This is a genomic window from Bradyrhizobium sp. in8p8, from assembly GCF_000426845.1.
Classification (GTDB): domain Bacteria; phylum Pseudomonadota; class Alphaproteobacteria; order Rhizobiales; family Xanthobacteraceae; genus Bradyrhizobium; species Bradyrhizobium japonicum_C.
Genome location: NZ_AUGD01000006.1, coordinates 1 through 112925, shown reverse-complemented (window position 1 = coordinate 112925; position 112925 = coordinate 1). Strand labels below are relative to the sequence as shown.

General features: G+C 64.7%; 112 protein-coding genes and 3 riboswitches (1 of these 115 running past the window's edge). Of the genes, 68 read left to right on the top strand and 44 right to left on the bottom strand.

Annotation, left to right across the window (positions count from 1 at the left end):
• On the bottom strand, positions 1-269 hold the start of the coding sequence (locus tag K408_RS0117195; RefSeq protein ID WP_024339899.1) for an AMP-binding protein. 1225 nt of this gene lie to the left of the window's left edge; the window shows 269 of its 1494 coding nt (coding positions 1-269); it begins with the start codon at positions 267-269; the stop codon falls past the left edge of the window.
• 169 nt (positions 270-438) lie between these two features.
• Between K408_RS0117195 and K408_RS0117190 the strand changes: the two genes are divergently transcribed.
• The 7 genes from K408_RS0117190 (at position 439) to K408_RS0117160 (ending at position 6732) form a co-directional block, all read left to right on the top strand.
• On the top strand, positions 439-1698 hold the full coding sequence (locus K408_RS0117190) for an ABC transporter substrate-binding protein (protein WP_024339900.1): 1260 nt from the start codon (positions 439-441) through the stop codon (positions 1696-1698).
• An 86-nt stretch (positions 1699-1784) separates the two neighbouring features.
• On the top strand, positions 1785-2687 hold the full coding sequence (locus tag K408_RS0117185) for a branched-chain amino acid ABC transporter permease (RefSeq protein WP_024339901.1): 903 nt from the start codon (positions 1785-1787) through the stop codon (positions 2685-2687).
• Entirely contained in the window at positions 2684-3703 is a 1020-nt protein-coding gene (locus K408_RS0117180; protein ID WP_024339902.1) for a branched-chain amino acid ABC transporter permease, read from the top strand. Before K408_RS0117185 ends, K408_RS0117180 begins: the two co-directional genes overlap by 4 nt.
• 2 nt (positions 3704-3705) lie before the next feature.
• Entirely contained in the window at positions 3706-4461 is a 756-nt protein-coding gene (locus K408_RS0117175; RefSeq protein ID WP_024339903.1) for an ABC transporter ATP-binding protein, read from the top strand.
• Positions 4458-5168, top strand: coding sequence for an ABC transporter ATP-binding protein (locus K408_RS0117170; RefSeq protein WP_024339904.1), 711 nt, complete (start codon positions 4458-4460; stop codon positions 5166-5168). The genes K408_RS0117175 and K408_RS0117170 overlap by 4 nt, the downstream gene beginning before the upstream one ends.
• A 164-nt stretch (positions 5169-5332) precedes the next feature.
• A complete protein-coding gene (locus tag K408_RS0117165; RefSeq protein ID WP_024339905.1) occupies positions 5333-5551 on the top strand; it encodes a hypothetical protein in 219 nt (72 codons plus the stop codon).
• Between the two features lie 122 nt (positions 5552-5673).
• Positions 5674-6732, top strand: a complete 1059-nt coding sequence (locus tag K408_RS0117160) for a YeiH family protein (RefSeq protein WP_024339906.1) — start codon at positions 5674-5676, stop codon at positions 6730-6732.
• A gap of 144 nt (positions 6733-6876) precedes the next feature.
• On the opposite strand, the gene K408_RS0117155 is transcribed toward K408_RS0117160, so the two are convergent.
• From K408_RS0117155 to K408_RS0117135, 5 genes are all read right to left on the bottom strand, one after another.
• Complete coding sequence (locus tag K408_RS0117155) at positions 6877-7761, bottom strand: ABC transporter ATP-binding protein (RefSeq protein ID WP_155248484.1); 885 nt, start codon at positions 7759-7761, stop codon at positions 6877-6879.
• Positions 7746-8654: an ABC transporter permease gene (locus tag K408_RS0117150; RefSeq protein ID WP_024339908.1), complete on the bottom strand. Its 909-nt coding sequence runs from the start codon at positions 8652-8654 to the stop codon at positions 7746-7748. Before K408_RS0117150 ends, K408_RS0117155 begins: the two co-directional genes overlap by 16 nt.
• Positions 8651-10072 (bottom strand): ABC transporter substrate-binding protein, encoded by a 1422-nt coding sequence (locus K408_RS0117145; protein WP_024339909.1) that lies wholly within the window; start codon positions 10070-10072, stop codon positions 8651-8653. Before K408_RS0117145 ends, K408_RS0117150 begins: the two co-directional genes overlap by 4 nt.
• A gap of 181 nt (positions 10073-10253) precedes the next feature.
• Complete coding sequence (locus tag K408_RS0117140; protein ID WP_024339910.1) at positions 10254-11027, bottom strand: Crp/Fnr family transcriptional regulator; 774 nt, start codon at positions 11025-11027, stop codon at positions 10254-10256.
• A gap of 119 nt (positions 11028-11146) precedes the next feature.
• Positions 11147-11455 (bottom strand): gamma-butyrobetaine hydroxylase-like domain-containing protein, encoded by a 309-nt coding sequence (locus tag K408_RS0117135; protein ID WP_028145910.1) that lies wholly within the window; start codon positions 11453-11455, stop codon positions 11147-11149.
• Between the two features lie 195 nt (positions 11456-11650).
• Here K408_RS0117135 and K408_RS0117130 point away from each other — a divergent pair, with 195 nt between their 5' ends.
• From K408_RS0117130 to mmsB, 12 genes are all read left to right on the top strand, one after another.
• Positions 11651-12424, top strand: a complete 774-nt coding sequence (locus K408_RS0117130; protein ID WP_024339912.1) for a ferredoxin--NADP reductase — start codon at positions 11651-11653, stop codon at positions 12422-12424.
• Between the two features lie 102 nt (positions 12425-12526).
• Positions 12527-14269 (top strand): fumarate reductase/succinate dehydrogenase flavoprotein subunit, encoded by a 1743-nt coding sequence (locus K408_RS0117125; protein WP_024339913.1) that lies wholly within the window; start codon positions 12527-12529, stop codon positions 14267-14269.
• A 32-nt stretch (positions 14270-14301) separates the two neighbouring features.
• Positions 14302-14535 (top strand): 4Fe-4S dicluster domain-containing protein, encoded by a 234-nt coding sequence (locus K408_RS0117120; protein WP_024339914.1) that lies wholly within the window; start codon positions 14302-14304, stop codon positions 14533-14535.
• A 2-nt stretch (positions 14536-14537) separates the two neighbouring features.
• Positions 14538-15515, top strand: a complete 978-nt coding sequence (locus K408_RS0117115) for a HEAT repeat domain-containing protein (RefSeq protein WP_024339915.1) — start codon at positions 14538-14540, stop codon at positions 15513-15515.
• A 108-nt stretch (positions 15516-15623) separates the two neighbouring features.
• On the top strand, positions 15624-16796 hold the full coding sequence (locus K408_RS0117110) for a fumarylacetoacetate hydrolase family protein (RefSeq protein ID WP_024339916.1): 1173 nt from the start codon (positions 15624-15626) through the stop codon (positions 16794-16796).
• A 257-nt stretch (positions 16797-17053) separates the two neighbouring features.
• Entirely contained in the window at positions 17054-17830 is a 777-nt protein-coding gene (locus K408_RS0117105; protein WP_024339917.1) for a FadR/GntR family transcriptional regulator, read from the top strand.
• Complete coding sequence (locus tag K408_RS0117100; protein WP_024339918.1) at positions 17827-18753, top strand: Gfo/Idh/MocA family protein; 927 nt, start codon at positions 17827-17829, stop codon at positions 18751-18753. The genes K408_RS0117105 and K408_RS0117100 overlap by 4 nt, the downstream gene beginning before the upstream one ends.
• 2 nt (positions 18754-18755) lie before the next feature.
• Entirely contained in the window at positions 18756-19832 is a 1077-nt protein-coding gene (locus K408_RS0117095; protein WP_024339919.1) for an aldose epimerase family protein, read from the top strand.
• Positions 19829-20707, top strand: coding sequence for an SMP-30/gluconolactonase/LRE family protein (locus tag K408_RS0117090; RefSeq protein ID WP_024339920.1), 879 nt, complete (start codon positions 19829-19831; stop codon positions 20705-20707). Before K408_RS0117095 ends, K408_RS0117090 begins: the two co-directional genes overlap by 4 nt.
• A gap of 72 nt (positions 20708-20779) precedes the next feature.
• Positions 20780-21850 carry a multiple monosaccharide ABC transporter substrate-binding protein gene (gene chvE, locus K408_RS0117085; RefSeq protein WP_024339921.1) on the top strand — a complete coding sequence of 357 codons (1071 nt, stop codon included), beginning with the start codon at positions 20780-20782 and terminating at the stop codon, positions 21848-21850.
• A 149-nt stretch (positions 21851-21999) separates the two neighbouring features.
• Positions 22000-23577, top strand: coding sequence for a multiple monosaccharide ABC transporter ATP-binding protein (gene mmsA, locus K408_RS0117080; protein ID WP_024339922.1), 1578 nt, complete (start codon positions 22000-22002; stop codon positions 23575-23577).
• Positions 23574-24764, top strand: a complete 1191-nt coding sequence (mmsB, locus tag K408_RS0117075; RefSeq protein ID WP_024339923.1) for a multiple monosaccharide ABC transporter permease — start codon at positions 23574-23576, stop codon at positions 24762-24764. The genes mmsA and mmsB overlap by 4 nt, the downstream gene beginning before the upstream one ends.
• 62 nt (positions 24765-24826) lie before the next feature.
• Here the strand turns inward: mmsB and K408_RS42760 are convergent, their stop codons facing one another.
• The gene (locus tag K408_RS42760) at positions 24827-24982 is read right to left on the bottom strand and encodes a hypothetical protein (RefSeq protein ID WP_091892367.1); all 156 of its coding nucleotides are present in this window, start codon (positions 24980-24982) and stop codon (positions 24827-24829) included.
• A gap of 173 nt (positions 24983-25155) precedes the next feature.
• On the opposite strand from K408_RS42760, the gene K408_RS0117065 reads away from it, so the two are divergent.
• From K408_RS0117065 to K408_RS0117035, 7 genes are all read left to right on the top strand, one after another.
• Entirely contained in the window at positions 25156-25734 is a 579-nt protein-coding gene (locus K408_RS0117065; RefSeq protein ID WP_024339924.1) for a cytochrome c oxidase subunit 3 family protein, read from the top strand.
• Complete coding sequence (locus K408_RS0117060) at positions 25734-25994, top strand: cytochrome C oxidase subunit IV family protein (RefSeq protein ID WP_024339925.1); 261 nt, start codon at positions 25734-25736, stop codon at positions 25992-25994. The genes K408_RS0117065 and K408_RS0117060 overlap by 1 nt, the downstream gene beginning before the upstream one ends.
• Positions 25995-26087: 93 nt before the next feature.
• Complete coding sequence (locus K408_RS0117055; RefSeq protein ID WP_024339926.1) at positions 26088-26540, top strand: c-type cytochrome; 453 nt, start codon at positions 26088-26090, stop codon at positions 26538-26540.
• 40 nt (positions 26541-26580) lie between these two features.
• Positions 26581-27927 (top strand): cbb3-type cytochrome c oxidase subunit I, encoded by a 1347-nt coding sequence (locus tag K408_RS0117050; RefSeq protein ID WP_024339927.1) that lies wholly within the window; start codon positions 26581-26583, stop codon positions 27925-27927.
• A gap of 62 nt (positions 27928-27989) precedes the next feature.
• Complete coding sequence (locus tag K408_RS0117045) at positions 27990-28802, top strand: CbbQ/NirQ/NorQ/GpvN family protein (protein WP_024339928.1); 813 nt, start codon at positions 27990-27992, stop codon at positions 28800-28802.
• Positions 28803-28807: 5 nt separating this feature from the next.
• Positions 28808-30727 (top strand): nitric oxide reductase activation protein NorD, encoded by a 1920-nt coding sequence (locus K408_RS0117040; RefSeq protein WP_024339929.1) that lies wholly within the window; start codon positions 28808-28810, stop codon positions 30725-30727.
• Between the two features lie 127 nt (positions 30728-30854).
• Positions 30855-31790 carry a carbohydrate kinase family protein gene (locus tag K408_RS0117035; RefSeq protein ID WP_024339930.1) on the top strand — a complete coding sequence of 312 codons (936 nt, stop codon included), beginning with the start codon at positions 30855-30857 and terminating at the stop codon, positions 31788-31790.
• A gap of 126 nt (positions 31791-31916) precedes the next feature.
• On the opposite strand, the gene K408_RS0117030 is transcribed toward K408_RS0117035, so the two are convergent.
• From K408_RS0117030 to K408_RS0116970, 13 genes are all read right to left on the bottom strand, one after another.
• Complete coding sequence (locus K408_RS0117030) at positions 31917-32270, bottom strand: c-type cytochrome (RefSeq protein ID WP_230646491.1); 354 nt, start codon at positions 32268-32270, stop codon at positions 31917-31919.
• Positions 32271-32305: 35 nt separating this feature from the next.
• Positions 32306-32941 carry a c-type cytochrome gene (locus tag K408_RS0117025; RefSeq protein ID WP_024339932.1) on the bottom strand — a complete coding sequence of 212 codons (636 nt, stop codon included), beginning with the start codon at positions 32939-32941 and terminating at the stop codon, positions 32306-32308.
• The gene (locus K408_RS0117020) at positions 32941-33774 is read right to left on the bottom strand and encodes a substrate-binding domain-containing protein (protein ID WP_024339933.1); all 834 of its coding nucleotides are present in this window, start codon (positions 33772-33774) and stop codon (positions 32941-32943) included. The genes K408_RS0117025 and K408_RS0117020 overlap by 1 nt, the downstream gene beginning before the upstream one ends.
• Complete coding sequence (locus tag K408_RS0117015; RefSeq protein WP_024339934.1) at positions 33758-35593, bottom strand: PQQ-dependent dehydrogenase, methanol/ethanol family; 1836 nt, start codon at positions 35591-35593, stop codon at positions 33758-33760. Before K408_RS0117015 ends, K408_RS0117020 begins: the two co-directional genes overlap by 17 nt.
• Positions 35594-35698: 105 nt before the next feature.
• Entirely contained in the window at positions 35699-36436 is a 738-nt protein-coding gene (locus tag K408_RS0117010; protein WP_155248488.1) for a heme-binding protein, read from the bottom strand.
• Between the two features lie 129 nt (positions 36437-36565).
• On the bottom strand, positions 36566-37489 hold the full coding sequence (locus K408_RS0117005) for a cytochrome c oxidase assembly protein (RefSeq protein ID WP_024339936.1): 924 nt from the start codon (positions 37487-37489) through the stop codon (positions 36566-36568).
• Positions 37477-37830 carry a hypothetical protein gene (locus K408_RS0117000; protein WP_024339937.1) on the bottom strand — a complete coding sequence of 118 codons (354 nt, stop codon included), beginning with the start codon at positions 37828-37830 and terminating at the stop codon, positions 37477-37479. Before K408_RS0117000 ends, K408_RS0117005 begins: the two co-directional genes overlap by 13 nt.
• On the bottom strand, positions 37827-38426 hold the full coding sequence (locus tag K408_RS0116995; protein ID WP_024339938.1) for a cytochrome c oxidase subunit 3: 600 nt from the start codon (positions 38424-38426) through the stop codon (positions 37827-37829). The genes K408_RS0117000 and K408_RS0116995 overlap by 4 nt, the downstream gene beginning before the upstream one ends.
• Positions 38423-40336, bottom strand: coding sequence for a cytochrome c oxidase subunit I (gene ctaD / locus K408_RS0116990; RefSeq protein ID WP_024339939.1), 1914 nt, complete (start codon positions 40334-40336; stop codon positions 38423-38425). The genes K408_RS0116995 and ctaD overlap by 4 nt, the downstream gene beginning before the upstream one ends.
• A complete protein-coding gene (gene coxB / locus K408_RS0116985; RefSeq protein ID WP_024339940.1) occupies positions 40333-41343 on the bottom strand; it encodes a cytochrome c oxidase subunit II in 1011 nt (336 codons plus the stop codon). Before coxB ends, ctaD begins: the two co-directional genes overlap by 4 nt.
• A 179-nt stretch (positions 41344-41522) precedes the next feature.
• Entirely contained in the window at positions 41523-41645 is a 123-nt protein-coding gene (locus K408_RS43915; RefSeq protein WP_283805276.1) for a hypothetical protein, read from the bottom strand.
• Between the two features lie 122 nt (positions 41646-41767).
• Positions 41768-42394, bottom strand: a complete 627-nt coding sequence (locus K408_RS0116975; protein ID WP_024339941.1) for an alpha/beta hydrolase — start codon at positions 42392-42394, stop codon at positions 41768-41770.
• Complete coding sequence (locus K408_RS0116970) at positions 42391-43329, bottom strand: ring-cleaving dioxygenase (RefSeq protein WP_024339942.1); 939 nt, start codon at positions 43327-43329, stop codon at positions 42391-42393. Before K408_RS0116970 ends, K408_RS0116975 begins: the two co-directional genes overlap by 4 nt.
• Positions 43330-43458: 129 nt before the next feature.
• Between K408_RS0116970 and K408_RS0116965 the strand changes: the two genes are divergently transcribed.
• From K408_RS0116965 to K408_RS38125, 6 genes are all read left to right on the top strand, one after another.
• Entirely contained in the window at positions 43459-44370 is a 912-nt protein-coding gene (locus K408_RS0116965) for a LysR family transcriptional regulator (protein WP_024339943.1), read from the top strand.
• A 290-nt stretch (positions 44371-44660) separates the two neighbouring features.
• Positions 44661-45446: an ABC transporter permease gene (locus tag K408_RS0116960; RefSeq protein WP_024339944.1), complete on the top strand. Its 786-nt coding sequence runs from the start codon at positions 44661-44663 to the stop codon at positions 45444-45446.
• Positions 45447-45472: 26 nt separating this feature from the next.
• Positions 45473-46468, top strand: a complete 996-nt coding sequence (locus tag K408_RS0116955; protein ID WP_230646494.1) for an ABC transporter substrate-binding protein — start codon at positions 45473-45475, stop codon at positions 46466-46468.
• Between the two features lie 12 nt (positions 46469-46480).
• Positions 46481-47317 (top strand): ABC transporter ATP-binding protein, encoded by an 837-nt coding sequence (locus K408_RS0116950; RefSeq protein ID WP_051160677.1) that lies wholly within the window; start codon positions 46481-46483, stop codon positions 47315-47317.
• A 31-nt stretch (positions 47318-47348) separates the two neighbouring features.
• Positions 47349-49022, top strand: a complete 1674-nt coding sequence (locus tag K408_RS0116945) for a carbon-nitrogen hydrolase family protein (RefSeq protein WP_024339947.1) — start codon at positions 47349-47351, stop codon at positions 49020-49022.
• Positions 49023-49066: 44 nt separating this feature from the next.
• A complete protein-coding gene (locus K408_RS38125) occupies positions 49067-50053 on the top strand; it encodes a LysR family transcriptional regulator (protein ID WP_230646495.1) in 987 nt (328 codons plus the stop codon).
• A 59-nt stretch (positions 50054-50112) separates the two neighbouring features.
• Here the strand turns inward: K408_RS38125 and bluB are convergent, their stop codons facing one another.
• The 3 genes from bluB to cobU are packed head-to-tail and all read right to left on the bottom strand — an operon-like array spanning position 50113 to position 52032.
• A complete protein-coding gene (bluB, locus tag K408_RS0116935) occupies positions 50113-50745 on the bottom strand; it encodes a 5,6-dimethylbenzimidazole synthase (RefSeq protein WP_024339949.1) in 633 nt (210 codons plus the stop codon).
• Between the two features lie 4 nt (positions 50746-50749).
• Positions 50750-51532 (bottom strand): adenosylcobinamide-GDP ribazoletransferase, encoded by a 783-nt coding sequence (gene cobS, locus K408_RS0116930; RefSeq protein ID WP_024339950.1) that lies wholly within the window; start codon positions 51530-51532, stop codon positions 50750-50752.
• Positions 51529-52032, bottom strand: coding sequence for a bifunctional adenosylcobinamide kinase/adenosylcobinamide-phosphate guanylyltransferase (gene cobU, locus K408_RS0116925; RefSeq protein WP_024339951.1), 504 nt, complete (start codon positions 52030-52032; stop codon positions 51529-51531). The genes cobS and cobU overlap by 4 nt, the downstream gene beginning before the upstream one ends.
• 123 nt (positions 52033-52155) lie before the next feature.
• Here cobU and cbiB point away from each other — a divergent pair, with 123 nt between their 5' ends.
• Both cbiB and cobD read left to right on the top strand, forming a co-directional pair.
• Positions 52156-53097, top strand: a complete 942-nt coding sequence (cbiB, locus tag K408_RS0116920; RefSeq protein ID WP_024339952.1) for an adenosylcobinamide-phosphate synthase CbiB — start codon at positions 52156-52158, stop codon at positions 53095-53097.
• Between the two features lie 11 nt (positions 53098-53108).
• A complete protein-coding gene (gene cobD / locus K408_RS0116915; RefSeq protein WP_024339953.1) occupies positions 53109-54074 on the top strand; it encodes a threonine-phosphate decarboxylase CobD in 966 nt (321 codons plus the stop codon).
• Here cobD and K408_RS0116910 read toward each other — a convergent pair.
• On the bottom strand, positions 54063-55511 hold the full coding sequence (locus tag K408_RS0116910; RefSeq protein ID WP_024339954.1) for a cobyric acid synthase: 1449 nt from the start codon (positions 55509-55511) through the stop codon (positions 54063-54065). The two genes, cobD and K408_RS0116910, sit on opposite strands and share 12 nt — an antisense overlap.
• Positions 55512-55523: 12 nt before the next feature.
• Positions 55524-56159 carry a cob(I)yrinic acid a,c-diamide adenosyltransferase gene (gene cobO / locus K408_RS0116905; RefSeq protein WP_024339955.1) on the bottom strand — a complete coding sequence of 212 codons (636 nt, stop codon included), beginning with the start codon at positions 56157-56159 and terminating at the stop codon, positions 55524-55526.
• Between the two features lie 40 nt (positions 56160-56199).
• Positions 56200-56422: riboswitch (cobalamin riboswitch) on the top strand.
• A gap of 94 nt (positions 56423-56516) precedes the next feature.
• Between cobO and K408_RS0116900 the strand changes: the two genes are divergently transcribed.
• The 7 genes from K408_RS0116900 to cobJ are packed head-to-tail and all read left to right on the top strand — an operon-like array spanning position 56517 to position 64421.
• A complete protein-coding gene (locus tag K408_RS0116900) occupies positions 56517-56891 on the top strand; it encodes a DUF1636 family protein (protein WP_024339956.1) in 375 nt (124 codons plus the stop codon).
• Positions 56888-57922: a cobalamin biosynthesis protein CobW gene (gene cobW / locus K408_RS0116895; RefSeq protein ID WP_024339957.1), complete on the top strand. Its 1035-nt coding sequence runs from the start codon at positions 56888-56890 to the stop codon at positions 57920-57922. Before K408_RS0116900 ends, cobW begins: the two co-directional genes overlap by 4 nt.
• Entirely contained in the window at positions 57922-61167 is a 3246-nt protein-coding gene (cobN, locus tag K408_RS0116890) for a cobaltochelatase subunit CobN (RefSeq protein ID WP_024339958.1), read from the top strand. Before cobW ends, cobN begins: the two co-directional genes overlap by 1 nt.
• Positions 61164-62327, top strand: coding sequence for a precorrin-3B synthase (cobG, locus tag K408_RS0116885; protein WP_024339959.1), 1164 nt, complete (start codon positions 61164-61166; stop codon positions 62325-62327). Before cobN ends, cobG begins: the two co-directional genes overlap by 4 nt.
• Entirely contained in the window at positions 62327-62956 is a 630-nt protein-coding gene (locus tag K408_RS0116880) for a precorrin-8X methylmutase (RefSeq protein WP_024339960.1), read from the top strand. Before cobG ends, K408_RS0116880 begins: the two co-directional genes overlap by 1 nt.
• 2 nt (positions 62957-62958) lie before the next feature.
• A complete protein-coding gene (locus tag K408_RS0116875) occupies positions 62959-63690 on the top strand; it encodes a precorrin-2 C(20)-methyltransferase (RefSeq protein ID WP_024339961.1) in 732 nt (243 codons plus the stop codon).
• Positions 63687-64421: a precorrin-3B C(17)-methyltransferase gene (gene cobJ / locus K408_RS0116870; RefSeq protein ID WP_024339962.1), complete on the top strand. Its 735-nt coding sequence runs from the start codon at positions 63687-63689 to the stop codon at positions 64419-64421. Before K408_RS0116875 ends, cobJ begins: the two co-directional genes overlap by 4 nt.
• Here cobJ and K408_RS0116865 read toward each other — a convergent pair.
• Positions 64397-65143, bottom strand: a complete 747-nt coding sequence (locus K408_RS0116865; protein WP_024339963.1) for a cobalt-precorrin-6A reductase — start codon at positions 65141-65143, stop codon at positions 64397-64399. The genes cobJ and K408_RS0116865 overlap by 25 nt on opposite strands.
• Between K408_RS0116865 and K408_RS0116860 the strand changes: the two genes are divergently transcribed.
• From K408_RS0116860 to cobT, 8 genes are all read left to right on the top strand, one after another.
• Entirely contained in the window at positions 65142-66323 is a 1182-nt protein-coding gene (locus K408_RS0116860) for a bifunctional cobalt-precorrin-7 (C(5))-methyltransferase/cobalt-precorrin-6B (C(15))-methyltransferase (protein ID WP_024339964.1), read from the top strand. The two genes, K408_RS0116865 and K408_RS0116860, sit on opposite strands and share 2 nt — an antisense overlap.
• Positions 66320-66688, top strand: a complete 369-nt coding sequence (locus K408_RS0116855) for a cobalamin biosynthesis protein (RefSeq protein WP_024339965.1) — start codon at positions 66320-66322, stop codon at positions 66686-66688. Before K408_RS0116860 ends, K408_RS0116855 begins: the two co-directional genes overlap by 4 nt.
• The gene (gene cobM, locus K408_RS0116850) at positions 66685-67467 is read left to right on the top strand and encodes a precorrin-4 C(11)-methyltransferase (protein ID WP_024339966.1); all 783 of its coding nucleotides are present in this window, start codon (positions 66685-66687) and stop codon (positions 67465-67467) included. Before K408_RS0116855 ends, cobM begins: the two co-directional genes overlap by 4 nt.
• On the top strand, positions 67467-68777 hold the full coding sequence (locus K408_RS0116845) for a cobyrinic acid a,c-diamide synthase CobB (RefSeq protein WP_024339967.1): 1311 nt from the start codon (positions 67467-67469) through the stop codon (positions 68775-68777). The genes cobM and K408_RS0116845 overlap by 1 nt, the downstream gene beginning before the upstream one ends.
• Positions 68774-69502: a uroporphyrinogen-III C-methyltransferase gene (gene cobA, locus K408_RS0116840; RefSeq protein WP_024339968.1), complete on the top strand. Its 729-nt coding sequence runs from the start codon at positions 68774-68776 to the stop codon at positions 69500-69502. Before K408_RS0116845 ends, cobA begins: the two co-directional genes overlap by 4 nt.
• A gap of 48 nt (positions 69503-69550) precedes the next feature.
• Positions 69551-69770: riboswitch (cobalamin riboswitch) on the top strand.
• A gap of 37 nt (positions 69771-69807) precedes the next feature.
• Positions 69808-70485 carry an energy-coupling factor ABC transporter permease gene (locus tag K408_RS0116835; RefSeq protein ID WP_024339969.1) on the top strand — a complete coding sequence of 226 codons (678 nt, stop codon included), beginning with the start codon at positions 69808-69810 and terminating at the stop codon, positions 70483-70485.
• Between the two features lie 46 nt (positions 70486-70531).
• Complete coding sequence (gene cobF, locus K408_RS0116830; RefSeq protein ID WP_024339970.1) at positions 70532-71281, top strand: precorrin-6A synthase (deacetylating); 750 nt, start codon at positions 70532-70534, stop codon at positions 71279-71281.
• Between the two features lie 10 nt (positions 71282-71291).
• Entirely contained in the window at positions 71292-72344 is a 1053-nt protein-coding gene (gene cobT / locus K408_RS0116825) for a nicotinate-nucleotide--dimethylbenzimidazole phosphoribosyltransferase (RefSeq protein WP_024339971.1), read from the top strand.
• Here the strand turns inward: cobT and K408_RS0116820 are convergent.
• On the bottom strand, positions 72337-72909 hold the full coding sequence (locus tag K408_RS0116820) for a histidine phosphatase family protein (protein ID WP_024339972.1): 573 nt from the start codon (positions 72907-72909) through the stop codon (positions 72337-72339). The genes cobT and K408_RS0116820 overlap by 8 nt on opposite strands.
• Before the next feature lie 72 nt (positions 72910-72981).
• Positions 72982-73175: riboswitch (cobalamin riboswitch) on the top strand.
• 164 nt (positions 73176-73339) lie between these two features.
• Between K408_RS0116820 and K408_RS0116815 the strand changes: the two genes are divergently transcribed.
• The 5 genes from K408_RS0116815 to K408_RS0116795 are packed head-to-tail and all read left to right on the top strand — an operon-like array spanning position 73340 to position 78828.
• The gene (locus K408_RS0116815; protein WP_024339973.1) at positions 73340-74941 is read left to right on the top strand and encodes an ABC transporter substrate-binding protein; all 1602 of its coding nucleotides are present in this window, start codon (positions 73340-73342) and stop codon (positions 74939-74941) included.
• 17 nt (positions 74942-74958) lie between these two features.
• Complete coding sequence (locus K408_RS0116810) at positions 74959-75900, top strand: ABC transporter permease (RefSeq protein ID WP_024339974.1); 942 nt, start codon at positions 74959-74961, stop codon at positions 75898-75900.
• Entirely contained in the window at positions 75897-76820 is a 924-nt protein-coding gene (locus tag K408_RS0116805; RefSeq protein ID WP_024339975.1) for an ABC transporter permease, read from the top strand. Before K408_RS0116810 ends, K408_RS0116805 begins: the two co-directional genes overlap by 4 nt.
• Before the next feature lie 32 nt (positions 76821-76852).
• A complete protein-coding gene (locus tag K408_RS0116800; protein WP_024339976.1) occupies positions 76853-77842 on the top strand; it encodes an ABC transporter ATP-binding protein in 990 nt (329 codons plus the stop codon).
• A complete protein-coding gene (locus K408_RS0116795) occupies positions 77839-78828 on the top strand; it encodes an ABC transporter ATP-binding protein (protein ID WP_024339977.1) in 990 nt (329 codons plus the stop codon). The genes K408_RS0116800 and K408_RS0116795 overlap by 4 nt, the downstream gene beginning before the upstream one ends.
• Before the next feature lie 221 nt (positions 78829-79049).
• Here K408_RS0116795 and K408_RS0116790 read toward each other — a convergent pair whose 3' ends face one another.
• The 11 genes from K408_RS0116790 to K408_RS0116740 form a co-directional block, all read right to left on the bottom strand.
• The gene (locus tag K408_RS0116790; protein ID WP_024339978.1) at positions 79050-79337 is read right to left on the bottom strand and encodes a YciI family protein; all 288 of its coding nucleotides are present in this window, start codon (positions 79335-79337) and stop codon (positions 79050-79052) included.
• 74 nt (positions 79338-79411) lie between these two features.
• Positions 79412-80386 carry a sugar ABC transporter substrate-binding protein gene (locus tag K408_RS0116785; RefSeq protein ID WP_024339979.1) on the bottom strand — a complete coding sequence of 325 codons (975 nt, stop codon included), beginning with the start codon at positions 80384-80386 and terminating at the stop codon, positions 79412-79414.
• A 42-nt stretch (positions 80387-80428) separates the two neighbouring features.
• Positions 80429-81406, bottom strand: a complete 978-nt coding sequence (locus K408_RS0116780) for an ABC transporter permease (RefSeq protein WP_024339980.1) — start codon at positions 81404-81406, stop codon at positions 80429-80431.
• Positions 81403-82353 (bottom strand): ABC transporter permease, encoded by a 951-nt coding sequence (locus K408_RS0116775; protein ID WP_024339981.1) that lies wholly within the window; start codon positions 82351-82353, stop codon positions 81403-81405. Before K408_RS0116775 ends, K408_RS0116780 begins: the two co-directional genes overlap by 4 nt.
• Positions 82346-83869 carry a sugar ABC transporter ATP-binding protein gene (locus K408_RS0116770; RefSeq protein ID WP_024339982.1) on the bottom strand — a complete coding sequence of 508 codons (1524 nt, stop codon included), beginning with the start codon at positions 83867-83869 and terminating at the stop codon, positions 82346-82348. The genes K408_RS0116775 and K408_RS0116770 overlap by 8 nt, the downstream gene beginning before the upstream one ends.
• A 10-nt stretch (positions 83870-83879) precedes the next feature.
• A complete protein-coding gene (locus tag K408_RS0116765) occupies positions 83880-85274 on the bottom strand; it encodes an FAD-linked oxidase C-terminal domain-containing protein (protein ID WP_024339983.1) in 1395 nt (464 codons plus the stop codon).
• 54 nt (positions 85275-85328) lie between these two features.
• The gene (locus K408_RS0116760) at positions 85329-86213 is read right to left on the bottom strand and encodes an intradiol ring-cleavage dioxygenase (protein ID WP_024339984.1); all 885 of its coding nucleotides are present in this window, start codon (positions 86211-86213) and stop codon (positions 85329-85331) included.
• A gap of 15 nt (positions 86214-86228) precedes the next feature.
• Positions 86229-87131, bottom strand: a complete 903-nt coding sequence (locus K408_RS0116755; protein ID WP_024339985.1) for an NAD(P)-dependent oxidoreductase — start codon at positions 87129-87131, stop codon at positions 86229-86231.
• 21 nt (positions 87132-87152) lie between these two features.
• Positions 87153-88520, bottom strand: coding sequence for an amidohydrolase family protein (locus K408_RS0116750; protein WP_024339986.1), 1368 nt, complete (start codon positions 88518-88520; stop codon positions 87153-87155).
• Positions 88521-88524: 4 nt separating this feature from the next.
• Positions 88525-89604 (bottom strand): maleylacetate reductase, encoded by a 1080-nt coding sequence (locus K408_RS0116745; RefSeq protein ID WP_024339987.1) that lies wholly within the window; start codon positions 89602-89604, stop codon positions 88525-88527.
• On the bottom strand, positions 89601-89924 hold the full coding sequence (locus K408_RS0116740; RefSeq protein WP_024339988.1) for a Dabb family protein: 324 nt from the start codon (positions 89922-89924) through the stop codon (positions 89601-89603). Before K408_RS0116740 ends, K408_RS0116745 begins: the two co-directional genes overlap by 4 nt.
• Positions 89925-90031: 107 nt before the next feature.
• On the opposite strand from K408_RS0116740, the gene K408_RS0116735 reads away from it, so the two are divergent.
• Entirely contained in the window at positions 90032-90955 is a 924-nt protein-coding gene (locus K408_RS0116735) for a LysR family transcriptional regulator (protein ID WP_024339989.1), read from the top strand.
• A 54-nt stretch (positions 90956-91009) separates the two neighbouring features.
• On the opposite strand, the gene K408_RS0116730 is transcribed toward K408_RS0116735, so the two are convergent.
• The 3 genes from K408_RS0116730 to K408_RS0116720 form a co-directional block, all read right to left on the bottom strand.
• Positions 91010-92545, bottom strand: coding sequence for a glucosamine inositolphosphorylceramide transferase family protein (locus tag K408_RS0116730; protein WP_024339990.1), 1536 nt, complete (start codon positions 92543-92545; stop codon positions 91010-91012).
• A gap of 31 nt (positions 92546-92576) precedes the next feature.
• Entirely contained in the window at positions 92577-93752 is a 1176-nt protein-coding gene (locus tag K408_RS0116725; protein WP_024339991.1) for a glycosyltransferase family 4 protein, read from the bottom strand.
• A 234-nt stretch (positions 93753-93986) separates the two neighbouring features.
• Positions 93987-95333, bottom strand: coding sequence for a lipopolysaccharide biosynthesis protein (locus K408_RS0116720; protein ID WP_024339992.1), 1347 nt, complete (start codon positions 95331-95333; stop codon positions 93987-93989).
• Between the two features lie 465 nt (positions 95334-95798).
• Here K408_RS0116720 and K408_RS0116710 point away from each other — a divergent pair, with 465 nt between their 5' ends.
• Complete coding sequence (locus tag K408_RS0116710) at positions 95799-97010, top strand: FAD-dependent oxidoreductase (RefSeq protein WP_024339993.1); 1212 nt, start codon at positions 95799-95801, stop codon at positions 97008-97010.
• Positions 97011-97037: 27 nt separating this feature from the next.
• Here the strand turns inward: K408_RS0116710 and K408_RS0116705 are convergent, their stop codons facing one another.
• Positions 97038-98174, bottom strand: a complete 1137-nt coding sequence (locus K408_RS0116705) for a GNAT family N-acetyltransferase (RefSeq protein ID WP_024339994.1) — start codon at positions 98172-98174, stop codon at positions 97038-97040.
• Between the two features lie 406 nt (positions 98175-98580).
• Positions 98581-98703, bottom strand: a complete 123-nt coding sequence (locus K408_RS43910; RefSeq protein WP_283805277.1) for a hypothetical protein — start codon at positions 98701-98703, stop codon at positions 98581-98583.
• Between the two features lie 535 nt (positions 98704-99238).
• Here K408_RS43910 and K408_RS0116695 point away from each other — a divergent pair.
• The gene (locus K408_RS0116695; protein WP_024339995.1) at positions 99239-100522 is read left to right on the top strand and encodes a c-type cytochrome; all 1284 of its coding nucleotides are present in this window, start codon (positions 99239-99241) and stop codon (positions 100520-100522) included.
• A gap of 318 nt (positions 100523-100840) precedes the next feature.
• Here the strand turns inward: K408_RS0116695 and K408_RS0116690 are convergent, their stop codons facing one another.
• Positions 100841-102811: a 4Fe-4S binding protein gene (locus K408_RS0116690; RefSeq protein ID WP_024339996.1), complete on the bottom strand. Its 1971-nt coding sequence runs from the start codon at positions 102809-102811 to the stop codon at positions 100841-100843.
• A gap of 164 nt (positions 102812-102975) precedes the next feature.
• Here K408_RS0116690 and K408_RS0116685 point away from each other — a divergent pair, with 164 nt between their 5' ends.
• The 11 genes from K408_RS0116685 to K408_RS0116635 all read left to right on the top strand — a co-directional run.
• Complete coding sequence (locus K408_RS0116685; RefSeq protein ID WP_024339997.1) at positions 102976-103716, top strand: biotin/lipoate--protein ligase family protein; 741 nt, start codon at positions 102976-102978, stop codon at positions 103714-103716.
• Complete coding sequence (locus tag K408_RS0116680) at positions 103713-104252, top strand: DUF6505 family protein (RefSeq protein ID WP_024339998.1); 540 nt, start codon at positions 103713-103715, stop codon at positions 104250-104252. The genes K408_RS0116685 and K408_RS0116680 overlap by 4 nt, the downstream gene beginning before the upstream one ends.
• Complete coding sequence (locus K408_RS0116675; protein WP_024339999.1) at positions 104249-105256, top strand: DUF6352 family protein; 1008 nt, start codon at positions 104249-104251, stop codon at positions 105254-105256. Before K408_RS0116680 ends, K408_RS0116675 begins: the two co-directional genes overlap by 4 nt.
• Positions 105253-105771 (top strand): DUF3305 domain-containing protein, encoded by a 519-nt coding sequence (locus K408_RS0116670; RefSeq protein WP_024340000.1) that lies wholly within the window; start codon positions 105253-105255, stop codon positions 105769-105771. Before K408_RS0116675 ends, K408_RS0116670 begins: the two co-directional genes overlap by 4 nt.
• Positions 105764-106372 carry a DUF3306 domain-containing protein gene (locus K408_RS0116665; RefSeq protein WP_024340001.1) on the top strand — a complete coding sequence of 203 codons (609 nt, stop codon included), beginning with the start codon at positions 105764-105766 and terminating at the stop codon, positions 106370-106372. Before K408_RS0116670 ends, K408_RS0116665 begins: the two co-directional genes overlap by 8 nt.
• Before the next feature lie 134 nt (positions 106373-106506).
• On the top strand, positions 106507-107286 hold the full coding sequence (locus K408_RS0116660) for a molecular chaperone TorD family protein (protein ID WP_024340002.1): 780 nt from the start codon (positions 106507-106509) through the stop codon (positions 107284-107286).
• 29 nt (positions 107287-107315) lie between these two features.
• Positions 107316-107525 carry a twin-arginine translocation signal domain-containing protein gene (locus tag K408_RS0116655; RefSeq protein WP_024340003.1) on the top strand — a complete coding sequence of 70 codons (210 nt, stop codon included), beginning with the start codon at positions 107316-107318 and terminating at the stop codon, positions 107523-107525.
• 13 nt (positions 107526-107538) lie between these two features.
• On the top strand, positions 107539-110481 hold the full coding sequence (locus K408_RS0116650; protein ID WP_024340004.1) for a formate dehydrogenase subunit alpha: 2943 nt from the start codon (positions 107539-107541) through the stop codon (positions 110479-110481).
• A 13-nt stretch (positions 110482-110494) separates the two neighbouring features.
• A complete protein-coding gene (gene fdh3B / locus K408_RS0116645) occupies positions 110495-111091 on the top strand; it encodes a formate dehydrogenase FDH3 subunit beta (protein ID WP_024340005.1) in 597 nt (198 codons plus the stop codon).
• Positions 111092-111130: 39 nt separating this feature from the next.
• Positions 111131-112132, top strand: coding sequence for a formate dehydrogenase subunit gamma (locus K408_RS0116640; RefSeq protein ID WP_024340006.1), 1002 nt, complete (start codon positions 111131-111133; stop codon positions 112130-112132).
• Positions 112133-112489: 357 nt separating this feature from the next.
• A partial coding sequence (locus tag K408_RS0116635) for a HoxN/HupN/NixA family nickel/cobalt transporter (protein ID WP_028145907.1) occupies positions 112490-112925 on the top strand: 436 nt, incomplete at its 3' end.

Below are 112925 nucleotides of genomic sequence, written 5' to 3'. Positions count from 1 at the left end.
TCGTCGCGCGAGAGGCGGAAGTTGATCGGCAAGAAAACCGCGCCCAAATGACTGGTCGCGAACAGGAGCTCGAGGAACGCCGCGCTGTTCTTCATCAGAACGGCTACGACATCGCCTGCGCCGACGCCTTCCGCTGCGAGCCACCCCGCCACTTTCCGAATGCGCGCATCGAACACCGCGTAGGAAATCTGATCGCCGCGATATTTCAGCGCAGGCCGGTCTGGCGTGCGCCGGGCATGAAAGGCGATGAAGCTCGACAGGTTGATCATGCGCAGTTTTCGAGCCGTCCAGCGGCCTGATTTGCTCTCGATGAATTCTGACTCGTAATTCATCTTTGGCTTGACGTCACCCCCCTACCTCTGAAATCCTTGAACACACGGAGACGAGACGATCTCCGACAGGGATCAGGAAACGCCGACCCGAAAGAGGGAGGGGAAAATGACGAAAACCCGCAGGCCGGGCATCAGCCGCCGTTCAACACTGGCGCTGATGGGCGCCGGTGCGATGAGTGTTGCCGCGCCCTGGGTGGCGCGAGCGCAAGCCAAGACCATCAAGATCGGAATGCCGACGATTTTGTCGGGACGCGTGGCGCAGCTCGGCACGTCCTCGCGCAATGCGGTGATGCTCGAGGTCGAGAAGGTCAACGGGGCCGGCGGTCTTGCTGGCCGGCAGATCGAGATGGTGATCCGCGACTCCAAGGGCCAACCGCAGGAAGCCGCGCGGGTCGCGCGCGAACTCGTCAACACCGATGGCTGCGAATTGCTGCTCGATGGCGAAGCGTCGTCCGGATCGTTCGCCGTGCATGAGGTGGCGCGCGATCTCGGCGTGCTCTGCATCCACACCTGCTCGGAAGCTTCCTCGCTGACGGCCGACCCGAAGCAGCGCATCCCGAATGCGTTCCGCTGCGTGCGTCAAGGTATCCACGATTCCATCGTCGGCGGCAGCTACGCCGCTTCGATCGCCAAGGCGAAGGGCTTGAAGAAATGGGCGACCTGCTCGCCCGACTACGCTTATGGCCGCGACACTACCGGCGAGTTCACGCTCTACCTCAAGCGCTTCGCGCCCGACATCGAGATCATCAGCGAGTCGTGGCCGAAGCTGTTCCAGGCCGACTACACCGAAGTGGTGACGAAGATCCTGCAGGCCAAGCCGCAGGCGCTGTATTCCTGCCTGTGGGGCGGCGATCTCACTTCCTATATCGACCAGGCGAACATCTACGCGATGTTCAGCCAGATGGAGGTGTTCGCCGTCAACATGGCCGACTACACCGCGCTCACCGTGGTGAAGAACCTGCCGAAGGGCATCCACTCCGGCAACCGCTACATCAAGACGTTTCCGACCACGCCGGAGAACGCGGCGTGGGGCGATGCCTACAAGGCCAAGTACAACGAATACCCGACCAATTGGTCGTGGCAGAACGCGACCGCGGTGATGTTCCTGGCCGAAGCCGCCAAGAAGGCGAACTCCGCCGACGGCAAGAAGATCGCCGAGGTGTTGAAGGGCCTCACCATCAAGTGTCCGTTCGGCGCCGACGGCACCGTCACGATGCGTGGCGACGATCACACCCTGGTCGGCTACGCCATCGGCTGGGGCACCACGATCCCGCAGGAGCCCTATGTGCCCGAGGTGAAGGCCGGAGACTGGAAGACCATCTTCGAGCTCGAAGCCGAGTGGAAGAAGAGCAAGGGCTATACCTGATCTGATGTACGGCGGAGACGGGCGACCGTCTCCGCCTTCGCTTGTTTTCCGCGTCGTATCCGGCGCGCTGCAATGAAAGTACTCCCGTGGATCTTGACGCGCTTGCCGGCTGCCTCTCCAGTTCTGCTTGCCTGGTGACGCAGACCACCAGCGGCCTCATCATCGGCATGCTCCTTTTCCTGGTCGCTGTCGGGCTGACCCTGATCTTCGGGGTGCTCAAGGTGGTCAATTTCAGCCACGGCGCCTTCTATATGTTCGGCGCCTATTTCGCCATGACGACCTATCAGCTCACGGAGAGCTTCGCGCTGGCGATGCTCGCGGGCGCCGCTGGCACCGCCATTCTTGGCCTGGTCTTCGAGCGCGTCTTCATGAGCCGCGTCTACGGCGCTGACGTACTGATGCAGCTCCTCGTCTGCTATGCCTTCGTGCTGATCTTCGACGATGTCGTGCGCATCATCTGGGGACCCGAGTTCAAGGCCATGGGCATGCCGGCGGCATTCCAGGTGATGCCGCTGTTCATCGCCGGCGGCGTCGTGCCGCCGTATTACTTGCTGCTGATCGGGGTTGCGCTTGTCGCGGCGATCGTGCTCGGCCTTGGGCTGTCGCGCAGCCGCATCGGCAAGGTGATCCGTGCCGCCGCGCACAATCCAGGCATGGTCTCCGCGCTCGGCATCAACACCGGTTTGATCTATGGCGGCGTCTTCGCGCTCGGCGGCATGCTGGCGGGGCTTGCCGGCGCGCTGGCTGCGCCGGTGCGGTCGCTCACCCCGGGGATGGGATTCTCCGTGCTGATCGAATCCTTCATCGTCACTGTCATCGGAGGCATGGGCTCGATCCTGGGCGCGCTGATCGGCGCGTTGCTGCTCGGCCTCATCAGGTCGTTTGGCTCGCAAGGCTTTCCCCTGTTCGTGGAAGGGCTGATGTATTTGTTCATGGTGATCGTGCTGGTCTCCAAGCCCACCGGCCTGTTCGGCAAGGAGGCGGCATGACCGAACTCGAGGCCGGACGCGCGCAGACGCTGGTGCCGGCGCGCAGCGGCGCGGCGCTTCAGCGCTACCGCGACGTGTTGATTGCGCTGATTGCCTTCGCGGTGCTTGCGAGCTTGCCGCTGTTCACGGGCAGCAAGGCGCTGCTCGATTTCGTCATCCGCTGCTCGGCCTATGGCCTGTTCGCGACCTCGCTCAATCTGCTGGTCGGCTACACCGGCCTGACCTCTTTTGGTCATGGCATGTTCTTCGGCCTCGGCGCCTATAGCTTCGGCCTGATCATGCAGAAGCTGGGCGTTCCAATTCCGGTGGCTTTCGTCGCGACATTGGCCATCACGGCGGTCGTTGCGGCGATCATCGGCGCGATCTGCGTGCGGCTGAAGGAGATCTATTTTGCCTTCGTCACGCTCGCGTTCCAGATGCTGATTCATTCCACGATCCTGTCCTGGGCCTCGTTCACCGGCGGCGACCAGGGTCTGCGCGGCGGCATTCCGCGGCCGGTCTTTCTCGGCATCGATCTGTCCGATCACGTCCATCTCTATGTCACGAGCTGCGCGCTGCTCATCCTTGGCCTGCTCGCGATGCACCAGATCGCGCAGTCGCCGTTCGGCTATACGCTGCGCATGATCCGCGACAACGCAGCGCGCGCGAGCTTCCTCGGCATTGACGTCTGGCGCGCCAAGCTCACCGTGTTCGTGCTGGCAGCGCTGTTTGCCTCGATGGGCGGAATGGTGATGGCGTTGTTCGTCTCGGGCGCTTACCCGGAATTCGCCTATTGGACGATCTCGGGGGAGGGCATCTTCATCAACATGCTCGGCGGCGTCTCGACTTTCCTGGGGCCGATGGTCGGCACCGTGCTGCTGCTGCTGCTCAATGACACCGTGACGCGCTTCACCGAATATCACGGCATCGTGCTTGGCGTGGTCATCCTGTTCTTCGCGCTGGGCCTGCGCAAGGGCCTGCTCGATTTCGTCGCCGATTGGCTTGCGCAGCGGCGTGATGCAGGCGAGGGGCGTTAGCCATGCTCGAGATCCGCGACCTCGCAAAGTCCTTCGGCGGCGTGAAGGCGACCAACGATGTCTCGCTCGCCTTCCCGGACGGCTCGCTCACTGCCGTGATCGGCCCCAATGGCGCCGGCAAGAGCACGTTCTTCAACCTGATCACCGGGGCCTTGAAGCCGGATTCCGGGCAGGTCCTGCTGGACGGCGTCGACCTTGCCGGCCGCTCGCCGCCGGAGATCGTACGCTACGGCATCGGGCGCGCCTTTCAGGTCGCGAGCATCTTCAAATCGCTGACGGTGCAGGAGACGATGCTCGCTGCCGTCAGCGCCGACCAGCGCACGTCCGCGGTGCTGCACAAGCGCTTTCCGCTGCCGGAGACGCGCGACCGCGCAGAGCATGTGATGGAACTCTTGGGCCTCGCCGGCAAACGACATCGCACCGCCGCAACGCTGTCCCATGGCGATCAGAAACTGCTCGATATCGCGCTGGCTTTGGTGCTCGACCCAAAGGTGCTGTTGCTCGACGAACCCACCGCCGGCATGGGGCCGGAAGAGCGCTGGCGCATGATCGACAAGGTGCGCGAGCTCTGGGAGACCCAGAAGATCACCGTCGTCTTCATCGAGCACGACATGGACATCGTATTCAAGATCGCCCCGAAGATCGTCGTGCTCTGCTATGGCCGTATTCTCGCGACCGGTACGCCCGATGAGATCCGCAAGAACAGCGCCGTGATCGATGCCTATCTCGGCACCGAACATGCGGGAGCTGCTGCATGAGCGCCGTCATCGAAGTCGCCGATCTCGACGTCTATTACGGCACCAGCCAGATCCTGTTCGGCGTCGGTCTCTCGGTGCGGCAGGGCGAGACCATGGCGCTGCTCGGCCGCAACGGCGCCGGCAAGTCGACGACGATGAAGGCGATCATGGGACTTGCGCCGCCGCGGCGGGGCAGGGTCAGCCTGCGCGGGACGGTGATTTCCGGCCAGAAGCCGCATCGTATCGCGCGTGCCGGCCTCGGCTTCGTGCCGGAGGATCGCCAGGTGTTTCCGGAGCACACGGTCGAGGACAATCTCGTCATCGGCAGGAAGAAGGGGCCGGAAGGTCAGGACGAATGGCCGATCAAGCGGATCTACGAGGTCTTTCCGCTCCTCGAACCGCTGCGCCATCGCATCGCCGGGCGCCTTTCCGGCGGCGAGCAGCAGATGCTGGCTATCGCACGTACTCTGATGGGCAATCCCGCGCTGCTGCTGCTGGACGAGCCAAGTGAGGGCCTCGCGCCGATCATCGTGCAGCGGATCGGCGAATTGTTGCGGCAGCTTCGCCAACTCGGTTCGACCGTGCTGATTGCCGAGCAGAACATGCATTTCTGCCTGGGGCTGGCGAGCCATGCGACGATCATCGACAAGGGCCAGATCGTCTATGCAGCCGGGATCGACGAACTGAAGGCCAACGAGGCCATCCGGCGGCGTTATCTGGCCCTGTAGCCGGCACGGGCGGCCTCCGAGCAGGCCCGAAGAAGAAAATTGTCGTCTCAGGTCTCCGCGACGGAAGGAGTTTTCCTGCCGCGGGGCAAAAAAGCCAATCGCTTCCATTGCTGTTTGGAGCCGAAACGACGACATTTCTGCCAGAAATTGGTGGATCGGCAGCCATGGAACGCACTGGATTTGAGCCCTTCGGCGAGCAATTGGTGTCCGCAACGGACAGCCAGCCGAAGTTGAGTGCCTCGAAGCTCCTGCTGCGAACTGGCACGACGCTGTTCTGGTCGCTGGTCGCCGGCATCGTGCTCGCGCGTGCGGCCTTCTTCGAGCCGGGCGTCTATGACGGCTTCAGCCGGGTTGCCTCGCTCGCCAAGAGCCTGATCTTCTGAGGCGCGCCCCAGCTGTTTATTCCAGGTTCGAGGACAGAACTTCGCTCGGCCCTGATATGTCGAAAACTTATTTCCCAACGGAAGCGCGCTGCGTATAAATCCTTCTCCTCTGGGAGAGATTTGTGTCGCAGAATCAAGCATCCAGCCCGGCCGATACGAAGCCGGCATCCGCCGCGAGCCGCATTGCGGCGCTGATTCCCGGCATCCTTCTCTGCGTTTTGCTCGCCGGTGTCTCGGCCCTGCTGGAGCACGCCGAGTTGGGCATGTTCGAGCATCCCTATGTCGAGGCGCTGGTGATGGCGATCCTGCTCGGGATGGCGTTGCGCAGCTTCTGGAAGCCCGCGCCGCGCTGGCAAGCCGGCATCGCCTTCAGCGCCAAACAACTGCTCGAAGTCGCGGTGATGTTGCTGGGCGCCTCGATCAGCTTCGCGGCGATAGCGGCCTCAGGCATCGCGCTGCTGGCGTCGATCGCGGCCGTCGTCGTGATTACCCTCGGTGTCTCTTTCGGCCTCAGCCGTATGCTCGGGCTGTCGACACGTCTGTCGATCCTGATCGCCTGTGGCAACTCGATCTGCGGCAATTCGGCGATCGCCGCCGTCGCGCCGATCATCGGCGCCAACAACGACGAGATCGCATCTTCGATCTCCTTCACCGCCATCCTCGGCGTGATGATGGTGCTGGGCCTCCCGCTGTTAATTCCGCTGTTGCAGTTGTCTGCGACGCAATACGGCATCCTCGCAGGCCTCACCGTCTATGCCGTGCCCCAGGTGCTCGCGGCGACGGTGCCGGCCGGACTGGTCTCGACGCAGATTGGCACGCTGGTGAAGCTGATGCGAGTGTTGATGCTGGGGCCAGTCGTGGTGGGCTTTTCTCTGATTGCCTCGCGCTGGCAAACCGATGCCAAGAAGACCAATGTCGGCTTCTTCCGCCTTGTGCCGTGGTTCATCCTCGGCTTCCTCGCCCTCGCGACGCTGCGGTCGCTCGAGATGGTGCCGGCGACTGTGGTCGGCCCCGTGACCAAGATCACCGGCTTTCTCACGGTGGTCTCGATGGCCGCCTTGGGCTTGGGTGTGGACGTCCGCGTGCTGGCGAACGTCGGGGGCAGGGTGACCGCCGCCGTGACGCTGTCGCTGATGCTGCTGCTCGGCATCAGCATCGCACTGGTGCACTGGTTCAAGTGATCTTGCTGCGATCGCAGCACTTGCCCCGTCCGCTTTGCAGGCGAGGGTGGCTCGCCGCATAGCGGCGAGACGGATGAGGGTATCTCCCCGCGTGAGTCTGGTGCAGTCCCACGGAAGGGCAGTCAGCAAGCGTCGGCTGAACGCCTAGATCACGTCGGCCAGCGAATGGCCGTGGAGTTCGATGTTGAGTCCCTGCATGCCCAGGTCGTTGATCTCGCCGCCCATAGCCTTCAGGCTCTCCTCGCGGATCAGCGACATCAGCCCGCGGCGCAGGGCCAGGAATTCCGACGACATCATCATGGATTGCTGCCGCGGTCGCTCCAGCGGGATCGGGATTTCCGCCTTGATCGAGCCGGGCCGGGCGGTCATGCAGTAGACGCGGTCCGACAGGAAAATCGCCTCGTCGATGTCGTGGGTGACGAACAGCACCGAGATCTTCAGCCGTTGCCACATATTGGTGAGGATCTGCTGCATGATGACGCGCGTTTGCGCGTCGAGCGCGCCGAACGGCTCGTCGAGCAGCAGCACTTTCGGCCCCGTCGCGAGCGCGCGTACGATGCCGACGCGCTGCTTCATGCCGCCGGAGAGCCTTTCCGGATAATGTTTCTCGAACGCCTCGAGCCCGGCAAGCCCGAGCAGCGTGCGCGCGGCACGCTCGCGTTGCGAGCGGGGCATGCCGCGCATCTTGAGGCCGAACTCAACGTTCTCGCGCACGGTTTTCCAGGGGAACAGCGAATATTGCTGGAACACCATGCCGCGTTCGGCGCTCGGGCCGTTGACGCGTTCGCCATCGACGGTGACGATCCCTGTCGTCGGTTTGAGGAAGCCTGCGACGGCATTGAGCAGCGTCGACTTTCCGCAACCGGACGGGCCGACGATCGACACGAACTCGCCGGGCCGCACATGGATCTGGGTGTCGGTGACGGCCTGCACCGCTCCCTCGATGGTCTCGTAGGCGAGGGAGAAGTTCTTGACCTCGATGTGGCCCTTTGCCTTGGCCGCAAGGACTTCGCTCATGTCGATCTCCATGGCATCACCAATTGTCCCGCGCCGCGGATCAGCAGGCTCGATCCAAGGCCGAGCACCCCGATTGCGATCATGCCGAGCGCGATATCGGCATATTGAACCAGCGAATATGCTTCCCAGGTGAAATAGCCGATGCCGTACTGGCCCGAGATCATCTCGGCCGCGATCAGCGACACCCATGCGACGCCCATGCCGACAGTGAGGCCGGTGAAGATGTGCGGCAGCGAGGCCGGAAAGTACACTTCGCGGAAGATCGAGCGCTCGCGCGCGCCGAGACACTGCGCGGCACGCACCAGCACCGGATCGACCAGCGACATGCCGTGGAGCGTGTTGACCAGGATCGGAAAGAACGAGCCGAGGAACGTGATGTAGACGATGCTCTGCTCGTTGGTCGGCCACAGCATGATCGCCATCGGCACCCAGGCGATCGCCGGGATCGGCCGCAGCACCTCCGCCACCGGGAAGACCAGCTCGTGCACCAGCTTGAAGCGTCCCATGATCAGGCCGAGCGGCACCCCGACGATGGCGGCGAGCGAGAAGCCGATGAAGATGCGGCGGCAGCTGAGCAGCACATGCATCAGGAATTTGGGGTCGTGGATCGCCTTGGTGAAGCTCGCATAAACCGCGAGCGGCGAGGGCACATTGGTGAAGCGCACGAAGAATACGACGCGATAGGTCGTGAGCAGGTGCCAGACCAGGAGGAACGCGAGCAGCGAGATGACGCCGATCGCGGTCGCGCGCAACCGGCCCTGGTTCAGGCGGTACCAGCGTAGGACGAGCGTGCCGAAGGAGGGCGGTGCTGCGGCTGGCGAGACGGCGGGCACAGGGCCCGCCTCTGCAATGGACGTTGCCGGCATGCCGTCCTCGGGATGTCTGACGAGGGCGGGGCTGCTCACGTCTTGCCTCCGCCGACCGACGCTTTCACCGCATCGTCGAAGCCGAGCACCTTGCCGCTGATCTTCGCCGCGTAGGCCTCGGCATCCTTCTTCAGCAGGAATGGTGCGACTTCGCCGCTGCCCACGGCGAAGAAGGCCTGATCGGCGAACAGCTTGATCCCGCGGGTGGTATCGAACACGTAGGCCACGTTGATCTTCTTGCCCTTGGCCTTGTAGTCGGCATAGGCGCCGAGTGTGCAGGTGGCGGACGAGAAGGGCATGATGCCGGCGTCATCGACCCAGACTTCGCCGGCCTTGCGCGGATCGGCGATGGGCTTCTTGCAGAAGGCGTCTTCGCCCGAGATTTCATAGTTCTTCGTGCTCGCGAGCTGCGCGTCGTAGTCGAGCTTCATCTCGGCATAGGCCTTGCGGATGTAGCTGTCGTCGACCCACTTCTTCGGATCGAACTCCTTCATGCGGCCGAGATTCTGCAGAACCTTGACGTCGGTCGTCGCGGCATCGATCAACGCTGGCTTGACCGTGGGATCGGTGGTCATGTTGCCGCTGGGACCGAGGAAGATGTAGACGACTTCCTTATTGATGCCGGTCCATTCCTGAATCTTCTCGGCGGCGAGCTTGGGATTGTCGCGCAGCCACTGATTGGCGGCGATCAGCGCCTTGAAGTAGGCGACGACGACCTCAGGATACTTCTCGGCGAAATCGGTGCGGACGACGATGCCGTGGAAGGTCGGCAAGTTCGTCTCGACTCCGTCGAAGATCTTTCGCGCGAAGCCGCGGAACGGCAGCAGCTCGGCGAAGGGGACGAAGTCGGCATGCCCGTCGATCTTCTTCTCCTGGAGATTTGTGGATCCGACCTCGGGACTCTGGCTGACCAGCTGGAAGAAGTCAGCGGGATAGCCCCGGTCCTGCATCGCTTTGAGGACCATGCCATGCGCGGCGGAGCCGAAGGGGACGCTGACGAGCTTGCCTTTGAGATCGGCGAGATCGTAGTAGGGCGAGTCCTTGTGAACGACGAGACCGTTGCCGGAGCCGGAGAGGCTGTAGGCGGCGATGCCGACCAGCCGGCTCTTGCTCTCGGGGTTGCTCTCGAAGGTGAAGCCGTTCACGATCAGCGGATAGTCGCCCATCATGCCGATCTGCAGCTTGTTCGCCATCATCGCATTGGTGACGGGCGGGCCTGAGGTGAAATTCTGCCACTCCAGCTCGAACTTGATGTTGGCATACCTGCCATCTTTCGGCAGATATTTCTCGAGGAGACGCAACTGGCGGATGACGACGCCGGCGGTGACCGTGTTTGTCGTGGTGTCCTGCGTTCCGATGCCGAGTGTGATCGTTTCCGCCGACACCGGCTGTGTGACGATTAGCGCCAGCGACGTCACCGACATCGCGATCGAGAGCGTGGGAAGACGGCGGACCATTCTCATCCTCATTCGGTTGGATGTGCTGTGGTTGCCATGATTGGGTGAGGGCGCGGGCAGGGCAAATCCGGAGTGGCCGTTGCAGTCGATTAGTTGCCGGGAAACTCTGATTGCATACTCCTTGGGCAGTCCTGCACTATAAAGCCGCTTGCCTGTGCACCGGCCCTGGCTGCAAATTCGTCTAGTCAGCTGCGTGACCGCGCATCTCTTCCAGCACGTCGGTCCGGCAGATCACGATCTGCGACCGCTTGGTCAGCACGATTCCCTTCTCCTGCATGCGCTTCAGGCTGATCGTGACCCACTGCCGGGTGGCGCCGACCATGTGGGCAATATCGGCATGAGTAAAGGCTGCAGCGATCACGGTGCCGTCGGCATCCTCGACACCGTAGAGCTCGACGAGATGCAGCAGGAGGTGCGCAAGACGCTGCGTGATCGAGCGCGTTCCCAGCATTTGTGCCAGCGCAGAATAGCACTTGCCCTTGAAAGTGAGGCCTTCGATGAGGCCGATCGCGAGATTCGGGATCTCCGCGGCAAGGGACCTCAGCTCCTTTCCCGGTAGGTGCACAACGCTGCAATTGCTGGATGCCACGCCGGACCATTGATGCATGGTGCCTTCGAACACTTCGGGCCCGCCGACGAAATTGCCGGCGTGCCAGTAAGCCAGCGTGATCTCGCGCCCAAGCGGGGACGTGTAGAACACCCGGATGCGGCCGCTCTCGATCAGCCAGATGCCGTCATGCTTGCCGCCCTGGCTGAACAGAGTCTGGCCGCGATTGAGCACCTTGCGACGGCCCTGCTTCAGCACCAGCTCGCGCTCACGCGGAGAGAGCTTGTCCATGAGCGGCGGCGGGCCGCCGATCCATTGCTGGTTCTCGGTCAGCAGCAGCGACGAACTGCCGGTGGGCCGCACCGCTCCGGGAACGGTCCCGCGAACCGCATTCGCCGCCTGCAACATCGTCTGCCTCCGGAACGTTCAAATCGTTCTAAAGAGGAGCAATGTCCGTGCCAGATGGCCTGCCGACCCCCTGCGTCATTCTGAGCGCGCCGTTCGGTGCCCGGTGAGAACGATGCCGGTTATGCGGCAGTCCCGGCCAAGCTCAGCAAATACGGCTTCGGGTAAATGCCCCGGTTGTGCCCATCCGAGAACGAGATGTTCAGCCCGTAGCCGAGGTCGCCGATCTCGGTGATGGCAATGCCGGGAAATGCTTCAGGGAAGCGGCCATCGAAGCGTGCACGGGTGCAGTGGGCGCATTTGCAGGAGATGCGGAGTGTTTCGGCGCCGATGCTCAGCGCAACGTCCTGCGTGGTGCGGACGAGCAGCGAAGCGAGATCGGTGCTGGCTTCATAGCCGGCTACGGTCGGCGCGACCAATGTCGTTGTCATGACGGACCTCTGACTTCTCTCTAGGCGGTCGCGGCATGTACGAACAGCAACTAATTGCCGGCGGGCGTGATCGCGTGCCTTCTCTCCGATGAGCGCTCACGAAATGTGAAACTAATCGACCGGGAACTCCACTTCCGCGTTGCCGGACTCTCATCTCTCCGAAACCTTCTGCGCCATCGATGGCAAGGAGAGATCATGAGCGCATTTCAGAAGGAAACGGTTCTGTCTGTCAGACACTGGACCGGCTCCTTATTCAGCTTCACCGCGACGCGAGATCCCGGCTTCCGGTTCCAGAACGGTCAATTCGCCATGATCGGGCTCGAGATCGAGGGCAAGCCGTTGATGCGGGCTTACAGCATGGCCAGCGCCAACCATGAGGAGGCGCTCGAGTTCTTCTCGATCAAGGTGCAGAACGGCCCGCTGACCTCGCGCCTGCAGAAGATCAGGGAAGGCGACATCATCCTGGTCGGCCGCAAGGCGACCGGCACGTTGATCACCGGCAATCTCATTCCGGGAAAACGCCTGCTGCTGCTCTCGACCGGCACGGGGCTTGCGCCCTTCGCCAGCCTGATCAAGGACCCCGACGTCTACGAGAACTACGAGACCATCGTGCTTGCACATGGTTGCCGCCAGGTCTCCGAGCTCGCCTATGGCGAGCACGTCGTCGACGGCTTGCGCAACCACGAATTCTTCGGCCCCCTGATCCGCGACAAGCTGGTCTATTACCCGACCGTCACCCGCGAGCCGTTCCGGAACCGCGGCCGGATCACCGATCTGATCGCCTCGAATCAGGTTTTTGACGACATCGGGCAGTCCGGCCTCGATATTGAGGCCGACCGCATCATGCTTTGCGGCAGCCCCGCAATGCTCGAGGAACTCCACGCGATGTTCTCCGCACGCGGCTTCGTCGAGGGCAACCACAGCCAGCCCGGCCATTTCGTGATCGAGAAGGCTTTCGTCGAACGCTGAGGCGCAAATCGCGTTCCGGCGACAACTAATTGCTATCGCCGGGAAGCTCCCTGAACAAATCTGACGCAAAGGCGCCGGCTATCGGCGAACCAGGAGCAAGTGATGGCACTAGATGAGATCGTCGACGGACTTTCCGAGGTTTCCTGCGACGTGCTGGTCATCGGCGGCGGCACGGCCGGCCCGATGGCGGCGCTGAAGGCGAAGCTGAAGAACCCGAAGGCCAATGTCGTCCTGCTCGAAAAAGCCAACGTCAAGCGCTCCGGCGCGATCTCGATGGGGATGGACGGGCTGAACAACGCCGTCATTCCCGGCTATGCGACGCCGGAGCAGTACACCAAGGAAATCACCATCGCCAACGACGGTATCGTCGATCAGAAGGCGGTCTACAAATACGCGCAGAATTGCTACAAGATCATCGAGGAGCTCGATAGCTTCGGCATTCGCTTCCTGAAGAACGAGAACGGCGACTATGCCGTCAAAAAGGTGCACCACATCGGGACCTACGTGCTGCCGATGCCGAACGGCGAAACCGTGAAGAAGGCGTTGTATCGCCAGCTCCGCCGCGCCCGCATCCTGATCTCCAACCGCTACATGGCGACGCGGCTCCTGAAGTCTGCCGATGGCCGCATCGCAGGGGCGGTCAGTGTCAATACCCGCACTGCCGAGATGCTCGTCATCAAGGCCAAGGCCGTGATCCTCTGCATGGGCGCCGCCGGCCGCCTGGGCCTGCCGACCTCCGGCTACATGTTCGGCACCTATGAGAACGCGGCCAATTCCGGCGATGGCTACGCCATGGCCTATCATGCCGGCGCCGCGCTCGCGAATCTCGAATGCTTTCAGATCAATCCGCTGATCAAGGACTATAACGGTCCGGCCTGCGCCTATGTCGCCGGCCCGTTCGGCGCCTACACGGCGAACAACGAGGGATCGCGCTTCATCGAGTGCGACTATTGGTCCGGTCAGATGATGCTCGAGTTCTACAACGAGCTCCTGTCCGGCAAGGGCCCCGTGTTCCTCCAGCTCAAGCACCTCCACCCCGACACCATCTCCGAGATCGAATCCACGCTGCACAAGGTGGAGCGTCCGACGCGCGGGCTGTTCCAGCAGGGGCGCGGAGTCGATTACCGCAGCGAATCGATCGAGATGCACATCTCCGAGATCGGCTTCTGCTCCGGCCACAGCGCCTCGGGCGTGTTCGTCGACGATAATGCGCGCACCACCGTGCCGGGTTTATATGCCGCCGGCGACATGGCCAGCGTGCCGCACAACTACATGCTGGGCGCCTTCACCAACGGGGCGGTCGCCGGCGTCGATGCCATGGAGTTCGCCGATAGCCACGATTTCGCGGAGTTCGACGCGACCGATGTCGCGATGGAGCGCGACCGCGTGATGGCGCCGACCAGGCGCGAGGACGGCATTCCGCCCAATCAGATCGAGTACAAGACCCGGCGCCTCGTCAACGACTATCTGCAGCCGCCGAAGGTCACGCGCAAATACGAGCTCGGCATGCGGCGTCTGGCCGAAGCACGCGAGGACATGCAGGAGCGCATGATCGCGCGCAACGCGCACGAACTGCTCCGCGCCCTCGAAGTTCAGTCGATCATGGACTGCGCCGACATGGCCGCGCACGCCTCGCTTTACCGCGAGGAGAGCCGCTGGGGCCTCTATCACTGGCGCACGGATTTTCCGGAGAAGGACAACGAGAACTGGTTCTGCCACACGCTGCTGAGCAAGCGTGACGGCAAGATGACCAGCGAGAAACGTGCCGTCGAGCCTTATGTCGTCCCTATCGCGGACGACGAGAAAGACCTCTACGACAAGCAGCGCATCCGCGCCTCCGCCTGATCCGCCAGAACACAGAAACAGGAGACATCGAAATGCCTCTCGCGTCCTATCAGACATCTGTCCCGGTGGTCGTCGACGACGCGAAATGCATCGCCGACAAGGGCTGCACCGTGTGCGTCGATGTCTGTCCGCTCGACGTGCTGCGCATCAGCGACATGACCAAGAAGGCCTACATGGCCTATGACGAATGCTGGTACTGCATGCCCTGCGAAGCAGACTGCCCGACCGGCGCCGTTACCGTCAACATTCCCTATCTGTTGAGGTGATGATGTCGAGCCCGTTCGAATCCTATGACGATCTCGAAGACGCCGACGAGCGGCTGCAGGCCGCCGATCCCGCCGAGCGCCGCGTCGCCATCATCGCGCTCGGCCATTCCGGCGATCCTGCGGCCGTCGCGCATCTCGCCAACATGGTGTCTGACCCCGATGCCGGCGTGCGCCAGCAGGTCGCGATGGCGCTCGGCGAGTTCGATGGACCGGAGGCTGCGGCGGCGCTGGTGAAGTTGCTGGTCGATCCTGAGAGGATCGTCGCAGCGGCTGCGGCTGACAGCATGGCCGAGTTCAAGGATCCTGCCTGCGCCGAGATCATCCTGCCCCTGGTCAAGCACGCCCACGCCTTCGTTCGCATGGGCGCGCTGCGTGCTTTGAAGGAATTGCGCTGCAAGGACACATTGAAGCCGGCGCTGGAAGCACTCCAGGATTCCGATGCCGCCGTGCGCGTGCAGGCGATCGGCGTGATCGGGTTCCTCAAGCTCGAAGAATCGATCCCGGCGCTGACCGCGCTGATCAACGATCCCGATGCCCATGTCCGCCGCGCGGCGGTCAGCGCGTTGGCGTTCTCGCACATGAAGCCCGCGGCGGAGACGATCACGCGCGCGCTGAAGGACTCGGACTGGATGGTGCGCGAAATGGCCGCGGAGACGCTGGGCCTCAACGCCAACGGCTCGCTGGCCGCGGATCAACTCATCGGCTCGCTCGGCGACGAGTTCTGGCAGGTACGATTGAAGGCGATCCGCAGTCTCGGCAAGATGAAGGTCGAGCGTGCGGTGCGCCCGATCGGCAATTCCGTCAACCACGAACAGGCGAACCTGCGCAAGGAGGCGGCCGCCGCACTCGGCGAGATAGCCCATCCCGATGGGGAAGCGTTCCTGGCCGTCATTGCCGATGATCCGGATCCTGATGTGCGCAAGAATGCACGTTGGGCGCTGCAGCAGACCGCGGCCCGCAAGGCGCGGGCAGGGGCATAGCGGTTCTTCGCGGCTGGTCTGGACTTCCCCTGCCAGACGTTTATTTGTCTTCGCCAACGGGATCGACCGCCGAAAAATGGCCGATCTGAGAACAGCGAGGACGCGGCCATGACGACTTTGATGGTGAAAGACCTACTCCCCGAGGACGGAACGAAGGGGACGCTGGTTGGCCGCGTCTGGCTGCCGCAGGTCAACGGTCCCGCCGTCGTCGCCGTGCGCGGAGATGGCGTGTTCGACGTCACGGCGAAGTTTCCGACGGTCAGCGCGCTCTGCGAGGAAGACAATCCGGCCAAGGCGCTGGCGGCAGTCAAGGGCGAACGTATCGGCGATCTTGAAGCCATCGTTGCCAATACCCCTCCCGACGGCCGCGACTCCAGCAAGCCGTGGCTGCTCGCGCCAGTCGACCTCCAGACGCTGAAAGCCGCCGGCGTCACTTTCGCCATCTCGATGCTGGAGCGCGTCATCGAGGAGCGCGCCAAGGGCAACCCGGCGTCGGCCGAGGCGATCCGCAAAGAAGTCACCCGGCTGATCGGCGACGATCTCTCCAAGCTCAAGCCGGGGTCGGACCAGGCGATGCACCTGAAGCAGGTACTGATCGATCAGAACGCCTGGAGCCAATATCTCGAAGTCGGCATCGGCCCCGATGCCGAGGTCTTCACGAAGGCGCCGACCATGTCGTCGGTCGGCACCGGAATGGATGCCGGCCTGCATCCGAAATCGACTTGGAACAATCCTGAACCCGAGCTCGTTCTGTTCGTCTCGAGCCGGGGCAAGATCGTCGGCGGCGCGCTGGGCAATGACGTGAACCTGCGCGACTTCGAGGGCCGTTCGGCGCTGCTGCTGTCGAAGGCCAAGGACAACAACGCGTCCTGCTCGATCGGCCCGTTGCTGCGCCTGTTCGACGACAGCTTTTCACTCGACGATGCGCGCAAGCTGGACATCAGCCTGAATGTGAAGGGCACCGACGGCTTCGTCCTCGACGGCCACTCGTCGATCAGCAAGATCAGCCGCGATCCGACCGATCTCGTGGAGCAGACGATCGGAAAGGTGCACCAATATCCTGATGGCTTCGTGTTGTTCCTCGGCACGATGTTCGCGCCGGTGAAGGATCGCGATGCGCCGGGGCAGGGGTTCACCCATAAGCGCGACGACATCGTCACGATCTCGGCGCCCCAACTTGGCAAGCTCGTCAACCGCATGCGCACGAGCGACGAGTGTGAGCCCTGGACGTTCGGCATCGGCGCGCTGATGAAGAACCTGGCGCAGCGAAAGCTCATATAGCTCTTTGTGCTGGCCGTCCGAGGTCCGACGAGAGAGCGCGGCTTGGTTTTCACGCTAAAGTTGTTTTGGTGTACAATTCACGCAGAGGGTGTCGTCAGCCTGCGGCCCAGCCGGCATGCCAACGGTATAGTCAAATAATATGACTAGTAAGGCCGCAATTCCTATGGAATAGTGCGATCCGAGCGCCCGGAATGGGCGACCGTCGGTGCTTTGTTACCAAAATGGGCGCTGGCCAAGATTCGGGGAGAAGGCGCTTCATGACCTCGCGCATCGTCGTCATCCCGACGCGACGGGCTCACTCCAACCATGCCGAGGTGGCTCGCTCGATCGGCGTCGACATCATCGCCGGCCGCTACGCGGAGGGGACCCGCCTGCCCGGCGATGCCGAGATGATCGCGATGTTCGGTGTGTCGCGGCCGGTCCTGCGGGAGAGCGTGAAGACGCTGGTCGCCAAGGGGCTGCTCACCACCAAGGCGCGGGTTGGCACCGTCGTGCGCGAGCGCGGCGCCTGGAACATGTTCGATGCCGACGTGCTGGCCTGGCACCTCGACGCCGGCATCGACAAGCGCTTCCTCAACGACCTCGCGGAGATCCGCCTCGCCGTCGAGCCGCGCGCGGCCATGCTCGCGGCGGCGCGGCGGTCGGAGGACGATATGACCGAGCTCCGGCGCAGCATGGAGCGCATGCGGCGTGAAGCCTCCGATTCAGCGGGCTTTGCCGATGCCGATCTCGCACTTCATGTGGCCGTGGCCCGCGCCTCCGGCAATCTCTTCATGCGCTCGATCGGGCATGTCATTGAAGCCGCGCTTCGCGCCTCGTTTCTGCTCAGTGCCCCGGTCGAGCCGAAGGATCGCGACACCGTGCTGCTCTGGCATCAGAAGATCGTCGACGCCATTGCCGCGGGCGACGCGGACGCGGCCTCCGAAGCGATGGTTTTCGTCATTCACAACGGCATGCATCGCCACGACGGTGCCGCGACCGAGACGGTGCCGGCCGAGGTGCTGCCATCGGGGGAACCTGGAGGACGATCGTGACCGAGCTTCGCATCGCCATTGTCGGGTTCGGCAAGATCGCGCGCGATCAGCATGTCGACGCCATCGCCGCGGTTTCCGGCGCGACGCTGACCGCGGTCGCCAGCCGCAACGCTTCGCTGCCGGAATTGCCGCATTTCGCAACGATCGAGGAATTGCTGGAGCAGGGGCCGCCGATCGATGCGATCTCGCTCTGCACGCCGCCGCAGGTGCGGCGGACCCAGGCCGCAGCCGCACTCGCCGCCGGCAAGCATCTCATGTTGGAGAAACCCCCCGGGGCGACCCTTGTCGAACTCGATCCGCTGATCGCGATGGCGGCGGAGGCGAAGTGCACGCTGTTTGCGACTTGGCATTCGCGCCATGCCCCGGCTGTCGAGCCGGCGCGGCAATGGCTGAAGGCGCGCCGGATCAAATCCGTGCACATCAGCTGGAAGGAAGACGTGCGGGTCTGGCATCCCGGGCAGCGCTGGATCTGGGAACCCGGCGGCCTCGGCGTATTCGATCCCGGCATCAACGCCCTGTCGGTCCTGACCAGGATTCTGCCGAAGCCTGTGTTCGTCACCGCAGCCGAGCTGGCCTTTCCAGCCAATTGCCAGGCGCCGATCGCGGCGAACCTGACCCTGGCGGATATCAGTGGTCTGCCTGTGACCGCCGAGTTCGATTTCCGCCAGACCGGGCCGCAGAGCTGGGATATTGTCGTCGAAACCGATCAGGGCCGGATGACTCTGTCCAGCGGTGGCGCGCGCATGGCCGTTGACGGCGAGGTGCTCGCCGAAGCGCCGGACGAGGAATATCGCGGACTTTACCGGCGCTTCGTCGAACTCGCGGCGTCCGGCGCCAGTGACGTCGATCTGATCCCGCTGCGTCTCGTCGCCGACGCATTCATGCTGGGCAGGCGCACGATCGTCGAACCGTTTGTGGATTGAGCATGGCCGCGTCGAGAGTCACGAACGACGTATTCGGGACGCTGCCGGATGGCCGCAAGGTCCGGCGCATCGTGTTGCGCGGGGCAGGCGGCTTCGAGGCGCGGATCATTACCTATGGCGCCGTGCTACAGGCGCTGATCGCGCCGGACGCCAAAGGCGGATACGACGACGTCGTACTCGGCCATGACGCGTTTGCCGGCTATCTCGCCGAACGCAAGTTCCTCGGTGCCACCGTCGGTCGTTACGCCAACCGCATTGCCAAGGGGGAGTTTTGCTTGGACGGCGAGACGATTCAGCTTGCGGTCAACAACGGCCCCAATGCGCTGCACGGCGGCCTCGATGGCTTCGACCGCAAGCTCTGGGAGATCGCGGACATCGACGAGGGCCCACGACCCGCGATAACGCTCTCCCATGTCAGCCCCCATGGCGAGGAGAACTATCCCGGCCAGCTCGATGTGCGCCTGACCTATCGGGTCACGGGCCCGGCCGAGCTGTCGCTGATCATGGAGGCGCGAACCGACCGGCCCACCATCGTCAACCTGACCAACCACAGCTTCTTCAACCTTGAGGGCGCGACGTCAGGTACATCCGTCCTCGATCATAGTTTGACGGTTGCTGCCGGGCATTTCCTCGCCATCGATCCCACCGCCATTCCGTTGCCGGAGCCGCCACGCCCGGTAGCCGGCACGCCTTTCGACTTCCGCGAGCCGCGGCCGGTTGGCGAGCGTATCCGCGAGAGCGATCAGCAGCTGCGAAGCGGCAGGGGCTACGACCACACCTACTGCTTGAAGCGCAACGGCGAGCTCGCGCTTGCGGCCCGGCTCGAGGCGCCGCGCTCGGGACGGATCATGGAGCTGCTCACCAATCAGCCCGGGCTTCAGGTCTATTCCGGCAATTATCTCGACGGTACGATTTCAGGGAAGGGCGGCAAGCTCATCCGTCAATCGGACGCCATCTGCCTGGAGCCTCACATCTGGCCGGACGCGCCGAACCGGCCGGACTTCCCGAGCCCGCGGCTCGATCCCGGCGAAGTCTATCGCCATCACACGGTCTATCGTTTTTCAGCGAGGTCGCCATGACTGAGCAGGTGCCCACGACTGTCCTCTCGGACCATCCCTGCCACCTCGGCGAAGGCCCGACCTACGACGCCTCCACCGACACCGCCTGGTGGTTCGATATTCGTGAAGGGCTGCTGTTCGAGGCGCGGCTCGGCGGCAGTATCCGCGTTCACGAACTCGGCCGGATGGCGAGCGCGCTCGGACGCATCGATGCCGAGCGGCAATTGATCGTCGCCGAGGATGGTCTTTACATTCGCAAGCCCGTCGATGGTGCGATGACGCTGTTTCTCCCGCTCGAAGCGGACAATCCGGCGACGCGCTCGAACGATTGCCGCGTGCACCAATCCGGCACGTTTTGGATCGGCACCATGGGCAAGAATGCCGAGCCGAAGGCGGGCGCGATCTACGCGCTCCATCGCGGCAAGATCTCGACGCTGTTCGACGGCATCAGCATTCCCAACTCCATCTGCTTCTCGCCGGACGGCGCCACCGGCTATTTCACCGACACCCCGCGCGCGGTGCTCTATGCCGTGCCGCTCAATCCCGCGACCGGCCTTCCGCGCGGCGAGCCGGAAGTGCTGTTGCGCCACAGCGGCGTCGGCGGGCTCGACGGCTCGGTGTGCGATGCCGACGGGCAGATATGGAACGCCTGCTGGGGCGCGAGCCGGATCGATGTCTATTCTCCGCAAGGCGAGCGTCTGCGCTCGTTGAGCGTGCCGGCAAGGCAGGCGAGCTGTCCCGCCTTCGTCGGCGCCGATCTGTCGCGCCTCCTCGTCACGTCGGCCTGGCAGGATATGGACGCGGCCGCCCGCGCCGCCGATCCGCAAGCCGGCTGCACGTTTCTGTTGGAGGCATCCGCGCGTGGCCGCGCCGAGCCCGACGTCAAGCTCGCATAGGAGACCAGAGGCAGCGCGCGACCACGTTCTCGACGAAACAAAGAAGCAGTCTGATACCCAAGGGAGTGAAACATGCTGACAATGAAGACCACGTTCCTCGCGTTGGCGCTGGCCGGCGCTGCGACAATGGTCGCGGGCGTCTCCGCCTCCGCCCAGAAGGCGACCGTCGGGATCGCCATGCCGACAAAATCTTCGGCGCGCTGGATCGACGACGGCAACAACATGGTCAAGGTGCTGAAGGAGCGCGGCTACAATACTGACCTGCAATATGCCGAGGACGACATTCCGAACCAGCTCTCGCAAGTCGAGAACATGGTGACCAAGGGTGCCAAGGCGCTGGTCATCGCCGCGATCGACGGCACCACGTTGTCCGACGTGCTCAAGCAGGCGAAGGCGAAAGGCATCACGGTGATCGCCTATGACCGCCTGATCCGCGGCACGCCGAGCGTCGACTATTACGCGACGTTCGACAATTTCCAGGTCGGCGTGCTCCAGGCGCAGTCGATCGAGAAGGGCCTTGGTCTCAAGGAAGGCAAGGGTCCGTTCAACATCGAGCTGTTCGGCGGTTCTCCCGACGACAACAACGCGTACTTCTTCTACAACGGCGCGATGAGCGTGCTGAAGCCCTATATCGACAGCGGCAAGCTCGTCGTCGTCTCCGGCCAGATGGGCATGGACAAGGTTGCGACGTTGCGCTGGGACGGCGCCACGGCGCAGGCCCGCATGGACAATCTGCTCAGCGCCTACTACGGCAACAAGAAGATCAATGCCGTGCTGTCGCCCTATGACGGCATCTCGATCGGCATCATCTCGTCGCTGAAGGGTGTCGGCTATGGCAGCGCCGACCAGCCGATGCCGATCATCTCGGGCCAGGACGCCGAGGTGCCCTCGATCAAGGCGATGCTGCGGGGCGATCAGTATTCCACCATCTTCAAGGATACCCGCGACCTCGCCAAGGTGACCGCCGACATGGTCGACGCTGCACTCGGCGGCAAGGAGGTCACCGTCAACGACACCAAGACCTACGAGAACGGCGTCAAGACCGTGCCGTCGTATCTGCTCAAGCCGGTCGTGGTCTACAAGGACAATTGGGAGCAAGTGCTGGTCGACAGCGGCTACTACAAGAAGTCGCAATTCCAGTAGACCTCTGGTGCCGTCGTTCAGGGCACGCGAGGCGTGAACCATGGTGCGCTCTTGCGCACCTGAGAACCTCGAGATTCCGGGTTCGATGCTCCGCATTGCCCCGGAATGACGCCGGAGCGAATGACGAAGGTTTCCAGGAACATGATCCAATGACCGCCATGCTGGAGATGCGCAACGTCAGCAAGAGCTTTGCCGGCGTGCAGGCGCTGCGCGACGTCAACTTCTCGGTCCGCGCCGGGCAGATTCACGCCCTCGTCGGCGAGAACGGCGCCGGCAAGTCGACGCTCATGAAGGTGCTGAGCGGGGTTTATCCGCACGGCAGCTACGAGGGCACCATCGTTTTCGAGGGCGAGGAGCGACGCTTCCGCGACATCAACGATTCCGAGGCGCTCGGAATCATCATCATCCACCAGGAGTTGGCGCTGATCCCGCTGATGTCGATCGCGGAGAACATCTTCCTGTCGCATCCGCCGTCCAGGCTCGGCGTGATCGATCGCGACGAGGTGTATCGACGCACGCGGGAGCTGCTGGCGCAGGTCGGCCTGAAGGAATCGCCGAATACCCTGATCACCGATCTTGGCGTCGGCAAGCAGCAATTGGTCGAGATCGCAAAGGCCCTCTCCAAGCGGGTGCGCTTGCTCATCCTGGACGAGCCGACCGCCAGCCTCAACGAAGCCGACAGCGCCGCGCTGCTCGAGCGCCTGATGGCCTTCCGCGAGCAAGGCATCGGGTCGATCCTGATCTCGCACAAGCTCAATGAGGTCGCCAAGGTCGCCGACCACATCACGGTGCTGCGTGACGGCCGCACCGTCGACAGCATCGATTGCCATGTCGAACCGATTCAGGAAGACCGCATCATCCGTAGCATGGTCAACCGCGATCTTGCGCACCGCTTCCCGGAGCGCAGCGCGAAGATTGGCGAAGCCGTGCTCGAGATCGCGAACTGGTCGGTCTATCACCCCATCCATCCCGAGCGGCAGGTGATCAAGAACGTCAGTTTCAACGTCAAGCGCGGCGAAGTCGTCGGCCTCGCCGGCTTGATGGGGGCAGGACGCACCGAGTTCGCCATGAGCCTGTTCGGCGGATCCTGGGGCACCGGTATCGGCGGAAGCCTGCGACTTGAGGGCAGGGAGGTGGTGTTGCCGAACGTCGCCGCCGCGATCGATGCCGGCCTCGCCTATGTCACCGAAGACCGCAAGCAGCTCGGCTTGATCCTCGCCGACGACGTGCGCAAGAACATCACGCTTGCGAGCCTCGACCAGGTCGCGCCGCGGCGGGTGATCGACGACATTGCCGAGCTGAAGGTCGCCAGCGACTACCGCAACCGCATGCGGATCCGCTGCTCCGATGTCTATCAGGAGACCGGCCAGCTCTCCGGCGGGAACCAGCAGAAGGTGGTGCTGTCGAAATGGCTGATGACCGATCCCAAGGTCCTGATCCTGGACGAGCCGACGAGGGGCATCGACGTCGGTGCCAAGTACGAGATCTATTGTATCATCAATGAACTGGCTGAAGCCGGCCGCGGCGTCGTCGTGATCTCCTCGGAGATGCCCGAGCTGCTCGGCATCTGCGACCGGATATGCGTGATGAACGACGGCGCGTTCGTCGGAGAATTCAGGGGAGCCGAGGCGACGCAGGAGAAGATCATGCGCGCCATCATGCGCAACGAACGAAGTACTGGGAACGCCGCGCCCGCGGCCGCGGAGATGGGAGGATCGCAGCCATGACCGACAAGACGGTGTCGCTGCCCGAGGAGCGCCGGCACGGCAGCTTCATCAAGAACAATCTGCGCAATTACGGCATGCTGATGTCGCTGATCGCGATCATGCTGTTCTTCCAGGTCGTGACCGGCGGCACGCTGCTGCAGCCGCTCAATCTGACCAACCTGGTGCTCCAGAACAGTTACATCGTCATCATGGCGCTCGGTATGCTGCTGGTCATCGTCACCGGCCATATCGACCTCTCGGTCGGCTCGGTCGCGGGCTTCATCGGCGCGGTGGCCGCGGTGCTGATGGTGACCTACAAGGTCGACTACACGCTCGCCTTCATCGCCTGCCTTCTAGTTGGCGCCGCCATCGGCGCCGCGCAGGGCTATTGGGTGGCCTACTTCAAGATCCCGTCCTTCATCGTGACGCTTGCGGGCATGCTGGTGTTCAAGGGTCTTGCACTTGCCGTGCTGCAGGGGCAGTCGCTGGGGCCGTTTCCGCCGACCTTTCAGAAACTATCGTCCGGCTTCATTCCGGAGCTGCTGCCCGAAGCCGGCACGCTGCATCCGACCTCCATGCTGATCGGCACCGTGCTCGCGCTCGGCCTCGTCTACGCCGGCGCGAAGGGCAGATCGCGCGAACAGTCGCACGGTATCGAGGTCGAGCCCTACGCATTCTTTCTCGGCAAAAGCATCCTGCTGGCCTGTGCCGTGCTCTATTTCACCTATCTGATCGCCTCCCACCGCGGCCTGCCCAACGTGCTGGTGATCATGACCGCACTGATCGCGCTCTACGGCTTCGTCACCCGCCGCACGGTCATTGGGCGGCAGATCTATGCGGTCGGCGGCAACGCCAAGGCGGCAAGCCTGTCGGGCATCAAGACCGAGCGGCTGACCTTCCTGACCTTCGTCAACATGGGCGTGCTCGCCGCGCTCGCCGGGCTCGTCTTCGCCGCGCGGCTCAATACCGCGACGCCCAAAGCGGGGCTCGGCTTCGAGCTCGACGTGATCGCCGCCTGTTTCATCGGCGGCGCCTCGGCCTATGGCGGCGTGGGACGGGTCGGCGGTGCCGTGGTCGGCGCCATGATCATGGGCGTGATGAACAACGGCATGTCCATCCTCGGCATCGGCATCGACTATCAGCAGGTGATCAAGGGGCTGGTGCTGCTGGGGGCGGTCTGTATCGACGTGTATAACCAGCGGCGCTGACGCTACGTAGTCTCGCGAGAAGCGGTGGGCGCGCTTTGGCCCTGCTGACCTAACGGCACCTGCTACTGCGTCGTGAACAGCACCGCCGCGATCGCGACGGAGAGGCTCACTGCGGAAACGGTCGCCACCGTCGAAAGCACGCCCATTCGCCGGAGTGCGATGGCAAACGCGATGATGATCGGTGTCGCGGTCATCAGCCCGATTTGTGCATCGCTCATCTTATCGTTCCCTGTTCTGCGGAACCGCCGGATGCGCCACCCTATGGAAGTGCGGCAAACGAGACGTTGCGCTGGCGCAAATGCTTCTCCGGCCGGTTGCACTATTTGTGCGGCGACAAAGTTGGAACCGCGCCGGTGAGATATCCGTTCGGCGTCCTTGATGCGGAATGCAGATGTCGGCGACGGATTGCGAACAGCAAGAAACCGGCTGGGGAATCCTCGGAGATCTTCCTGGCGATCCCATGATCTGGGTGCTGATCTTCAGCGAGCTCGCCGCTTTCGGCCTGTTTCTTGGCGCTTTCGTCGTGGCTCGCGCGCTTCATCCGGCTGTCTTCGCGGCCGGACAGGCCACTCTCGATACGCATCTTGCCGGAATCAACACTGTCGTTCTGGTGACAAGTGGCTGGGCCGCTGCCCGCGGTACGGCCGCCGCGCGTGCGCGGCGCCGGCCAGCCGCGCGGGGCTGGATGTTCGTCGCCATGGCGCTCGGCGCGCTCTTCATAGCCATCAAGCTGTTCGAATATTCCGGCGAGATCGCGTTGGGTAACGGCTTGGAGACGAGCCCGTTTTTCACGCTGTACTTCCTCCTCACCGGATTCCATCTCCTGCATGTCGGCCTCGGCATCGTGATTCTCGCCGTAGTTTCCCGGAGCGCCGGTGCTGCGGGCGTTGAGACCGGAACCGCTTTTTGGCACATGGTCGATCTGCTCTGGATCGTGATGTTCCCGATCATCTATCTGGTGCATCAGTGATTCCGGATCGTCTCGACATCGCATGGATCGCGCTTATTGGCTTTGCCCTCGCGACCATTCTGCTCTCGTCACTTGCCGCACGTCCATTGCTCGGCAATGCCCTGTTGCTGACGCTCGCGGCCCTCAAGGGCCGCCGCGTCGTGCTCGATTTTCTCGATCTTCGCGCCGCGCCGGCGCTTTGGCGAGGCCTCGTCAGCGCCTGGGTCGTCATCGTGGTGCTGTTTGCCTGGCTCGCATCCGCCGTCGTTGCCCTGATCTGACGCGCTCATTGCGCCCTGACAAAGAACGAACGGCCCCCGTCGGCAATAAATCGCAGCATCGCATCTCGCTTGAATCAACGGAAAGGATTGGCAATGGCTGAACGCCTGACCAAGTCGGCCGCTCGAAACGTCTTCTACGGCGGATCGGCCTTCTTCTTCGCCATTTTCATAGGGCTGACGGCGCACAGCCACTACTACATGACCACGACCTCCACCGACGCCGCCACGCTGACATCGTCGGTCGCCCGCGGCAAGCACGTCTGGGAGAAGAACTCCTGCATCAACTGCCACACCCTGCTCGGCGAAGGTGCCTACTTTGCGCCTGAAGTCGGTAACGTCTGGGACCGCTGGGGCGGCAACGAGGATCCGGCCGCCGCGCGCGAGACGCTGAAGGCCTGGATGCAGTCGCAGCCTTCGGGTGCGCCCGGCCGGCGGCAGATGCCGCAGTTCAACCTCACCGACCAGGAACTCAACGATCTCGCCGACTTCCTGCAATGGACCTCTACGATCAAGCGCCAGGAGTGGCCGCCGAACAAGGCCGGTTGAGAGCATCGCCTCCCGAATCCCTCAAGACAGAGAGCCTGAGATGAAATACCAGACCCAGAAAGTCGCGATGCTGTACTTCTACGGCGCGCTGACCCTGTTCCTCGCGCAGGTCCTGTTCGGCCTCGTCGCCGGAACGATCTACGTCCTGCCCAACACGCTATCGACCCTCCTGCCTTTCAACGTCGTCAGGATGATCCATACCAATGCGCTGATCGTCTGGTCGTTGATCGGCTTCATGGGCGCCACCTACTTCCTGCTTCCCGAGGAGACCGAGACCGAGCTGTACAGTCCGCTGCTGGCGAAGGTTCAGTTCTGGATGTTCTTCGGCGCAGCCGGCGTCGCCGTGGTCGGCTATCTCTTCCACTATCATGAGGGCCGCGAGTTCCTCGAACAGCCATTCATCATCAAGGTCGGCATCGTGGTCGTCTGCCTGATGTTCCTTTTCAACGTGACGATGACGGCACTCAAGGGTCGGAAGACCACAGTCACGAACATCCTCTTGTTCGGCCTGTGGGGCGTTGCGATCTTCTTCCTCTTCGCCTTCTACAATCCGATCAATCTGGCGGTCGACAAGATGTACTGGTGGTACGTTGTCCATCTCTGGGTCGAAGGCGTCTGGGAGCTGATCATGGCCTCCGTGCTGGCGTACCTCATGATCAAGCTCAACGGCATAGACCGCGAAGTGGTCGAGAAGTGGCTCTACGTCATCATCGGCCTTGCGCTGTTCTCGGGCATTCTCGGTACCGGTCACCACTTCTACTGGATCGGCGCGCCCGGCTACTGGCAGTGGATCGGATCGCTGTTCTCCACGCTCGAGGTAGCGCCGTTCTTCACCATGGTGATCTTCACGGTGCAGATGACCTGGAAGGCCGGCCGCAAGCATCCGAACCGCGCAGCTCTGTTGTGGTCGGTCGGCTGCTCGGTGATGGCGTTCCTGGGCGCCGGCGTCTGGGGTTTCCTGCATACGCTGTCTTCCGTGAACTATTACACCCACGGCACTCAGGTCACCGCCGCGCACGGTCATCTCGCCTTCTTCGGCGCCTATGTAATGCTGAACCTGGCGGTGATGGCTTACGCGATCCCGCAGATCAAAGGACGCGCGCCCTACAATCAATGGCTCTCCATGGCGAGCTTCTGGATCATGTGCACGGCCATGATGGTGATGACCTTCGCATTGACCTTCGCCGGCGTGGTCCAGGTCCATCTCCAGCGCGTGCTCGGGCAGGGCTACATGGACGTGCAGGATCAGCTCGCGATGTTCTACTGGGTCCGGCTCGGCTCAGGCGTGTTCGTGGCGATCTCGGCTCTGATGTTCGTCTGGGCCGTGCTGGTCCCGGGTCGCGTCAAGCAGCCGGTCATTACCGGCGCGTTGCAGCCGGCTGAGTAAGCAAAAATGGCGGTCGCGGTTTGTCGCGACCGCCTTCTCAAAGTGAACTCCGGAGAAAGATCATGAACGCAGCACTCCTCGCCGTGGCGGCGTCCGAACCCGAGCTGCCGGCCTATGTCGCAACCGGCAACGAATGCGCGTTGTTCGAGCACGCCTGGCGAAATCAGCTGCCGGTCCTCTTGAAGGGCCCGACCGGCTGCGGCAAGACGCGCTTCGTCGCCCATATGGCGGCGCGGCTCGGATTGCCGCTGCACACCGTCGCCTGCCACGACGATCTCACCGCGGCCGATCTCACCGGCCGCTATCTGCTGCGGGGCGGTGACACGGTATGGACGGATGGTCCGCTGACGCGCGCAGTGCGTGGGGGCGGCATCTGTTATCTCGATGAGGTCGTGGAAGCGCGCAAGGACGTGACCGTCGTGCTGCATCCCTTGACCGACGATCGCCGCATCCTGCCGCTCGAGCGCACCGGCGAGGAGCTGGTGGCTCCCAACAGCTTCATGCTTGTCGTATCCTACAATCCCGGTTACCAGACGCTGCTGAAGGCGCTGAAGCCGTCCACACGGCAGCGCTTCGTCGCCATCGAATTCGGTTTCCTGCCGGCCGATCAGGAGATCGCCGTCGTGTCGTCCGAAAGCGGACTGGCGCCAGAGCGCGTGCGGCCGCTGGTCGGGTTGGCTGGCCGGCTGCGCGCGCTGAAGGGCCACGATCTGGAGGAGGGCGTCTCCACCCGGCTGGTCGTCTATTGCGCGACGCTGATTGCCGCCGGTACGCCGATCGCCGACGCCGTGCTCGCCGGCATGATCGAGCCCCTGACCGACGATGCCGACGTGAAGGCGGCGCTGCTCGACGTCGCGCGCGCCATGATCGGGTGAGGCCCATGCTCGACTTCCTCGAACTGGAGGAGACGGTCGGCCGCGCCTGGCACCGGATGGTCGGCGGCACCGGGAGCTATCCGGTTCACGACGATCACGCCGTCGCGCTCGCGGGGATGAAGAGCCGGCTCGCGGTGATGTTCCGCGCGCTCGGCGGCGAGACGGGCGTGCAGATCGCGAGCGCCGGCGCACGCAGGGCAGGCCATCGTCTCGGCTGGCGACAGCGCATCGGCCTCGGGGACGAGCGACTAGAGCAGCCGGGCCGCGACGCCGCGACCATCTTCCTGCCCGATCGCATCGCGCTCTTTCCGGACCGGGCCTTGAACGCAGCGCTCTATCGCTGGCTTGCGGCCTGGTTCGCGGTGGCTCCAATCGAGACCATCATGGAAACCGATCCGCTGCGGCGGGATCTTCTGGTTTTGCGCCGGGCGAGCGCGACGACGGTCTTCGTGCTCACGCAATTTCCAGGGCTCGCCGCCGACTACGCGCGGCTCGCCGCCGCCACCGCCGAGGCCCGGCCTCGCCGACCTCTGCCGCGCACCGAGCAGGACATCGAGCTGGTCGTCCTGGCCCTGCTCGGTGCGAGCAAGGGGCCAGCGGGCAAGTTGTGGCCGGCCATGATGGGGATGGAGCCGTTGCCGGACAAGGCGCCGCCGGGCTATCGCTCGATCCTGCCGTGCCCGCTCTGGGGCGATTGCTGGACGCGTGAACTATCGCCTACCCATGCGGGCGAGGATGAATGTGCCGATGGTGCGGAGCCCGCCGGCCAGGACGATCGCAAGCGCTTCGCGACTCGCGAGCGCGAGGACAATGCCAACCGCCGCGATCCGTTCGTGCTCAACCGCTTCGAGAAGATCCTCGCAATGGCGGAGATGGTCAATGTCGATCGTCCCGCTGACGACAGCGAGGATGAGGATGCGCAGAAAGCGGCCGACGATCTCGAGGAGATCACGCTCAGCCGACGTACCGGCAAGCCGGCGAGCCGGTTCAAATTCGATCTCGACCTGCCCCCCGAGGCCCTTGATGCCTCACCGCTGAGTGCGGACTTCACCTATCCCGAATGGGACTACCGCAGCGGCTCCTATCTGCCGGATCATTGCCGCGTGCTCGCCGGCGCGGCCTCCGAAACCGGAGAGAGCTGGGTCCCCGACGATTCCATGCGCCGGCACGTCCGCCAGGTGCGCCGCCGCTTCGAGATGTTGCGGCCCCGTCACGAACTGATGCGGGCGCAGGCCGACGGACACGACCTCGATCTCGATGCGCTGGTACGTGCGCGGTGCGACCTCCGTGCCGGCAGCGGCGGCAGCGGTCTCGATCGCATCCATGTTGCCATGCGCCCGCAAGGGCACGATCTCGCTGTCACGCTCCTTGTCGATGTCTCGTTGTCGACAGACGCCTGGGTCGACGGCTACCGCGTGCTCGACGTCGAGAAGGAGGCGCTGCTGGTGCTCGCCCACGGGCTCTCGGCCTGCGGCGATCACCACAGCATCCTGACCTTCACCTCGCGCCGGCGCTCCTGGGTGCGGGTCGTAACGGTCAAGGCCTTCGGCGAGCCGATGGGCGGAACGGTGGAGCGCCGCATCGGCGCACTCAAGCCCGGCTACTATACACGGATCGGGGCCGCGGTGCGCCACGCCGCGGCCGAGCTCGCGCACCAGCCGCAACGCAAGAGGCTGCTGCTCGTCCTCACCGACGGCAAGCCGAACGATGTCGATCATTACGAAGGCCGGTTTGCACTCGAAGACACCCGCAAGTCGGTGCAGGAGGCGCGCCGGCTCGGGATCGCGGTGTTCGGTGTGACGATCGACGCGGCGGCACAATCCTACTTTCCGACGCTGTTTGGCCGCAGCGGTTACGCCATCGTCGGCAACATAAAGCGATTGCCCGCGGCGCTGCCGGCGATCTACCGGCAGGTGGCGCATTGATGCGAAGCTGAGCCAGTGCGAATGAGGCATCGTCGTGCTGGTGGATGGCGACGATACTTGCTGATAGGTTCGCCTCGACGGTGGTGGAGCAACCGCAAGCGAGAATGAGAGCCGGACCTTGAATGGGATGCTGATTGCCTGCGGCGATGCGTTGATCGATTTTCTGCCGACGCGGACCCCGGACGGATGTGAGGCGGCGCTGCCGGCAGTCGGCGGCTCCTGCCTCAACGTCGCGATCGGCTTGGCGCGGCTCGGCGCGCCGACGGGCTTCGTCGGCGGCATCTCGACCGACCTGTTCGGACGGATGATCGCAGATCACGCCGCCGCCTCCAACGTCGATCTCGGTCTCGTCACCCGCAGCGACGACCAGACCACGCTCGCTTTCGTCCGCACCGTCGCGGGCGACTCGCAGTACGCCTTTTACGATGCCGGAACCGCGACGCGGAACTGGACCTATCGGCGCGGCTCGATCGCGTTCAGCAAGGTCGAAGCCGTCCATGTCGGCTCCACGACCCTGGTCAATGACCAAGGCGCGGCGGAGACGACAGCGCTGATCGAGGATGCGCGTGCGTCCTCGACGATCGCCTTCGATCCGAACTGCCGACCGAACCTCGTCAAGGACGAGCCGGCCTATCGCGCGCGTATGTCCGAGTTCGCGGCACGCGCCGATCTCATCAAGATGTCGGACGCCGACTTCGCCTATCTCTTCGGTGAGGAGTCGTATGAGCTGCGGGCGAACGTGCTGCTCGGGCAGGGCGCAAGCCTTGTCGTGATCACCCGCGGCGAGACCGGCGCCGTCGCGTGGCACGCAAAGGTGGGGCAGATCGAAGTCTCCGCGCCGAAGGTCGAGGTGGCCGACACCATCGGCGCGGGCGACAGCTTTCAAGCTGCCTTGCTCTTTGCTCTCTACAAGCAGGGGCATCTCACCCGGCTGCGAATGAAGGACATCGGTGCGGACGAGCTGCACCGCGCGCTCTCTTTTGCCGCCCAATGCGCCGGCCTGACCTGCACGCGTGCGGGCGCCGATCCGCCCTGGCTGCACGAGCTCGGCTGGACGCTCTAGAAGGCCGCGCCTCTGATGCGACTCTGCCCCCTCCGCTGGCGGGAGAGGTCAGCCCACATCTGAAAACAACCCCATGCACAGTAGCCAGGCGCAATCATTTCAATGGCTTACATTGGGGCAGGACGGTCATTTCAGCGTATAGAGAAACGCCGCGATGTCGCGCGCGTCCTTTTGCGGAATGCCCATTTTCGGCATCGCATTGCCCGGCAGCGCCTTCTGCGGATCTTCGATCCAGGCCGCCATATTGTCCGGCGAGTTCTGGATGTAGCCGGCAATGTAGGTCCGCGTGCCGATCCGATGCAGCGGCGGGCCGACGTTACCATTGGCGCCCGCGACGCCGGGGATGTCATGGCAGCCGCCGCAACGGTAGGTCTTGACCAGATCGGCACCGCGGCGTGCGTCGCCGCTGAAATTGTCAGGGCCCGCCGCCGCTGCTTCGCCAGCGCCGATGACCGCCAGTCCCAGCACCGAGATCAGCAAGCGCGCCGCACATCTGTCTCCCATTCGGCCTCCGATCAGGGTTTCTTGCCGAAGTTGAAAGCCTTGGTGGCGGACCAGGGATCGGTGGTCGAGACCTGCTCGGTCGGCACCTGTTCGACTTCAGGTGACAACGGGTTCGCCGAGAACGTGCGGCCCCATTGACGGTTCGGCTCGTTGCTGATCCTGCCGATATAGGTGACGAGATCCCAGATCACGCTGTCTGGCAGCACGCCGCCCCAGGCCGGCATTCCGTTTGGCCGGCCCTGGTAGATCGAGAGAAAGATGTTCTCGGGCTGCGAGCCGTAGATGAAGGTGTTGTTGCTCAACGCGGGTCCCATGCCGCCACCGCCATTGGGTGCGTGGCAGCCGACGCAGTTGAAATTGATGTAGTAGGTCATCCCGCGTTGCTCCGCGTTGGGATCGCCCTGCATGGGGTTCTTGATCTGAGGCGGATCGGGCCGCGCGCCCGGATGCAGGTGACTGACCGGAACCTGCATGAAGACGCCGGGACTGCCGTTACCGACGCTGCCGCCGAAGTTCGGCCGTGGCGCCAGCGTCGGCATTTGTGCCTCCTGCGATTGCGGCAGGGTCTGCTGGGCAAGTGCGGGACCATGCAGCGCGACCGCCAGCAGCAGGGATATGGCGCTCGCGCGCAGCGCTTGAGCTGACATCACTTATGTCCTCCGGATGCGGTGACCGGCTGCTCGACAAGCGGCACGCCAAAACTTCGCAGCAGTGACGCAATTTCGGATCGATGCGCGTCGATGAACGCGTTCAGCCGGTCGCGCAAGGCGTGGTCGCCCTTGCGAACGCCCATGGCGATGGCGAACTGGAATTGCTGGGGTGCGAAGCCCTCGTAGTCCTGAATCGGCGCGACCGTGAGCGGCACGGGCGAGCTTTTCGCGAAATAGCCGCCCATCGGCCCCCAGGCGGCGGCGACATCGATCTTGCCGCTCTCGACTGCCTCGATCAGGCGCGCCGGCGGATTAGCTTCCCTGTAGTCGCCGTAGATCGAATAGCCGTGGACATTGTCGACGATGCCCTGCTCGCCGAGCGCCTGCGCCGGCGGCGGATTGCTGCCGTCGTCTCCGATCAGATGCACGCCGATTGCCAGATCATGCAGCCGCGGGTCGAGCAGCGACGACAGATCGAGCTGTCGGTCTTGCCGGGTGACGAAGACGTAGGTCGAGCGGTAATAGGGCCTCGTCGTTTCCACCAGATCATAACCCGCAGGCACACCCATCACGACGTCGCACCTCCCGGCCTTCAGTGTGTTGCGGATGAAGCCGCGACGCTGAGCCCACCAGGTGTAGGCGACCTTCTGGCCGAGATGCTCGGCGATCATCGCGGCGAGCCTGTTCTCGAAGCCCGCCCCCGCGCTGTTCGAGAACGGCAGATTGTTCGGATCGGCGCAGACGCGAAGGTCGCCATCCGATGCGGCCGCTGGCGTGGCCGTGAGGGCGAGCAGGAATGCAAGGGCGATAGCGCTATTTCGCGGGCGCACGACTTGGATCCTCGCCAGTTGCGCCGCCCAGCCTGAACACGAGCAGTTCGCTGCCGCCGGCGGTATAGAACGGCAAGTCCTGCGTCGCGCCGGTGAAGCCGAGTGCGCCGTTGCGCACACGTTGATCCACCTCGGCGTTGGCGACGACGCCGGGCCAGCCGCCGACGCCCGACAGGATCGCGATATACTGTTGTCCATCGGAGCCGCGGTAGGAAACCGGCTGGCCTACGAAGCCGGAGCCGGCGCGGAATTGCCAGAGCACACGCCCATCCTTGGCATCCACCGCCTTGAACAGGCGATCCATGGTGCCATAGAACGCGACGTCGCCGGCGGTCACCAGCGCTCCGCTCCAGACCGGCAGTTTCTCCTTGATCTCCCAGACCTTCTTGCGCGCGACAGGGTCCCACGCCATGAACTCGCCGCGATGGCCGCCGGGTCCGGCATACATGTCGACGTCCGCGCCGATATAGGGCGTGCCCGCGATGTAGCCGACCTGCGAGGCCTTGAAGTTCATGCAGAGATGCTGATGCGGCACGTAGAGCAGTTTCGTGCGCGGCGACCATGCGCTCGGCTGCCAGTCCTTCGCACCCGGGGCGGCAGGGCAGATGTTCTCGACTGTCTTGCCGACCAGCGGCGTCTTTTCCTCGTTCGGGATGATCTTGCCGGTCTTGAGATCGACACCGTTGTAGACGTTGACGAACTCATAGGCGTCAGCCGAGATGACTTCGCCGGTGGCGCGGTCCATGACGTACATGTAGCCGTTGCGACCGGGATGAATCAGCACCTTGCGCGGCTGGCCATTGAGCTCGAGGTCAACCAGCACGTTCTCGTTGACCTCATCATGGTCGAACAGATCGTGCGGGATGAACTGATAGCCCCACTTCGCACGACCGGTGTCGGGGTCCCTGGCGAAGATGGATGCGCTCCAGAGATTGTCCCCGCTGCGCTGGTTGGCATTCCATGGGCTCGGATTGGCGGTGCCGTAATAGATCAGGTTCAGGTCAGGATCATAGGAGATCCATCCCCAGACCGTGCCGCCACCGACCTGCCAGCGATCGGCAGGCCAGGTCTTTACCCCGAGATCGGCGCCCTTGAGATGCTCATAGAATGGCTTGAAGTCGTCTCCGATCAGCACGTCCTTGTCGGGCCCGGTGGAGTAGGCGCGCCAGACGATGGCACCGGTGTTCTCGTCGAGCGCGGTGATCCAGCCGCGCACGCCCAGCTCGCCGCCGCTGTTGCCGACCAGAACCTTCCCTTTCACGACGACGGGCGCCATCGTGATCGTCTCGCCCTTGTTGATTTCGCCGAGCTTGGTGTGCCAAAGCTCCTTGCCGGTCTTGGCATCGATCGCCACGGTGTGGTTATCGAGCGTATTGAGGAAGACTTTGCCGTCGTCGAAGGCGAGCCCTCTATTGACTACGTCGCAGCAGGCAACGCCGGCAGCGGCGGGCTCCGGCTTCGGCGCATAGGACCATTTGAGTTCGCCTGTTGTCGCATCCAGCGCAAACACGCGGTTGGGATAGGGGCCTGCATAGGGACCGACCACATACATCGTGCCGTCCACCACGAGCGGTGCCGCCTCCTGGCCGCGATCGGCGCCGAGCGAGAAAGTCCAAGCCAGCTGCAAGCGCGCCACGTTGGTCGTGTTGATCTGGTCGAGTTCACTGTACCGGGTGTTCGCGTAGTCGCGTGCCGCCATCGGCCATTGGCTGGGGTCCTTCATGCGGCTCGCCAGATCGCTCTGTGCCAAAGCGGAGGACAGCAACGCAACGAGGGCGCAAGGCACGCTCAGCAATCGCGCGAGAACACGCACTAGCATATGTGAAGATCTCCACGGCGATGACGAGGCCGTGCGGCTTTGCAGGCCGGTTTGTGAAGGTACAAACCATGCGCTTCCGCTTGGTTCCAAAGTGTGATTGCCGGGCTACCTCACCACATTCCCGGATACGCCTGCGCCGAGATCGACGGCGATCTGGTCCTCCTTGCCGTTGCATTTGGGGTGGCCGAAGCCCGACGCGCTTTTGCCATCCGGGCCAATGTCATAGATGATCGCGTCTTTCATGTTCGGACTGACGCCGGCCGGGACACGGTCGAGCCCGAGCAGGTGGCGCACACGCCAGGCCACATTGTGGTCGGCGCAGGAGCTATCGCCGCTGACGCCGAGCGCGCCGGCGATGCCGTTGCCATCGTAGAGCGCCAGTCCGCCGCCGAATACGATCACGCCGCCGACGGGCTTGCCCACCATCGGATCATGCGCCGTCCCGAACTCCTCCGGAGCGCCGCCGTACAGGACCTCCGGCGACGGCGGGTTGCTCAGGGTCGCGCCGAACAGGATGCCGCCCGGCTGCGCGCCCGCGTAGAGATTTGCCGTCGCCATCGCCTTGTCCTTGAGGCTGAACGCATTCGCCGTGTTGGCCTTCTCGGCTGCGAGCGCCCGGCTGCCGGGCCATTGATCGTCAACCTTGCTGCCACTGTAGGCGATCGCGCAGACGATGCCCTGCCGGTTGACGACCGCAGCCCACTCGTTGTTGTCCAGGCCGCCGTTACTGGGGCCGCCGCCAGGCTTCACGCTCTTCTTGAGGATGTCGACGAGCTGATCGTGGTCGACCGGGCACGACAAGGCGGGCCGGGGCTGGTCTTGTGCTTTCACGGCCACCGGCATCGATAATGCCGCCGCCAGGACGGCAGCCGTCCCCGTGACGCATCGTTGGCCCATGTGCGATCCCTTCGATATCTCGGTCAGCAGGCGAACGTTCAAACGGAAGCTGCAGTTCCTATCGGGAGCGGGCGCTCACCCTGGATATTGCGTGGGAGCGAGCGGCGCCCGGCTATCGTTCACCGTCAACCAGCGGTGAGCAAAGAACAACGCAGCGCCGGTGTAGAGGATTCCCATCGGCACCCACATCAGGATGCCGGCGAGTTGCTGGTCTTCGAGCGGTGACAGACCGAATTCGCCGGCGAGCGCGCCCTGACCGGGGATCCAGACACGTGGCGAGACGGTGAGGAGAGCGCCGAGCACGCCCGAGTGCAGGATCGTGATGAACAGGCAGGCCACGGCGATGCCGTCGCGCATGCGGGTGCTGCGGCCCGCGCCGCGGCCATGCAGCAGCACCCACCAGAACAACAGCGAGGTTGCAAAGAAGCTGACGTGCTGGAGCCGATGTACCGCCGGGTTCGCGAGCGCCCATGCATAGAGTGGCGGTGCGTGCCAGGCCCAGAGCGCCAGGCCATGCACCGCCGTCGCGCTCACGGGATGACCGATGAAGCCCCAAGCGAGTGCCACGGGTGGGGCATTCAGCATACGCCCGGCTGTGGGGCGGAACGATGCCGGCAGGCTCCACAGCAGCGGACCGTTGAGACGCGCGTAGGCCATCAGCGGCGCGGCGACCACCATGAGGAGCTCATGTTCGGCCATATGCGCAGTGAACAGGCGCTCGCCGAGCCAGTGCAGTGGCGATGTCACCGCGAGCGCCGCGACCAGCCAGCCGCTCCAGAACGCGCCGACCTGGAAGAAACTCGCGCCCCGACCGGCTCCCGCATGTGCCCACAACCGCTGCGTACCAACATAAAAGCCGATGCCAACGATATAGAGCGGGGCCATGAGCCAGGGATCGAAGCTCCAGAGCGATCCCGAATCGACATCCGAGAGTCCATGGGCGGATGCCGGCTGCGCGAGCAGCGCAAGCAGCAGTGCCGCGAGTCTCAGCGCAGGCATGGGCTGATCAGGAGCGAGGCGGCCAACTGATTGGCGATGACCAGCGCAAACAGCGCGCCCATGCCGACGCCGACCCAGGCCATGAATGACCTGGGTCCGCCGCCTTGGGCGTCAACCCATTCCGCGCCAGCGCCGCGGCGCATCGCGCGGGCCGATATCGCCGTTCCCGCCAGGGCGACGATGGCCAGCACGACGCTGACGATCGTGCCGCTCACGCGCGTCGTCTCGCACGAGAAATGTGCGAGCACGTAGATGCCTTGCAGGTTGAGCCCCCAGGAGACGGGTCCGAGCGCCACGCCGGCCCAATAGAGCAGTTTGCCATTTCGATCGGCTTCGGTCATAGGCGCGGCACCCAATCGAGCAGGACGTAAAGCGGCAGCCAGGCGAGCACGACGAAGTTCCAGTAGAACACGTTGTCGGTCACGTCGCTGAAGCGGCGCGGCTTGGCGTGACGGGTGAACATCAGCACCGCAAGGACGACGGTGTCGCCGAGGTCGGTGGCGAGATGGGCCGTATGCAGTCCCAGAATCAGCCAAACGATGGAGCCGTAGGCGGAATTGTCCCAACGCGTGTTGAGATGCGCGAACTCGAAGCCGCGCAGCACCAGAAGGGCGATGCCGATCAGCGCCATCATGATCAGGCAAATGCGGGTCTTCGCCAGATCCTGCCGGTGCGCGACGCGATTGGTATATTGGTTCGGGATGATGCTGAGCAGATAGAGCACGGTCGCGGCGGTGCCGGGCCAGAGATCGGGCGGCGGCGCGCCGATCGGCCAAGTCGGGTTGACGGCGTAGAGATAGAGATAGGCGCCGATCGCGACGGCGAAGCCCATGCCTTCCAGCGCCATGAAGCCCATGGCTCCCCACCAGGGGCCGCTGCGCGGACCGAAGCCGTAGGTCGGCAGGTCCGAGACGTTGCGTACGATGGTCTGCCTCACGACTCGTCCTCCTTGCTGCCGGTGGGCCAGAACCAGCCGATCAGGGCCACGGCGATCGGCGGCGTGCCCCAGAGCACCGCCCAGGGAGTGAAGATCGACCCGATGAAGAAGATCGCCGTCGCGATTGCCGTGAGCAGCGGCCAGATGCTGGGCTCCGGCGAGGCTTCTCGGATTTGCGGCTCAGCCTCCGCGAGCGAGGTCACGAGCACCTCGCGCCGGTCCGCGCTGAGGCCGGCGGCCACTGGCAGGATTTCGCTGTCGGCCCATAGCGGATCGCGATGCTTGACCACGGGAATGCGATCGAAGTTCTGCGGGGGCGGCGGCGATGACGTGGCCCATTCCAGCGTCGAGGCGTTCCAGGGATTGTCGCCTGCGAGCTCACCCCGTCGCAGACTGTAGATCACGTTGACCAGAAGCAGCGCGAAGCTGAGCGCGAACAGGAAGGAGCCGACGCTGGACACCAGGTTCAGATGAGCCCAATCCATGTCGGCGGTATAGGTATAGACCCGCCGCGGCATGCCGATCAGCCCGAGGAAGTGCATCGGAAAGAACGCGACGTTGAAGCTGATGAAGGCGAGCCAGAAATTCCATTGCCCGAGCCTCTCGCTCAACATGCGGCCGGCGATCTTGGGAAACCAGTAATAGACGGCGCCCACCAGCGGAAATACCGCACCGCCGATCAGCACGTAATGGAAGTGAGCGACCACGAAATAGGTGTCGTGCACCTGGGTGTCGATCGGCACCGAGGCCACCATGACGCCGGAGAGACCGCCGAGCACGAAGATCACGATGAAGCCGATCACGAACAGCAACGGGGTCCGGTAAATGGGACGCCCGTCCCACAGCGTCGCGAGCCAGCAGAAGATCTGCAGCCCGCTAGGCACCGCGATCAGCATGCTGGAGGCCGTGAACAGCCCGGCCCCGAGTTGGGGCAGGCCCGTGACGAACATGTGGTGAACCCAGAGGCCGAACGACAGCAATCCGGTGGCGATGAGCGACAGAATGACGATCGGATAGCCGACCACCGGCCGGCGCGCGAAGGTTGCCAGGATCGCCGAGACCATGCCGGTGCCGGGAATGAAGATGATGTAGACCTCGGGATGCCCGAAGAACCAGAACAGGTGCTGCCAGAGCAGGGGATGCCCGCCCGAGGAAGAATCGTAGAAGCGGGTGTTGACGAGGCGGTCGAGGATCAGCGACGTCGAGGCGACCATCACCGAGGGCATCGCGAACATCACCAGGAAGGCGGTCACCAGCATTGCCCAAACGAACAGCGGGATGCGATCGAGCGTCATGCCCGGCGCGCGCTGCTTGAACACGGTGACGACGATCTCGACCGCGACGGCGAGCGCTGCGACCTCGGTGAAGGTGATCATCTGCGCCCAGACGTCGGTGCGCTTGCTCGGCGAGAATTGCAGGTTGGAGAGCGGAACGTATGAGAACCAGCCGACGTCGGGGCCGACGTTGAGCAGGAACGAAAGCCAGAGGAAAGCACCGCCGAACAGAAACATCCAATAGCTGAAGGCGTTCAGGCGGGGAAAGGCGATGTTCCGCGTGCCGACCATCAGTGGAACGAGATAGACGGCGAATGCTTCCATGACAGGCACGGCGAACAGGAACATCATCGTCGAGCCGTGCATCGTGAAGATCTGGTTGTACTTGTCTGCGGAGAGAAACGTCTTCTCCGGCCCGGCAAGCTGAATGCGCATCAGGGCCGCAAGGATGCCGCCGAGAAGCAGAAAGACAAAAGCGGTGAGGATGTAGCGGCGGCCCACGACCTTATGGTCGACCGACATCAAGGCACCGAGGAAGCCGGACGGGGTGCGCCAAACACGTTCGAGCTGTCTCGTCAGCTGAAATCCGTTCAGGACGTCGTCCCGCAAGTTGCGCTCTTCCGCGGCCGTGCTCACTTGAGCTGCTCCAGATAATGGATGATCGCGATCAGTTCGCCCGATTGCAGCGGCATTTTCGGCATCAGGTTGCCGGGCTTGATGTGCTGGGGATCGGAGATCCAGGCGCCGAGCGTCGCAGGCGTGTTCGGCAGCGTTCCCGCGGCGATGGTCGTGCGGCTTGCTATATGCGTGAGGTCTGGGCCAAGCTGGCCTCCGGCCAGCGTGCCGCTGATGTTGTGGCACAGAGCACACCCGCGTGCCCGGAACAGGGCCTCGCCCTGCTTGCCGAGCGGATCGCTGGGGCTGTGGGCGCTCCGGTTTTCATGCTCGCGCCAGCGCTCGAACTCGTCGGGCGGCAGCGCAATCACGGCAAAGGCCATGTGGGCGTGCTGGAGCCCGCAGAATTCGGCGCATTGTCCACGATAGACGCCGGCGTTTTTCGCCGTGAACTGCAGCTCGTTCTTCTGCCCGGTGACGAGGTCCATCTTGCCGGTCAGGCTCGGCACCCAGAAGCTGTGGATCACATCGGCGGATTCCAGCTCGACCCTGACGGGCTTGCCGGTTGGGATGCGGATTTCATTGGCGGTGACGAAGCTCTTATGCGGGCTGTCGGCCTCGTAGCGGACCTCCCACCACCATTGGTGACCGATGACCTTCAGCGTGAGGGCCTTCTCGTCCTTGGCGAAGATGGTGCGCTGTCCGGCATAGCTGACGAAGGAAAGTCCGAGCACGATGAGTGCGGTGGCCGTCCCGAGCCAGAGCACGACGCGTCCGGCGCGGTCTTCGTACCCCTGGTGGAGATCCAGCGGCCGGTCGGCCGCGCGCTTGGTACGCAGCATTCCGGCCGCGAGAACCACGACGACCCCGATCCACACGACAGCCGAGACGGCGAGGAAGATGAACAATGTCGAGCGGATCTGCTCGGATTGCAGCCCTTGTGGATCGAGCGCCGACTGACGTCCGGCGCATGCGCTCAGCGGCAAGCACGTGCACAGCACCAGAACTCTTCGTACCCAGACTGGCATGAACGCTTGCCGTGCTCCCCTTGAACAGGCGGAACCGGCGAATTGTACAAAGGTTCCTAGCGGCGGGGCAGTCGCAGCGTCTGGAGCCCGGTTCCTGCAATGTGGCCCGAGTGGAGGCTTGATCCGACGCTCTGCAATTGACTTACGATAATTTCGCCGCCTGCGAATGCGACCTGCGACTAGAACGGCCAGCCCTTGGCGGCGACCAGGATGGAAACGCCTCCGGCAGCCATCAGCAGCAGGACCGCGGCAACCGCAACGATGGCGCCGGGCTGGGCAAGCACGCGCAGATCCTCAAGCATGGTCAGCTCCGCAGGCGACGTCCGCTGTGCAATGTCCCGATGGCCGCGAGGTTCCTTGAGAGATGTGAGGGCTCGCCAGTGCTGCCGCGGAAGCTCCCGCGGCGGCATGGGATGCTCCTGAGTCAGGCCGCCCTCGACTCGGCGTTGCCGATCCAGTCGCGGGCGAGCGTCACATCGGCTTGCGACAGTTGGTGGCCTGCCGGCAGGACCTTGTGGGTCACACGCGCGCCTGCTTCCGTGAAAAGTGCCGCGAGTCGCGCCGAATTGGTCGCCGGCACGATCGGGTCACCGTGTCCGGACAGCAGCAGGATCGGCTTGCTGCCGAGATCGGCCTTGGGCGGATCCGACAGCGGCACCATCGCGCGCAGCAGGATCGCGCCTGCGAGCAGCTCCGGCTTCAGCAACAACAGGGCCGCCGCGATGTTGGCCCCGTTGGAGAACCCGACCGCGATCGGCGCGGCGATGCCATAGCGCTGCCGCGCCTCCGCGACGAAGTCGCCGAGCTCGCGCGCGCGGCGGCGCACGTCATCCTCGTCGAACACGCCCTCGGCGAGGCGGCGGAAGAAGCGCGGCATGCCGCGCTCGAGCACGCGGCCGCGCGGCGAGAGCAGGGCGGCGCCGGGCGCGATCATCCTGCCGAGCCCGAGCAGGTCGTTCTCGTCGCCGCCGGTGCCGTGCAGCAGCAGCAGAGGAGGAGAGCCCGCGCTGGTCGCGGGCTCGAAACGATGGATGAATGCAGTATCGGTCATGACACGGTCTCTTCGAGGCTCGGCAGCACGTCCTCGATCTGCTTGCGATGCTGCTCGAGGAAAACAGGCAGCTTGAGGTCGCGTCCCAAGGTCGCGACGGGCTCGTCGACGGCGAAGCCGGGGATGTCGGTCGCGATCTCGAACAGCACGCCGCCGGGTTCGCGGAAATAGATCGAGCGGAAGTAATTGCGGTCCCTCTGCTCGGTCGGGTGCAGGCCGTGATTGCTCACGAGCTTCTGCGCCATCTGGGCCTGCTCGGCATCGTCAGCCGCACGGAAGGCGATGTGGTGCACCGATCCGCCGCCCTGATGCCCGCGCAGGAAGCCCTTGGCCTCGTAGATGTCGACAACGCTGCCTTCGGCGTCGCCCGACGCCTTGAAACGGATCACGGAGCCCTCGCGTCCAGTCTCGGCGAAGCCGAACACGTCGGTGAGGATGGAAGCCGTCCTTGCTGCGCTGTCGAGCAGCAGCGTTACGCCATGGAAGCCGCGGATCGCATGCTCGGCCGGCACGTCGCCATTGCTCCAACCGGGCTCGTTCTCGGCCCCGGGGACGCCGACCAGCGCGAGCGCCATGCCGTCAGGATCAGTGAACGGCAGCACGGATTCGCCGAAGCGCTTTTCGAGCGCCTCGTGAGCGATGCCCTTCTCGATGAAGCGTTGCGTCCAATAGCCGAGCGAGCGCTGCGGCACGCGGAAGGCGGTCTGATGCGTCTCTCCCACGCCGCGGCGCCCCGAGGGCACGCCGGCCCAGGGGAAGAAGGTCAGGATGGTGCCGGGGCGGCCGGTCTCGTCGCCGTAATAGAAGTGATAGGTGCCGGGATCGTCGAAATTGACGGTCTTCTTGACGAAGCGCAGGCCGAGATCCCGCGTGTAAAAGCCGAAATTGCGGATGGGGTCGCCGGCAATCGCGGTGACATGATGCAGTCCAGACATTGTCGTCCTCCAAAGGTGGGGAGCGGTCTTGCTCTGGCCGGAAATATCGTTCCGCTTTGGATTGGAGACAATCCATGCAAATATGACGGCTGTGTCTATGATTTGGAAACAATCTTTCGGTGCCTGCCCTTGGATAAGCTCGGCAGCCTGCGGGCTTTCGTCAAAGTGGTCGAGAGCGGCAGCTTTGCCGAGGCCGGCCGACAGCTGCGGCTGTCACGCTCGGCGATCAGCAAGTACATCGCCGACCTCGAGGAGAGCCTTGGCGTCCAGCTCCTGAACCGGACCACGCGTCACGCCAGCCCGACCGAGAACGGTCAGCGCTATTTCGAGCGCGCGGTCGTGATCCTGTCGGAGATCGAGGCTGCCGACCAGGCGGTCACGCAAGCCCAGTCGTCGCCGCGCGGATTGTTGCGCGTCAACGCGCCGATGTCGTTCGGCACCATCCGGCTCGGACCGGTGCTCGCCGATTTCATGGCGCGACATCCGGAGCTTCAGCTTCAGCTCGTGCTCAGCGACGATCTGCTTGATCCCGTGCAGGACGGTTTTGACGTCACGCTGCGGATCGCGGAACTGGAATCTTCCAGCCTGATCGCGCGCAAGATCATGCCGGTGGCGCGCATGATCTGTGCTTCGCCCGATTATCTCGCGCGCCACGAGACGCCAAGACATCCGCAGGATCTGCGCGAGCACGCCGCGCTGACCTACGGCTTCCTGCTGACAGGCAACCAGTGGAAGCTCACCGGCGCAGATGGCGACCATTGGATCCAGCCGGCCTGGTCGCTCTGCGTCAACAACGCCGAGGTGCTGCGCGACGTCGCGATCAAGGGCAGGGGGCTCGCGCTGCTGCCCGAGTTCATTGCCGCCGATGCCTTGCGCAAAGGCGAACTGCGCGCCGTCTTGCAAGACTATGCCGCGCCGCCCCTCGCGCTCTATGCGGTCTATCCGCCGACCCGGCATCTGTCGTTGAAGGTGCGGCTGTTCATCGACTTTCTCGTCGAGCGGTTCGGGCGGGAAGACGGGGCGAGCGCGCAAGCGCGCTGAGGATCCAACACCACAGGAGAGAGGCTGGCCGCCGCTGCAGCAGTTCGGCCGGCGACCAGCTTGCTGCCCTCCACACCGCCAGTGCCGTTCGCATGGGCGAAAACACGCGGTCTGCCTGATTCTTAGGCTCTGCAAGCCTGCAAATCCATCACTCGGATGATTGCTTTCAATATGCATTCTTGCACGAACGATTGCACATCTCGCCATTTTCTTTCGGGGCGCTGGGGCCAACACTTCGCGTGCTCACGGCGGAAAGTGCGCAGCGAACCGCAGAGACCACGAGGATGCTGATGCAACAGATCACTGATGCGATCTCGAGCCCGAAAGTGAAGCGCGCCATCGAGCTGGCGACAGGGCCGCTGCTGCTGTTTGCCCTGTGGTGGCTCGCCTTCAAGGGGCAACTGGTCAACAAGGATCTGCTGCCGTCGCCGATCGACACACTGCGCGACACCGGGGCCAGCATCGCGGCCGGCAAGATGACCGGCGATTTCGTCCACACCATCGCGCGCGTCGGCTACTCCACCTTGATCGCAGTGGTCGCAGGCGTTCCGATCGGGATCGTGCTCGGCGCCAAGGCCGCGATTTATCGCTCGGTCGAATTCCTGGTGGACTTCTTCCGCTCGACGCCCGCGACCGCATTGTTTCCGCTGTTCCTGCTGCTGTTCGGCCTCGGCGATTTCGCCAAGATCGCGGTTGCCGCTTTCGCCGCCTGGCTCGTCATCGTCTTCAACGTCGCCTACGGCGTGATGAATGCCCGCCAGACCCGCATCCTTGCCGCACGCTCGATGGGCGCCTCGTCGCTCCGCATCTTCAAGGACGTCATCTTCTACGAAACCCTGCCGCAGACCTTCGTCGGCCTGCGTACCGCGGTGTCGCTTGCGCTGGTCGTGATCATCGTCGCCGAGATGTTCATCGGCGCGACCGACGGCATCGGTCACCGCATCATCGATGCACAGATCTCGTACTCGCTCACCGACATGTACGGCTCCATCCTGATCGCGGGCGCGATGGGATACGGGCTCAATCTCATGCTCCTGGTGATCGAGCGCTCGTTCATTCACTGGTCCGGCAGATAGTCAGCCATCTAAACGAAGAGGCCATCATGCACATGAAGAGATTCCTCGCGGCGTTCGCAGCTTCCACGTTCCTGCTCGGCGCGACCGGCGCGGATGCTGCCTGCGACAAGACCGAGAAGGTGACGGCAGTCTGGCTGCCGATCATGCAGACCACGGCCTATTATGTCGCACTGGAAGAGAAGCTATTCGAAAAGGCGTGCATCGAGATCGTTTCCACCAAGATGGAGGCGCCGAACCAGATCATCGACGCTCTGATCGCGGAGCGCGCCGACTTCGGTCCTCCGGGCGCGGCCGCCGGCATCGCGATGATCGCGGAAGCCAAGTTCCCCGGCAAGCTGAAGGTGTTCGGCCTGCAGGGCGGGGGCATCGCGGTCGACCGCATCAATGACGGCTTGATCGTCAAGCCGGACAGCCCGATCAAGGGCTTCGCCGATCTGAAGGGCAAGTCGCTCGGTCACGTCCCGGGCATCCAGTGGCGCACCATCTCGCGCCACATGGTTCGCTCGGCAGGCCTCGATCCCGATGCGGACGTCAAGCTGGTCGACCTCGCCGTCGCCATGCAGGTGCCGGCCGTGGTCGGCGGGACGGTCGATGCGACGCTGTCGCTGGAGCCGGTCGGATCGATCGCCGTCGCTTCGGGCAAGGCAGCCCGCGCCATGACCAATCCGGTCGCGCATGTGATCGCCGACCCCTTCTACTCCGGGGCCTCGCTGATGACGACGAAGTTCCTGAAGGAGCGGCCCGAGGTTGCGCGCAAGGTCGTTGCCGTGATCGACGAGGCGACCGACCTCGTGAACTCCGACTTCAAGAAGTACAAGCCGATCCTCACCAAGTACACGCCGATCAAGGAAGATCAGCTCGAACTCCTGGCGCAGCCTTATCTGCGCGGGTTCAAGGATCTCAACGACACCGACATGAAGTCGTACCAGGCGCTGGTCGACGTCTTCATCAAGGAAGGCGTGGTGGCGGGGCCGATCAACGTCAAGGACAAGCTCCTCGCCAAGTCCGATCTCGGAAACTGAGTGGATATTCCGATGGGGAAGGTGACAGCGATCCGCAGCGTAGACCGGCCAGCCGCCGAAAGCCCGTCGCCTGCTGCGTCCCCGAAGTCGCGGCAGGCCTACGTCACCGTGCGTGGCCTGAGCAAGAGCTTCCACGGCACGACGATCTACGACGACTTCTCGATCGATCTGCCGATGGGGAAGTTCATCTCGGTGTTCGGCCCGAACGGTTGCGGCAAGAGCACGTTCATCAACATGATCTCCGGCCTGATGCCGATGGATGCGGGGGAGGTGCTCTACGACGGCCAGACCATCCGCGATACCAGGATATCGTATGTCTTCCAGAACTACAGGGAGGCGCTGTTCCCCTGGATGCGCGCGATCGACAACATCCATTATCCCCTGAGGGTGATCGGGATAGAGCGCAAGGAGCGGCGCCGGCGCGTCGAAAAACTGCTCGCGGATTTCGACGTGCCGTTCGATCTCAACGCCTACCCCTACACGCTGTCCGGAGGCCAGCAGCAGACGGTTTCGATCCTGCGCGCGCTCGTGACCGAACCGGAGGTGCTGTTTCTCGACGAGCCCTTCTCCGCGCTCGACTACGAGATGACGCTGTTCATGCGCGAGCGGCTTCAGCACATCTTCATGAAGCTTAAGACCACGATGCTGCTGGTGTCGCACGATCTCGAGGAGGCCATCCAGCTCGCCGACCAGGTCGTGCTGCTGACGCGCCGGCCGACGCGGGTCGCGGAGATCGTTCCGGTGGATCTGCCCTGGCCGCGCGATCTCGACGTCACGACCGGCGAGGGGTTCATCAACCTGAAACGCCATTGCCTCGACCGCTTCTGGCGCGAGGTCAAGCGCGACTGATCCAATCAACTTTCGAATGATGGAGACCAACATGACGAAGCGCCGTTTCCGCGCTGCCGCCGTCCAGACGCTTGCCCGTCTGGGGGACTTTGACCACAACATCGCGCTGGCCACACAGTATGTCGAGGATGCGGTTCGGCAGGGAGCCGAGCTGGTGGTGTTCCCAGAATGCATGGACACCGGCTATCTCTTCGACTCCGCCGACCATTGTCGCGAACTTGCCGAGACCATGAAGGACGGCCCGTTCGTGACGGCATTGTCCGCGCTCGCCAAGAAGCACCGCATTTACATCGCCAGCGGCGTCACGGAATGGGATCCGGACAAGGAGAAGATATTCAATACCGGCATCATGTTCGGTCGAAATGGCGAGACCGTTTGCCACTATCACAAGCAGTTTCTCGCCACTCACGACCAGAACTGGTTCGCGTTCGGCGAGCGCGGCTGTCCGGTGGTGGAAACCGACCTAGGAAAGATCGGTCTTCTGATCTGCTTCGACGGCCGCATTCCAGAAATCTTCCGCGCCATGGCGATGCAGGGCGCGGAGGTAATCGTCGACATGGCGAACTTCTTCGCCATGGATCAGGCGGACATGTGGGGGCCGGCTCGCAGCTACGAGAACGGTTTGTGGCTAGTGGCTGCCACCAAGGCCGGCTACGAGCGCTCGATCTATTATCCCGGCGGCAGCATGATCGTCGATCCGAAGGGACGAGTGCTCTCGAAAGTGCCGTACGATACGCACGGTATGGCGATTGCCGACGTCGATCTCGAGGCCGCGCATGACAAGTCGATCTACTCGGCCAACGACAAGATTGCCGACCGTCGTCCCGAGACTTACGGCCTGATGGCGGTGCCGTATGAGAAGACGTCGGTTTACCGGATCGCGGAGCAGCCGCTGATCCCGGCGAAATCCGTCGCCAAGGTCGCGGCCGTGCAGATGCACGTCACCAAGGACTGCCCGGCCGACGAGGTGCTCGAGATGGTCGATCATGCGGCCAAGCTCGGGATCAAGGTTCTCACCCTGCCGGAATATGCGTTCTGCCCATCGGCCATTCCGAACGCTGCAGAGGCCGCGGCACTGGCCGACCAGACGGCGTCTCTGCTGGCCAAGACGGCCGCGATCGCGTCCCGCTATCAATGCCTGATTGCGTTTCCCACGGTGGAGCGGGCCGCGGCCGGGCTGTACGTCACGACGTTCCTGATCGGGCCCGACGGGAAGGAGGTTGGAAGATATCGCAAGACGCATCTCACGGCCGAGGAGCGGAAATGGGCGAAGGCGGGCGACGAGTATCCCGTGTTCGAAACGCCGTTCGGGCGCATCGGCATCATGTCCGGCTATGATGCGGTATTCCCTGAGGTCTCGCGTTGCCTCGGCATCGCGGCGGCCGACATCATCCTGTGGCCCGCCTCGTTGCGCGAGCCGTTCGAACGGGAGCTGCTGGCAGTCCCAAGAGCCGAGGACAATCGTGTGGCGGTGGTGCTGGCGAACCGCGTCGATTCGCCCTATCCGGGCGGCAGCCTCGTGATTCCGCCGACCGGCTTTCCGCTCTGGGACATCAACGTCGTGGCGCCGCGCGTGTTCAAGCTTGGCGCCGTGATGCCCAAGCACATCGATCTCGCGGTCTGCCGTCAGAAGCTGATGATCCCGAAGGTCGACATGTTCGCCAATCGGCTGGTCGAGACTTACGCCCCCATCATCGCCGCCTGACGGTTGCCGTGCCTGCCGATATGCCCGAAAGTAGCGAGTGTTAGATGCCGAAGCTCGCGAACGGGCATGTCAGGACGGCCGAGATGGCGAAGGCTGCGCGAACGCTGCGCTACAATTGGGACGACGTCATCTTCTTCCTGGAGGTCGCGCGTACCCGTAATCTCGTTCGCGCCGGCCAGAAGCTGAAGGTCGACCACACAACGGTCAGCCGTCGGGTGAGGGAGCTCGAACGCAGTCTCAACACGACGCTGTTCAAGCGCAGCAAGTCAGGTTTCGCCCTGACGGAGGCGGGGCTGCGGCTGCTCCAGTTTGCCGAAGGCATGGAGAACAATGCCAATGCCATCATCGAGACCGTGGTCGGTTCCGAGAAGGCGGATGCCGCCGGCGCGGTGCGAATTGCCGCCATGGAAGGCATCGGCAGCATGTACCTGACGACCTGCATGGCCGCCTTCAGCAAGGCATGGCCCTCGATCCAGGTTGAACTGATCACAGATACGCGCCTGCTCGACATGACGCGGCGCGAGGCCGACGTCTTCATCAGCTTTTTCAGGCCAAAGGGAAGGAGGCTTTCGATCAAGAAGATCGGCGAGTTCAGGATCTTTCTCTACGCGTCCAGCGCCTACCTGCAACGCGCGGGACGGCCGTCGGACCTGAAAGACCTCGACAATCACGATTTCATCGATTTCATCGACGAGCACATCCAGCTCAAGGAGAACCGCTGGCTGTCGGATATCCTGCGACCGGCCCATGTCGTGTTCCGCAGCACCAGCCTGGTCTCCCAATACGTGGCCGCGTCGAACGGGCTCGGAATCGCCATGCTGCCGTCCTACGTGGCTGCCCACAACAATGACCTGTGCCCGGTCCTGCCAAGCTATTTCTCCGTGCGCGACATCTGGCTATCCGTCCACGAGGATCTGTTGCACATCGCCCGCATCAAGGCGGTGATGGGCTTCCTCGAAAAGCGCGTTGCCGCCGACGTCGACTACCTCATGTCGGCGACGCATCACGCCAAGGGAAAAGCGGTGGGTTGACCGTACCCGGCGCGCGACCTCAGCGATCGCGGCCGCAATGTTGAGGCTCGTCGCTGCGCCTACCGCCGCAGCGTGAAGTCGTCGGCGCTGCGCCGATGCTCCCAGTTCGCCTGCTCCAGCTCCGGCCGGTCGCATTCCACTTCCGGGTAGCCCATGCAGAGATAGGCGATCAATTTCCAGGATGGCGGCACTTCGAGAACGGCGTGGATGCGGTCCGGATTGAGGATCGACACCCAGCCGATGCCGATACCTTCCGCGCGTGCAGCGAGCCACATCGCGGTGATCGCGGCGACCACGGAATATTCCGTCGTTTCGGGCATCGTCGCGCGGCCGAGGCCGTGGCCGATGTCGCTGGCCTTGTCGGCGAACACGGCGAGGTGGCCCGGAGCCCGTTCGAGGCCCGACAGTTTCAGCGTGGCATAGCGCGCCGCGCGTTCGCCGGAATAGGCCTTCAGCGCGTCGGCGTTGCACGATTTGAAATCGTCGATCACGGCGTGGCGGCGTGCCTCGTCCTCGACGACGACAAAGCGCCAGGGCTGGCTGAGGCCGACTGACGGAGAAAGACAGGCAGTCTCGATCAGGCGATCGATGGCGCCGGCCGGCAATGGGTCAGTTCGAAAACGGCGCACGTCTCGGCGCCACACGAACAGTTCGCGCAGATGCTGGCGGAAGGTGTCGTCGAACTCGACCATGAGGTCATCGCACCATCTGGAAGGACGCGGCGACCAGCAGGATCAGGATCTCCCCCATCTGCTCGAACGCGCCGAGGATATCGCCGGTCTGTCCACCGATCTGACGGACGGCGAGCCGCGCCAGCAGCAGGCCGGCGAGAGACAGCAGGACCAGGCCGACGAGCGCCTTGGCTGGCCCCAACGCCAGAGCAAGCGCGAGCGTTCCAAGCACGCTGGCAATGGCGACGCTGCGGCCCGGCGGCGATCCTGCACTGGCCGACAGACCATCGGCCCGCGCCGGCGGGACCAGTGACATGAAGGCCGGCACACCCGCGCGGGCCGCAGCATGTGCCGCGCACAGTGCCAGCATCACCGCCCAGGGATCGGCGATGGTCGCGAGCGCGCTCCAGCGCAGGCCGAACGACAGGATCAGTGTGCAGACGCCATAAGTCCCGATGCGGCTGTCGCGCATGATCTCGAGCTTGCGCTCGCGCGTGCGACCGCCGCCAAGTCCGTCGGCGGTGTCGGCCAGCCCGTCCTCGTGCAGCGCACCGGTGATGAGCGCGGTCGTGGCCAGCGCGAGCAGGGCCGCAAGGCTCGGCGTCAGTCCGAAGCCAATGGCGATCTTGTAGACCAGCGCTCCGAAGAGGCCGACCAGCAGTCCGGCGACCGGCAGCGCCCAGGTCGCGCGCGCGACCGCGCCGTCACCTGCAGGCTTCGACGATGCGACGGGAAGAATCGTGACGAAGGACGTCGCCATCCTGAGATCGGCGACCACATCTTCCAGAAGTTCGGCACGCGATATCATTTCAATTTCATCGGCAAGCCGGCGATGACGAACTCGACCTCGTCGGCAGCAGCCGCAATGGCCTGATTCATGATCCCGGCGGCATCGCGAAAGCTGCGCGCCAGCGCGTTATCGGGCACGATACCCAGCCCGACCTCGTTGCTGACGAGCACAACGGGGCTTTGCAGTCGGCGCAGGGCATCGACAAGCGCATTCACATCGCTCTCCCAGTCGCGATTGGCATGCATCAGGTTGGAGAGCCACAGTGTCAGGCAGTCCACCAGCCTTGCGCCGCCGCCATCGGTCGCGACCAGCGCGGGGACGAGATCGAGCGGCACCTCGCGTTCGAGCCAGTCGGTTCCGCGGCGCGCACGATGCCTGGCGATCCGGGCCCCCATCTCGCTGTCGAGCGCCTCGGCCGTCGCGACGTAGACCGGCCGGCCGGGAAAAGCCTTCGCGCGTGCTTCCGCGCGCGTGCTCTTGCCCGATCGCGCTCCGCCCGTGATCAAGATGACGGCCATCAAAGTCTCCTGTCGGGCAGCACTAATCACCAATCACGGCCAAAGACAAAGCCGAAATCAGCCGGGCAGGGGCTTGCGCACCGCCTACGCTTTGCGCAACAGGGTGCGGATCAGGAGACCGATGTGGGCTTTGCGGGCGCGATGATGGTGGCGATGGCGGTGGATGCCCTGCTGGGCTGGCCGTCGTGGCTGTTCACGCGGATCGGCCATCCCGTGACCTGGCTTGGCCGGCTGATCGCGGCCATCGATCGCAGCTGGAATCGCGCCTCCGATCCGCCGGCGTTGCGCCGAGTTGCCGGGGCCGCCGGCGCACTCGTCGTGATCGCGATTTCCGTTGCGCTCGGCTGGCTCGTTCAGTCGGCGCTTCCCTCCGGTTGGATCGAGACCGCGCTGGTCGGTGTTCTGGCCTGGCCCTTGGTCGCGCTCCGCTCCCTGCATGACCATGTGGCGGCTGTCGCCACCCCCTTGCAGGACGGCGACATCGCCGCCGCGCGAGACGCGGTGTCCCGCATCGTCGGGCGCGATCCCACGGCGCTCGACGAAGCCGGCATCGCTCGCGCGGCGATCGAGAGCCTTGCCGAAAATGCCTCCGACGGAATCGTGGCGCCGGTGTTCTGGGGCGCGCTGTTCGGCCTGCCGGGCATCCTCGGCTACAAGGCCATCAACACGCTGGATTCCATGATCGGCCATCGCAGCGAGCGGCACGAGGCCTTCGGGTGGGCTGCGGCGCGCATCGACGATGTCGCCAATTTCGTTCCGGCGCGCGTGACAGGATTTCTCTTCGTGCTGCTGGCGCCGCACCGGTCGGAGGCGCTGTCATGCATGACGCGGGATGCGCGCCGTCATCGCTCGCCCAATGCCGGCTGGCCGGAAGCGGCGATGGCCGGCGGACTCGGTGTGCGGCTCAGCGGTCCCCGCATCTACCACGGCAGCGCCACCAACGAGCCCTGGCTGAACGAAGGCGCGCGCGATCCGCGCGCCGCCGATATGATCGAGGCGCTGACGGTCTATCGCCGCGCCATGCTGCTGCTCGCAGGCATGCTTGCGATCCTGGCTTTCACGTGAAAGAACGGGACATGCGCGAGCACGGTGGAAATCTCGATCTGGCCCAGCAGCAATTTGGCGGGCGTGCGGAAGATTGGATCGACCTGTCCACCGGGATCAACCGGGTGCCTTATCCCGTCGGCGAGGTGAGCGCACGCGCGTGGAGCGCGCTGCCGTCGCGCGCCGAGATCGAGGCGCTGCATCAGGCGGCGCGGCACGCCTATCGGACGCGCGCGCCTATCGTTGCGGTGGGCGGCGCGCAGGCCGCCATCCAATTGCTTCCGCAATTGGCGCCGCGTGGTTATGCGCGGATCCTGGCGCCGACCTATAATGAATATGCCGGCGTGCTGTCGGCCGCCGGCTGGGACGTGGAGGAGGTCACGGAGCTCAGCGAGCTGGTGGGAGCGAGCCTTGCCATCGTCGTCAATCCAAACAATCCCGACGGCCGCCGTTATGCCCCGAACGATCTGCTCGATCTGTTGCCGCTTGTCGATCGCCTCGTCGTCGACGAGAGTTTCGTTGATGCCGTTCCCGAGCTCTCGCTCGCCTCGGACGCAGAGCAGCCCGGGCTGCTGATCCTGCGGTCGTTCGGAAAATTTTACGGTCTTGCCGGCCTGCGGCTCGGGTTCGTGATCGGCAATTCGTCGGACATCGCGAGGGTCGTGGCGGCGTCGGGCCCGTGGCCGGTGTCGGGCGCGGCCATCGCGATCGGCTGCCGCGCATTGCGTGATGACGCTTGGGCCATTGCGACCACAGCGCGCCTCTTGCGAGACTGTGCTCGCCTCGATGACATGGTGCAGTCGCAAGGCTGGCAGCTTCTCGGGGGCACGCCGCTGTTTCGACTGTACGAAACGCCCGACGCACGTGGCGCGCAGGAGAAGCTTGCGCGCAATCAGATCTGGTCGCGCGTGTTTGCAGGAGCGCCGACACGGTTGCGCCTCGGGCTTCCCGGCAATGAAGCTGAATGGATCCGCCTCTCCGAGGTCCTAGCGCGCTAGCGCGAGCAAACTGTCGACATCGAGATGCGTTTCGATGTGATCGGCGAGGGCATCGAGCGCGCTCTCGACCCTGGCGTGATAGGGCTCGTCGCCTGCGGGAATGTCGAGCTTTGCCAGATACGCCTTGCGGAACGCGTCCGACGTGAACAGACCGTGCAGATAACTGCCTTGCACGCGTCCCTCGCGGGAGATCGCACCCTCCGGCTTGCCGTTCAGTGTCGCGAAGGGACGGGCGCAATCAGGCCCATCGGTGCGGCCGATGTGGATTTCGTAGGCCTCGATCGGCTGGTTCGTTGAGACATGCACGGCAGCAACCCGCGTTAGCGTCTTCACGGGGCTCATCACCGTCGTCACGTCCAGAAGTCCGAGGCCTGGTGTCTCGCCCGCAGGGCCCTCGATGCCATCGGGGTCGGCGACGTTGCGCCCGAGCATCTGATAACCGCCGCAGAGGCCGAGCACGTGGCCGCCCCTGCGATGATGTGCGAGGAGATCGATGTCCCAGCCCTGTGCACGCAGGAAGGCGAGGTCGCCGCGCGTGGACTTCGAGCCGGGAACGATGACGAGACGAACGTCGCCGGGAATCGCTTCGCCCGGCCGCACCATGACGAGATCGACGCCCGCCTCGAGCTTGAGCGGATCGAGATCGTCGAAATTGGCGATCCGCGACAGCGCCAGGCACGCGATCTTGCATCGGCCCGGCTTGCGCGCGTCGGTGAGGCCCAGCGCATCCTCGGCCGGCAGCTCGCCGGCGCGCGCGAACCAGGGCAGCACGCCAAGGCCGCGCCATGTGGTCCTTGCTTCGATCAGCTTGTAGCCGTCGTCGAACAATGTGGGATCGCCGCGAAACTTGTTGATGACAAATCCACGGATCATCGCGGCATCATCGGAGTCGATCACCGTCTTGATGCCGACGAGCTGGGCGATGACCCCGCCGCGATCGATGTCGCCGACCAGCACGACCGGCACGCCGGCCTTGCGCGCAAAGCCCATATTGGCGATGTCGGCCTTGCGCAGATTCACCTCGGCCGGACTGCCGGCGCCTTCGACCAGCACGAGATCGGCGCGGGCCTTCAGCCGCTCGAAGCTCTCCAGCACTGCGCCCATCAGTGACGGCTTCATCGCCGCATAGTCGCGTGCTCGCGCCGTCGCAATGCGCTTGCCATGCACGACCACCTGCGCACCGACATCGGTCTCCGGCTTGAGCAGCACCGGGTTCATGTCGGTATGCGGCTCGACACCCGCGGCGAGCGCCTGGAGCGCCTGGGCGCGGCCGATCTCGCCGCCATCGACGGTGACGGCGGCATTGTTCGACATGTTCTGCGGCTTGAACGGGAGCACGCGCAGGCCGCGGCGCGTGAAGGCGCGCGCGAGGCCGGCGACGATGAGCGATTTGCCCACGTCCGAGCCGGCCCCCTGGATCATCAGCGCTCGTGCCATCGCGAGGTTGTCTCAGAACTCGACGCCGGCCTGCGCCTTGATGCCGGAGCGGAACGGGTGCTTGACCAGCGTCATTTCGGTGACGAGGTCGGCGATCTCGATCAGCTCGTCCTTGGCGTTGCGCCCGGTGAGCACGACATGCGTCATCTCTGGCTTCCGCGTGGTCAGGAATTCGACCACCTCTGTGATATCGAGATAATCGTAGCGCAGCGCGATGTTGATCTCGTCGAGCACGACCATGCGCAGGCTCTCATCGAGGATCAGTTCCTTGGCCTTCTCCCAGCCGGCGCGTGCGGCGGCGATGTCGCGGGCGCGGTCCTGAGTCTCCCAGGTGAAACCCTCGCCCATCGCATGGAACTGGCAGAGATCGCCGAAATGCCCGGTGAGCAGGCGCCGCTCGCCGGTGTCCCAGGCGCCCTTGATGAACTGCACCACCGCGCAGGGCAGGCCATGCGCGACGCAGCGAACGATCATGCCGAATGCCGAGGAGGATTTTCCCTTACCCGCGCCGGTATGGACGATGATCAGGCCCTTTTCGCCGCTCTTGGTCGCCATGATCTTGTCGCGGGCGGCCTTCTTCTTTGCCATTTTCTGGGCGTGACGGGCCTCGCTTTCCTCGGTCGTTTGGGTCTCCGGTTCAGGCGTCATCGGTCCCGGTCCTTCGGCTTGACAAGTGGCTGCCACCGGCAAATGGTGGCCCGGCGTTGGTTCCTGTCCTATGACAGGCGAAGAGGGAATGCGATAGGGTCCGAATCCGCAAGATCCGGATCCAAAATGCAGCCGCCCCCGCGACCGTGACCGGAGAGATGCCCGAAGCCACTGACTCCCGAAAGGGAATCGGGAAGGCGGGGATCGAGGGGCCAAAACCCTGCTCCGCAAGCCGGGAGACCTGCCAGCGCGGACGATTTTGGACCGGCGGACGGGGTGTTCCGCGACGGGGAAACGGCCTCTCAAGTCAGGGTCCGTGCGCCTCTTCGCCTCCCGCTGTTTATTCTGGAAGAGGCGATGACCGTCACACTTCACGTCTGCATCACCTGCCGCGCCGGCCAGACGCTCGGCGAGGGCGAGGCCACGCCAGGCAACCGGTTGCACGCTGCGATCCTCGAGGCCGGCGTGCCCGACGGCGTCAATGTGGTTCCCGTCGAATGCCTCTCGGCGTGCAGCCAGGGCTGCTCGGTCGCGCTCAGCGCACCGGGACGCTGGTCCTATGTCTATGGCCGCTTATCCGATGTGAATGCGCGCGACGTGGTCGCTGGCGCTGCGGCCTATGCGGCCGCTCCCGACGGGCTCGTGCCATGGCGCAGCCGCCCCGAGATCTTCCGCAAGCAGTCGCTTGCGCGCATTCCCCCGATTCCCGCCGTGCCGGAGGCCGCCGAATGAATTCGCTTGCAAAAGTCCCCGTCACGGTGGTCACGGGGTTCCTCGGCTCCGGCAAGACCACGCTGATCCAGCACCTGCTCAGCAATGCAGGCGGCAAGAAGCTCGCCGTGCTCGTCAACGAATTCGGCAGCGAGGGCGTCGATGGCGAGATCCTGAAATCCTGCGCCGACGCCAATTGCCCGGAAGAGAACATCGTCGAGCTCGCCAATGGCTGCATCTGCTGCACCGTGGCCGACGATTTCATTCCGACGATGGAGCAGCTGTTGGCTCGCCCGGTGCGGCCCGATCATATCCTGATCGAAACGTCGGGCCTCGCGCTGCCCAAGCCGCTCTTGAAGGCGTTCGACTGGCCGGAGATCCGCTCGCGCATCACGGTCGACGGCGTCGTCGCGCTCGCCGACGCCGAGGCCGTCGCGGCCGGCCGCTTCGCGCCGGACCCGGCTGCGGTCGAAGCGCAGCGCGCCGCGGACGACAATCTCGATCACGAGACGCCGCTGTCCGAAGTGTTCGAGGACCAGATCGCCTGCGCCGACATCGTGCTGCTGACCAAGGCCGATCTTGCGGGGAAGGCCGGGGTGGAAGCTGCCAGGGCCGCGATCACCGCCGAGATGCCGCGCCGCGTCCCGATGCTCGCCGTGACGGACGGCGCGATCGATGCGCGCGTCATCCTCGGCCTTGGCGCCGCCGCCGAGAACGATCTCGCCGCGCGTCCCTCGCATCATGACGGCGAGGAGGAGCACGAGCATGACGACTTCGCCTCTGTCGTGATCGATCTGCCTGAGGTGGCCGACATCGATGCGCTGGTCGCCTCGGTTCAGAAGCTGGCGCGCGAGCAGAACGTGCTGCGTGCCAAGGGCTATATCGCGGTCGCGGGCAAGCCGATGCGGCTGTTGTTGCAGGCTGTCGGCGAGCGCGTGCGCCATCAATTCGACAAGCCCTGGGGGCCGGGAGCCAGGCAGTCGAGGCTAGTCGTGATCGGCGAGCACGGCGACATCGACGAGGCCGCGATCAAGGCGGGATTGGGAGTCTGATGCACGTCGTCTTCCGCGAGAGCCGCGGTCTCGAGGAGACCGCGACGCCAAGGGACATCGGTCAGGACCCGGCCGATCTCGTGGTGCTCTCGTATTCGGATTCCGACCTCGCCGCGTTCGCAGCCGGCTGGCGGCGTGGCCGCAACAGCCTGCCGTCGCTGCGGCTCGCCAATCTCGCGGAGCTGCGCCATCCGCTGTCGATCGACACTTATGTCGAGCGCACGCTGTCGTACGCGCGCGGCATCCTGGTGCGGCTGATCGGCGGTGAGTCCTATTGGTCCTACGGGCTCGCGGCCCTCCAGCAATTGGCGAAGGATCGCGACATCGTGCTGGCGGTGCTGCCGGCCGATGGCCGCGATGACATACGGCTCGATGCGTACTCGACCTTGCCGGTCTCGACGCTGCGGCGGCTCAAGGTGCTCTGCGACACCGGCGGTCCGGTCGCGGCGCAAGCTGCGATCGCGCAGCTCGCGCTGGCCTCTGGGCTCTATGCCGGGCCGGTCATCGGAGAGATGACCGTGCCCGAGATGGGGTTCTACGATCCCGTGCGCGGCGTCATTGCGGCGCCAGCAAGCGACGGGAAGCCGCGCGCGCTGGTGACCTTCTATCGCTCCTATCTCACTGCCGCCGATACCGGCTCGGTCGACGCTCTGATCGCGTCGCTGCGCGACAAGGGATTTGACACCCATGGTGCCTTCGTCACCTCGCTGAAGGCGCCGGGCGTCGCGGATTGGCTGCGCGCCCATCTTGCGCAAAATCTTCCGGCCGCGATCGTCAATGCGACGGCGTTCTCGGCAATGGGCGACGATGGCACGACGCCGTTCGATGCCGCGACCTGTCCGGTGTTCCAGGTTGCGCTCTCCACGGCGCGGCGCGAGGATTGGACGCAGTCGTTGCGCGGCCTGTCGCCTGGCGATCTCGCCATGCATGTGGTGTTGCCCGAAATCGACGGCCGCCTGTTCGCAGGGGTTGTGAGCTTCAAGTCCGCTGCGATGCGCGATCCCGAGCTGCAATTCTCGCATCTGGCGCACAGGCCGGACGAGGAGCGTGTGAGCGCGATCGCCGCACGCGTAGCTGCTTGGCGGCGCCTTGCGGAGAAGCCGGCGGCCGAGAAGCGGCTGGCGATCGTGCTGTCGAACTATCCCGGCCGGCCGCACCAGATCGCGCACGCCGTGGGGCTCGATGCGCTGGCGTCGGTTGAGGCCTTGATCTCCGATCTTGCGGAAGTCGGGTTCGACGTCGCGCGGGTCGATCGGCTCGGCGAATTGCTGCTCAAGCGCGGTTCGACCTGGAGCATTGCCGATTATCGCGCGGCGCTGTCGCGACTGCCCCAAGCCTTGCAGGACGATCTCGCGCAGGCCTGGGGCGCACCGGAGGATGATCCGAGCTGCCGCGACGGGTCGTTTCGTTTCGCCGCGATCCGATGCGGCCGGTCGATCGTCGCAGTCCAGCCCGAGCGGGGAGCTGCGGCCTCGCGCGATGCCGACTATCACGATCTCGCCCGCACGCCGCGCCATGGCTATGTCGCGTTCTATCTCTGGCTTCGCGAGCAGGCCCTTGATGCGGTCGTGCACATGGGCGCGCATGGCACGCTGGAATGGCTGCCCGGGAAATCCGTAGCGCTGTCGCAAGCGTGCTGGCCGGAGGCGCTGATCGGCGATCTGCCCATCATCTATCCCTTCATCGTCAACGATCCCGGCGAGGCCGCGCAGGCCAAGCGGCGCATCGGTGCGGTCACGATCGGTCATTTGCCGCCGCCGCTCGCAACATCCGCGGTGCCGGAAGGCCTGCGCCGGCTCGAACGCCTGCTCGACGAATATTCGACCGCCGATGGTCTCGATCCCGCCCGGCGCCAGCGGCTGATCGCGGCAATCCGCGAGGAGGCCCGCGCCGCGGGCCTCGAAGACGATCTCGGCCTCGACGCATCGGCAGCAGCAGCCGAAGCCATTCCGCGGATTGATCGCTTCGTGTGCGATCTCAAGGAGAGCCAGTTCGGCGACGGCCTGCACGTGTTCGGGCGCGGCGCATGCGGCGAAGCGGAGCGCGATGCGCTGCGTGCCGCGCTCGCCGGCGAGCGCGTTGCGCCTGGGCCGTCAGGCTCGCCCTATCGCGGGCGCCAGGACGTGCTGCCGACGGGGCGCAATCTCTTCGCCGTCGATCCGCGCGCGGTGCCGACGCCGTCGGCGCATGCCCAGGGCATAAAGCTCGCTGAAGAGCTGCTGCGCCGTCACCTGCAGGATCATGGCGACTGGCCGAAGGGCCTCGTGGTCGATCTCTGGGGCTCGGCGACCATGCGCACCGCCGGTGAGGAGTTCGCCATGGCGTTGCATCTGGCCGGCCTTGCCCCGCGCTGGGATCACGTCTCCGGCCGCGTCACCGGCTACGACATCATCGCGCCGGCCGAGCTCGGCCGTCCGCGCATTGACGTGACGCTGCGGGTATCCGGCCTGTTCCGCGATGTCTTTGCCGGCCTTGCGCAATTGTTCGAAGCCGCTTCCGAGGCGCTCGCGGCGCGCGAGGACGAGGGCGATGAAAATCCCTATTGCAATCGCGCATCGCGCGTCTTTGCGCCGCGGCCCGGCCAATACGGCGTTGGCCTGTCAGCGATCCCCGACGCCTTCACACCGGAGACGCGGGGCGCTGCCGGGGAAGCCTGGCTGTCGGCATCGTCCTGGGCGTTCTCGGCTGATGGCACGATGCAGCCGGACCGCGCCGGCATCGCACAGCGGCTCGCCTCCGCAGACGCGTTCGTTCATGTGCAGGACCTGCCTGAAACCGATCTTCTGCTCGCCGCTGACTATGCTGCGCATGAAGGCGGCGTCGCCGCTGCTGCGGCGCATCTCCGCGTCACGGGACCATCGCTTTATCACCTCGACACGACACGCCCCGATCAGCCTCATGCACGTACGTTGACTGAGGAAATATCGCGCGTCGTCCGCGCCCGCGCTGCCAATCCGGCCTGGATCGCCGGCATGATGCGCCACGGCTTTCGCGGCGCCGCCGAGATCACCGCGACGCTCGAGCACATGGCCGCCTTCGCGCATCTCGCCGGCGCCGTGCCGCCGCATCTGTTCGACCTCTATTACGATGCGACGCTCGGCAACGACGACGTCCGCACCTTCATGGCCCATGAGAATCCGTCCGCGCTCGCCGCGATGGAGACCTGCTTCACGCGCCTGCACGAAGCCTCGCTCTGGCGAACCCGGCGCAATTCGATCGCCGCGGCGCTGCGGGAGGCCTCATGAGCGCGGCCTCGGTCAAGGGCTGGTGTCCCGGCGCGCTGCGCCCGATGCAATCGGGGGATGGGCTGGTCGTGCGCGTCCGTCCGTTCGGCGGGCGGCTTGAAGCCCAGCAAATCGTCGGGCTGGCCGAACTGGCCGAGCGCTTCGGCAATGGTCTGATCGACGTCACACGTCGGGCCAATCTCCAGATCAGGGGCGTCAGCGCAGATGGCCACCGGCCGTTGCTCGACGGCCTTGCGCGGCTCCAGCTGCTCGACCCCGACGCCGACATCGAAGCTAGGCGCAACATCCTGGTGACGCCGTTCTGGGGCAGCGGCGACGAGACGCAGTCGCTCGCTGCAGAGCTCGAGGAGGCGCTGGCCGATTCCGACCTCGCGCTTCCCACCAAGTTCGGCTTCGCCGTCGATGACGGCAGGTCACGGGTGCTCGCCGGTGATTCCGCCGATATCCGCATCGAGCGCGACCGCTCGGGCCGTCTCCTGGTTCGGGCCGACGGCGCGAGGCTCGGCCACTCCGTCGCGCGCGGACAAGCCGTGAGCACGGCGCTGGCGCTGGCAAGCTGGTTCATCGTCTCCGGCGGTGCGAGGGGTGGGCGAGGGCGCATGGCAGCCCACATCGCATCCGGCGCGGCGCTGCCTCGATCGCTGCGCGGCGAGACTGAGCCCGCGCCCGTGGTGGCCGCATCGCGGCCAGGTCACTATCGGCAAGGCGCGCTGGTCGGCGTCGCGTTCGGGCAGATGCTGCACGAGACCCTGCACCAACTCGCCGGTTGCGGACATGCGCTGCGCATGACTCCCTGGCGGATGGTGCTCAGCGAAGGCAAGCGCGAGATGCCGAGCGCGGCGGGCCTCATCACCGAGCCCCACGATCCCGCGCTGCGCGTGATTGCCTGCAGCGGAGCGCCGCGCTGCGGCGAAGCCCATGCCGACACGCGTGCGCTCGCCGCAGCGCTCGCGCCGCGCATTAGCGCGGATACGCGACTTCACGTCTCCGGCTGCGGAAAGGGCTGCGCCCATTCCGGTGCGGCTGCGATCACGCTGATTGCGACGAACACCGGATTCGATCTCGTCCGCGATGGCTCGATCCGTGACGCGCCGGCCCTGCGCGGGCTCGACGGCGCCGACATCGTCAGCGATCCCTCCGTCCTGGTCGGAGGGAACTGATGCCTCACACCTACGAGACCGACGGCGCGGCGATCTACCGGCAATCATTCGCGACCATCCGGGCCGAGGCCGATCTTGCGCGCTTTTCGCCTGACGAGGAGCCGGTGGTGGTTCGCATGATCCACGCCGCCGGCATGGTCGGTCTCGAGGCGCATATCCGCTTTTCACCGGGCATGGCAGCAACCGCGCGCGCCGCTCTGCAAGGAGGCGCGCCGATCCTGTGCGACGCGCGCATGGTCTCGGAAGGCATTACGCGCGCGAGACTTCCTGCGGCCAATGCCGTCATCTGCACGCTAGGAGACGAGTCCGTTCCCGCGCTGGCGCAATCCATGCACAACACGCGCTCGGCCGCGGCGCTGGAGCTGTGGCGGCCGCACTTGGGTGGCGCGATCGTCGCGATCGGCAATGCGCCGACCGCGCTGTTTCATCTGCTCAACATGCTGGAGGATCGCGACTGCCCGCGGCCTGCGGCCATCATCGGCTGTCCCGTCGGCTTCGTCGGTGCCGCCGAATCCAAGGCCGCGTTGATGGCCGATCCGCCGGTACCTGCGATGACGGTCGAGGGACGCCTTGGCGGCTCCGCGATCACCGTTGCCGCCGTGAATGCACTGGCGAGCCGGAGCGAATAGTCATGGGACGCATCATCTGCTGCGGTCTCGGTCCCGGTGATCCTGATCTGATGAGCGTGCGCGCGGACCGGACCGTGCGCGCCGCGCAACACGTCGCCTATTTCCGCAAGAAAGGCAGGGCGGGCCAGGCGCGCCGCATCGTCGAGGGCCTGCTGGTGGCCGGCGTCACCGAATATCCCATGGAATATCCTGTGACCACCGAGATCGCCTTCGACAGCGCGGAATATGTTCAGCTGCTCGCCGGCTTCTACGACGAATGGGCCGAGCGCCTGGCGCGGCTTGCGCGCGCCGTCGATGTCGTCGTGCTGTGCGAGGGGGATCCTTATTTCTATGGCTCGTTCATGCATCTGCACACGCGCCTGCAGGGCCGCACCGAGATCGAGGTGATCGCGGGGATTCCCGGCATGGTCGGGTGCTGGAACGGCGTAGCCCAGCCCATCGCGCTCGGCGACGACGTCACGACGGTGCTGATGGGAACGCTTCCCGAAGACGAGCTCGAACGCCGCATGCGCGATTCCGATGCACTCGTCGTCATGAAGACCGGCCGCAATCTCGCCAAGGTGCGCCGCGCGCTCGCATCCGCCGGCCGGCTCGATGACGCCTGGCTGGTCGAGCGCGGCACCATGCCGGGCGAGCGCGTGGTACGGCTCGCCGAGATCGACGCCATCGATTGTCCTTACTTCGCGATCGTGCTCGTGCACGGCAAGGGCCGGAATCTGGACGCGGCCGAATGACGGGCACGCTGACCATCGCGGGCCTCGGGCCCGGCAGCGACGCGCTGGTGACGCCGGAAGTCTCCGCCGCGCTCGCAGCCGCGACCGACATTCTGGGCTATGCGCCCTACGTCGCGCGCGTGCCACCGCGGGCGGGGCTTACGTTGCGCCCGTCGGATAATCGCGAAGAGCTGCAGCGCGCGAGCGAAGCCCTGCGGCTTGCCGCCGAAGGCGGGCAGGTCGTCGTCGTCTCCTCCGGCGATCCCGGGGTCTTCGCCATGGCCTCGGCCGTGTTCGAGGCGCTCGAACGGGCGCCGCAATGGCAGGCGCTGCCGATCCGCGTGCTGCCCGGCATCACGGCGATGCTGGCGGCTGCTGCACGCGCCGGCGCGCCGCTCGGGCACGATTTCTGCGCGATCAATCTTTCGGATAATCTGAAGCCATGGGCGGTGATCGAGAAGCGTCTTCGCCTTGCGGCAGAGGCAGACTTTGCCATCGCGCTGTACAATCCGCGCTCGGCGAGCCGGCCGGAAGGATTTGGCCGCGCGCTTGCGGTGCTGCGAGAGGCCGGCGCCGGCGCGCGTCTCGTGATCTTCGCGCGCGCGGTCAGCGCCGCTGATGAAAAGATCGAGACGGTGACGCTGAACGAAGCGACGCCCGGGATGGCCGATATGCGCACGCTGGTGATCGTCGGCAACTCGCAGACACGCCGCGTCGGCCGCTGGGTCTATGCGCCGAGGCGGGCAGAATGACCGAGCCACTGCATCACGTCAGTGACGCTCTCGACCCGTGGCCGCTCGGGCAACTGCGGTCGCGCGATCATGATGACGGGAAGGCCGAGGCTTCGGGCCGCGTCGATCTTCGCGCGCGCGCCGCCGCCGCCCGAATTGCGGGCGACGATCCAGCCGATGCCACGTGTGCGCATCATCTCAAGCTCGCTTCGAAGCGTGAACGGTCCGCGCGCCACGATCACATCCGCGGCGAACGGCAGGTCGACTTCCGGCGGATCGACGAAGCGGAGCGTGTAGCTGTGCTGCGGCTTGCTCGCGAATGGCGCGATATGCTGGCGGCCGATGGCGAGGAACACGTTTGCGGGCGCCTCCGGCAGCGCAGCGGCCGCGGCGCCGACGTCTTCGACATCGATCCAGTTGTCGCCGGACACCCTGGTCCAGGGCGCGCGCTCCAGCGCGATCAGCGGCGTATCGGCGTCCGCGCACGCCTCGATCGCATGGCGGCTCATCTCGGCCGCGAACGGATGCGTCGCGTCGATGACATGCGTGATGCCTTCGCGGCGAATGTAGTCGGCCAGCCCGCTCACGCCGCCGAAGCCGCCGATGCGGGTCGGCAGCGGCTGCTCGGCCGGCGCGCGCGTCCGGCCGCCATAGGAATAGACCGCCTCGATGCCGGCGCGCGCGATCTCCGCGGCGAGCAGGCTCGCATCGGCCGTTCCGCCCAGAATGAGCGCGCGCATCATGGCTAATCCCTGGCTGACCATCATCGGTATCGGCGAAGATGGCCTTGCTGGCCTATCCGAGGCAAGCCGAAAGGCGCTTGCCGAGGCGGAAACGGTGTTCGGCGGCGAGCGTCATCTTGCGCTTGCCGACGCTGGCAGCCGCGGCCGTCCATGGCCGGTGCCGTTCGATGCGAACGTCGTGCTGAGCTGCCGTGGCCGGCCGACCGTCGTGCTCGCTTCCGGCGATCCGTTCTGGCATGGCGCCGGTGCGAGTCTCGCCGAGAAGCTCGGTGGCGAGGAGTGGATCGCACATCCCGCGCCGTCGACCTTCTCGCTGGTCGCCGCGCGGCTGGGCTGGCGCCTGGACGCCGTCACGTGCATCGGCCTGCACGCCGCGCCATTCGAACGTCTCGTGCCGCATCTGGCGCGCGGTGCGCGCATCATTTGCCTCGTGCGCGATGGCAAGGCCGCCAGCGATCTTGCGAAATGGCTGACGGAACGCGGCTGGGGCGCTTCTGCATTCTGGACTCTCGCCGCGCTCGGCGGGCCCCGCGAGACTGTCCGGCAGTATTGCGCAATGGACTTCGCTGATGATCTCGCTGGCAACCTGGTTGCAGTCGCGGTGGAGGCGAGGGGCGCACAGGGCATTCCCTGCAGCTCGGGCCTGCCGGACGATCTCTTTGTCCATGACGGCCAGATCACCAAGCGACTGGTGCGCGCGCTCGCGCTGTCGGCGCTGGCGCCGCGAGGCGGCGAACGGCTGTGGGACGTTGGCGCCGGTTCGGGTTCGATCTCGGTCGAGTGGGCGCTTTGTGGAGGGGCGGCCACGGCGATCGAGGTGCGCGAAGATCGCGTTGCCAACATCCGCAGCAATGCGGCCGCGTTCGGACTGGCGCATCGGATCGCTGTGGTCACAGGAGCGGCGCCCGAAGCTCTCACCGCGTTGGACCCGCCGGACGCCGTCTTCGTCGGCGGCGGCTTCGATAACGCAATGTTCGATGCGATCTGGCCGCGGCTCCCTATCGGGGCGCGGCTGGTTGCACACTCGGTCACACTGGAGACGGAAGCGCTGCTCGGCGAACTCCATCAGCGCCATGGCGGCGAGCTGATGCGGGTGGAGATTGCGCAGGCCGCTCCGCTCGGCCGCTACCGCTCCTGGGAGGCGGCAAGGCCGGTCGTGCAGTGGAGTGCCGTCCGATGAAGGTTGCCGGACTCGGATTCAAGCAGGATGTGACGCTGGCCTCACTGCGCGAGGCTCTGCAGGCGGCCGGCGGTCCGGAGGGCCTCGCGGCCGTGGCCACCGTCAGCGACAAGGCTGACGCGGAGGTGCTGAAGCAGCTCGCGCGCGAATGCGGTGTGCCGATCAGGGCCGTTCCAGCCGATGTGCTTGCGAAGGTGGACACGCCGACCCGGTCGAAGCTTGTCGCGGAAAAGTTCGGCACCGGATCGGTTGCCGAAGCCGCCGCGCTCGCAGTCGCGGGTTCTCGCGCGCGGCTCATTGCAACGCGCGTGGTTTCTCAGGATCGCACCGCGACCGCGGCGATCGCCGAGGGAGATGGCGCATGACGGTCCATTTCATCGGCGCGGGACCTGGCGCGCCAGATCTCCTGACATTGAGGGGACGCGATCTGATCGCAGCCTCTCCGGTCTGTCTCTATGCCGGCTCGCTGGTGCCGGAGGGCGTGCTGGCGCATTGCCCGCCCGGCGCGCGCATCGTCAACACCGCGCCGCTGTCGCTCGACGAAATCATCGGGGAGATTGCCGCCGCGCACGCGGCAGGCAAGGATGTCGCGCGGTTGCATTCCGGCGATCTCTCGGTCTGGTCGGCCATGGGCGAGCAGCTCCGCCGTCTGCGTGCGCTTCGCATTCCCTATTCGGTGACGCCGGGCGTTCCCTCCTTCTCGGCGGCCTCGGCGGCGCTGGAGGCCGAGCTCACGCTGCCTGGCCTTGCCCAGAGCGTGGTGCTGACGCGCACGCCGGGCCGCGCCAGCGCGATGCCTGAGGGCGAGAAGCTTGCGGCGTTCGCAGCCACCGGCGCCGTGCTCGCGATTCATCTGTCGATCCATCTGCTCGACCAGGTCATCGCGGAGCTGACACCGCACTATGGCGCGGATTGTCCGGTCGCGATCGTCTGGCGTGCAAGCTGGCCGGATCAGCGCATTATTCGCGCCACGCTTGCGACGCTCGATGCGGCCGTGGGCAGCGAAATGGAGCGCACGGCGCTGATCCTGGTCGGCAAGACCCTGGGCGCTGCGGATTTCGACGAAAGCCGCCTCTATGCCGCCGACTACGATCGGCGCTACCGGCCGGTCGGCGCCGAGCCGCGCTTTCCGGAGGCGACGTGATGGCGGCCGGTCTTGTCATCTCTGCTCCGGCCTCCGGCGTCGGCAAGACCACGCTGACGCTGGCGCTTGCGCGCGCCTGGCGCAGTCGCGGCCTGAACGTGCAGTGCTTCAAGAGCGGCCCCGACTATATCGATCCCGCCTTTCACGCCGCCGCCACGGGACGCGCGTCGGTCAATGTCGATAGCTGGGCGATGGACCGCGGCGCCATCGCGCATCTCGTCAGTCGCGGCGTGGACGCCGATGTCGTGCTTGCCGAGGGCTCGATGGGCCTGTTCGACGGCGTTGCCGCGCGCGGCGTCTCCGGCACCGGCGCGACTGCCGACATTGCGGAGATGCTGGGCTGGCCGGTGGTGCTGGTGATCGACCCCTCGGGACAAGCGCAAACGGCGGCTGCGATTGCGGCCGGCTTGCGCGATTATCGCGCCGGCCTGCGTCTTGCCGGGGTCGTGCTCAACCGCGTCGCCAGCCCGCGTCACGAGGCTCTCGTGCGGCGCGCGCTTGAGGAGGCCGGCATCGCCGTGTTCGGCGCGCTGCCACGTCATGCCGAGATCAGTCTGCCGAAGCGGCATCTCGGCCTGGTGCAGGCCGAGGAGCAGGCCGAGATCGGCAAGCTGATCGACGAGGCCGCGCGCTTCGTTGCCGCGCATGTCGATCTCGATGGAGTGCTCCGAGCCGCCGGCAATTGGTCGGCGCAGCCCGCGGCGAACGGCCTGAAGATAACCCCGCCCGGTCAACGCATCGCGCTCGCCCGCGATGCGGCCTTCTCCTTCGTCTATCCGCACATGCTGGAGGCCTGGCGCGCGGCGGGCGGCGAGATCGTGCCGTTCTCGCCGCTGGCCGACGAAGTGCCCGACGCGAGCGCCGACGTCTGCTGGCTGCCCGGCGGCTATCCCGAGCTGCACGCCGGCAAGCTGGCGGCCAATGCACGCTTTCGCAGCGGTCTTTGCGCCTTCGCCACGACGCGGCCGATGCACGGCGAGTGCGGAGGCTATATGGTGCTGGGGACCGCTTTGACGGATGCCGACGGCGTCCGCCATCAGATGACGGGCCTGCTCGGCCTCGAGACCAGCTTTGCCAAGCGACGGATGCATCTCGGTTATCGTCTCGCCACGCTCGCATCGCCGATGCCGGGATATCAGGCCGGTGCGCGCCTGCGCGGCCACGAATTCCACTATTCGACCATTCTCGCGCAACCTGATGCGCCGCTGGCGGTGGTGCACGACGCAACCGGCGCGGTCATCGCCGAGACCGGCTCGCGGCGGGGACACGCCACCGGCACGTTCTTCCACCTGATCGCGGAGGACCGGTGAGCGGCTTCGTCTCCTTCGTTTCCGCCGGCCCCGGCGACCCCGAGCTGCTCACCGTGAGAGGCGCCGCGCGGCTGCGCGAGGCGGACGTCGTGCTCTATGATGACCTCGCCTCCGGCGCGATCCTCGATCTGGCGCGACCCGGCGCCAATCTCGTCGCGGTGGGGAAGCGGGCGGGGCGACCCTCGACCAGGCAGCACCACGTCAACCGTCTCCTGGTCGACTATGCCGCGACCGGCGCGCGCGTGGTGCGGCTCAAGTCCGGCGACGCCGGCATTTTCGGCCGGCTCGAGGAGGAGCTGGAGACGCTGCGCGAGGCTGGCATCGGCTATGAGATCATTCCCGGTGTCACATCGGCCTGCGTCGCCGCTGCGCAGGCCGGCATTCCCCTGACCCGTCGCCACACCTCCCGCCGGGTGCAGTTCATCACGGGTGCCGACGTCACCGGCGAGCTGCCGCCCGACCTGAACTGGGCGGCGCTGGCCGATCCCGAGGCGACGACCGTCGTCTATATGGGCCGGCGCACCTTTCCGGCGCTGGCCGCAAAGTTGATCGCACACGGCCTTGCCCCGGACACTCCGGCATTGGTTGCCGAATCCCTCGGCCGTGCCGACGAGCGGCTGGTCCGCACCACCATTGCCGAGCTCGCCGATCAGCTTGCGCGCGGTGGCGCGCCCTCGACCGCCGCCGTCATCCTGTTCGGTGCACTGGCGGGGGACTATCGGTGATGACGGAGGCGGCCGCCTTTCGCCCCTTGACGCCCGGCTCGCGAAAGGCGCACACAGGAGAGGCATGGTGCTCACCGCGGCGCAAAGCGCCGGAGCATAATCGGGAATGGGGGTGGGCGGACCCAGTTTCGGCGCCCCAAACCCCAGCCGCCCCCGCGACTGTAAGCGGTGAGGGGCTCCGATCAGCCACTGGGCCGCAAGGTCCGGGAAGGCCGGAGAACCCCAGTGAACCGCGAGCCAGGAGACCGGCCGTGCACGTGTTGAGGCCAAGGCCGTCGGGTGTGACGGCAGGAAGGAACTGAGCCATGCATATCGAACCCGGAATCGTGACGGGCGGCAAGCTCGTGTTGAGTTACGCAACCGGCATCGCCGCAGGCGGCGTTGCGTTGAAGCTCGCGGTCGAGACCGTGCGCGAGCAGGGAATCGGCTCGTTCGCGGCACGTACGCTGGCCACCACGGCGCTCGTGTTCGTCTTCTTCGAGATCCTGCCGCACTTCCCGGTCGGCGTGTCAGAGGTGCACTTCATCCTCGGCTCTACGCTGTTCCTGCTGTTCGGTGCCGCGCCTGCTGCTTTCGGTCTTGCGTTCGGTCTGCTGCTTCAGGGCATGCTGTTCGAGCCGGCCGACCTGCCGCAATACGGCATGAACGTCACCACCCTGCTGGTGCCGCTGTTCGCGATCCAGGCGATCGCCACGCGGATCATTGCCCGCAACACCGCCTATGTCGATTTGAAGTACGGTCAGGCGCTGGCGCTTTCGACGACCTATCAGGCCGGCGTGATCGCCTGGGTCGCATTCTGGGCGCTCTATGGCTCTGGCTTTGCGATGACCAACCTCGCCAACATCGCAACGTTTGCCGCCTCCTACGCGCTGGTCATCGTGATCGAGCCGCTGGCCGATCTTGCCGTGCTGGCGCTGGCGAAGTCGCTGCGCGGCGTCACCGCGCCTGGCCTCGTCACCCCGCGCCTGCACAACGCGGCCTGAGAGACAAGCGATTGGACGGCCGTTGCGGCCGTCCGTCGCGCTCGCGATGCTCACGCTCTCCCTGATAGGCATCGGCTGCGGCGATCCCGCGCAGCTCACGCGCGCTGCAGTCGCCGCCATCAACGCGGCCGATCTCGTCCTCATCCCGCGCAAGGGCACGGCGAAATCCGATCTCGCGGATCTCAGGCGAACGATCTGCGCGGACGTGCTCACCAGCGGCAGAACGCAGATCGTCGAGTTCGATCTTCCCGTGCGCGACGCCGGAGAAGCTGATTACCGCAAGGGCGTGGACGATTGGCACGATGCGGTCGCCGCGACCTGGTCGAAGACGATCGCGGATCATCTCGAAGGTGATGGCAAGATCGCGCTGCTGATCTGGGGCGATCCGTCGCTCTACGATTCCTCGCTGCGCATTGCACGGCGGCTCGATCCGTTGCCGAAGATCGAAGTCGTGCCCGGCATCACCTCGATCCAGGCGCTGTGCGCCGCCCATGCGCTGCCGCTCAACGAGATCGGCGAGCCGTTCCTGGTCACGACGGGGCGGCGCTTGCGTGACGAGGGCTGGCCGCACGGAGTCGATACCGTGGTGGTGATGCTCGACGGCGGCACGGCGTTCCAGTCGCTCGATCCGGCGGATCTTCACATCTGGTGGGGCGCCTATCTCGGCATGCAAGATCAGACCATTCTCTCCGGTGCGCTCGCCGAGGCCGGTCCGCGCATCGTCGCGCTGCGGCAGGAGGCGCGCGAGCGGCATGGCTGGATCATGGACAGCTACATTCTCAAGCGCCGGCATTGAGCGAGGCAGCATGCTCCCCGAATGGGTCTACCGAGAGTGCCCCGAGATTTCCGTCCGTCATCGCGAGGCGGCGATCGTGCGGCAGGCGCAACTCACAAAGCCGACCGGGGCGCTCGGCCGGCTGGAGCAGCTCGCAATCGAGCTTGCGGGTCTGCAGGCGACAGAGCAGCCCCGCGCTTCGCGGGCGCCGATCATCATCTTCGCCGGGGATCACGGCATCGTCGCGCAGGGCGTGTCGGCCTATCCGCAAGAAGTGACCATCGCGATGATGGCGAATTTCGCCTCCGGCGGTGCTGCGATCTCGGTGCTGGCGCGCGAGCTTGGCTCGCGTCTGGAGGTGGTCGACGCCGGCACGCTGGCGACCGAGCCGACGGCGGGGATCGTCGTTGACAAGCCGCGCCATGGCACGCGCGATTTCAGCGTCGAAGCTGCGCTCACGTCTGCGGAGTTGGCATTCGCATTCGAAGCCGGCCGGCGCGCCGTGGTGCGGGCGGAGGCCGGTCAGCCTGATCTCCTGATCTTCGGCGAGATGGGCATCGGCAACACCACGACCTCTGCGGCGATTGCGGCGAGCCTGCTTGCGGTGAGCGCCGAGGAGATCGCGGGCAGCGGGACCGGCGTCGATGCGGCCGGTCGCGCGCGCAAGGCGCGGGTGATCGATGCAGCAATTGCACGCCACGGGCTCGCGGGAGGCTCGGCCGAGGAGATCCTGTGCGCCGTCGGCGGCCTGGAGATCGCAGCGATCGCAGGCGCGACCATTGCGGCTGCGCAAGCCCGCATTCCTGTATTGATCGACGGCTTCATCGTATCCGTCGCAGCGCTGGCGGCGGCGCGCCTCAATCCGTCATGCCAGCCGTTCCTGTTGCCGTCGCACCAATCGGCGGAGCAGGGACATCGGCTGGTGCTGCGCGCCCTGAACGTGCAGCCGCTGATCAGCCTCGATCTCAGGCTGGGCGAGGGATCGGGTGCGGCCATCGCGTTGCCGCTGGTCCGCTCGGCCTGCGCACTTCACAACGATATGGCGACGTTCGCGCAGGCCAACGTGCCTGACAGGCCTAGCTGACCTGCTGATTGACGCAGACGACGCGCCAGCCGCGTGCGAGCCGGTCGATCCGGGTGAGCGACAACGGATCGATCACGAAGCGCAGCGCGGCGTCCGGTGTGAGATCGAGCGCGATGCACAGCACCGCGCGGATCGTGCCGGAATGCACGACCAGCGTTGCGGAGCCTGCGTCAATCCTTGCCAGGCCTGACCGGACGCGCGCGACTTGATCCGCAAAGCTCTCGCCGTTGGGCGGCCGCCCGCGCGCCGGGTCGCGCCAGAACCGCGCGTAAGTCTCGCCACCGCTCGCCGCGAGTTCGTCATGCCGATGGCCGGTCCAGTCGCCGAAATCCTGCTCGCGGAACTCGCTGACCAGCGCCGGTTCGAGTCCCAGTGCGCGCGCCGTCTCGACCGTGCGTCGCGACGGGCTGGCATAGCTGGTGCCGTCCCGCGGCAAGCGGTGTCGCAGCGCCGCCAACTTTGCGTGGTCGCCGAGATCGGCCCGCGCATCGGCAGCATGGATCGTCCCGGCCAGGCCCTCGACGACCGCATGCCGTATCAGCCAGAGGAAGGTCTCGCCTTCCATGCTCATCTCCAAAGAAGTTGGTCGCCGTGGCAATAGCGTCGCATGCGATACATTGCCTCTGTCTTGATGGTCATCCTAGATGCTCGCGACGGTTTTCCCGAGAGGGAATGAAAAGGGAATGCGGTGCCTTGTCCCCAATGCCGCGGCCGCCCCGCAACTGTGAGCGGAGAATCCTTCGTCACAAGCCGGTGGGTCCTCGTTCCGGGACGGCGACGAAGCGGTGATGATCCGCGAGCCGGGAGACCTGCCGTCATCCGCGGTCGCACGTGAAGATGTCGGTCGGGGTCTCCTGAAAGGCCACAGCGGGGTGGGGTGAGATCCCCCGAGCGAAGGTCGGTTAGTGGCATACCATTTGCAAGCCAATGGGCTCTGGCTTCACCCGCTCTTGGCCAAAAGTTGGCCGGCATCACGTCACGACTGGGAGGACTTCATGGATCGCAGGACCGTATTGAAGGGGCTGGCCGGCGCAGGCGGTCTCGCATTGACCGGCCTCTCGGCACCGGCGATCGCGCAAGGCGCATCCGCCCGGACCTTGCGCTTCGTCCCGCAGGCCAATCTTGCCAATTTCGACCCGATCTGGGGCACGCAATATGTTGTGCGCAATGCGGCCGCGATGGTCTGGGACACGCTCTACGGCATCGATTCCTCGCTCCAGCCGCAGCGCCAGATGGTGGAATCCGAGGAGGTGACGGACGACGGCACGACGTGGACCTTCAAGCTGCGTCCCGGGCTCAAGTTTCATGACGGCGAGCCGGTGCTGAGCAAGGATGTTGTCGCGAGCCTCAGTCGCTGGGCGGCCCGCGATCCGATGGGGCTGATGATCAAGGCTCTGCAGCAGGAACTCACCGCCGTCGACGACCGCACTTTCAAATGGGTCCTGAAGCAGCCCTTCCCGAAGATGCTTTACGCGCTGGCGAAGAACAACTCGCCGTGCTCGTTCATCATGCCCGAGCGCATCGCGCAGACCGATCCATTCAAGCAGATCACCGAATATGTCGGCTCCGGGCCGATGAAGTTCGCCAAGGGCGAGTGGGTGCCGGGCGCGAAGGCGGTGTTCGAGAAGTTCACCGACTATGTGCCGCGGCAGGAGAAGGCATCCTGGCTCGCGGGCGGCAAGCAGATCCTGGTCGATCGCGTGGAATGGATCGTGATGCCGGACCCGGCCACGGCGGCCGCCGCCTTGCAGAACGGCGAAGTCGATTGGTGGGAAAGCCCGATCGCCGATCTTGTGCCGGTCCTGAAGAAGAACAAGAACATCAGCGTCGATATCGGCGATCCTCTCGGCAATATCGGCTCGTTCCGCATGAACCATCTGTTCGCACCCTTCAACGACGTGCGGGCGCGGCGTGCGGTTCTGATGGCGCTCAGCCAGGAAGACTACATGCGTGCCATCGTCGGCGACGACACTGCGCTCTGGAAGCCGCTGCCCGGCTTTTTCACGCCGGGTACGCCGCTGTACAGCGAAGCGGGTGGCGAGATACTGAAGGGCAAGCGCGACTTCGATGCCGCCAAGAAGCTGCTCGCCGAGAGCGGCTATTCCGGGCAGCCGGTGACGTGCCTCGTGGCGCAGGACCAGCCGATCACCAAGGCGCAGGGCGACGTGACCGCCGACCTCCTCAAGAAGATCGGCATGAACGTCGACTTCGTCGCCACCGATTGGGGCACGGTCGGCTCCCGCCGCGCGCAGAAGACGCCGCCAGGTCAGGGCGGCTGGAACATGTTCCACACCTGGCATGCGGGCGCCGACTGCATCAATCCGGCGCCGTACACCGCCATTCGCGCCAACGGCGACAAGGCCTGGTTCGGATGGCCGAACAGCCCCGGCACCGAGAAGGAGGTCGCATCATGGTTCGAGGCCAAGAACCTCGACGAGGAGAAGGCTGCCATCGGTCGTCTCAACAAGGCGGCGCTCGATGACGTCGTCTACGCGCCGACGGGCTTCTTCCTGAGCTACACCGCGTGGCGCAAGAACGTCTCCGGCATCGCCAAGGGGCCGCTGCCGTTCTTCTGGGGCGTGTCGAAGTCCGCATGACCGTGCGCTGAAGCCAGATGCTCTCCTACATCCTCCGCCGCATCGTCGCGACCCTGCCGGTGATGGCGATCGTTGCGCTGTTCGTGTTCAGCCTGCTCTACATCGCGCCGGGAGATCCGGCCGTGGTGATCGCGGGCGACCAGGCGAGCCCGGAGGATGTGGAGCGCATCCGGCAGAGCCTCGGCCTCGACCGGCCCTTCCTGGTCCAGTTCGGAGGCTGGGTCTGGCGCATCCTGCACGGCGATCTCGGCACCTCCATCTTCACCAACCTGCCGGTTTCGGCGATGATCGGCCAGCGTCTCGGACCGACGCTGTCGCTGATGATCGTCACGCTGATGCTCACCATCGTGGTGGCGGTGCCGCTCGGGGTCGTGGCGGCATGGAAGGCCGGCAGCCTGATCGACCGCGTCATCATGGGCTTTGCGGTGTTCGGCTTCTCGCTGCCCGTGTTCGTGGTCGGCTACATGCTCGCTTACATCTTCGCACTCGAGCTGGAATGGCTGCCGGTGCAGGGTTACACGCCGCTGACGCAAGGTTTCTGGCCGTGGCTGGAGAACCTGATCCTGCCGGCGATCGCGCTCGGCTGCGTCTACATCGCGCTGGTCGCGCGCATCACCCGCGCCGCCATGCTCGAGGTCTTGCAGCAGGACTACATCCGCACCGCCAAGGCCAAGGGCCTCGGCCAGGGCGGCATTTTGTTCATTCACGCGCTCAAGAATGCGGCGGTGCCGATCGTCACCGTGATCGGGATCGGCATCGCGCTCCTGATCGGCGGCGCGGTCGTGACCGAGAGCGTGTTCGCGATCCCCGGCCTCGGGCGCCTCACGATCGACGCGATCCTGCGCCGCGACTATCCGGTGATTCAGGGCATCGTGCTGCTGTTCAGCTTCGTCTACGTCCTCGTCAATCTGATGATCGACGTCGTCTACACGCTCGTTGACCCGAGGATCCGCTATTGACCGATACGACAGTCAATCCGCAATCGCTACCGGCCGGTCTCGTTCTCGCGCCGCAGCTGCCTGACATCCTGCGGCCGGTCGCGATCCGGCGTGGCTTCGTCGGCCTCTTGCGCGGCCATCCGACGGTCGCGATCGGCGGCGCGCTGCTGCTGACGCTGGTCCTGATCGCGGTCTTTGCACCCTATCTCGGCACGGTCGACCCGACGGCGCTTGCACCCGCCAAGCGCACAAGGGCGCCGTCGGCCGATTTCTGGTTCGGCACCGACGTGCTCGGCCGCGACATCTATTCGCGCGTTCTCTACGGCGCCCGGGTCTCGCTCACGGTCGGGCTGTCGGTCGCGATCTTCGCGTCCGCAGTTGGCCTCGCCATCGGCATGATCTCCGGCTTCATCCGCTGGGCCGACGGCATCCTGATGCGTTTCATGGACGGCCTGATGTCGATACCGCCCATCCTGCTGGCCATCGCGCTGATGGCGCTGACCCGCGGCAGCGTCGGCAACGTCATCCTGGCGATCACCGTCGCCGAAATCCCGCGCGTTTCGCGCCTCGTCCGTAGCGTGGTGCTGTCGCTGCGCGAGCAGCCCTATGTGGATGCGGCCGTGGCCTGCGGCACGCGCACGCCGATGATCATCCTGCGCCATATCCTGCCCAATACGGTGGCGCCGATGCTGGTGCAGGCGACTTATATCTGCGCCAGCGCCATGATCACCGAGGCGATCCTGTCCTTCATCGGCGCCGGCACGCCGCCCACCATCCCGTCCTGGGGCAACATCATGGCTGAGGGGCGCGCGCTGTGGCAGGTGAAGCCGTATATCGTGTTCTTTCCCGCGGCGTTCCTGTCGGTCACGGTGCTCGCCGTGAACCTGCTCGGCGACGGCCTTCGCGATGCGCTCGACCCGCGCATGGCCAAGAGTCTGTGATGTTGCCTCTGATGGATCGAGGCTGACCGCCCATGGCTTTGCTCGAAGTCGAGAACCTCCAGACCCATTTCCGTACCCCGGGCGGCATCAATCGCGCGGTGGACGGGGTGTCCTTCCATGTCAACGAGGGCGAGACGCTCGCCATCGTCGGCGAGTCCGGCTGCGGCAAGTCGGTGACCTCGATGTCCTTGATGCGGCTGATCCCGGAGCCGCCGGGCAGGATTGCCGGCACCATCCGCTTTGCGGGCAGGGACCTGCTCCAGCTGTCCGATCGCGAGATGCGTGCCATCCGCGGCAACGACATCTCGATGATCTTTCAGGAGCCGATGACGAGCCTCAATCCGGTCCTGACCGTCGGCCGTCAGATCCGGGAGACCCTGATGATCCATCAGGGCCTCGACAAGCAGGCAGCGGAGGCGCATGCGATCGAGATGCTGACACTGGTCGGCATTCCCGAGCCGAAGCGCCGCGTGCGGGAATATCCGCACCAGCTTTCCGGCGGCATGCGCCAGCGCGTGATGATCGCGGTTGCGCTGGCCTGCAACCCGAAGCTCCTGATTGCGGACGAGCCGACAACTGCGCTCGACGTGACGATCCAGGCCCAGATCCTGAAGCTGATGCTGGACCTGAAGCGCCGGGTTGGCGCGGCCATCATCCTGATCACCCACGATCTCGGCGTCGTCGCGGAAATCGCCGAACGGGTCATGGTGATGTATGCCGGCCGCAAGGTCGAGGAGGCGCCCGTCGCGGAACTGTTCCGTTCGCCGCGACATCCCTACACACAAGGTTTGCTTGGCGCGGTACCGCGGCTCGGCTCGTCATTGGTGGGCACCGCGAGGCGGCTTGCCGAAATTCCAGGACAGGTGCCTGATCTCCGCAAGCCCATTGTTGGCTGTGTCTTTGCGGGCCGCTGTGCGCTTGCGACCGATCTCTGCCGGCAATATGCGCCGGGACTTGAAGAGAAGGGCCCTCGCCATATTGCCGCATGCCACTACGCGGCCAAGGGAGCCGTTGCGGCATGAGTCCTCCGCTACTCCAGGTCAACGACCTCAAGAAGCATTTTCCGGTCAAGACCGGCCTGTTCAGCCGGAAGTCCGAGTTCGTCTACGCGGTGGACGGCGTGTCCCTCGAGATCGCCCGCGGCGAGACGCTGTCGCTGGTCGGCGAGTCCGGCTGCGGCAAATCGACGGTCGGCCGTGCCATCCTGAGGCTTTTCGACATCACCTCGGGCCAGGTCATCCTGGACGGCAAGCGTATCGACGATGCCGCACCAGGCACGATGCGCCAGATGCGCCGCCGCGTGCAGGTGGTGTTCCAGGATCCGTTCTCGAGCCTCAATCCGCGCATGCGCGTGCGCGACATTCTGGCTGAGCCGATCCGCAATTTCGGTCTCGCCAAGTCCGCCGAAGACCTCGAGGTGCGGGTCACCGCGCTCATGGACACCGTGCGCCTGCCGCGCGAGGCGCTGAACCGCCGGCCGCACGAGTTCTCCGGCGGCCAGCGCCAGCGCATCGGCATCGCGCGGGCGCTCGCGGCCGAGCCCGAATTGATCGTCTGCGACGAGGCCGTCTCCGCCCTCGACGTCTCGGTCAAGGCGCAGATCGTCAATCTGCTGCAGGATCTGCAAAGCGAGTTCGGGTTGGCGCTATTGTTTATCAGCCACGATCTTGCCATCGTCGAGCACATGACCCACCGCGTTGCGGTGATGTATCTCGGCAAGATCGTGGAAGTGGCACCGCGCCGCGACATATTCGCCGCGCCAAGACATCCCTACACCAAGGCGCTGCTTTCGGCGGTGCCGCTGCCCGAGCCCGGGGCCCAGCGCAATCCCATCATTCTCAAGGGCGATGTGCCGAGCCCGATCAATCCGCCCAGCGGATGCCGCTTCCACACCCGCTGCCCGTTCGTCTTCGACCGCTGCCGGACCGAGGAGCCGACGCTGCGCGTGGCGGGAGCCGAGCAGTGGGTGGCGTGTCATCTGGAAGAGGGCGCGCCGACGGCGGCGTAGCAATTGTTGCAGCGCCTGTGGCAGGTCTGCAGGACGTGAAACGACAATTGCGGAATGATTGCATCATGCTCCTGTTTTGCCCGACGTGTCAAAACTGACCGCCGATCCGGGGCCGCATTGGCCTCGGATGTGAGGCCGCTCGGCGTGATGGCAATTCGCGAGCAGAAACAACCCCGTTCTACTGTGCATGGGGTTGTTTTCGCATTTTGACGTGGCCGGCCTCAGCCCTGGCGGCGCAGGAAGCCCGTGATCGTCACCTTTTCCCAGATCCCCGCCGAGGCAAAGGGATCGGCGCTGTTGAAGGCTTCGACCTCCTTGCGGCCGGGTGCCTCGATCAGGAACAGGCTGCCGATCATCGTCTGGCCATCGTCGGAGACGAGCGGTCCTGACATCACGATCTGGACGCCGAAGCGCGAGGTGTCGCTCAGGAACGTCTTGTGGGCGTCGTAATTGGCAAGCCGTGTCGGCAGCGCCCCGGCGCGGTCGAGGGCGTGAATGGCGAACAGCATGGTGTCTCCGTGTCTTGATTCAGTCTTGGGACGGCCGCAGCAGCGGCCGTCCGGGTTCGTGGTGACCGGTCAGTCTACTTCGCGCTGAGCTTGCCGGCATCCTCGAAGGTCGGGCAGGTCCGCTGTTCCAGCGGCACGTCGAAGGGCTTGTAATTGTCCTTGGTGATGACGGTCGGCTTCAGCACGATCTCGGCGATGACAGGCTGGCTGCGCAAGGCGCGGATCGCCATCATGGTGCCGAGGCAACCTTGCGCGAAACCGTTGTAGTCGCCGCTCGCCAGCAGCTTGCCCGCCTTGATCGCGTCGATCGCCTCCTTGGTGCCGTTGATGCCGATCACCTGCGCTTTCCGGTTGGCACCATCGAGCGCCTCGATCGCGCCGACCGCCATGGCGTCGTTGGCGGCGAGCACGCCGTCGATCTGCGGGTTCGACTGCATCAGGTTCTCCATCACCTGGAGCGCCTGGAGCCGTTGATAGTTCCCGGGCTGCGAGGCCAGGAGCTTGGCGCCCGGAGCCTCCTTCAATGCGTCATTGAAGCCGCGGACGCGGTCGACATTGGTCAGTGAACCCTTGACGCCTTCGATGATGACGATGTTGCCCTTGCCGCCGAGGGTCTTGAGCAGGAAGCGCGCGGTCTCGAGCCCGAGGCTGTAATCGTCGGCGCCGATGAAGGAGAGGAACTTGCCGCCGGCGGAGCGGTCGGTGATGTTGACGACCGGGATCTTGGCCTCGTTGATCTTCTCCACGCCCGGCACCATCGCCTTGTAGTCGACCGGCGTGAAGACGATCGCGCTCGGCTTCTTCACCACGACGTCCTCGATCTGGCTGAGCTGCTCCGGGATCGAGTCCGGCTTGGTCGGGATGTATTGCAGCGTCTTCGCGTTCATCGTCTTCGCCATGTTGTCGGCGCCGACCCGCACCGTCTGGAAGAACGGGTTGGTCTGGTTCTTGGTGAAGACGGCGATGGTCTCGCCGTCGGCACGCGCTCCTGTTGTGAACGCAGTCGCCATCAGCAACGGCAGCGCCAGATGTCCCAGTTTCGTTTTCATGTTGCCTCCATCCCTCATTTTGCTTGTTGGACTTCCAAGTGCTCATTGCGCGCGGCGGCGGGTCTTCATGTCGAGCCAGACCGCGAGAATGACGATGACGCCTGTGACGAGCGGCTGCCAGTTGGCGCTGACCGCGAGCAGGTTCATGCCGTTCAGAACCAGGGTGAGGATCAGCGCGCCGATGAAGGTGCCGAACACGGTGCCGACACCGCCGAACAGCGAGGTGCCGCCGATCAGCACGGCCGCGATCGCGGGCAGCGTCAGGCTTTCGCCAATGTCGGCCTCCGCCGAATTGAGCCGGGACAGGAAGATGATCGAGGCTAATCCCGCCATGGTGCCGGAGACCGCGTAGACCAGCAGCAGGCGGCGCGCGACCGGAATGCCCGACAGGCGCGCCGCGACCGGATTGGCGCCGATCGCATAGATCTCCTGGCCCCAGACCGTGCGCTGCGCGAAGAACGTTCCGATGCCGAGGAAGACCAGCAGCAGATAGACCGGGATCGGCAGGCCGAACAGATAGCCGCTGCCGATCTGGCGGAAGCCGGCGGGGAAACCGTGCAGCGTCTCGCCGGCCATGTACCAATAGGTGAGGCCGTTCAGCACCCAGAGCATGCCGTAGGTCGCGATGAAGGAGGGGATGCGCAGCGCGGTGACCATGATCCCGTTGACCAGGCCGACGATGCCGCCGGAGGCGAGCCCGGTGAGGATGCCGAGCACCGGCGAGCCCGTCGTATGGATCACGGTCCCGGCGAGGCAGGCCGACAGCGCGACATTGGCGCCAACGGAGAGATCGAGGCCCGCCGTCAGAACGACCAGCGTGAGGCCGGAGGCGATGAAGAAGGTGAGGCTCGCCTGCCTGAGCACATTGAGGATGTTGCCGAGGCTCAGGAAGGAGTCGCTCAGCACGGCGAGCACCGCGCAGATCAGGAGCGCCGCGAGCAGGCGATAGAACAGCTGGATCGCGTCCTGTGACAGGAAGGAGCGGGGCGGCGCGATGGCGCCCTTAGTGATGTCGGTCATGCGCGGCTCCTGAGGCCATCGAGGAACAGGGCGAGGATGACGAGAACGCCGACGCTTGCGACCTGCACCGAGGACGGCAGCGAGATCAGGTTCAGCCCGTTGCGCAGCACGCCGACGGAGAGCACGCCGAGCAGCGTGCCGAGCAGCCAGCCATTGCCGCGCTCGAACGAGGTGCCGCCGACGGCGACGGCCGCGATGGCATCGAATTCGAGCCCGAGGCCGGCGGTGGGGTGGCCGGAATTCATCCGCGCGGTCATCAACAGGCCGGCAATGCCTGCCATGGCGCCGCCGATTGCATAGACCGCGATCAGGAGGCGGTTCGGCGAAAGACCCGCATAGCGCAGCGCCTCGCGATTGCCGCCGAGCGCGAAGATGTAGGTGCCGAAGCGGGTGTGATAGAGCAGGGCGTGGAAGGCGGCGTAGGTCACCAGCGCCATCACTATCGGAACGGGGATGCCCAGAAAGGTCGCCGAGTAGATATCGCGCACGCTGTGGGGAATGCCGACCACGCTCTGGCCGTCGCTGACGATCAGCGACAGGCCCTGCGCCATTCCGAGCGTGCCGAGCGTTGCCACGAAGGGCGGGATGCCCACGATCGCAACCAGCCAGCCGTTGGCAACGCCGAAGACCGTGCCGACAAGCAGGCCGGCGCCAAGGCCCAGCAGCATCGATTTCGTTGCAAGCGATACGATCGCGACGCAGAGCGAGGTCAGCGTCAGCACCGCGCCCATCGACAGGTCGAGGCCTTCAGTCATGATGATCAAGGTCATCGGCAGTGCGAGCATGGTCAGGATGGTCGACTGCACCAGCACGTTGGAGAGGTTGGCGACCGACAGGAAGCCGGGCGCGATCACGCTGAACAGGGCGATCAGAAGCGCCAGCACCATGGCAACGCCGGGAATGCGTTGCAGCGGATTGGGCTGAGCGACGACAGCGGCCTCACGCATGATGCATCCCCAATCGCACGATGTTCTCCTCGGTCAGTTCGTTGCGTGTCAGATGCCCGGCGATGCGCCCCTCGCGCATCACATAGGCGCGGTCGCAGACATGGCAGATCTCGACCTGCTCGGACGAGATCATCAGGGCCGCCGCGCCTTCCGCAACGAGGCGGTCGATCAGCGCGAAGATCTCGGACTTCGCGCCGATGTCGATGCCTCGCGTCGGCTCGTCGAAGATGAACAGCTTCGAGCCGGCCGCCAGCCATTTGCCGATCACGACCTTCTGCTGGTTGCCGCCCGAGAGCAGGCCGACGGTCTGGCGAGCGCTCGGGGTTGCGATGCGCAACTGGCGGATCAGGCCGTCGGCGGTACGCTGCGCGCTACGTTGATCGAACAGGCCGCTCGGAAACAGCTTCTTGAGCGCGGACACCACGAGGTTGTCGCTGACCGAGCGCAGCAGCGCGAGGCCTTCGCTCTTGCGGCTCTCCGGGATCAGGGCGATGCCGCGGCGGGCGGCGAGGTCGGGCTCGCCGGAAATGACCTTGCCGTCGAAGATGATCTCGCCCGACGTCACGGGATCGGCGCCGAAGATGGCGCGGGCGACCTCGCTGCGGCCGGAGCCGACCAGGCCGCATAGCCCGACGATCTCGCCCCGGCGCACCTCGATGTTGATGTCGGAAATGCCGGTCGAAGCGCTGAGGCCCTTGACTTCCAGCAGCACCTCACCCGGCTTGTCGGCGAAATTGCGCGGATAGGTCATGTCGACGTTGCGGCCGACCATCATGCGCACCAACTGCTCAGGCGTCACGTCGGCAGGTTTGACGCCGTCGATGCGGCGGCCGTCGCGCAGGACAGTAATGCGATCGCCGAGCGCGAACACCTCGGCCATGCGATGCGAGATGTAGACGATCGACACGCCGTCGGCCTTGAGCCGCCCGATCAAGGCGAACAAGAGCTCGGTCTCGCGGTCGGACAGCGCCGCCGTGGGTTCGTCCATCACGAGGATACGTGCGTTCTGGCTGATCGCCTTCGCGATCTCGACCATCTGTTGCTGCGCCACGCCGAGCTTGTCGACGGTGGTGGAGGGATCGATGTCGAAGCCGATGGTGTCGAGTACGCGTTTGGCGTCGGCCAGTATCTTGCGTCGATCGATGGTGCCGGGAATACGGCCCTTCGGCTCACGCCCGAGGAAAATGTTCTGGGCGATGTCGAGATGGGGGACCAGCGAGAATTCCTGGAAAATTACGGCAATGCCGAGTTTCTGCGCATCGGCAGCGGACTCGATCGCGACCGTCTCGCCCTTGTAGTAGAACTCGCCTGCGTCGGCGCGGTAGGCGCCGCACAGCACCTTCATCAGGCTCGACTTGCCGGCGCCGTTCTCGCCGAGCAGCATGTGCACTTCGCCAGGGTAGACGGCAAAGGACACGTCGTCGAGCGCCTTGACGCCGGGAAATTCCTTGCTGATGCCGCGCAGCTCCAGCAGCGGCGTGGGTGAGGTGACTTCGATCCGGAGCGCGTCGCTCATGACTTTTCACTCATGCCTTGGCTCCGCCTGCAAAGATCTTTCCGGGGTTCATCAGACCATTCGGATCGAGCGCGGTCTTGATCGACCGCATCACGTCGACAGCCTCGCCGAGCTCGTCGACGAGATAACCGATTTTGCCGAGACCGATGCCATGTTCGCCGGTGCAGGTGCCGTCCATGGCGATGGCGCGGGCGACCATCCGGGCCTGCAGCGACTTTGCGCCTTCGACCTCCTCCGGCTTGGCCGGATCGATCAGGATCAGCATGTGGAAATTGCCGTCGCCGACATGGCCGACGATCGGCGCGGTAAAGCCGTGCGCGTCCGCATCGCGCCGCGTCTCGGTCAGGCATTCCGCGAGGCGCGAGATCGGCACGCAGACATCGGTGATCACCGCGCGTGCGCCGGGGCGCAGGCCGAGGCCGGCATAAAGTGTGTTGTCGCGGGCGTGCCAGAGCCGGCTGCGGTCTTCCGGCGCCTTGGCCCAGGCGAAGCCGTGGCCGCCATGGTCGGCGGCGATCGCCTGCGCGGCCTCGGCCTGCTCGGCGACAGAACTCTCGGAGCCGTGGAATTCGAAGAACAGGGTGGGGCTCTCGCGATAGCCGAGCTTGGCGTAGGCGTTGATGCCGCGCATCATGACGTCGTCGAGCAGCTCGATGCGCGCCACCGGGATCGCGGACTGGATCACCGAGATCGCGGTGTCCACGGCGTCGTGCAGGGTGTCGAAACTGCAGACCGCCGCCGAGATCGCATGCGGCACGGGATGGACTTTCAAGGTGATCTCGGTGATGACGCCCAGCGTGCCCTCCGCGCCGACGAACATGCGCGTCAGGTCATAGCCGGCCGCCGACTTGCGCGCTCGCTTCGCGGTGCGGATCACGCGCCCGTCGGCAAGCACCACCTCCAGTGCCATGACGTTGTCCTTCATGGTGCCGTAGCGCACCGCCATGGTGCCGGAGGCGCGCGTCGACGTCATGCCGCCGATCGAGGCGTCGGCGCCAGGGTCGATCGGAAAGAACAGGCCTGTATTGCGCAGTTCCGCGTTGAGCCGCTTGCGCGTGATGCCCGGCTGCACCACGACGTCCATGTCGCTGTCGTGGACCGCCAGCACCTTGTTCATCCGTGCGAAGTCGAAGCAGACGCCGCCGGCGACCGCGGCCGCATTGCCTTCGAGCGAGGTACCAGCACCGAACGGAACGATCGGCATGCCCGCACCGGCGCAGAGCTTGACGATCTCGGCGACCTCCTGCGTGGTTTCAGGAAAGACGACGATGTCGGGCGGCAGGCTCCGATAATGCGATTCGCTCTGGCCATGTTGATCGAGCACGCCGCGCGCGACGCTCGCGCGCCAGCCGATCATGCCGGTGAGGCGCTCGGCCAATATGCCCGTGCTGACCCGCGGTCCCATCCTCAGCTCCCGTCTGCTCCCTGTTGGCGGACTCTTGTTGGTCCGTCGTTCAGCTTAAGCGGCTCTCGCGTTGCTCGCGAGCGTCTTCAGGCCGAAATCGTAGTTGAGATGAAAATACTCGCGCTCCACCATGCGACCATCCGGCGCACGACCGGCGGGATGGCGAACGAATTCACGGATCAGGCTGTCCTTGACGCCGAACACCACGTCGCTGTCGAGATACTGGTCGCCCGCAACGAACACGTGTGTCACGAGCTGCTCGAAACCAGGCGCCGAGATCATGAAGTGCACATGGGCTGGACGCCAGGGATGGCGGCCCTGTCCCTCCAGCATCTCGCCGACCGGGCCATCATGCGGAATAGGATAGGCCGCCGGCTTGATCGACCAGAAATGGAAGCGGCCGTTGGCGTCGGTGTGGAAGCGGGCGCGCATCGCGAGATCGCCGATCTTGTCGAGTTGCTGCACGTCGTAATAGCCGTCATCGTCGGAGTGCCAGACGTCGACCACGGCGCCCGCGAGCGGCTTGCCGTCCACGGTCGAGACCGAGCCGGTGACGAGCATTGGATCGCCTTCCATCGGGCCGGAGATATCGGCGCCGCTATCCTTTTCCGGGGCTGCCTGAACGAAGAACGGGCCAAGCACCGTGGTCTCGGTCGCGCCCTCCGGCACTGGGTGGTTGATGGCATCGACCAGCATCGAGACGCCGAGCGTATCCGACAGCAGGATGAACTCCTGGCGCTTGTCGTTACACATGTGTCCAGTGCGGGTCAGGAAGTCGATGCCGAATTCCCACTCCTTCTGGGTTGGCCGCACCTCGCGAACGAAAGCGTGAAGGTGACGCACCAGCGCTTCGCTCACCTGCTTGACGCGGGGGTCGGTTGCCCCGGCGATCCGCTCCAGCACTGCGTCCGTGATCGTGTTCTCGTTGAAGTTGCGCATAAGTGTCTCCGTGGATCACAGCTTCGGTTCGTCGAGGCCGGACAGCCGCTCGAGATGCTTGACGGTCGCAATGAAGTCGGTCTCGCCATCGCCCTGCGCGACAAGCGCGCCATAGGTCTCGCGCACCTGCGCGGCCAGCTGAAGTGGCACGCCGACGGCGTGCCCGGCGCCGAGGATGAGGTCGAGATCCTTGGCCATCTGCCTGCAGGAGAAGGTGGACTCGAAATCACGGGTCCGCAGCGGCGCGGTCTTGTACTTCATCATCGGCGAAGCCACGGCGCTGTCGTCGAGAACCTTCAGGATGTCCTGCCAGGCAATGCCGCCCTTGCGCGCCAGCGCCAGGCTCTCCGCCATCATCGCGGCGGATACGGCGATCATCAGATTGACCGAGAGCTTCGCGTAGCGCGCTTCCTCGGCCGGGCCGAGATAGGTCTGGGCCCGGGTGAAGGCGGCGAACAGCGGCTTTGCGCCCTCGAACGCCTCTTTCGGCCCTGATACGAAGCAAGTCAGCGCGCCCGTATGCACGATGCTGGCATTGCCGGACACGGGGGAGCGAAGATAGGCAATGCCGCGGCTTTGCGCGGCAGCTGCGATCTCGGCGGAGGCTTCGACACTCACCGTGCTGGTCTCGATGAGAACAGCACCGGGCGTCATCGCGGCGATGAGGCCGGTGGGGCCGAGCAGCGCCCCACGCAGGGCAGCGTCATCTGGCAAGGACGTCACGACAGCCGCCTTGCCGCGCACGGCCTCCGCCGGCGATGCGGCGACCGCGATGCCTTGCGCGCGTGCCTCGTTGATCCGCACCGCGCTCTGGTCGAACGCAGTGACGGCAAAACCGGCCTTGGCGACGAGGACCGACATGGGCAGGCCCATCTTGCCGATTCCGATGAAGGCAACGTTCCCCAAAGCGTCGGTCATTGTTGTTGTCCATTTGCGCCGTCAGGCAGCGCGTCCCTGTCGTTTGATGTCTTGCACCAGCCGCTCGCCGGATTGCGCAAGCCGCTGTTTCTTCGACTCCAGCCCGTCAACCAGCAATCGGCCATTTCGCTTCTTCCAGCTGCCGCCGATCATGACGGCCTCGATGTTGGCAAGGCTCGTCTGCATCACGACGGTCGCGACGGGATCATGCACCGGGACGAGGTTGAGATGGGAGGCGTCGATGATGACGAGGTCGGCGAGCTTGCCCGGCGTCAGCGATCCGATCTGGTGCTCGCGGCCGAGCATGCGGGCACCTTCTGTCGTGACCCAGCGCAGTGCCTCGCGGACCGGAATTGTGGTCGTCACCGGTATCGTGCCGCTCGTCTTTCTCGACTCCGCATTGTCGAGTGCGCGCTGCATGGAGAGCGCGACGCGGGCGGCCGAGAGAAGATCGCCGGCCAGCACGGATTCCAGATCAATGCCGATCGTCGGCCGCACGCCGCGTTTCAGGAGGCGTCCGGTGATCGGGAAGCCGTGGCCCTGGATCATCTCGTTCTCAGGTGTCACCGAGAAGGACACGCCGAGATCAACCATCCGGTCCAGGAGTTCATCGGCCAGATCGTTGCCATGGACGATGTTCACGCCCGGACCGACGAACCCGGCCTCGATCAGCTTCTCCCAGCCGCCGGGCGTCTTGGCCGGGCCGCCGCCCTGATGCATCGATGCGATCAGGTTGAGCTCACGCGCAAGGCGGAGATCGTGCATGGCGACGTCGAGGGTCGAATAGTGCGGTCCCAGGATAGCAAGTCCCAGCGTGACGAGACCGTCACGGTCGGCGAGGGCGCCTGCGAGCAGCCGCTCGACCTCGCGGCGTGGATGCGGCACCTCCGAGAAATGCGGCTCGCCTGGCTTCGGTTCGGGCTTGGGCGAGCCGTGGAAGAAGGCTGCGCGGATGCCGCTCTCGAGCAGGCCGCGGACGGCAGCGTCGGTATGATCGGGCGTCGGGTTGTTGTGGCACCAGTCGACCAGTGTGGTGGCGCCATGGTTGATCTGATTCAGCGCCCCGACGAGTGTGGCGATGTAGATGTCGTCGGGCTGGAATACGGTCGCGAGCCCGGCATGCATGCGGCGGAAATATTCCAGCAGCGTCCAGTTCGCGGCAAAGCCGCGCAAGCCTGTCTGCCAGGTGTGCATGTGCGCGTTGATGAGACCGGGGACGACGATGCGGCCGGTCCCATCAAAGATCTCCGCCTCGCCGCTGCCGAGGTCGATGGACGGCAGCACGTCAACGATGCGGTCGCCTTCGACCAGCACGTCGCCGGTGCGGAGGTCGCCGATCGCGTCATCCATGCTGATGACGGTGGCTGATCTGATCAGCGTGCGTCGCATCGCTTCAAGCCGCAGCTTTAATGGCGCCCGGCGGCTCGCCGGCCCAGGCCCGTGCGATCAGGTCGCGGATGGCGTTCCGTTCAAGCGGGCGCGGATTCCAGTACGCATTGGTGACCGCAAGATCGGCAGCCTTATCGATTCCGCTCTCGGGCATGCCGATATCGCGCAACGCGAGCGTGGCACCCAGCCGCCTCGCCAGTTCGAAGAGTCCTTGGGATGCGTCAGTGGCGCCGATTGCGCGCGAGATGCGCGTCATCGTATCGGGCACGGCCGGTGCGTTGTAGGCGAGGGAATGCGGCAGCACGATGGTGTGTGTTTCGGCGTGCGGCAGGTCGAAAGTGCCGCCGAGCGTGTGGCAGAGCTTGTGATGCAGCGCCATGCCGACTGTGCCGAGGCAGACGCCGCACAGCCAGGCGCCGTAGAGTGCTTCGGTGCGTGCCTCGCGATCGTTGCTGTTCGTGGCGATCGCGGGCAGGGCGCGCGCCAGCGCACGGATGCCTTCTTCCGCCATCAGCGACGTCACTGGATTGGTATCGCGTGCGTAGAGCGCCTCGACAGCATGCGCGATCGCATTGATGCCGGATGTGGCGGCGAGGCTCGCCGGCAGCGTCAGGGTGAGATCGACATCGTAGATCACGGTCTCCGGCAGGATCGCCGCATCGCGCACCGTGGTCTTGAGGCCGTTCTCGGTCTGGCCGACGATCGGCGTCATCTCGGAGCCGGCATAGGTGGTGGGAATGCAGAGCTGGTTGACGCCGGTGCGCAGGGCCAGCGCCTTGCCGAGGCCGGTGGTCGAGCCGCCGCCGAGCGCGACGACGCAGTCGGCCGCACAGGCTTTCATCACGGCGAGCGCGCGTTCCGTGACCTCCACCGGCGTGTGCATGGTGGCGCCGGGAAAGATGTCGGCATAGAGCGGGCCGAGAGCCGTGCCCAGGTTCCTGCCTTGATTCTCCTGCTGCGGGGTCGTCAGGATCAGCGCGCGCTTGCCGCCGAGCCGCTCGATTTCGGCCGCGGCTTGCGCAAGCGTTCCGCTGCCGAACACGACGCGGGAGGGCAAGTTTTCAAAGGTGAACGAACCGATCATGCGCCGGTCTCTTCGATGGGATAATCGACCTGGTAGCGCCCGATGCGCAAGTCGCCCAGCGCCTCGCGCACGCGCAGATGTTCCGGGTGGTTGGCGTAGGCGGTAAGGGCGGCTTGGTCCTTGAATTCGGAGAGCAGGACCACGTCGCATGCGTAATCGACCGCGCTGACGTCCATGCCGACCTCGACGTGGGTGAGGCCGTCGATCCGACCCATCAGGCCCTCGAACAGGGTCTTGACCTTGAGCCGTGCGGCGGAGCGCTCCTCTGGGGTCTCCCCGCGCAGCCGCCACATCACGATGTGCCTGATCGGGCCCGACATTTCCCTGTTTCCTCGCCTGCGACGGTGTTTTGTTGGCGCCATTTTGCCTTGCAGAAATCGGAAATAAAGGTCAAACTTTGTAAGTCTCTTTTCCTCATTCCGTAAAAATGGACCGACTGCTCCAGCTCGAGGTCTTCTCCAAAACCGCTGAACTCGGCAGTCTCTCCAAAGCCGCCGAAGCTCTGCGGATGTCGAACGCGGCTGTCAGTCGTCACCTCAGCGCGCTGGAGGAGCGGCTTGCGGTCCGGCTGATCGAACGCAACACCCGCCGGCAATGGCTGACTGAAGCCGGACAGGAGCTACTGCAGCGCTGCAGCACGCTCTTGAACGAATTGGCCGAGGCCGAGGACGCCGTCTCCGACCGCGCGCTGTCACCCAAGGGCATGCTGCGCGTAACGAGCTCGCTCTCCTTCGCGATGATCTATCTGGCGCCGATGCTGCCCGCCTTCCGCGCGCTCTACCCCAATCTCAGCGTGCAGATCATCAGTGCAAACCGCTATCCCGACTTCATCGAAGCCGGCATTGACGTTGCGATCCGCACGCGCGAGCACGAGCCGGATTCCAACATCATCGTCCGCCGCATCGGCCAGATGCATCGTGTGCTTGCGGCAGCTCCCTCTTACCTGGAGAAGCATGGCCGGCCGGAGCATCCTGCTGATCTCGCCCGCCACAACATGCTGATCTACAACCTTGCCAACGATCCGTATTCGCTGCGGCTCAGCCAGGGCAGCACCACGCAGACCATTCGCATCGCGCCGACACTCGACAGCAATGACGGCCAGATCATCTGTGGTGCGGCGCGTGCAGGGCTCGGCATCCTGATCCAGCCGCTCTACATCGTGCAGGGCGACATCGCGGCGGGCCGGCTGGTGCCGGTCCTGATGGGCTGGGAGCTGCCTCTGCTCACCATGAACATCGCCTATCAAAACCGCGTCAGGCTGCCCGCGAAGATCAGGGTCTTCTCGGACTTCCTGGTCAGCCACATCCGCGAGCATTCACCTCCGGGTATCTGGATCGACGCGGCCAAGTGACGGGACACGCGAGAGCTCCGATAGCCGTGAGCCGATGGGCGAGCGAAATGCGGATCAAACAGTCGAACTCGGGCTGGTTCGTGCAGACGAGACCATCGACGGAAATTGACTTGCGAATGCGCGAGTTTTGGGTTGAACGCGCGATCCGTCGATCACCTCGAGCCGGCCGCAGCGGTTCAGCGTGTGCAGCTTCCTGCCCGGCCAAAGCGGTCCTGGCCTCAGCGAGTGGCGGACGATCTGCCTGAATGTCGTCGGCGACAGTTCGACGACCTCCGCTAGCGCAAGGGCTGCGCCGTAGCCATCGGAACAGTCCTGGACCGGTCGCCACAATTTGCCATTGAGGGTGACGAAATTCCCCGCCGGCCGCGTGCTTGCGCGGTCGATGAGGACCGGATTGCTGGCGTGGGGCGACCAGGGTCCCAAGAGACGATCGGCGCAATAGATCGCGAGCGAATCCGAATAACCGCCGGTTCCGTCGCGCCAAGCGCCAAACAGATAATGCAGGCCGTCATGCTGCGTGATGGTCGCGTCCGCCAGTTCAAGTCCGGACAGCAGCGTCGCGTGCCGCTCCCACTTGTCCGGAAAACGAACGCACTTGTAGAGCGTGACGTCGCCGTTAAGCGAGCTCTCCGGGATCATCCACAGGGCGCCGTCGCTCTCGATCAGAAAGGGATAGGAGAGGTGCCAGGGCTCCTCCAGCACAGGCACGACTTCTCCCACCGGGCCCGCGTCGTTGAACTCGATCGCCGAAATGATGCCCTTTCCGACGCGGTGATCGAGATCCTCAAAGAAGACGAAAGTTCGTCCCTGCCACGTGATGGGAAAGGGATCTGCGTAGAAGTGGTTTCCAGGATCTCCCAGAACCGTCCAGCTTGGGCCCGACAGATCTCCGGTCTGCCAGACGCCCGCGCCATCATTGAAGCGCCAGCCGATATGCCAATGCGGAGCATAGCAGCAGAGACGATAAATCTCTTTTGCGATCGATACGGCAAGGCCGCGAGCAACAAAGCCGGCGGGTCCGCGGCGTGGGCCATTTCCGGCCGGCCGGGCCAACTGCGGGACAATGCGCGGCCTTCCCGACAGGATCGCCGCCACCATGGTCAGGGTTCGCGCCATGACCGTTTCAAGCGCGCCGCTGAGGCCCGCGGCAATCTCCGCCGATGGATGGCCGCGGTCGAGAACTGAACCGTCGATCTCGTTGATGATGTCGATCACGGGCAGGTCGCCGGCGAGAATGGCGGCCAGCGCGGCGTTTTCGCCTGCGGCTTCATTGAAGAGCGGACGAAGATACAGTCGGGCAGAGCAGTTGGGATCCCGCGCGGCGCTCGTAAAATCGACGATCACGTCCGCCGCGTCGCCGTCAGCCGATGCCCGTTCCGGAATGACCTTCAGTCTGTCGGCGCCGCTGCGCTTGCCCTTGCGCAACACCATGCGTTCGAGCTCGAACAGGGCATCGAGACCTGCGGGCCGCGCCTCCGCCGTTGGCATCCATACGATCTGAACCGGAACGTCTCGGCCATCGACGGACAGCATCTCGCGGTCCATCCATTGCCGCGCGTACTCGCGCTCACAGCGAAACTCGATGATCATGTCGAGCCAATCTCTTACAACCCTATTCAGGTCAAGTGACCTGCTCGAGAATGCGAACGTATTCCTCCACCATAGCATCTACCGAATAGCGCAATCGCAGGCCTTTGGCGTTTTGTCGCAGCTCGACGCTCAGTTGCTTGTCCGTCAGCAGCCTGGAGACGGCCGCGGAGAGCTGTGCATGGTCGGAGGCATCGACGAAGAGCGCAGTCGGTCGTCCTTCGTAACACAACACTTCGCGCAGGACGGGGAGATCAGTCACGACGGAGGGAACACCGGCATTCGCAGCCTCGACCGCGGCCAGACCGAAGGTTTCTGCCTGCGTCGGAAATACGAAGACGTCCAGACAGGCGAGGAAGTCCGCCATCCGGCCGGGAGGGATTTCCCCGAGCAGATGCAGTCGGTCTGATACTTTCATGTCACGCGCAAGCTGCCTCAGCCGCGCCTCGTCGGCGCCCTGGCCGGCGAGCGCAAGGTGCCAGGACGGTTGCTCAGGCAGCAGACGTATCGCCATATCGAGCCGCTTGTGCGGATGCAGCCGTGCTGCGCAGCCCAGCAAGATGCAATCCTGCGGCAGGTTGAACTCTTGTCGAGCAACCTCCTTCGACAGCGTGAGGGCCTTGTCGTCGAAGCCATGCGGCACATGCACCATGCGTGACCGGTAGGCCGCGGGATAGCGCGAGTACTCGCGTTCCATGTCCTTCGAATTGAGCGTGATGCGGTCAAAGAAGCCGAGGCTGCCCATCACGATATCGGCGGTACGGACGGGCCAGCTCATCGACAGCGCGGACGAGACCTGATTTGCGACGACAGGCGCGCGGCTGACGAGGCGCGTCACACTGCCGCCGATGACGTTGCCGAAATGCTGGAACGTCAGGACGGCGTCGGGCCGGGTGGTCCTGAGATGGTGCCTGAGCGTCCACAGCATCCGCAGCAATGCCACCGGATTGCCCGGCCGGCGCGGCGCGCAATACAGTGTATCGGGCGGCTCATCGAACGAATCTGATTTGCGAAAGAAGAACAGATTGGTGACCCGATAGCCGCGAGCGGTTAGGCCGGCGCCGAGAAGCCGGGATATCTCCTGCGCACCGGCGTTCTCTGCCTGGGTCTGCGCGAGAAGCACGTGCAACTTCGGCCCGTCTCCGTCATTCCGGGCGAGTGCCGTTGCGCTCGCTTCGCCCGGTTCCCTTTTCGGTTGATAGTGGAGCACGGATCCTGACCCGCCAAAGAAACGAAATCTTCACCTTCTTAACTCCGTACCTACCATGCAGGCGCCGCATGGACACCGACTAGCGGCAAACGGAGTTAATGCCAGGCTGTGGTCACAACATCGTTCGCGCCGCAACTCCGCTGGTTGCAGGCCCATATGCGGCGAGCACGTTAACCAACCTGTCTTGCGCGCTGCCGAAGCGTGATTGGGGACCGAGCGGCCGCGCAATGGCAGCTAATCACGCGTCTCCGCGCCGCGGACAGCATAGTTGCCGCGCCTCCATCCAGAGAAGCGCAGGAGCACGAGAATTGAAGGATCCACTCCGGACCGGCGGCGGCAGAGGACGTTCAGGGCAATGGTTGCAAGCGAGAGCGACACGGTCGCCGAAATCGCTGCGCCAAGCACGCCGAGCCAGGGGATGAGGACGAGGAATCCTGCGAGCCGCAACGCGACGTTGACGGCGACGACCGGAACATAGATTCGTTCATGGCCGGTCAGTTGCAGGATCGCAGCGGCGGGGCCGCCTGCTGCCTGGATGGCGGTTCCGATCGCGAGCACGATCAAGACCGCATGCTGTGCGGTGAAGTGCGGTCCGAACAGGTTGAGGAGATAGGGGCCGCCAATCCAGATGATGGCGAGGCCGGCGACAACGCAAAGCGCTGTCACTTCCGCCATCAATCGCAAGGTTCGCTCGAACTCCCGATGGTTCTTGCTGAAATACAGTGAAGGAAGTCGACGCGCGCCGAACGTGTAAAGCGCTGCGGACAGCATGGCGAAGATGTTGGCCAGTCGCGAGGCCGCAAAGTAGACACCGGCCGTCGCCGGATCCAGCATCCAGTAGACCAGAATGACGTCGAAATACTGGTTCGCCGCTTCGAGGATCGATGCCAGCCAGAAGTGAAGGGCGCTCGATCGCCAGCGGGGCGTTTCGGATCGCGCCGGCGTGTTGCGCAAGTCCGGCAACACTCGCGCGATCGAAACGATCTGCGCAAGCAGGCCTACCGACATGGCCACTGTCATCACCGCGAACAATTCAGTGGGATCGAGTTGCCGATGGCCGAGCAGCATGACCAGTAGAAACAGCACCACGATGGCTCGCCAGAAGAACTCGCGATTGCCTTCCCCCATGAGGATGCTGACGAGCGAGCGTGCGATCTGGCTCCCGAGCATTACGCCGGCATTGACGGCCGTGTAGGCCGACACTGCAATGATCAGCAGCCACCCATCGCCTCGCGCGCCCGCGACGACGGCGATCCCGGTGATCACGATCAGCATTGCGGCTGAAGTGATCTTGAAGCTCGACAGCAGGACGCCTTTGGTAAGATCTGGCCGGCCGCCGACCTGATACTCGTTCAGGAATCTGACCAGCAGCGATTCCTGGCCGACCAGTCCCATGACGGCTGCGATCTGGGCGACCGAAAGCCAGGTCGCGAAGATACCGAACCCATCGGGCGACATCGTTCGTGCCGCGAGCGAGAATAATGCAAACGCGAGCACGCCGCTGCCAACCTTGAGGAGGATGGTTCCGACAACACCGCGCGTGACGTCGCGCCGCATGAACTGGAGGATGGATTCGATCATGGAAGGTTAAGGGGCAGCGCTCCCTCGGAGAGACATGTTCCGATAGTGCCGACAATCTAGCATGTCGAAGAACCGCGAGTGTTAATGGACGACTTGCAGGAACTCGCCCGCGGCGACGATGTCGCGGTGGCGCCGGCTGCTTCAGTCTGGAACATCGCCGTCCTCATTGTCCCAGATCGTGCAAGGTCCAGCTCAATCGATTGACGGCTTGGCGTCGCCATCCGCGAGCGAACAAGGCGAGATCAGCCGGTCAAGGACGGGTTGGCCGCTGGGATGTCGCCAAGCTGTCAGAAGGCGAGACTTGCAGGGCATTCCGAGCAAGGCGCGTGCCGGCACGGCGGCCGCGAGATTTGGCACTTCCAGTCATTAACCTCGATCTCCGGAATTGACCGGACTTGGCCCTGCGATGCGGCATCGGGCGAGAGAATTGCACTGGAATGGCCGTTAACCTTGGGAGCCTCAGCCATGACGACGGATAGACCCGTAACCGAGCCAGCCGATGGCGGCGAGAACGCGGAGATCGTGATCGTCGGCGGCGGCCTTGCGGGATCGCTTGCGGCGGCCGTGTTGGCGCGGGCAGGGCATCGCGTCGCTCTCGTCGACAAGCGCGCGGTCTATCCGGACGAGTTCCGGGTCGAGAAGATCGGCGGCCATCAACTGGATTTGATTCGCAAGCTCGGCTTTATCGATGCGCTCGAGCATGTCGCTTGCCGATATGACCGGGTGCTGAATATCCGCGAAGGCAAGGTGGTCGATGTCAGTGTCGGTCAGGCGTATGGATTTTCCTATGCCAGCCTCGTGGCCACGGCGCGTAGCCAGATCCCCGATTGCTCCAATCTGATCGTCGACGAGGTCATAGCGATCAGCAACGGCGACGATGTTCAGCATGTCGAACTGGCCTCCGGCCGGCGCTTGACTGCGCGCCTCGTCGTTCTGGCCACCGGCATGGCGGGAGTCCTGGGTTACAAGCTCGGCATCAGGCGCCGTGTGCTGGCCGAGCGCCACTCGGTGTCGTTCGGCTTCACGATCGCTCGCCGGGACGGCATCCCGTTCGATTTCGAAGCGCTCACCTGCTATGGCGAACGTACGGCGGACGGCATCGACTATCTGAGCTTGTTTCCCGTCCGTGACGGCATGCGGGCCAATCTCTTCATGTTCCGCGATCCGACCCACCCAATCATGCGCGAACTGCGCCGGGAACCGGAAGCGACAATCTTGCGCCTGCTGCCGGGATTGCGCTCCTACCTCGGCGATTTCCGCGTGACCGACAGGGTCCAGAATTGGGTGATGGACCTGACCGTCGTAGAAGGGCATCTGCTGCCCGGCGTCGTGCTCATCGGCGATGCGTTCCAGACCAACTGTCCCGCCGCCGGCACGGGCGTCGCCCGCCTGCTGGTGGATGTCGACCGGCTCTGCACCGAATACGCGCCGCAATGGCTCATGAGCGCGGGCATGGGCCGTGAGAAGATCTCGCAGTTCTATTCCGATCGCGAGAAGATTGCAGCGGACCAGCAGTCGCTGAAGATGGCGCGCTTCCGTCAAGCCCTGACATCCCGCAATGGTGTCGGCTGGGACGTGCGGCGACGGTTGCACTTCCTGCGGCGAAGTCTGACACACCGCGTCGATCAAATGCACCCCGGTTGGATTGGGCGTATCCGCGGCGCATTGCGCGCCTGAGCTTTGCACTTGGTCGTGTGCCGTCGATCAACGCGTAGGAGCTGGGGTACGAGCGGGCTGGAGCCTCAGGTCCGAAAGCCGCTTGACCGCCAACTTGAGCCAGGGAGCCTGCTTCAGGGCGAAGAGGGCGACCGCGCCCACGGGACTGCCGGCTTTCGTGACAGCCCACACCGGCGAAGGCTGCCCGCCGAACAATTTCTTGTATGGCTCGTCGCCGATGGTGAAATCGAGCATCCGATCTCCGCGCTCGATACAATCACGCGCCACCTGCTCGAACATCAGCGCGCCGAGAGACTGGCTCTTGTACCCAGCAATGTCGAATGCGCTCATGATGATGAGGAAGCTGCCCCGATGACACAGCCCGAGCACGGCGGCAATCACTTCGCCGTCCATCTTCATGGCGTAGAGGCGGACGAAGGAGCCAAGGCCGCGAAGCGCTACGTCGGAATAGAAGCCGTAGTATTCAGGGCGCTGGAGCAGGTCCCCGTCGCCCTGTGCGTGAAAGCGCGGGCCGCGAAACTTGCGCATCACGTCCAGTGCCTCGAGGACGGAGGCGCTGTCGCCGCAGCATGAGAAGCTCAGCGAGCCCTTCTTCTGGAGCTGACGATACTTCTTTGCGAGCTCCTTCTGGTAGGAGCGGTCCATCGCACTGGCCCGCCATTGCTCGAACGGTGCCATGAGAATCGTCGCGTAGGAATTCGTGTCCATCGACACACGGCGGGACGCAGCGAGGAGTTTTTCGATCGGAAGCCGTCCGTCAGGCAACTTGGTCAGTCGGAGCAGATCGAAGGGGCGCACAAGCCGCCGGATTTGCGAGCTTGCGGTTGCATCGTCGAGCAGTTGTGAAAACACGTCCGGGCTGCAGACCGGTACCAGATAGTCGGAAACGCGGAGGTCGGCGAACTCGACCGTTCGTATTGGACCGCGCCGGATTCTGAGCAGGGGCAGCACCATCGCAAGGGCCCCCGTCGCGCGGTGGCGGACCACGACGACCAGAGGCGTTGCACCCGCTTCCGGCGCGAGCCTGGTGTAGAGGCAATGCAGCCAGATCGGGTGCTGGAAGGCCGTAGCAGCCGAGCGATCAAACAGCTCTGCATATTCCGGAGATAGAAAGTCGAAAGACTGCTCGATGACGATGTCGAACGTGTTGCCAGGCTTGTTCATGAGCAATCAGGGAAATCCGGGTCATTCGCGAGCGGCGATAAGCCGCAGCTGGCATATAGCAAGGTTGTTACGGGTCAGGCACCGGAAGCGTGCGATTTGCATTAATGCGTTCAACCATGCTCGTATCGTTACCAAACTCCTAAATCCCGGAGACGCATGGCATCGCTCCGCAGGAGATGGCGAACGCGTGGTACTTGTCGCAAGTCGCGCCGCAGCTTCATCATCGGAACGAATCTCATTGTCCACGGTGCCCTGACGCGCGGTATGCAATTCTGAGGCGCTAGCGCTGGAAAAGCTAAGTCGGACGGTTCGGGCGCTGAAAAGCTTCAGCGTCTCGTCGAGGATGAGCTCGCTCGCCTGGCTCCAGTCGTCAAGGCGAGCGGACCGAGCCGCGGGTGGGCTCTTGTCAGAGCCGTACCGCGCTCGTCGTGAACGCTTGGGCGACCGGCTCCTGAACGCGGTTCAGGATCACCATTCCTGCAACGGCGATCACCAGGGCAGCAACGCAGCCAAGTACGAAAGCCTTCATCCTCAGCCTCCCTCGATTGGACCATCAAGCCATGTATACGACACAGCTTGTCGCGAGCAAGCTCGTCGATCGCTCGCGGGCATCGGGACCCATCGGGCTGTTGCGCTGCACGGTTCGGAACGGAAGGACGGTCTGAAAGTTTCTTGCAGGCCTAGTGAGCGCATCGGAGGACCCTGCGTGAAATTTCCGAAAGCGATCTTGTGCTTCGCAGCACTCTGTTCGATTGAAAGCGCCTTCTCGATTGAAAGCGCCTCGGCCCAGCCGGCTCAAACCAACTCGTCGGCGACGCAACCCCCTCCTGAAGAGAAGGGCCAGGCACAGCCGCAAGGCTGGACCGGGCCTATCAATACCGGCGCGGGTGGTGCGCCGGCCGGAAGTCCCCAGGGCCAGAGTCCGCCCGGAATGCAGGCAGCTCCTCAGGGGTCGTCCAAAACGACGACGGCACCGGCCAAGTAGACGCGGCCTCGTATATTCAGTTCTGCCGTCTGTTCTGGCAATCTTGATGATGCGATCGTCAGGCATGGCCGGGTGTGAAATGAACAGATCACCGTTGTGTACAAGGGTGGCCGTAGCGCTGTTGATCATCTTTGCTGCATCATCCGTGCAAGCCGACCTGGTCGGGCATGGCGGCCCCATACGCGCTCTAGCCGTTTCTCCGGATGGCAACAGCCTTCTCTCCGGCAGTTTCGACACGGCGGCCATTCGCTGGTCGCTCGAGACGGAGACCGCACGGCAAGTGCTGCGGTACCATGCGGACGGCATCAACGCGGTCGCCTTTCTGAAGGACGGTCGCATGATCACGGCCGGGGCCGATGCGCGAATTGCGGTATGGACTCCGGGCCGGCCGGAGCCGGACCGGGTGCTGGAGGGACATCTCGCTCCGATTATGGCGCTTGCCGTGTCGCCCGATGGGGCGCTTCTCGCATCGGGGTCATGGGACCGAACGGTGCGGCTCTGGTCGCTGGCGGACGGCACGTCGCGCGTGCTCGAAGGGCATACGCAGAACGTGAACGGCGTCGCTTTCCTGCCGGACGGCAGACTGGTCAGCGTCGGCTACGATCTTGCTCTGCGCATCTGGCGTTTGCCGGACGGCCAGCCCGACACCGTGACGCTGTCGGCGCCGCTGAACGCCGTTGCCGTGGCGCCGGATGGTGAGATCGTCACAGGTGCGGTCGACGGCAAGCTGCGCATGCTGACGAAGGATGGCAAGGTCGGCGGCGAGGTCGCGGCCGGTCCCGCGCCGGTGGTGGCCTTGACGGTGTCGGCGGACGGCATGCTGATCGCAGCGGCCGGTGTCAATGGCACGGTGGCGATCGTCGATCGCAAGTCGCGCAACCTGCTCCGCACGCCGGTTGGGCCCGGGTTGCCGGTGTGGTCCGTTGCGTTTCTCCCGGATAGCGAGACGCTGCTCACGGGAGGTGCGGACGGCAGGATCAGGCGTTGGGATGCGCGGACCGGTACTCCCGTCGGTTCGACTCCGGTGGGATCCGATCCGCTTGCCGCTTACGCGGGCGACCACGGTGCGGATGTTTTTCGGGCGTGTGTTGCCTGTCACACGCTGTCGGACAAGGAGGTGCAGCGGGCGGGTCCGACCCTTTCGGGACTGTATGGCCGCAGGATCGGTTCACTCCCAGGCTATCGCTTCTCCGACGCGCTGAAGACCATGGACATCGTCTGGACGCCGGAGACAGTCGCAAGGCTGTTCGAAATCGGACCGAACGCCTATACGCCGGGCACCAAGATGCCGGAACAGCGTATCGGCTCGCCCGAGGACCGACGCGCCCTCACAGACTTCCTGGGCCGCGCGACGTCGCGATAGCGGCCCTCATATGAGTTCAAATTCTTTATATGAAGACTCCGCATCTCCGGATGCTGCTTCAAGATTTGGATGACATCGATGGTTGGGTGAGCGGCTTCGGCAACGCAGAGGTCGACAGCCGTGCCATCTTCTTGCCCGTGGCCTCGGCTCTGCGAGCGACGATCGCCGTTACCCGCCAACTTCTGTGCCTTTGTCAGCGGTGGAGCGGCAGCTTCGGCCACTCAGCCGGCGACAGCGCTGAAGACCACGGACTTCGACAGAGCTGTGCTGACACGAGACATGGTGATGCCTCCCGGCGACGATGTCTGTTCGTCTTGTCTAGTCCTTGCCGTTGCGTTGACGTAGATAGTCATCCGTCGTGCGCGGCGGCGTTCGTTCCGGAACTCCCTTGAACGGATCGAATTGCTGTTCGCTCATGACGATGACGCGGCAGTCGGCGCACATCCTGAGCGCCTCGAGCCGCTTGTCGCCAGCCGGATACATCCAGTGCCGGCCTTCGAGCTTGGCCGCGATCCGCTCGATTGTGCTCTTCACTCCGAATGGCGTGCCGCAGCGGACGCAGAGCGCCGGTTCTTCCTCCTTAAGGATCACGGCGGGCGCGCGGGACGCGCGGAAGTCAATCTGCGGCTTGAGGGCAACGACTTTCTCCGGACAGGTGCTCTGGCACAGGCCGCATTGCACGCACGCATCCTCGATGAACTTCAGCACGGGCCGCTCGGGATCCTCGCGTAGCGCGCCGGTCGGGCAGGCGGAGACGCAGGACAGGCACAGTGTGCAACCGTTGGCATCGATGGTGACTGCGCCGACCGGCGCCCCCCGGGGAAGGGGAATCACGTCCACCGGCTTCGGCGCCAGCCGATGCAGTTCGCTCAGGCCAAATCGCAAGAGGTCACGCCGCTTGCCGACAGTCTTGAAAACCGCCGGCAGCGCGACGGCGGCGAGCATCTCGATATCAGCCAAATGCTCGCCGAGCACATCGGGATCATCCGTTTCGATGGTGGCGAGGCGCCGGCCCTCAAAGCCGAGGCCGCCGAGGATCGCATCGGCCGTTGCGACCGTCTGTGACAGTCCGGTGATGTCGTGGCGCGGCTTGGCACGGAGCAGGAAGCGCACAGCGGATACGCCATAGGCGAAGGCACCGACAATCGCTTCCAGTCCCACCTGCGTAAGCTCGTTGACGGCAAAGGGAAGCACGTTGGCCGGGAGGCCGTCGCCATGCCGTGCGAGGGCATCGATCAGAGGCGTGCCGTGCGGGCCGTCGTGAAACAGCAGCACTGCATCCGCGCCACCGGCCTCGCGGTAGGCGAGCAGCATGGCGCGAAGTCTCTGAAGCTGCGTATCGGCGGGTGGCAGCGCGTAGGACAGCGCGCCGGTCGGGCAGGCCGCCGCGCATTGGCCGCAGCCCGCGCAGATATTCGGATCGATTGCGACATGATCGCCGACGGGCGTGATCGCCCCGGTCGGGCAGAGATCGAGGCAGCGATGGCAGCCGGTGCGTTTCGAGCGCGAATGGGCGCAGAGCGTCGGTGCAACGTCAACATATTTCGGCTTGTCGAAGCTGCCGACGAGATCGCGCGCGGTCAGCACGGCGCGCAGCATCGCGGCGGGATCCCCCGGGTCGGCGCGCAGATAGCCGTCGCGCAGGTCGTGAGCGGGAAACAGCGGCATATCCCCGGACAGGTCGAGCACGATGTCGCAGCGCGAAGTGACTCCGCTTCGCGGCGGATCCAGCACGAAGCGCTCGCGCGAGGAGGGCCGGGGACGCGCATAGTCGTCGATCGCAAGCTCGAAGGCGCCGAAATGTCCCTTCGCGGAGCGGATCCTGCCCTTGACGACGGGGAAGGCCGTTGCAGTCGGCCGCACGGTGTCGTCGAACTGCTTCAGCATCACCGTGACGTCGAGATGGTCGGCAAGCAGGCGGCCGGCCTCGATCGCGGTCTCATCGCGCCCGTAGATCAGGATCACGCCCTCGCTCGACAGGGTGACGAGCGGATAGTCCGGGGACGGGATGGAGGCGGATGCGAGCAGGGCGGCCATCTTCGCACCTGCTCGTGCGCCGTCTTTCGACCATCCGGCCGTTTCGCGGATGTTGACGAAGCTGATCGCATCGGCCCGTTCGCCGGCCTCTTCCGAAAACTGCGCCGCCTGCTGCGTGCAGGCGACGGTCAACGCGCCGTCTGTCGCGGCAATCTTGCGGAAATGATCGAGTTCGGCACCACAGAGATGGCGAAAGCTCTTGACCTCGCTGCCGGGGCATCCGCGCCGCATTGCGGCCACGTCGAGACGCATCGTGTCTTCGCACGAGCAGATCAGGACGGTCTTCGCTGGTTGCTCCAGGTTAATCCCTCCGCCATTCGGATGCCGACGACGGACTCGCGCCGACCCTTCGTCTCGTATAGACATTATCCATCGGGAAGAAAAGGAAAGCGGAGGACGGCCTGCCGTCGACCCCAGTGAGTCATGTTTCCCTGGCGGAACCGGTCCATCTGCCGCCGCCGTTCACATTGGTGCGGCTGCGCGAGAGTGGCGACGCTTTCGCCCATGCATGCCGCATTGCGCCGGAGAGCGGCGCCGGAACACTCGTCTATGTAGGTCGTTTCGACCTCGCAGAGTTCGCCGTGGTGCTGGAGCCATTCGAGCCGTTGCGCAGCGCGCGGCGCGCGTTCTACGCCGGCATGGTCGCACTGACCGATGCGCTTCGCGCCTATGCGCCGCCGAGCAAGCCGATCACGATCGACTGGCCGGATGCGGTCAGGATCGACGGGGGACTGGTCGGCGGCGGACGGATGGGGTGGCCTTTTGCCGCTGACGAGGATGCGCCGCCGCGCTGGCTGGTATTCGCAGCCATGATCCGGACTGTTGCGATGAACGAAGATGAACCCGGCGTTCACCCGCTGGCCTCGGCACTCGATCAGGAAGGCTTTGGCGAGGCTGGCGCGGCGCAGATCACGGAGAGCTTTGCCCGCCACTTGATGCTAGCGCTCGACGGCTGGCGCGTCGATGGCTTTGACAGCGTCGCGCGCGACTATCTCGCTCGGATGCCGCGTGAAAGGCAGACAGTTCAGCGCATTGATGATTGCGGCGATCTGCTCACGCGCCGCCTCGGTACGGACGAGACCGAGCGGAGCGATCTCGTGCAGGCGCTTGCGATGCCATCCTGGCTCGATGCGGCGCTCGGAGGACCGCGCTCATGAAGCTCCTGCGTACGATCGCACTCGATCCCTCCGACACCTTCGTATTCGAAGTGGCGGCAGAACCGGGCGAATGGGCCGTCTCCGGTGCTTTCCGCTTTTGGGATTGTGACGGGTCGAAGCTGGAAGGCAAGGCGCGCGCGGCGTTTCGCGGCGGCTTCCTCGGGGTGCAGTCCTGGGGCTGGTCGACGCTGGCGCAGATCGTTCCGGCGACCGAAGACGACTACCGCAGCCTGGTCGATCTCCTTGCGCGGCAACTGGTCGAGCGCTTCGGTGCGCCTGACATGTCGGCGGCGAAGACGGCCGCCGAAGAGGAGGTCGCTTTCGCACAATCGCTGTGTAGCCATCCGATCAGCTCTCTTGTTGCAGTGCACCGCACATCGAGCGACGGCGAGGTCCGCGAGTCATTCCGTCGCCTGCAGCTGCGCGAAGGGCAGGGGCATAGCAAGGCGTTCTCGTTCATGGAGTTGGACGACGATGTCCAGCCTGACCACGAGCTCAAACTCGCGGAACTGGGGCGGGGGCCGATCCTCAGATGAACGATTTCTGGATTGCCTGCGGCCATCATCTGCTCGACCGCGACGAGGGCGGTGGGCTCCGTGTCACCGACGAATTCCTCAAGGCCTATTTTGCGCGTCCCGAGCTGATGCCGCCGGACGACGCGTGCCCGGTCGAACGCCGGCTGCACCGCGAATTGCTCGCCCACCCGCGACAAGCGGTCGGTAAGGACGAGATCGCCGGGATTGTCGATGCGGATGCCCGGGAGAACTGGCAGTTCGTACTCGCGTTTCGCGATCTTTTGCTGCGGCATCCGACGCTCGAGGCCGCGTATCTTGCCTCGGTGCGATCAGGGACGAACGATCTGCCGCCGCTGTTCGTCAACCAGCTCTCGCATGTCATCCTGCGGAACGCTCTCGATGGCTGCGATGACCCGTTCGTGCTGCGTGCGGCCGAATTGTTCTTCCGGACCCAGCGAATCCTGCCGCACGAGCACGCCTTGTTGCTCGGCGACGAGGAGATCGTCGGTGGCCGGAGCCCGACCCCGGTGCTCTCCCTGATGTCGATGCTGGGCGCCACCACCGATGTTGTGGTCGACGTGCTCAGCGAGGAGAATGCCGAGGCCTATTGGCAGCGCAGCGACCAGTTCGATCTGGCCCTCGACCTGACGGCCGGCGGCCGCGGACCGGCGGCGCTGGCGCAGGCGATGACGCGCTGGGTCTCCCATCTGCTCGGCATCGAGGTCGTGATCGAGCCGCTGCGCGCGCTGCATGAGGCAAAGTTCACCTGGTATGTCGGGCTCGATGCGGATGCCACCAGGCTTGGCGATCGTCTGTGGCACGGCGAAGAACCAGGCGAGCGCGACACTGATCGTGTGCTCGCGCTGTTCCGGCTGACCTTCCTCGATTCGAGCTGCGCGCTTGACGACCTCCGGGGTGAACCGGTCTACCTGATCCTGTCGATGACGCCCGATCAGAAGCTTCGGATGAAACCGCAGAATCTGTTGATAGGATTGCCGGTGAAGCGTCTGGAGATGGCGACATGAGCTCCGCGGCGTCGCCGTCTCTCTCGATTGCCGTCGGTGTCGTGGTCGAGCGGCGCAGATCTACCTCGCCCTGGGTCGATTTCGTCTGGCGCGGCATCGCGGTCCTTCCGGACGAGCCGGCGACAGAACCCTGGACCGTGCTCCGCGAGCAGGACGGTTCGACCCTGTTTTATGCCGGCAGTGCGACCGTCGATCTCTATCCGTCCGAGACGGCACGCTATCGCGACAATCTCGTCTCCGGCAGTCCGAGCATCTGGACTGTACTGTCGCCTGCGGAAGGCGCCTGGCCCTATGCCGTGACGGCGGTGACCGCCGACCCCGCAGAGGGCGAGGGGTTCACCGAAGCCGCCGACAATCTCGTCGAGGCGGTGCCGATGCCCGAGGCGCTGCGCGAAGCAATTGAAAGATTCGTCGCCGAGCGCCATGTGGAGCGGGAATTCGTCAAGCGCAAGCGGCGCCGCGCCGACCCGGAGGCGTTGGCACGGCGCGATCAAGAAGGCGACAGGAATGAGTGAGGAGGACTTCCTTGCACGTTGGTCCCGCCGCAAACGCGAATCGCGGGCGGAGCCGACGAAGCCTGCTGCAGCGCAATCCATGCCGCCGTCCGAGGCCGAGGACGGCGAGACCGAGTTCGATCTCTCGACGCTGCCTTCGATCGACGACATCAATGCTGCGACCGACGTCACGGCGTTTCTGGCCAAGAGGGTTCCACAGGAGTTGAGTCGTGCGGCCCTTCGCCGCGCGTGGGCGACCGATCCTGCCATTCGCGACTTCGTCGGCCTTGCGGAGAATGCATGGGACTTCAACGACCCCACTGCGATGCCGGGCTTTGGCCCGCTGGATTGCTCGTCGGAGGAGCTGGCCGCGCTGGTCGATCGCATTGTTGGTGGAGTGCGCGAAGCGGTCCAATCTCTTCCCGATGCGTCCATCGAAATGCCGGTTTCAGCGGATTTGCATGGCGCCGATGTGACAATGATTTCCAATAGCGTTGAGCCCTCGGCCCCGCCGGAGCAACCGCAGATCTCTATTGCGGTGCAACCGCCGGCGGTTGGTCATTCGGACGAGACGGCCGAGCCCATCAGACTCCGCACGCACGGTGGTGCACTGCCGCGCTAAGCAGCGCGACCAAAGGCTATAGGCTCAAGCTATGGCAGACGGTTGACGGTCCGCGGAGCCAGGACTACGCTTTCATGAGTGCCTTATAAGAAAAGGCAATAATCAAGCAGACGGGACTCGGATGGGAGGTCCACGTGCGGGATGAGGGGCTTGATCGCGCGATCGATGCCGCAGGCGGCATTGCTCAGCTTGCACGCAAAATCGGCATCAGCCAGCCCTCTGTCTCGAATTGGACCCGCGTGCCCGCACAGCGGGTGATTGCGGTCGAAACCGCCACTGGTGTTTCCCGGAACGATCTTCGGCCGGATCTCTACAACGAACAAGCCGGCGCAGCGCAGCCCGTCGATCCGGTCGATGCTGCGCGCGCGCAGGAATACTCGCTTCTGGCAACGTTGCTCTCAGCGCCGCCGTCGAAGCGATTGCTGGAGCAGCTTGCGGCATTGACCAGCGATGCGACGCCGCTCGGCCGTGCGCATGCAGCGCTGGCCGACGCCGCCTCGAGCGCCGTTGCCGCGAAGGTGGAGCGGGAATATTTCGACCTGTTCGTCGGTCTCGGCCGCGGCGAATTGCTGCCCTATGCCTCCTACTATCTCACCGGCTTTCTGAACGAACGGCCATTATCCCGCCTGCGCGGAGACCTGACGAGGCTCGGCATCGAGCGGATTGCCAACAATTCCGAGCCCGAGGATCACGTCGCGATCCTGTGCGAGATCATGTCGGGCCTTGCTGACGGCCGCTTCGGTGCTTCGCCCGAGGCGCAGCGTGCCTTCTTCGACAAACACGTATCGCCCTGGATGGGACGGCTATTCGCAGACATGGAGAGCGCCGGGAATGCGCGCTTCTACGGTGCGGTCGGCGCGCTCGGTCGCACCTTCATCGAGATCGAGACGGAAGCATTCACATTCGCCAATTGATCGACGCGCGTCGGTCCGGGAGAGATGCCATGAGTGACGAGACGAAAGCAAAGGTCGGACGTCGCGACTTCCTGCGCCAGGTCGGGATCGGCACGGTCGGCGCCGGCGCGACGCTTGCGACCCCGTTGGTCGGGACCGCCCAGGCGGATAGCGAGAACAACGATGAGAAGCGCAAGGCGCGCTACAAGGAATCCGATCACGTGAAGACGTTCTACCGCGTCAATCGTTACCCGGCGTGAGAGGGAGGCTGCCGTGCTTATCAAGCGAACAAACCAGCGTTCCGATCGCCGAGGCTCCGTTGCCGAGTCCCTCGCAGGCCAGGCCGGCGGACTGGATCGCCGCACATTCCTGCGCAGGTCCGGTCTGGCTGGCGGTGCTCTCGCCGCGCTGGGTGCCATGCCGGTCGGCAGCGTGCGGAAGGCTGAAGCGGCTGCTGCCGGCCCGCTTGCCGCTGGCGCTGTCGTCAAGAAGAGCATCTGCACGCACTGTGCGGTAGGCTGCACCGTCACGGCGGAAGTGCTCAACGGGGTCTGGATCGGGCAGGAGCCAAGCTGGGATTCGCCGATCAACCGCGGCTCGCACTGCGCCAAAGGCGCATCGGTGCGCGAGCTCGTGCACAGCGATCGCCGCCTGCGCTATCCGATGAAGCTCGTGAACGGGCAGTGGACGCGCGTGTCCTGGGACATGGCGGTGAACGAGATCGGCGACAAGCTGCTCCAGGTCCGAGAGAAGTCGGGCAGCGATTCCGTCTATTGGCTCGGCTCCGCCAAGATGACCAACGAGGGCGCCTATCTGTTCCGCAAGCTCGGTGCGTTCTGGGGCACCAACAACACGGATCATCAGGCGCGAATCTGCCACTCCACCACCGTCACCGGCGTCGCCAACACGTGGGGCTACGGTGCCATGACGAACAGCATCAACGATATGCGCAACTCCAAGACGATGCTGTTCATCGGCAGCAACGCGGCGGAAGCGCATCCCGTCAGTATGCAGCACCTGCTCGAATCCAAAGAGCTCAACAAGGCGAACTTCATCGTCTTCGATCCGCGCCTGACCCGCACCGCGGCGCACGCCACCGAGTATGTCCGTATTCGCCCCGGCACGGACATTCCGGTGCTCTACGGCATGATGTGGCACATCCTGAAGAACGGCTGGGAGGACAAGGAGTTCATCGCCCAGCGCGTCTACGGCTTCGACGATCTGCGCAAGGAAGTCGAGAAGTGGAATCCCCAGGAGGTGGAACGCGTCACCGGCGTGCCCGCAGCCCAGCTCGAACGCGTCGCCAAGATGTTCGCCACGCAAAAGCCGGCGACCATCATCTGGTGCATGGGACAGACCCAGCACACGGTGGGCACCGCCAACGTGCGGGCAAGCTGCATCTCGCTGCTGATGACGGGGAACATCGGCAAGGCGGGCGCCGGCGCAAACATCCTGCGCGGCCATGACAACGTGCAGGGCGCAACCGATGTCGGCCTCGATATCGTGACGTTGCCGTTCTATTACGGCCTTGCGGAAGGCGCCTGGAAGCACTGGTCTCGAGTCTGGGAGGTCGATTACGACTATCTCGTCTCCCGCTTCGACGAGAAGAAGCTGATGGAGACGCCAGGCATCCCGCTGACGCGGTGGTTCGATGCCGCGCTGTTGCCGAAGGCAGATGTCGCACAGAAGGACAACGTCAAGGCCGTATTCGTGCAGGGCCACGCCAGCAACAGCATCACCCGCATTCCGGAGTCGCTGAAGGGCCTGAAGGCGCTGGAGCTGTTGGTGATCGCCGATCCGCACCCGACCACCTGGGCGTCTCTGGCGGTCGAGGCGGGACGCAAGGACGGCGTGTATATCCTGCCTGTGGCCACGCAGTTCGAATGCACGGGATCGCGCGTCGCTTCCAATCGCTCGATGCAGTGGGGCGAGCAGATCGTCAAGCCGATCTTCGAATCGAAGGACGACCTCGAGATCATCTATCTCATGGCAAAGAAGTTCGGCTTCGCCGACAAGATGTTCAAGAACATCGAGGTCGAGAACAATCTTCCGGTTGCCGAGGACGTGCTGCGCGAGATCAACCGCGGAAGCTGGTCGACCGGCTATTGCGGCCAGTCGCCGGAACGCATCAAGGCGCACATGAAGAACCAGCACAAGTTCGATCTGGTGACCATGCGCGCGCCCAAGGACGATCCGGAAGTCGGCGGCGACTATTACGGCCTGCCGTGGCCGTGTTGGGGTTCGCCCGAGGTGAAGCATCCGGGATCGCCGCTGCTCTACAATAACAACCTGCATGTGATGGATGGCGGCGGCGCGTTCCGTCCCCGGTTCGGCATCGAACGCGAGGAGAAGCTGCCGGACGGCACGACGCGGAAAGTCAGCCTGCTTGCCGACAAGTCGTTTTCCAAGGGCTCGGAAATCGAAGACGGTTACCCCGAGTTCACGCTAGCGAGCCTGAAGAAGCTCGGCTGGGACAAGGACCTCACCGAGGCTGAGATGGCGACCATCCAGAGGGTCAATCCTGCCAATCCCGATGCGGTGTCCTGGGCGATCGATCTCTCAGGCGGGATCCAGCGGGTTGCGCTGAAGCACGGCTGCGTGCCCTTCGGCAATGGCAAGGCCCGCATGAATGCGTTCGGTCTGCCCGATCCGATTCCGGTGCACCGCGAACCGATCTATACGCCGCGCGTCGATCTGGTGGAAAAGTATCCGACTCTGCCCGATGCCAAGCAGTTCCGCCTGCCCAACATCGGCTTCTCCGTCCAGAAGGCGGCGATCGAGAAGGGCATCGCCAAGCAGTTTCCGCTCATCCTCTCCTCGGGACGCCTGGTGGAGTATGAGGGGGGCGGCGAGGAGACGCGCACGAACCCGTGGCTCGCCGAGTTGCAGCAGGACATGTTCATCGAGATCAGCCCGGCCGATGCCGCCGATCGCGGCATCAAGGATGGCGGCTGGGTCTGGGTGAGCGGCGCCGAGAACAGTTCCCGTGCCAGGATGAAGGCGCTGGTGACAGAACGCGTCGGCAAAGGCGTCGCCTGGATGCCGTTCCATTTCGGCGGCTGGTTCGGCGGCAACGACCTGCGCAAGAACTATCCCGCCGGCACCGATCCGATCGTGCTGGGCGAGAGCGCCAACACGATCACGAGCTACGGCTACGATCCTGCGACGGGCATGCAGGAGCCGAAGGTCACGCTTTGTCAGATCGTCGCAGCCTGAGAGGAGCACGCACATGGCTCGGATGAAATTTCTCTGCGACGCTGATCGCTGCATCGAGTGCAACGCCTGCGTCACCGCCTGCAAGAACGAGCATGAGGTCCCCTGGGGCATCAACCGGCGCCGCGTCGTCACCATCAACGACGGCAAGCCGGGCGAGCGCTCGATCTCGATGGCCTGCATGCATTGCACCGATGCGCCTTGCGCCGCGGTGTGCCCTGTCAACTGCTTCTACACCACCGCGGATGCCGTGGTGCTGCACTCAAAGGATCTTTGCATCGGCTGCGGCTATTGCTTCTATGCCTGTCCGTTCGGTGCTCCGCAATATCCGAAGGTTGGGAACTTCGGATCGCGCGGCAAGATGGACAAATGCACCTATTGCGCTGGCGGTCCGGAGGCCGACGGCAGCAAGGCCGAATACGAGAAATACGGCGCGAACCGGCTCGCCGAGGGCAAGCTGCCGCTGTGTGCTGAAATGTGTTCGACCAAATCCTTGCTTGCGGGCGACGGCGAGATCATCGCCCAGATCTACAAGGAGCGCGTCATGAAGCGCGGCTACGGCTCGGGCGCTTGGGGCTGGAAGACCGCCTACCGCGAGACGATCGAGTCCTGACGTGGCAACCGACGGGCGCGCAATACCGGGGAGGACGTGATGGCGTCGTTTGGAAGGTTCATTCGTCTGGCGGTGGGAGCCTGGGCGCTGCTTCTCTTGGTGACGGCGGCGCCCGCGGGTGCGCAGCAAGTCAACCCGACCGCAAGCGCGGTCAAGGAGCAGCAGCTTCTGCAGGAGCTTAACCGGATCCAGGGACGCGTCAGCATTCCCGATCAGCGCTCCGGTGTTCTCGAGCAGCCGCAGGGACGCGAATGGCGGGAATTCCGCGATGTGACGCTGCGATGGATCGGCGGCATTGCCATCCTCGGCATGATCGCCGCCATCGTGATCTTCTATCTGACCGTCGGGATGGTGCGTCTCGAAGCCGGACGGTCAGGTCGCACCATCGTGCGCTTCAACGCGTTTGAGCGGTTCGTGCACTGGCTGACGGCAAGCTGCTTCATCGTGCTGGCCATTTCCGGGCTGAACATCACGTTCGGCCGGCCGTTGCTGCTACCGCTGATCGGCTTCGAGGCCTTTTCGGAATGGTCGCAATGGGCGAAGTTCGCTCACAATTATCTGAGCTTCCCCTTCACCCTCGGCGTCGTCCTGATCTTCCTGATGTGGATCGGCGGTAATATCCCAAGCAAGGTGGATGTCGAGTGGGCCAAGCGCGGCGGCGGCCTGATCGGGCACGACCATCCGCCGGCCTACCGCTTCAACGCCGGACAGAAGATGATCTACTGGATCGTCGTGATCGGCGGCGGTCTCGTCGCGGCAAGCGGCTACGCGCTCATGTTTCCGTTCTACGGCACCGGGATCGAGGGCATGCAGATGGCCCAGATCGTCCACTCCATCGTGGCGGTCCTGTTCGTCGCCGCGATGATCGCGCATATCTATATCGGCACCATCGGGATGGAAGGTGCTTTTGAAGCCATGGGCTCGGGCGAGGTCGACGTCAACTGGGCTCGCGAGCACCATAGCCTCTGGCTGGACGAGCAGAAGGCGCGAACCGGACCGAACGACGGACAGCCGCAACCCGCAACCGCGGCGGCCGAATAGGTCGGAGCAGCAACGCGGGTGCTCCGACCTACCGAGCTGGCTCTTTTGCAAACAGGACGGAGCCGTCCTGCAGCTCCTGCTCGGAAAGTGTGTTCGCTGGGTTCCATTGAAACGGCCGTTCCGGCTGGCAATCTAGTGCCGACCGTCAACTTGGTCGTCGAGGTGGATAGTCGCTTGTCAACGGAAGCGCCGCATTCCGCCCCAGCGTCGCGACCGGCTGAGCACAGATTCTTCATGTGAAGCAGCCATTTGACTTTCGTTCTGTCGGCTCTTCAGCCGTGAGCTCGAAAGTGGTCCATCTCTTGCTCTCGCCAGTATGAGACCTCTTGATAAACGTCATACTGCGGAGCGGGGCGGATGGATCGAGCGACGGGACGGACTTCGGGGGCGATTGAGCCCGGACCGGTGATGCTGCTTGGCGGGCTTATCGCCGCCAACGTCGCTGCATGGGCCTGGGCCCTCGCGGCGTTCGGCGACCGGCCGACCATCATGGCGACCGCGCTGCTGGCCTGGGTGTTCGGCCTTCGCCACGCCGTCGATGCCGATCACATCGCCGCCATCGACAACGTCGTGCGCAAGCTGATGCAGGCGGGTGAGACGCCGCGCAGCGTCGGCCTCTATTTCGCCCTCGGCCATTCCACCGTCGTCGTCGTCGCGACCATGCTGCTGGCATTCGGCGTCGTCAGCCTTGGCGGCGACAGCCTGCTCAAGGAGATCGGGGGCCTGATCGGGACATCGGTGTCGGCGCTGTTCCTGCTCGTAATCGCAGCCATCAATCTCGCCATCTTCGCCG

Coding starts and splice junctions, on each gene's coding strand:
- K408_RS0117130 (WP_024339912.1), top strand. CDS start 11,651: ATGAGCGCATTTCAGAAGGAAACGGTTCTGTCTGTCAGACACTGGACC.
- K408_RS0117065 (WP_024339924.1), top strand. CDS start 25,156: ATGTCGGCGACGGATTGCGAACAGCAAGAAACCGGCTGGGGAATCCTC.
- K408_RS0117175 (WP_024339903.1), top strand. CDS start 3,706: ATGCTCGAGATCCGCGACCTCGCAAAGTCCTTCGGCGGCGTGAAGGCG.
- K408_RS0117005 (WP_024339936.1), bottom strand. CDS start 37,489: ATGCCTGCGCTGAGACTCGCGGCACTGCTGCTTGCGCTGCTCGCGCAG.
- K408_RS0116770 (WP_024339982.1), bottom strand. CDS start 83,869: ATGAGCGACGCGCTCCGGATCGAAGTCACCTCACCCACGCCGCTGCTG.
- K408_RS0116655 (WP_024340003.1), top strand. CDS start 107,316: ATGAGTGACGAGACGAAAGCAAAGGTCGGACGTCGCGACTTCCTGCGC.
- K408_RS0116960 (WP_024339944.1), top strand. CDS start 44,661: ATGCAACAGATCACTGATGCGATCTCGAGCCCGAAAGTGAAGCGCGCC.
- K408_RS0117045 (WP_024339928.1), top strand. CDS start 27,990: ATGAACGCAGCACTCCTCGCCGTGGCGGCGTCCGAACCCGAGCTGCCG.
- K408_RS0117040 (WP_024339929.1), top strand. CDS start 28,808: ATGCTCGACTTCCTCGAACTGGAGGAGACGGTCGGCCGCGCCTGGCAC.
- K408_RS0117125 (WP_024339913.1), top strand. CDS start 12,527: ATGGCACTAGATGAGATCGTCGACGGACTTTCCGAGGTTTCCTGCGAC.
- K408_RS0117145 (WP_024339909.1), bottom strand. CDS start 10,072: ATGGTCCGCCGTCTTCCCACGCTCTCGATCGCGATGTCGGTGACGTCG.
- mmsB (WP_024339923.1), top strand. CDS start 23,574: ATGACCGACAAGACGGTGTCGCTGCCCGAGGAGCGCCGGCACGGCAGC.
- K408_RS0116835 (WP_024339969.1), top strand. CDS start 69,808: ATGCATATCGAACCCGGAATCGTGACGGGCGGCAAGCTCGTGTTGAGT.
- K408_RS0116665 (WP_024340001.1), top strand. CDS start 105,764: ATGAGTGAGGAGGACTTCCTTGCACGTTGGTCCCGCCGCAAACGCGAA.
- K408_RS0117180 (WP_024339902.1), top strand. CDS start 2,684: ATGACCGAACTCGAGGCCGGACGCGCGCAGACGCTGGTGCCGGCGCGC.
- K408_RS0117015 (WP_024339934.1), bottom strand. CDS start 35,593: ATGCTAGTGCGTGTTCTCGCGCGATTGCTGAGCGTGCCTTGCGCCCTC.
- K408_RS0117155 (WP_155248484.1), bottom strand. CDS start 7,761: ATGGAGATCGACATGAGCGAAGTCCTTGCGGCCAAGGCAAAGGGCCAC.
- K408_RS0116755 (WP_024339985.1), bottom strand. CDS start 87,131: ATGACCGACGCTTTGGGGAACGTTGCCTTCATCGGAATCGGCAAGATG.
- cobF (WP_024339970.1), top strand. CDS start 70,532: ATGCTCACGCTCTCCCTGATAGGCATCGGCTGCGGCGATCCCGCGCAG.
- K408_RS0116875 (WP_024339961.1), top strand. CDS start 62,959: ATGGGACGCATCATCTGCTGCGGTCTCGGTCCCGGTGATCCTGATCTG.
- K408_RS0116790 (WP_024339978.1), bottom strand. CDS start 79,337: ATGCTGTTCGCCATTCACGCCCTCGACCGCGCCGGGGCGCTGCCGACA.
- mmsA (WP_024339922.1), top strand. CDS start 22,000: ATGACCGCCATGCTGGAGATGCGCAACGTCAGCAAGAGCTTTGCCGGC.
- cobU (WP_024339951.1), bottom strand. CDS start 52,032: ATGGCCGTCATCTTGATCACGGGCGGAGCGCGATCGGGCAAGAGCACG.
- cobT (WP_024339971.1), top strand. CDS start 71,292: ATGCTCCCCGAATGGGTCTACCGAGAGTGCCCCGAGATTTCCGTCCGT.
- K408_RS0116705 (WP_024339994.1), bottom strand. CDS start 98,174: ATGAACAAGCCTGGCAACACGTTCGACATCGTCATCGAGCAGTCTTTC.
- K408_RS0116695 (WP_024339995.1), top strand. CDS start 99,239: ATGAACAGATCACCGTTGTGTACAAGGGTGGCCGTAGCGCTGTTGATC.
- K408_RS0116860 (WP_024339964.1), top strand. CDS start 65,142: ATGGCTAATCCCTGGCTGACCATCATCGGTATCGGCGAAGATGGCCTT.
- K408_RS0117165 (WP_024339905.1), top strand. CDS start 5,333: ATGGAACGCACTGGATTTGAGCCCTTCGGCGAGCAATTGGTGTCCGCA.
- K408_RS0117090 (WP_024339920.1), top strand. CDS start 19,829: ATGACTGAGCAGGTGCCCACGACTGTCCTCTCGGACCATCCCTGCCAC.
- K408_RS0117115 (WP_024339915.1), top strand. CDS start 14,538: ATGTCGAGCCCGTTCGAATCCTATGACGATCTCGAAGACGCCGACGAG.
- cobS (WP_024339950.1), bottom strand. CDS start 51,532: ATGATATCGCGTGCCGAACTTCTGGAAGATGTGGTCGCCGATCTCAGG.
- K408_RS0116975 (WP_024339941.1), bottom strand. CDS start 42,394: ATGACCGATACTGCATTCATCCATCGTTTCGAGCCCGCGACCAGCGCG.
- cobD (WP_024339953.1), top strand. CDS start 53,109: ATGCGCGAGCACGGTGGAAATCTCGATCTGGCCCAGCAGCAATTTGGC.
- K408_RS0116945 (WP_024339947.1), top strand. CDS start 47,349: ATGACGAAGCGCCGTTTCCGCGCTGCCGCCGTCCAGACGCTTGCCCGT.
- K408_RS0117035 (WP_024339930.1), top strand. CDS start 30,855: ATGCTGATTGCCTGCGGCGATGCGTTGATCGATTTTCTGCCGACGCGG.
- K408_RS0116810 (WP_024339974.1), top strand. CDS start 74,959: ATGCTCTCCTACATCCTCCGCCGCATCGTCGCGACCCTGCCGGTGATG.
- K408_RS0116675 (WP_024339999.1), top strand. CDS start 104,249: ATGAACGATTTCTGGATTGCCTGCGGCCATCATCTGCTCGACCGCGAC.
- cobN (WP_024339958.1), top strand. CDS start 57,922: ATGCACGTCGTCTTCCGCGAGAGCCGCGGTCTCGAGGAGACCGCGACG.
- cobO (WP_024339955.1), bottom strand. CDS start 56,159: ATGACGCCTGAACCGGAGACCCAAACGACCGAGGAAAGCGAGGCCCGT.
- K408_RS0116845 (WP_024339967.1), top strand. CDS start 67,467: ATGGCGGCCGGTCTTGTCATCTCTGCTCCGGCCTCCGGCGTCGGCAAG.
- K408_RS0116640 (WP_024340006.1), top strand. CDS start 111,131: ATGGCGTCGTTTGGAAGGTTCATTCGTCTGGCGGTGGGAGCCTGGGCG.
- K408_RS0116670 (WP_024340000.1), top strand. CDS start 105,253: ATGAGCTCCGCGGCGTCGCCGTCTCTCTCGATTGCCGTCGGTGTCGTG.
- K408_RS0116955 (WP_230646494.1), top strand. CDS start 45,473: ATGCACATGAAGAGATTCCTCGCGGCGTTCGCAGCTTCCACGTTCCTG.
- K408_RS0116750 (WP_024339986.1), bottom strand. CDS start 88,520: ATGCGACGCACGCTGATCAGATCAGCCACCGTCATCAGCATGGATGAC.
- K408_RS0116745 (WP_024339987.1), bottom strand. CDS start 89,604: ATGATCGGTTCGTTCACCTTTGAAAACTTGCCCTCCCGCGTCGTGTTC.
- K408_RS43915 (WP_283805276.1), bottom strand. CDS start 41,645: ATGCTTGAGGATCTGCGCGTGCTTGCCCAGCCCGGCGCCATCGTTGCG.
- K408_RS0116865 (WP_024339963.1), bottom strand. CDS start 65,143: ATGATGCGCGCGCTCATTCTGGGCGGAACGGCCGATGCGAGCCTGCTC.
- K408_RS0116785 (WP_024339979.1), bottom strand. CDS start 80,386: ATGAAAACGAAACTGGGACATCTGGCGCTGCCGTTGCTGATGGCGACT.
- K408_RS0117010 (WP_155248488.1), bottom strand. CDS start 36,436: ATGCCGGTGGCCGTGAAAGCACAAGACCAGCCCCGGCCCGCCTTGTCG.
- K408_RS43910 (WP_283805277.1), bottom strand. CDS start 98,703: ATGAAGGCTTTCGTACTTGGCTGCGTTGCTGCCCTGGTGATCGCCGTT.
- K408_RS0116730 (WP_024339990.1), bottom strand. CDS start 92,545: ATGATCATCGAGTTTCGCTGTGAGCGCGAGTACGCGCGGCAATGGATG.
- K408_RS0117135 (WP_028145910.1), bottom strand. CDS start 11,455: ATGACAACGACATTGGTCGCGCCGACCGTAGCCGGCTATGAAGCCAGC.
- fdh3B (WP_024340005.1), top strand. CDS start 110,495: ATGGCTCGGATGAAATTTCTCTGCGACGCTGATCGCTGCATCGAGTGC.
- K408_RS0116950 (WP_051160677.1), top strand. CDS start 46,481: ATGGGGAAGGTGACAGCGATCCGCAGCGTAGACCGGCCAGCCGCCGAA.
- K408_RS0117110 (WP_024339916.1), top strand. CDS start 15,624: ATGACGACTTTGATGGTGAAAGACCTACTCCCCGAGGACGGAACGAAG.
- K408_RS0116775 (WP_024339981.1), bottom strand. CDS start 82,353: ATGCGTGAGGCCGCTGTCGTCGCTCAGCCCAATCCGCTGCAACGCATT.
- K408_RS0116780 (WP_024339980.1), bottom strand. CDS start 81,406: ATGACCGACATCACTAAGGGCGCCATCGCGCCGCCCCGCTCCTTCCTG.
- K408_RS0116795 (WP_024339977.1), top strand. CDS start 77,839: ATGAGTCCTCCGCTACTCCAGGTCAACGACCTCAAGAAGCATTTTCCG.
- K408_RS0116970 (WP_024339942.1), bottom strand. CDS start 43,329: ATGTCTGGACTGCATCATGTCACCGCGATTGCCGGCGACCCCATCCGC.
- bluB (WP_024339949.1), bottom strand. CDS start 50,745: ATGGTCGAGTTCGACGACACCTTCCGCCAGCATCTGCGCGAACTGTTC.
- K408_RS0117120 (WP_024339914.1), top strand. CDS start 14,302: ATGCCTCTCGCGTCCTATCAGACATCTGTCCCGGTGGTCGTCGACGAC.
- K408_RS0117000 (WP_024339937.1), bottom strand. CDS start 37,830: ATGACCGAAGCCGATCGAAATGGCAAACTGCTCTATTGGGCCGGCGTG.
- K408_RS38125 (WP_230646495.1), top strand. CDS start 49,067: ATGCCGAAGCTCGCGAACGGGCATGTCAGGACGGCCGAGATGGCGAAG.
- K408_RS0116815 (WP_024339973.1), top strand. CDS start 73,340: ATGGATCGCAGGACCGTATTGAAGGGGCTGGCCGGCGCAGGCGGTCTC.
- coxB (WP_024339940.1), bottom strand. CDS start 41,343: ATGCCAGTCTGGGTACGAAGAGTTCTGGTGCTGTGCACGTGCTTGCCG.
- K408_RS0116765 (WP_024339983.1), bottom strand. CDS start 85,274: ATGGGACCGCGGGTCAGCACGGGCATATTGGCCGAGCGCCTCACCGGC.
- K408_RS0116710 (WP_024339993.1), top strand. CDS start 95,799: ATGACGACGGATAGACCCGTAACCGAGCCAGCCGATGGCGGCGAGAAC.
- K408_RS0117050 (WP_024339927.1), top strand. CDS start 26,581: ATGAAATACCAGACCCAGAAAGTCGCGATGCTGTACTTCTACGGCGCG.
- K408_RS0117190 (WP_024339900.1), top strand. CDS start 439: ATGACGAAAACCCGCAGGCCGGGCATCAGCCGCCGTTCAACACTGGCG.
- cobW (WP_024339957.1), top strand. CDS start 56,888: ATGAATTCGCTTGCAAAAGTCCCCGTCACGGTGGTCACGGGGTTCCTC.
- K408_RS0116735 (WP_024339989.1), top strand. CDS start 90,032: ATGGACCGACTGCTCCAGCTCGAGGTCTTCTCCAAAACCGCTGAACTC.
- K408_RS0117140 (WP_024339910.1), bottom strand. CDS start 11,027: ATGTTGCAGGCGGCGAATGCGGTTCGCGGGACCGTTCCCGGAGCGGTG.
- K408_RS0116820 (WP_024339972.1), bottom strand. CDS start 72,909: ATGGAAGGCGAGACCTTCCTCTGGCTGATACGGCATGCGGTCGTCGAG.
- K408_RS0116855 (WP_024339965.1), top strand. CDS start 66,320: ATGAAGGTTGCCGGACTCGGATTCAAGCAGGATGTGACGCTGGCCTCA.
- cobM (WP_024339966.1), top strand. CDS start 66,685: ATGACGGTCCATTTCATCGGCGCGGGACCTGGCGCGCCAGATCTCCTG.
- K408_RS0116900 (WP_024339956.1), top strand. CDS start 56,517: ATGACCGTCACACTTCACGTCTGCATCACCTGCCGCGCCGGCCAGACG.
- K408_RS0116760 (WP_024339984.1), bottom strand. CDS start 86,213: ATGCGCAACTTCAACGAGAACACGATCACGGACGCAGTGCTGGAGCGG.
- K408_RS0117055 (WP_024339926.1), top strand. CDS start 26,088: ATGGCTGAACGCCTGACCAAGTCGGCCGCTCGAAACGTCTTCTACGGC.
- K408_RS0116720 (WP_024339992.1), bottom strand. CDS start 95,333: ATGATCGAATCCATCCTCCAGTTCATGCGGCGCGACGTCACGCGCGGT.
- K408_RS0116910 (WP_024339954.1), bottom strand. CDS start 55,511: ATGGCACGAGCGCTGATGATCCAGGGGGCCGGCTCGGACGTGGGCAAA.
- K408_RS0117095 (WP_024339919.1), top strand. CDS start 18,756: ATGGCCGCGTCGAGAGTCACGAACGACGTATTCGGGACGCTGCCGGAT.
- K408_RS0116680 (WP_024339998.1), top strand. CDS start 103,713: ATGAAGCTCCTGCGTACGATCGCACTCGATCCCTCCGACACCTTCGTA.
- K408_RS0116740 (WP_024339988.1), bottom strand. CDS start 89,924: ATGTCGGGCCCGATCAGGCACATCGTGATGTGGCGGCTGCGCGGGGAG.
- cobG (WP_024339959.1), top strand. CDS start 61,164: ATGAGCGCGGCCTCGGTCAAGGGCTGGTGTCCCGGCGCGCTGCGCCCG.
- K408_RS0116690 (WP_024339996.1), bottom strand. CDS start 102,811: ATGCGTCTCGACGTGGCCGCAATGCGGCGCGGATGCCCCGGCAGCGAG.
- K408_RS0117025 (WP_024339932.1), bottom strand. CDS start 32,941: ATGTCAGCTCAAGCGCTGCGCGCGAGCGCCATATCCCTGCTGCTGGCG.
- cobJ (WP_024339962.1), top strand. CDS start 63,687: ATGACGGGCACGCTGACCATCGCGGGCCTCGGGCCCGGCAGCGACGCG.
- K408_RS0116800 (WP_024339976.1), top strand. CDS start 76,853: ATGGCTTTGCTCGAAGTCGAGAACCTCCAGACCCATTTCCGTACCCCG.
- K408_RS0116880 (WP_024339960.1), top strand. CDS start 62,327: ATGCCTCACACCTACGAGACCGACGGCGCGGCGATCTACCGGCAATCA.
- K408_RS0117105 (WP_024339917.1), top strand. CDS start 17,054: ATGACCTCGCGCATCGTCGTCATCCCGACGCGACGGGCTCACTCCAAC.
- chvE (WP_024339921.1), top strand. CDS start 20,780: ATGCTGACAATGAAGACCACGTTCCTCGCGTTGGCGCTGGCCGGCGCT.
- K408_RS42760 (WP_091892367.1), bottom strand. CDS start 24,982: ATGAGCGATGCACAAATCGGGCTGATGACCGCGACACCGATCATCATC.
- K408_RS0117170 (WP_024339904.1), top strand. CDS start 4,458: ATGAGCGCCGTCATCGAAGTCGCCGATCTCGACGTCTATTACGGCACC.